This window comes from Phyllobacterium sp. UNC302MFCol5.2, from assembly GCF_000686005.1.
GTDB lineage: Bacteria > Pseudomonadota > Alphaproteobacteria > Rhizobiales > Rhizobiaceae > Phyllobacterium > Phyllobacterium pellucidum.
This window is the reverse complement of sequence record NZ_JMLL01000010.1, coordinates 278,728-394,070: the sequence shown is the minus strand read 5'-3', so window position 1 is coordinate 394,070 and position 115,343 is coordinate 278,728. Positions and strand designations below refer to the sequence as shown.

Genomic DNA, 115,343 nt, shown 5'->3' with positions numbered 1-115,343 from the left:
GGCATGGGTGGCGCCGGCTTCGGCGGCGCGCGCCGCGCTGGACCGCGCAAGGGCGCTGATCTCCAGGCAACCATCGATATCACGCTCGAGCAGGCCGCGGGTGCCGAGAAGGTCGAGGCGATTTTTCCGAACGGCAAGCGGCTTGCGATCAAATTGCCTACCGGCGTCGAGAACGGCCAGACGATTCGGCTCAAGGGTCAGGGCGAGGAAGTATTGGGCGGCACCGCGGGCGATGCTCTGGTGACGATCCGTTTCAAGCCGCACCCTGAGTTCCGCGTCGATGGTCGGGACATCCATGTCGAACTGCCGGTATCGCTGCGCGATGCCGTTCTCGGATCGCGCCAGGAAGTTGATACGTTGAATGGCCGCGTGGCGGTCAAAGTCGCGCCCTGGACGAGCTCCGACCGCGTTTTGCGGCTGAAGGGCAAGGGTTTGCCGAAAAAGGGCGAGGGACATGGCGATCTCTTCGTTCATGTTCGCATCATGCTGCCCGAAAATCGCGATCCGGCGCTCGAAGCATTCCTGCGCGAATCCGGCAACTGAAAAACCAAAACGACATTGAGAGCATGCTTGAAGCCCGGCGCGGGCTGTGCGATACCGCACATCGATCATAAGTCTCATGAAGGGTTGGTATATGACCGCCAAAACCGGTTTGATGCAGGGTAAACGGGGCCTGATTATGGGCGTGGCCAATAACAGGTCCATCGCCTGGGGCATTGCCAAGGCGGCTCATGACGCTGGCGCCGAACTCGCTTTCACATATCAGGGCGACGCTTTGAAGAAGCGGGTCGAGCCGCTTGCGGAGGAACTCGGCGCTTTTCTCTGTGGCCATTGCGATGTCGGCGACGCCGCGACCATCGATGCCTGTTTTGCAGCTCTCGAAGAGAAATGGGGCAAGCTCGATTTCCTCGTGCACGCCATCGGATTTTCCGACAAGGACGAATTGACCGGCCGTTATGTCGACACGTCCGAAGCCAATTTCAGCAAGACCATGCTGATCTCGGTCTATTCGTTGACGGCAGTTGCCAAGCGCGCCGAAAAGCTGATGACAGATGGCGGCTCCATCCTGACGCTCACCTATTACGGCGCCGAAAAAGTGATGCCCAACTATAACGTCATGGGCGTTGCCAAGGCCGCGCTCGAGGCGAGCGTCAAATATCTCGCGGTTGATCTCGGCCCCGACAATATTCGCGTCAATGCCATTTCCGCCGGACCGATCAAGACGCTTGCCGCATCAGGCATCGGCGATTTCCGCTATATTCTCAAGTGGAACGAGTACAATGCGCCGCTGCGCCGCACGGTCAGCATCGAGGAAGTGGGCGACGCCGGTCTCTATTTCCTTTCCGACCTTTCCCGCTCGGTCACCGGCGAAGTGCATCACGTCGACAGCGGCTATCACGTCGTCGGCATGAAAGCCGTGGACGCACCTGACATTTCCGTCGTGAAAGATTGAGCATCGCAGTGATCCCGCCCGACACGCTGATTTATTTCTCGCGTCACGGCGAGACCGACTGGAATGTGACGGAGCGAATCCAGGGGCAGGAAGATATCGATATCAATGCGCGCGGCCGCGCTCAAGCCGACCGCAACGGCGATCTGATCAAGTCGCTCATCGGCGACGGCGCAGGATTCGATTTCGTTGCGAGTCCGTTGCGCCGCACGCGCGAGACCATGGAGCGCATCCGCACCCGAATGGGTGTCGATCCGGCTGCCTACCACACCGATCCGCGCCTGATGGAAGTCAGCTTCGGCGACTGGCAGGGCTATATGATCGAGGACATCGCCAGGAAGACGCCGGAACTTGTCGAGGAACGTGCGCGCAACAAGTGGACCTTCGTGCCGCCCGGTCCAACAGCCGAGAGCTATGCGATGCTCGGCATCCGCGTGGCGAGCTGGCTGTCCGAGGTGAAGGGGCCGACCGTGTGCGTTACGCATGGCGGCTGTCTTCGCACCATTTTCCAGATGATCAACGGGTTGGATGGCCACGACGCGGCCAACCTCGCCATTACGCAGGATCACATCCTGCGCCTTGAGCACGGCAAGCTTACCTGGCTCTAGCCCAGATTATTCCTGGGTTTCTTCGATATCGGTGATGAAGCGTTCCTTGTTGACGACGTCGAACATCAACGTGACCTTCATACCCTTCTCGATGACGCTAAGATCGAACTCGCCCGGCAATTTATAGACCTTGCCGTCGTCGAGCGTGATCGTCGAATTGTCCTCGTCGATCTTGGTGATTGTCCCTTGTGCATCGTCCGCAAGCGCACCGACCGGGAGCAGGGAGGCAATAAACATGAATGTTGCTACAAAGAAGCGCATTTTCGAATCCTCTTTATCAAATCGGTGGTCGGGCGACGCGCACACTTAGAGCGAAGATTTGTGGCAAAAGAATTGCGAATCTGCGGTAGATTTGTTGAAATCAGAACCGTCACGCCGACGCTTGCGATACTCGGGAATTCCGTGAAGGAATCTACACCCGCCCGGCCTGCTCGCTCGCAGGAACCTTATGCGGGGGGGCATTTTGTGTCTCCGCCGGCATTCGATCAGGACATCAGCTTTCGCAGCGCTGCGTTGACACGCTCGGTGAGCAGCGGATCTGCTATCGCGTTGAAGGCGTCAGCGGTCGCACCGGTCGTCATCTCGTTAGGTATCACTATTTCCGAGCGCACAAGCGATAGGGTTGAATCTGCCCGCTGGTACACGTGGCCACCGAGGTCACGACACGGTTAGGATGCCAACCTGCCTTGAGGAAAGCACCATCGGTTATTTCAAGGGCGCATTGATCATTACCGTCGTGTTTCGCCCGCTTGGTTCGGAGGCATTCACGATTATCTCGATGCGCCACGCCAGTAAGAAAGAAAGGAGCCTGTAATGGGTACCAAGTTTAAAGATGCGAAGCCTCTGACTGAGGAGGAAGAGGCCGAAATCCAACGCCAGATCGCCAGCGATCCCGATGCACCAGAAGCGACTGACGAAGAACTCGCCCAGGCGAAGCCTTTTGCAGAGGCTTTTCCCGACCTGGCAGAAAGTATCAAGCGCTCGCGTGGCCGGCCGGCTGTCGACAACCCTCGTCAGCAGATTTCGCTTCGTTTGGAGCCAGAAGTCATCGCCAAGTTCAAGGCCACCGGCAAAGGCTGGCAGGGCAAGATCAATGATATTCTGAAGCACGCCAAGATATAGGAAGCCCCGCACTTGGCGGGACTGATGGATCAGAACGGGCGGGGCCTGCGATAAACCTCGTAATGCGCTCAGGCTTCACCGTGCTACGGCATGCAGAATGTCACCTTGTCGCCGTGCTGATTTGGTTGCGGTAGGCCGGCCAGCAACGTCACCACCCCGACAACACAGCCGCAGCGATAGGCCTAAAGGCGTTGACTACAAACGCCCGAGAGCAGGCCTCTTGCTTTGCGGTCAGGGACGCGATTGGTTACTCCTGAATAAGAGGAGAAAAGAATGAGCGACGATATGCCCACGCATTGGCCGACCGGCGTAGAGCCTCTGACAATTGATGGTTCTGGAAAAATCGGCGTTCACAGGGATACCGGCCACTTATATTGGGATGGCAAACGCGTCAGCACGGTTGGCAGACTTGCTTTCCCCGAAAGGGCACTCGCCGTTGTGGCCACCGCCGCGACCGTGAGCATGGCGCTAGTCGATTTGGTTCGTTTTCTGAATGGCAACTAGCCGATCCTAGAATCGCCCGGAGAGCCTCATGTCCATCGTGCGCCATGGCGGTAAGGTTCGGTCGCTACGCCTTTTATTGACGCGAACCCGATCAGGAAGAGGCCCAGCACCATCGTAACAACGGCAGAATTGTCCAACTCGAGCGCGCTGGCATCGGCTTGCGTGCTTGGAACAGTGTTCTCTACCCCGCATTGTTCGCTCAGTGCAAAGGAGAACCCAGATGAACAAGCTTTTAGTGACTGTTGCCTTGTTAATGATGTCAACGCCGACGTTTGCCCAGACGGCGGCTGAAAAGACCGGCGTCAACTCTCTGATCGGGGTGGCGCCCAAAACGGAAGATTTCGTTATGGAAGCTGCCACCAGTGACATGTTTGAAATCGAGTCCAGTAAGCTCGCCGCGGAACGGGCTGACGATCCTACCAAGGTTTTCGCGAAGCAGATGATCGCGGACCATCAGAAGACGTCGGCGGAGTTGAAGCAGTTGGTTGACAGCGGGAATGTCTAGGCCTCAATCCCGACGGCAATGACATCAGCGCAGAAAAGCACGCTCGATAAGCTCAACGGTCTGCAAGGTGAGGATTTCACCAAGCAGTATCACTCCGATCAGGTTTCGGCGCACAAGGACGCAGTGGACCTATTCAAGCGCTACGGCGAGGGCGGCGATAATCCCGACCTTAAGTCGTGGGCCGCTACGACAGAGCCGGCCTTGGAACATCATCTGATGATGGCCCAGGATCTCGATAAGTAAGCAACAACTGGAACCCAGGAAAGCGCTGCTCGCCATGAGCGGCGCAATTGTATTGGTACTTCGAGTACACTCGACGATGATTTAGCGATTTTGATCGCATTACGGCCACCGGCCGGATTCGACAGCCTTGTAGAAGACGCCTTTACCGCGCTTAAGTCCTTCATACCGCCATAAGTCTTATTGCGTAATCCCTGCGCGCCGTTATGTTTTGATGATTACGATATGCATTAAATCAACCGGGATTATGGAGGAGATATTCATGGGGTTTAACAGACGCACTGTTCTTGGACTTGCCGCGGGTTCGATCGTTGCATCGGTATTGCCTGCAGCTGCCGAGACATTTCCGGAGCGGGCCATTACATTGGTGGTGCCTTTTGCCGCCGGCGGATCCACCGATCTCGTTGCCCGCCTCGTCGCAGCCAATATGTCGAAATCGCTCGGGCAGCAGGTGATCGTCGAGAACGTCGGCGGTGCCGGTGGCAATCTCGGTGCGGCTCGCGTCGCCAAGACCGATCCCGATGGCTATACGATCCTGATGGGAACCGTTGCGACCCACGCGCTCAATCCGCTCATGTTGAAGACAAAGCCCTATGACCCGGTGACGGATTTCGCGCCGGTCTCGCTTCTTGTCGTCGTTCCCAACGTGCTCGTGGTCAATCCGCAGCTGCCCGTCAACAATGTCAAGGAACTCATTGATCTTTTGAAGGCCAATCCCGACAAGTACTCCTATGCTTCATCCGGGAACGGTACGCCGCTGCATCTTTCGGGTGAGCTGTTCAAGAGCATGGCCGGCGTGAAGATGGAGCATATTCCGTATAAGGGCGCAGGTCCGGCCTTGAACGACCTTCTCGGCAATCAGGTTTCGATCATGTTCGACAATCTGCCGTCCTCCTCGGCCCATATAAAGGCGAAGTCGCTCAAGGGCCTCGGCGTCACGACGAAGGAACGTGCGCCGTCCTTCCCGGATATGCCGACGGTGGCCGAGACCGTGCCGGGCTATGAGACCTATACCTGGAATGCGCTGTTTGCGCCTGCGGGCACTCCGCCTGAGATTGTCGCCAGCCTCAACAAGGCCGCCAATACCGCGCTCACCAATCCCGAACTGATCACGCGCATGAACGATTTCAGCGCGCAGATCGTCGGATCGACGCCGGAAGCGCTTGCCGACCATGTGAAGGCGGAAATCGCCAAATGGGAGCCCATCGTCAAAAGCACAGGCGTGACTTTGGACTGATCCGTTTCCGAGATCTTTTCGTCGGCGGCGAAACCGTCGCCGGCGAAAGCAATCGCGGGAGCATAAGGATCCGCACCGCATTGAGAATTTAGCAGCGACGGGTTTGACCACGGGAGGAAACACTCATAAAACGCCTCCCAAAGGCGGGTAAACCACATGTCGCACAATACCTTCGGTCATCTTTTTCGTGTCACCACCTGGGGCGAGAGCCACGGCATAGCGCTCGGCTGCGTGGTCGACGGCTGTCCGCCGGGAATTTCCTTCACGGAAGCCGAAATCCAGGCCTATCTCGACAAGCGCAAGCCAGGCCAGTCGAAGTACACGACTCAGCGACGCGAGCCTGACCAGGTCAAGGTCTTCTCGGGCGTGATGTTGCAGGATGACGGCGTCACCATGATCTCGACGGGAACGCCGATCTCGATGATGATCGAGAATACCGACCAGCGCTCCAAGGATTATGGCGATATCGCCCGCCAGTATCGCCCCGGCCACGCCGATTATACCTACGATGTGAAGTATGGCATTCGCGACTATCGCGGCGGTGGGCGCTCCTCGGCCCGCGAGACCGCCGCGCGCGTCGCTGCCGGCGCCATTGCGCGCAAAGTCGTGCCGGGTCTTGTGGTGCGCGGCGCGCTGGTCGCAATGGGGATACATTCGATCGACCGTGCTCGCTGGGACTGGGCCGAGGTCGACAACAACCCGTTCTTTACACCCGATGCCGGCTCGGTCGAAACCTTTGCCGCCTATCTCGATGGCATCCGCAAGGCGGGCTCGTCGATCGGTGCGGTCATCGAGGTTGTCGCGGAGAATGTGCCTGCAGGTCTTGGCGCGCCGGTCTATGCCAAGCTCGATCAGGATATTGCAAGCTACCTCATGTCGATCAACGCCGTGAAGGGCGTTGAAATCGGCGACGGTTTCGAGTCGGCCAGGCTCAGCGGCGAGGAGAACGCCGATGAGATGCGCATGGGCAATGACGGCAAACCCATATTCCTCTCCAATCATGCCGGCGGTATACTGGGCGGAATTTCGAGCGGCGCGCCGGTCGTTGCCCGCTTTGCCGTCAAGCCGACCTCGTCGATCCTGACCCCGCGCCGCAGCATCGATGCCGATGGCCAGCAGGTTGATGTGATGACCAAGGGCAGGCACGACCCTTGCGTCGGCATCCGTGCCGTACCGATCGGCGAAGCGATGGTCGCATGCGCCATCGCGGATCATTATTTGAGGCATCGCGGCCAGACCGGCCGCATTTAGGGGGGCGCTTTCATGGCTTACAATCAAAAACGGGTCGTCGATGCTCTGCGCGCCTTCGAACGCGGCGAAATCGTCGTCGTGATGGATGATGACGGACGCGAGAATGAGGGCGATCTGATCGTTGCGGCCGTGCATTGCACGCCGGAAAAGATGGCGTTCATCGTCCGCCACACCTCGGGCATCGTCTGTACGCCCATGCCCCGCGACCATGCGCGGCGTCTCAATCTCGCGCCGATGGTCGCCGAGAACGACGCGCCGCATGCAACGGCGTTCACCGTGACGGTGGATTACAAGCATGGCACCACGACGGGCATTTCCGCCGATGATCGTACGCTCACCGTGCGCAATCTCGCCAATCCCAATGCAGGCGCGGCGGATTTTGTCCGGCCCGGACACATTTTCCCGCTTGTCGCGCGCGAAGGCGGCGTCCTCATGCGCTCCGGACATACCGAAGCTGCCGTCGACCTGTGCAAGCTTGCCGGGCTTCCGCCAGTCGGCGTCATCTGCGAACTCGTCAATGACGATGGCTCGGTAATGCGCGGCCCGCAGGTCGCGGCCTTTGCCGAGACGAACAATCTGCACCAGGTAACGGTGGCCGACCTCATCGCCTATCGGCAGCGCAAGGAGACCTTGATCGAGCGCATCGGCGAATATGATATCGACACGTGCGCTGGCAAGGCGAGGGCCATTACCTATGCCTTGCCGTGGGAGCCCATGCACCACGCGGCTATCGTCTACGGCGATATTCGTGACGGCGAGGATGTGCCGGTACGCCTGCAGCGCGAAGACGTCTTGAGCGATGTATTCGGCGCGCGCAACACGCTCGACAGCATCATGAAGCGCATTGCCGAAGAAAAGCGCGGCGTGATCGTTTATCTGCGCGAAGGCTCCGTCGGCGTCGGCCGTGACGATGACCGCAATCGTGCCACCCTCCAGGACCGCGAGGCCCACGCCGAAGCGAAGGTGCGCGAGGAGGAATGGCGGCAGATCGGACTTGGCGCGCAGATCCTGAAAGATCTCGGGATCACCTCGATCCGGCTTCTATCGTCGCGCGAGCGCCACTATGTCGGCCTCGAGGGTTTCGGCATCCAGATCACGAAGACGGACATCCTCTAACCTTCAAACTCTTGCGATTAGCCGGGCAAATTCGCAAGGAACGGTCTTCCCATCTGCTATAGTCTCGCTGGTAAGGCTACCAGCGAGGAGACTGTTATGACCGCGCCCCATCCCTCCAAAACCCGCATCGGCAATCACGAGTTGCATCCTGAAACCTTGATGCTCAATTACGGTTATGATCCGGAATTGTCCGAAGGCGCGGTGAAGCCGCCAGTATTTCTCACCTCGACCTTCGTGTTCAAGTCGGCGGAGGAGGGGCGGGATTTCTTCGATTTCGTCTCGGGGCGGCGCGAGCCGCCGGAGGGCACCGGCGGCGGGCTCGTCTATTCGCGCTTCAACCATCCGAACAGCGAAATCGTCGAGGACCGACTTGCCGTTTACGAGCGTACAGAAAGCTGTGCCCTGTTCTCGTCCGGCATGTCGGCCATCGCAACGACGCTCCTCGCCTTCGTCCGTCCCGGCGATGCAATCCTTCATTCGCAGCCGCTTTACGGCGGCACGGAAACGCTGCTTGCGAAGACCTTCCTCAACATGGGCGTGGCCGCAGTCGGCTTTGCCGACGGTGTGAACGAGACAACCGTTCAAGCTGCCGCCGAGGACGCGATGAAGCGCGGGCGGGTCTCCGTGATCTTGATCGAAACGCCAGCCAATCCGACGAACAGCCTGGTTGACGTGGCGATGATCCGCCGGGTTGCCGACGCAATTTCCGAAACGCAAGGCCATCGCCCAGTGATCGCCTGCGACAACACGTTGCTCGGGCCGGTGTTCCAGCGCCCCATCGAGCATGGCGCTGATATTTCGCTCTATTCCCTGACCAAATATGTCGGCGGCCATTCCGATCTTATCGCGGGCGCGGCCCTCGGCTCCAAGGCCGTCATGAAACAGGTCAAGGCGCTGCGCGGCGCTATCGGCACCCAGCTCGATCCGCATTCGTGCTGGATGCTCGGCCGTTCGCTTGAAACGCTTGGGATTAGAATGGAGAAGGCGAATAACAATGCGGCCATCATCGCCGACTTTTTGCGCGAGCACCCGAAGGTCGAGAAAATCCACTACCTGCCTTATCATGACCCGTCATCGCCGCTCGGCAAGACCTTCGCGGCGCAATGCACCGGCGCGGGTTCCACCTTCTCGTTCGATATTGTCGGCGGTCAGCCTGCGGCGTTCAAGTTCCTGAATGCCTTGCAGATCTTGAAGCTTGCGGTCAGCCTCGGCGGCACGGAATCACTTGCCAGCCACCCGGCGACGATGACGCATTCGGGCGTGCCCTTCGATGTGCGCCAGCGTATCGGCGTTCTCGATTCGACCATCCGCCTGTCGATTGGCATCGAGCATCCGGACGATCTGGTCGCAGATCTTACGCAGGCCCTGGGTGAAGCCTAGCGCCCGGTTGCCCCTGCAACTCGACCGGGAAGGGCGCCGGCTCGAAGTAGCTTTCGAGTTTGAGCGCCGCGATCGAGTTCAGTTGCTGCCTGCGGAAGAAATCAAGGAGGCCTTGCTGGTCGCGGGCGAGAAGCAGGGGATAATATTTGGGCACGCAATCCTGTTTGCCACTGGCCAAGCCCGCCTCAAGGATCGATGCCGCCTTGTCGAGATCGCCTTTGACGATGGCGATGACAGCCAAGCAGTTGAGGTTTGCGAAAAAATACCGCGAATTCTCCGGGTCATTCGAGCGGTGTGCAACGAAATCGTCGATCGTATTGATGGCGCGCAACTCAGGCAGCGCCTCGAACTCGATCATATCGCGAAGAAGCTGCAGCGATTCCGGATCGCGCGTGTCCCAAAGCCGTCCTGGTATGTAGAGCATTCGCCCACCGCTCAGCGACCAACCGCCAAAGTTCAAAAACGACAGGTTCACGGCTGTATCGGCAGCAAACGTGAACGGGTCACTCCGACGGTCTATGCACACAAATCGCAGGACATGTCGGACCGACTTGATTATCAGCTTGCGGTTGACGAGCGCGAGGTCATGGTGGCGTTCGAGCAAGGGAGCGATGAGTTTCTTGACATCGGAGATGGTAGTCATGTGTTCACGCGCAATTGACGGGACCTTGTTATGAGAGGGTTGTTCGCTACGCCACGTCAATTCGACTTTCGTATCAACCCGTCCACTTTCGCCTTGAACAAGCTGCTCCGACCGGTGCAAATTCGCTCTGCAACTAATTGGTCATGGTCATGCCCTTTTGGCAGCGCAGAAAGTTTTCATGGTTACTCGCCTTTATACGCATCCGATCTATCTCGAACACCTAACGCTCCCGGGCCACCCCGAGCGTCCCGACCGGCTGCGCGCGCTCGCCAAGGTGCTGGAGGATAGCGCTTTTGACGGTCTGGACCGTGCCGAAGCGCCGATGGGTGATGAGGCGACGATCCTTTATGCGCATCCGCAGGAATTTATCGAGCGCGTCCGCGGCACGATACCGGATGAGGGGCTGACGCGCGTCGATGCCGATACGACAGTCAGCCCGAAAAGCTGGGAGGCGGCCTTGACGGCGATCGGCGCGGCCAACGCCGCCATCGACGATGTGTTTGCCAAGCGGGCGGACAATGTCTTCGTTGCCTCGCGCCCGCCCGGCCATCACGCCGAGCGCAACAAGGCCATGGGCTTTTGCCTTTTTAACAATGCCGCGATTGCCGCACGCCATGCCCAAAACGCGCACGGCGTTGAACGGGTCGCGATTGTCGATTGGGACGTCCACCACGGCAACGGCACCCAGGAAATTTTCTGGGACGATCCCTCGGTGCTCTATTGTTCGACGCACCAGATGCCGCTCTATCCCGGCACCGGTGCGAAATCCGAAACCGGCGCCGGCAATATCGTCAACGCGCCGCTTGCACCGATGACCGGCAGCGACCATTTCCGCGAAGCGTTCACCACGCGGATTCTGCCCGCGCTCGATACTTTCCAGCCCGAACTCATCATCATTTCGGCGGGCTTCGACGCGCATCGCCGCGATCCGCTCGCCGAAATCAACCTCGATGAAGAGGATTTCGACTGGGCAACCGCCATGCTCATGGAAAGAGCTGGGAGCTTTGCTGGAAATCGCCTTGTCAGCCTTCTTGAAGGCGGCTACGACCTCAAGGGAATGTCGCTCTCCGCGGGCGCGCATATCAAACGCTTGATGGAAGGTTGACCATGGCAGACGCCCCGAACAATACCGATATCGCTGCCATGAGCTTCGAACAGGCGCTCGACCAATTGGAGAAGATCGTCGATGACCTCGAGCGCGGTGACGTGCCACTCGAACAGTCGATTCGCATCTACGAGCGCGGCGAAGCGCTGAAGAAACATTGCGATGCCTTGCTGAAAGTTGCCGAAGACAAGGTCGAAAAGATTCGCCTCGGCCGTGACGGACAGCCGGTCGGCACCGAGCCGCTTGATCCCGAGTAATTGAGCGACGCTGTTCAACGGCGCGCCGGGACTCTATGGTTGGTATCAATTCGGGTCGTGGTGTGACCCAAGGAGTGCGCCCATGAGCTTTTTCCCTGGCAATGACCCCGAGCCCGGCGACAGGACGGCCGCCGACGCCATCGAAACGCTGATCATTCCTCGCACCAGCGATATCGGCAATCTTGAAGTGCGCCGCGCGCTGCCGACCGCCAAGCGCCGGCTCGTCGGCCCTTTCATCTTTTTCGATCGCATGGGCCCGGCAATTCTGCGTCCGAGCCAGGGGATCGACGTGCGCCCGCACCCCCATATTGGACTCTCGACAGTGACCTACCTTTTCGACGGCCAGATACGTCATCGCGACAGCCTCGGCACCGAAATGGTTATTCGTCCAGGCGATGTGAACCTGATGACGGCGGGGCGCGGCATCGTCCATTCTGAGCGGTCGCCGGAAGAATTGCGCAAGGAGCCGCTGCCCATTTCCGGCCTTCAGACCTGGCTCGCCTTGCCGGACCATCTCGAAGAGATCGACCCGGCCTTTGCCAATACCGGCGTCGCCGAGCTTCCTTCGATGAGCGAAAACGGCGTCGACGTGCGCGTGGTCATGGGAACGCTCCACGGCGCCAAGTCAGCGGTACAGCAGCACGCCGAAACGCTCTATGTCGATATTCGCCTTGCACCCGGAAAACGCATCCAGATACCGGGGACAGCGGCCGAAGAGCGGGCGATCTATACGCTGGAAGGCCCGGTCGAGGTCGCCGGCGAGACATTCCCGGCCGACCGCCTGCTAGCGTTTCGCAGCGGCGACGAAATCATCATCAGTGCACCGGAAGGCGCGCATTTCATGCTTTTTGGCGGCGCAGCTCTGCCCTCTCAGCGCTATATCTGGTGGAATTTCGTCTCGTCGTCCAAGGAGCGTATCGAACAGGCCAAGGAAGAGTGGCGCAGCGGCCGCTTCGATATCGTCCCTGGCGACGAAGAAGAATTCATTCCCCTGCCGGAGGGGTAGGGCAAAGGCCCGGCTCCTTGCCGCACAGGTCGATTTACTCTAGGAACGCCTGACTTTTTAAACGGAGCCTCGCACCTTGGCCAAGAATTTTGACACACCGCTGCTCGACCGCGTCAAGATCCCTTCGGACCTGCGCGCGCTACCGGAGTCGGACCTGCCGCAACTCGCTTCTGAGCTGCGCACCGAGCTTATCGATGCGGTGTCGACGACCGGTGGTCATCTTGGCGCGGGCCTCGGCGTCGTCGAGCTCACCATTGCGCTCCACCATGTCTTCAACACGCCTCACGACCGTATCATCTGGGATGTCGGCCATCAGGCCTATCCGCACAAGATCCTGACCGGTCGGCGCGACCGCATCCGGACCTTGCGCCAGGAGGGCGGGCTTTCCGGTTTCACCAGGCGGAGCGAAAGCGAATACGATCCATTCGGCGCTGCCCATTCGTCCACCTCGATTTCCGCCGGGCTCGGCATGGCTGTCGCCAGCGACCTCGCCGGAACGAGGCGCAATGTCGTCTCCGTCATCGGCGATGGTGCCATGTCGGCGGGCATGGCCTACGAGGCGATGAACAATGCCGGCGCGCTCGATGCGCGGCTCGTGGTCATTCTCAACGACAACGACATGTCGATTGCGCCGCCGACCGGCGCAATGAGCGCCTATCTTGCGCGCCTCGTTTCCGGCCGGGCCTATCGCACGTTTCGCGAGACGGCAAAACAGTTGGCGAAGAAACTGCCAAAATTCCTGCAGGAAAAGGCGCGGCTTTCGGAAGAATATGCGCGCGGATTCTGGACTGGCGGCACCATGTTCGAGGAGCTCGGCTTCTATTATGTCGGCCCGATCGATGGCCATAAGCTCGATCATCTGCTTCCGGTTCTGAAGAACGTGCGAGACACGATGGACGGTCCCGTCTTGATCCACGTCGTCACACAAAAGGGCAAGGGCTATGCCCCTGCCGAGGCGGCAGCCGACAAATATCATGGCGTCAACAAGTTCGACGTGATCACCGGCGCGCAGGCAAAACCGCCTGCAAACGCACCGAGTTACACGAAGGTCTTCGCGACGAGCCTTATTGAGGAAGCGCGCCGTGACGACAGGATCGTCGCTGTCACGGCGGCGATGCCGGGCGGAACCGGTCTCGATCTCTTCGGGGAAGTATTTCCGCAGCGCACGTTTGACGTCGGCATTGCCGAACAGCATGCGGTAACTTTTGCGGCCGGCATGGCGAGCGAAGGATACAAGCCCTTCGCCGCCATCTATTCGACCTTCCTGCAGCGCGGCTACGATCAGGTCGTCCATGACGTGTCGTTGCAGAACTTGCCCGTACGCTTTCCGATCGACCGCGCTGGACTTGTCGGCGCCGACGGCGCAACGCACGCCGGCTCGTTCGACACCGGCTTTCTTGCTGCCTTGCCGGGTTTTGTTGTCATGGCCGCATCGGACGAGGCCGAACTTCGCCATATGGTCCGAACGGCCGCCGCTTACGATGAAGGTCCGATTTCCTTCCGCTACCCGCGCGGCGATGGCATCGGCATCGACCTGCCGGAGCGTGGAGCGATCCTCGAGATCGGCAAGGGACGCATTGTCCGCGAGGGCGCCAAGGTCGCGCTGCTGTCGTTCGGAACGCGCTTGCAGGAGTGCCTCGTTGCCGCCGATGAACTCGACGCCGCCGGTCTTTCCACCACGGTCGCCGATGCACGGTTCGCCAAGCCGCTCGACGAGGACCTCATTCGCCGCCTCGCGCGCGAACACGAGGTTCTCGTCACCGTCGAGGAAGGCGCGGTCGGCGGCTTCGCCTCGCACGTGCTGCATTTCCTCAGCCGCGACGGGCTTCTCGACCATGGCCTGCGCGTCCGCGTGCTGACCCTGCCGGACGCCTACCAGGATCACGCCAAGCCCGAAGCCATGTATGCGCGCGCCGGGCTCGACAACGCCGGTATTGTACAGGCCGTATTCAATGCGCTCGGACGCGATCAACTGGTTGCGCCAGCACGCGCGTGACAATGCGGCTTGACCAGCTTCTGGTCGAACGAGACCTCTTTGCCAGCCGCTCGCGCGCCCGCGATGCGATCGTGCGTGGGACTGTCAAAGTGGATGGTGCCGTCGTCACCAAGCCGGGCGCGGTGATTGGCGCAGCCGCCATCATCCTCGTTGACGACCCCGCCAGCGCCTACGTTTCCCGCGCTGCGCTCAAGCTCATTGCCGGCCTCGACCATTTCGACATTCCCGTTGCTGGGCGAGCAGCCCTGGATATCGGCGCTTCGACCGGCGGCTTCACGCAAGTGCTGATTGAACGCGGCGCGGCCCATGTCACAGCTGTCGACGTAGGGCACGGACAGTTGCATGAGCGGTTGCGCGGCGACCCGCGGATAACCAACCTTGAATCGCTCAATGCGCGGGAACTGACCCGAGACCATTTTGGCGGCCTGAAGGCCGATCTCGTCGTCTCCGACGTCAGTTTCATCTCGCTGAAACTTGCATTGCCGCCAGCCCTCGATCTGGCCGAACCCGGGTCGCACTGCGTCCTCCTCGTCAAGCCGCAATTCGAAGCCGGGCGCGAGGCCATCGGCAAGGGCGGAATTTTGCGCGACCCGAAGGATGGCGAACGGGTGGCGGATGATCTAAGAAAATGGCTTGATGCAATGCCGGACTGGAACGCGCTCGGACTTTGTCCTTCGCCGATCGAAGGCGGCGACGGCAACCGCGAGTATCTTCTCGCCGGATTGAAAAGAAAAGTTTGATGAGCACACGCGTTACAATCGAGAAGATGGGAGCGGGCGGCGACGGCATTGCCTCGACGGCATCCGGGATCGCCTACGTTCCGTTCTCACTTCCAGGCGAGACCGCCAATATCGCGCTCGACAATGGTCGGGGCACGCTCATGGCTTTGCTCGAAGCCTCGCCGGAGCGCATCGCTCCTGCCTGCCGCCACTTCGAAGAATGCGGCGGCTGTGCGCTGCAACATTGGCAGGATGAACCCTATCGGGTGTGGAAGCGCTCGCTGGTTCAGGAAGCCCTCGCGGGAAGGGGGCTCGCTTTCGATCTTGAACCGCTGGTGCCCTGCATGCCGCAGACCCGCCGGCGCGTGGTGTTTGCGGCTCGCACGAGCGATCACGGCGCGGTGCTCGGCTTCAATCGCCATCTCAGCCATGATCTCATCGACATTTCGGAATGCCCGGTGACCCTGCCTGATATCGTGTCGCGCCTTGATGACCTGCGCGATCTCGTTGCGGTTGTCGGTGGGGGGATGAAGCCGTTTCGGTTGACCGTGACGGCAACGGCCTCGGGTCTCGACATCATGGTCTCGGGTTGCCAGGCCCCGGACGCCGCAAAGCGCCAGGCCCTGACGGCGCTGGTGCTGAAAAAGGGCTTTGCCCGCTTGACCTATGAAGGCGAAATCATCGTCGAACCGCGCAGGCCCATGGTTCAATTCGGCAGGGTGCCGGTGTTTTTGCCAGCCGGCGGCTTCCTGCAGGCGACAGTCGATGCAGAAAACGCCATGGCAGCTCTGGTGACCGCCCATCTCGCCAAGGCCAAGAAGACGCTCGACCTTTTTGCGGGTGCCGGCACGTTCGCCTTGCGCATTGCCGAGAAATCCGCGGTGCATGCGGTGGAGGGTGATGCAGCGGCGGTGGCCGCGCTTGACCGTAGCGTGCGCCAGGTGCAGGGCCTGAAGCCGGTGACCGCCGAACGCCGCGATCTCTTCCGCCGGCCGTTTCTTGCGCGTGAACTCGCGCCCTTCAACGGACTTGTTTTCGATCCGCCGCGTGCCGGCGCCGAAGCGCAATCGATCGAGATTGCCAAATCCACCGTGCCGAAAGTCGCGGCGGTGTCATGCAATCCCGTCACCCTGGCACGAGACTTGAGCATACTCGTCAAGGGCGGCTACCGGATCGACCGGGTGATCCCGATCGACCAGTTTCTTTGGTCGCCCCATGTCGAGGCCGTGGCGCTGTTGAGCAAGAAATAGAGGGCTTGAATTTGAAGCACACCCTCTGTCCTGCCGGACAGAGGGTGAATCTTGCCTGTCCACATCTAGGCGATAAAGGCCGGTTAAACCGAGGTGCCGCCGACCGTCATCTGGTCCATACGCAGATGCGGTTGGCCGACGCCGACGGGGACCGACTGCCCCGCCTTGCCGCACATGCCCATTCCGGTATCAAGCTGCAGGTCATTGCCGATCATCGAGATGCGCTGCATCGCGTCCGGTCCGTTGCCGATCAGCATGGCGCCCTTGATCGGCGCACCGACCTTGCCATTCTCGATCAGATAGGCCTCGGTGCAACCGAAGACGAATTTGCCGGAGGTGATATCCACCTGACCGCCGCCGAACGAGACGGCGTAGATACCCTTCTTGACCGAAGCGATGATTTCCTCGGGCGTCTTGTCGCCGTCGAGCATATAGGTGTTGGTCATGCGTGGCATCGGCACGTGCGCGTAGGATTCGCGCCGGCCATTGCCGGTCGGTTGCATGCCCATGAGACGGGCGTTCTGCCGGTCCTGCATGTAGCCGACGAGAATGCCGTCTTCGATCAGCACCGTCTTGTTGGTCGGCATGCCCTCGTCGTCGATCGTCAATGATCCGCGCCGTTCCGCAATGGTCCCGTCATCGACCACGGTGACGCCCTTGGAGGCGACCCGCTGTCCGAGCAGTCCGGCAAAGGCGGACGTCTTCTTGCGATTGAAATCGCCTTCAAGGCCATGGCCGACAGCTTCATGCAGCATGACGCCGGGCCAACCACTCGAAAGCACGATATCCAGGGTGCCGGCGGGGGCGGGGATGGCTTCGAGATTAACGAGCGCCTGTCGCAGTGCTTCGTCCGCGGCGTGATGCCATTTGTCGGTCGCGATGAACTCGCCAAAACCTTTGCGGCCGCCGGTGCCGAACGATCCGCTTTCCTGGCGGTCACCTTCACCGACGACGACACTGACGTTGAGGCGGACCATCGGGCGTATGTCGCGCACGAAATGGCCGTCGGCGCGCAAAATCTCGACCTGCTGCCACGACCCAGCGAGCGAGACCGAGACCTGTCGAACCTTGGGATCCTTGTCGCGAAGGTAGGCGTCGATCTCCTGCAGCAACTTGACTTTCGCCTCGAATGTCGGCGACCCGAGCGGATTTTCGTCGCTATAGAGGCTGCGATTGGTTCCGGGTGGGGCAGCGGTATAGGTGCCGGCATAGCCGGTACGGATCGCGGATGCGGCATCCGCGGCGCGCTTCAGGGCACCAAGCGACAACTCGCCCGCGTGAGCATAGCCGACGCCTTCACCAGCAACGGCGCGCAGGCCAAAGCCCTGATCCTGATTGAAAGACCCGTTCTTCAGGCGGCCATTGTCGAAGACAAGGCCTTCCGATTCTCTGTACTCGAGAAACAGTTCGCCATCGTCGGCGCCGGCAAGGCTTTTCTTGACCGTTTCAAGGACTTTTTCACGGGGCACATCAAAACTGTCGATAAGGCTTTTCATAATAAAACGTCCGTTTCAAAATACATGAACGGCATGTAGGCCATTCATCGTCCCACGACAAGTACAAGACGCGCGTGTTTGTTGATATGAGCCGACTATGGAAGGGCGTCGAAGCCTTCGCCAAACCCGTTGAGCTCGACGGGAATGCCGATGCCTTCCTCGGGCGTCTGGAATACAATGAAGGTTGCGGCCTTGCCGGTCTTCAATGTCTGGACCAGTTGGTCTTCGAGTATGACTTCTGCATAACAGCCATCTTCGAAGCAGCGCACGAAATAGGCGCGGCCGATGTCCTTGCCATCGACATTGAGGCCGAGCCCGTTGGGCAAGAGGACGCCGAGGGGCGCGAGCACCCGCAGGATTTTAGCCTTGTTGTCCGCAGTCTTCAGCACGACGACGGAGAGGCCCATTTCGGGCCGGTCGGCGGCGACGACATTCTGTATGAGAGCGCACTGTTCGGATTTGGCGCCTGCGGGCGTATCGCAAAGGATCGACCATGCTCCGTGCGTGGATTTGACCGTACCGCTCTGCTGCGCTGCCATGGCAGTGCCCGCAAGGGCGGTCAACGACAGGGTAAGCAGGCCGATGGCGATGCTGCGTAGCGGAAAAAACGACATATAGGCTCCAAAACGAATCATCCAGACGTTAAACCTACCCGTCGAAGATGAAAAGAATGCCGCACCAACACTCCCCAGCATAGAGCGGCCATCAATGTGTCGTGTAATGCAATAATGGCCGGATTGTGAGCCCTTTTATGCCTTGGGCAGCAAAAACGCGGCGGATGCGAAAAAACATGCCCGTTCAAGCCGCCGTGTGCCTCCGCAATGGAAAGCTGCGCGCAAAAATGCCGCATGAGATCACGTTCGCCTTCCTTGCGATGTAAGCTAATGTGTGGTTTGAACGCGGCATATGACCGGGCCTTCCTGCGCCCGGTGTTATCGTATGGAATCAAAGCTTCATTCGGGAGATTTCTAGGTGAAGAAGAATTTTGTCACGCTGATGGGTGTCCTGGGTGGCCTGCTCGGTGCTGGAACAGCTGCTCATGCAGCAAAGCCCGAGCCCTGGCAGATGACGTTCCAACCCGCTGCTACCGGCATCATGGAGCAGATCGTCTGGTTCGAGCGCTATACTTTATGGTTTATCGTCCCGATTACGCTGTTCGTGATGGTGCTTCTGGCCTGGGTCATGATTCGCTATCGTGCGAGCGCCAATCCGGTTCCCTCGAAGACCAGCCACAACACGGCCGTCGAGATCGTGTGGACGGTTGGACCAGTCGTCATCCTGCTTTTCCTGGCAATTCCCTCTTTCCAGCTCCTGACAGCCCAATATTCTCCAGAAGAGCCCAAGCTGACGATCAAGGCGACCGGCTACCAGTGGTATTGGGGCTATGAATATCAGGCCGGTGAGGCGCCGGTTTCGTTCGATTCGGTGCTTCTGAAGGATGCCGACCGCCCCACCCTCGGCAAGGAAGATCGCGAAGCTTTCCCATATCTCCTCGCCGTCGACAACGAGATGGTCGTGCCGGTCAATACCACGGTCCGCCTTCTCGTCACCGGCGCCGACGTGATCCATTCCTTCTCCATGCCGGCCTTCGGCGTGAAGATGGATGCCGTCACCGGCCGCAGCAACGAGACCTGGTTCAAGGCTGAAAAGGAAGGCCTCTACTACGGTCAGTGCTCGCAGATCTGCGGCAAGGACCATGCCTACATGCCGATTGCGATCCATGTGGTCTCGCAGCAACAATACGATACGTGGTTCGCCGCTGCCGGAAAGGATCTTCCGGGCGCATACAAGGCGTTGACCGCGAAAATCGATGCAGACAAGAACGTGAACGTCGCCGGCAACTGAGCTGGCTGACGCACTAGATTAGGAACGGGAGCACTTTGATGGCAGGTTCTGCAGCTCACGAAGCCCACGACGCTCACAAGCCGACAGGCTGGACGCGTTGGGTTTATTCGACCAACCACAAGGATATCGGTACGCTGTATCTGATCTTCGCGATCGTGGCCGGTCTCATTGGCGGTTCTCTTTCGATCGCCATGCGCGCCGAGCTGCAACAGCCCGGCATCCAGATTTTCCATGGCCTTGCGTCCATGGTCTATGGCTATGAAGGCGACGCCGCCATCGATGGCGCCAAGCAGATGTATAACGTCTTCTCGACGGCGCACGGCCTTATCATGATCTTCTTCATGGTCATGCCGGCGCTCATCGGCGGCTTTGCCAACTGGATGGTGCCGATCATGATCGGTGCGCCGGACATGGCGTTCCCGCGCATGAACAACATCTCGTTCTGGCTGCTCCCGCCAGCGCTCCTGCTCCTCATCCTGTCGATGTTCGTTCCGGGTCCTGCCGGCGGCTACGGCACCGGTGGCGGCTGGACGATTTATCCGCCCTATTCGACCACGGGCCAGCCCGGGCCGGCGATGGATTTCGCGATCCTTTCGCTGCATATCGCCGGTGCGTCCTCGATCCTCGGTGCGATCAATTTCATCACCACGATCTTCAACATGCGCGCTCCGGGCATGACGTTGCACAAGATGCCGCTCTTTGCATGGTCGGTGCTGATTACCGCCTTCCTGCTGCTCCTGGCCCTGCCGGTTCTGGCTGGCGGCATCACCATGCTTCTGACCGACCGCAATTTCGGCACGACCTTCTTCTCGCCTGAAGGCGGCGGCGATCCGCTGCTGTTCCAGCATCTGTTCTGGTTCTTCGGTCATCCGGAAGTTTACATCATGATCCTGCCGGCCTTCGGCATCATCAGCCACATTGTCTCGACCTTCTCGAAGAAGCCTATCTTCGGCTACCTCGGCATGGCCTACGCAATGGTTGCCATCGGCGTCGTCGGCTTCATCGTCTGGGCGCACCACATGTACACCGTGGGTCTCTCGCTCGAGACCCAGCGTTACTTCGTCTTCGCGACGATGGTCATCGCCGTGCCGACGGGCGTGAAGATCTTCTCGTGGATCGCAACGATGTGGGGCGGCTCGATCGAATTCAAGCCGCCGATGATCTGGGCGATCGGGTTCATCTTCCTCTTCACCATTGGCGGCGTGACGGGCGTCCAGCTCGCCAATGCCGGTCTCGACCGCGCCATGCACGACACCTATTACGTGATCGCACACTTCCACTACGTGCTTTCGCTCGGCGCAGTGTTCGGTATCTTCGCCGGCTGGTACTACTGGTTCCCGAAGATGACGGGCTACATGTACAACCACGCGATCGCCAACACGCACTTCTGGGTGATGTTCATCGGCGTAAACCTCGTGTTCTTCCCGCAGCACTTCCTCGGCCTTGCCGGCATGCCGCGCCGCTACATCGACTATCCGGTCGCCTTTGCCGGCTGGAACGAAGTATCGTCGATCGGTTCGTACATTTCCGGTGTTGCCGTGCTGATCTTCCTCTTCGGTGTCTTCGAGGCTTTTGCCAAGAAGCGTGAGGCAGGGGCAAACCCATGGGGCGTCGGTGCGACCACGCTGGAATGGCAGCTTTCTTCGCCGCCGCCGTTCCATCAGTGGGAACAGCTCCCGCGTATCAAGTAAGACAATGGCTGTCCGGACCATTGATGGTAGTGGTCCGGATGGCCCTGACGACAATCTATCGGACTGCAGCAAGAACGAACAAATGGCATTGGTTGAGAAAAACGCGAGCATGGATACGAGCATCGGCCTTTCGGAGGCCAGTGCGTCGGATTATGTCGTGCTGCTCAAGCCGCGGGTTATGTCGCTCGTGGTCTTCACCGCGCTTGTCGGCTTGCTGGCGGCGCCGGGACATATCAATCCGGTCCTTGCGGGCATAGCCATTCTTTGTATCGCCGTCGGGGCAGGCGCCTCGGGCGCGCTCAACATGTGGTACGACGCCGATATCGATGCCGTGATGAAGCGCACGGCCAAGCGGCCGATTCCCGCCGGGCGTATCAGCCGCCAGGAAGTGCTGACCTTCGGCCTGTTGCTCTCGGCGTTTTCGGTCGTCACGCTCGGCCTTTTCATCAATGTGCTTTCGGCACTCCTGCTGGCCTTTACGATATTCTTCTATGCGGTCGTCTATACGATGTGGCTGAAGCGTTCGACGCCGCAGAACATCGTTATCGGCGGCGCCGCCGGTTCATTCCCGCCCATGATCGGCTGGGCTTGCGTTACCAATTCGGTGAGCATGGAAAGCATCGTGCTGTTCATGATCATCTTTTTGTGGACGCCGCCGCATTTCTGGGCGCTGTCGCTGTTCATGTCGGACGACTATGAAAAAGCGAAGATCCCGATGATGCCGAATGTGATGGGTCCGGCATCGACCAAGTTCCAGATTTTTCTCTATACGCTCCTCGTTGCGCCCGTTGCGGTTCTGCCATGGATCATGGGCTTCGCCGGCCCGGCCTACGGCCTTTTCGCCGCGGCCATGGGCGTCGCTTTCATCGTCTATGCCTGGCGGGTATGGCGGGCGCCGGTGGGCAAGGACATAATCAAGCCGGCAAAGAAGATGTTCGCCTTCTCCATCCTCTACCTCTTCGGAATCTACGCTGTCCTTCTCGGCGAAATTCTCGTGCGCAAAGCACTACTATTGGCAGGTGCCTGATATGAGCAATGATCGCGTGACCCTAACCGACAAGCAGAAGAAGGCGCAGCGCAGCCGTTCTATCGCACTTGCGCTGGCGCTCGCTGCTTTTGTCATCATCGTCTATGTCGGCACCTGGGCGAAGCTCGGCGCCAACATCCTGATCCGGCCGATGTAATGAGTGGTTCAATGTCTGAGGAAACCGTAAAGAGCGCAAATGCGCCATCCGGGCGGAAGCGGAAGGTTTCGGATCGCACGATTGCGATTTCGTGCCTTGCTTTCTTCTTCGGCATGGTTGGCATGGCCTTTGCGGCGGTTCCGCTCTACGCGATGTTCTGCCAGGTGACCGGATATGGCGGGACGACGCAACGAGTCGAACAGATGTCCGACACGATTCTCGACAAGACGATCACGGTCCGCTTCGATGCGAACACCTCCGGCGCCCTGCCGTGGAAATTTGAGCCCGTGCAGCGCGAAGTCACGATGAAGATCGGTGAGACTTCGTTGATCAAGTACGAGGCAAAGAGCATCGCGGACAAGCCGACGGCCGGACGCGCGGCTTTCAACGTTACGCCGCAGGCCGCCGGCGCCTATTTCAACAAGGTCGAGTGCTTCTGCTTCACCGATACGGTGCTCAAGCCTGGCGAAGACCTTGAAATGCCGGTCGTCTTCTTCGTCGATCCGGACATTGTCAACGCGCCCGAACTGAAGGGCGTCAATACCATCACCCTGTCCTACACGTTCTTCCCCATCGCAATGCCGGCCCCGCTTGCCGCCAATACCGATGTCAAGAAAGAGAACGGGTCAGGACAGCTTTGAACTTGCGCCGGCTCTCGCCGGTGTCTTACAGATGAACAGAAATTGCGGGGGTTAGAATGGCCGAAGCACACCAGAAACATCACGACTACCACATCATCGATCCAAGTCCGTGGCCGTTCCTCGGATCGGTCGGTGCCTTCGTCCTGGCCCTCGGCGGTATCGCATTCATGCGCTACCACGCCGGCGGTGAACTCGTGCTGTTCAGGGCCAACCTGACGAGCCCATGGATTTTCCTCATCGGTCTCGTGATCATCCTTTACACGATGTACGGCTGGTGGTCGGATACGATCAAGGAGAGCAAGCAGGGCCATCATACCCGCGTTGTCCAACTGCACCTGCGCTACGGCATGATCATGTTCATCGCCTCGGAGGTGATGTTCTTCGTTGCCTGGTTCTGGGCCTTCTTCGACGCAAGCCTGTTCCCGGGCGAGGTCGAGCAGGTCGCCCGTACCGCCTTTACCGGTGGCATCTGGCCGCCCAAGGGCATCGAGGTGATCGATCCGCTGCATCTGCCGCTCTACAACACGATCATCCTGCTGCTTTCGGGAACCACCGTTACCTGGGCGCACCATGCGCTCATCCACAATGACCGCAAGGGCCTCATCACGGGCCTCACCCTGACGGTTCTGCTCGGCATGCTCTTCACCTTCGTGCAGGCCTACGAATATGTGCACGCACCGTTCGCCTTCAAGGATTCGATCTACGGCGCGACCTTCTTCATGGCGACCGGCTTCCATGGTTTCCACGTGATCATCGGCACCATCTTCCTGGCGGTCTGCCTGTTGCGCTCGATCCGCGGCGACTTCACCCCGCAGAAGCATTTCGGCTTCGAAGCTGCAGCCTGGTATTGGCACTTCGTTGACGTCGTCTGGCTGTTCCTCTTCTTCTCCATCTATGTATGGGCCGGTTGGGGCGCACCGATGGCCGTCGAATAAGCGGCATCTGTCGAGACATGAAGGGGCGGGCATGGCGACATGGCCCGCCCTTTTCTTTGGGATGTGCTTCAACTTGGCTGCTGGACAGATCAACCAAACGGCGTCACTAATCGCCGTGGCCTTAATCTGGACGCTTGTCCCGATCACAACGCCAACTGAAACAATCCTTTGAGCGCAGATTCCAATGAACGAAGACACAGCCCTTTACCCGCCGACCGATCCGATCGTGGCTGGCATCAAGGCCAAATGCCCGCGTTGCGGCCAGGGCAAATTGTTCGATGGATTTGTAAAGCCCGCTCCGCGATGCACCAATTGCGGTCTCGATTATTCATTCATCGATACGGGCGAGGGGCCGGCCGTCCTGGTCATGCTGCTGATCGGCTTCATCGTGGTTGGCCTTGCCCTGTGGATGGAGGTCAATATCGACCCGCCGCTCTGGGTCCATTTCATCCTGTGGATACCGCTCGCACTCGTGCTTTGTCTCGCCACGCTCCGCTGGATGAAGGGCATTCTCATCGCCCTCCAGTACAAGCACAAGGCCGCAGAGGGACGGCTCGATCGCCCGACCGCTCATGAGTAAGACATACGTAGCGGCGGACCGCCCAAGATTTCCCTGGATCACGCTTATCCTTGGCGCAGTGCTCTTCGCAATTCTCGTGGCGCTCGGCACGTGGCAGGTCGAACGGCTCTACTGGAAGGAAGGTCTCCTTGCGGAGATCGAAGCGCGGACCCATGCCGCACCAGTTCCGCTCGCCGAAATCGAAAAGGTCTGGAACGAAGGTCAGGATGTCGATTACCGCACCGTCAAGGTTGCCGGCCGGCTGCTGAACGACAAGGAGCGGCATTTCTTCGCGACCTACGACGGTTATTCCGGCTTTTACGTTTATACGCCGCTGCTGCTTGATGACGGCCGCGCGGTTTTCGTCAATCGCGGCTTCGTGCCCTACGACCGGAAGGAACCGGCGACGCGCCCAGCGGGCGAGGTCGAGGGCCAGGTGACGATCACCGGCCTTGCCCGCAACCCGCTGGATGCCAAGCCGTCCTCGCTTGTTCCGGACAATGATCTTTCCGCCAATATCTACTACTGGAAAGACCTCGCGACTATGGCCTCGCAGTCGGGGATCGAAAAGGGAAAGCTCGTGCCCTTCTTCATCGACGCCGACAAGACGCCCAACCCGGGTGGTGCGCCGGTCGGCGGGGTCACGATCATCGATCTGCCCAACAGCCACTTGCAATATGCCGTCACCTGGTATGGCCTTGCGGCAACCCTGGTCGTAATTTTGGCAATCTCGCTGCGGCGACGCTATAAACTCCCAGCGGAAAACAAGGCGGCCGTCGATGCAGCATCGTCTTCCGACTTGACTTCCCGCTAATTGCCGCCCAAGTCCAAGTAGCATTTCAACCGGTTCCGCGAGACGATAAAGATGCCTGAGAAGAGACCGCTGACAATCCGCCTTTGCGGACCGCGCGGATTTTGCGCCGGGGTGGACAGGGCGATCCAGATCGTGGTTCTGGCTCTAAAAAAATACGGCGCACCGGTCTATGTGCGCCACGAAATCGTGCACAACCGCTATGTGGTCGAGGGCCTGCAGGCCCGGGGCGCCGTATTCGTCGAGGAACTCGACGAAATCCCAGCGGAACATCGCGACCAGCCCGTGGTCTTTTCCGCCCACGGCGTGCCTAAATCTGTTCCCGCCGATGCGCAGAACAAGAACCTCTTTTATCTCGACGCCACCTGTCCACTGGTCTCCAAGGTGCACAAGCAGGCGATGCGGCATCAGCGCCTCGGCCGGCACGTGATCCTGGTCGGTCACTCCGGCCATCCGGAGGTTATCGGAACGATGGGCCAACTGCCGGAAGGCGCCGTTACGCTGATCGAAACGATCGAGGACGCTGAGGCCTACATGCCCGTCGATCCGGACAATCTCGGCTTCGTGACGCAGACAACGCTTTCGGTGGACGATACCGCCGGAATTATTGCTACCCTGCAGCAGCGTTTTCCAGCCTTGATGGCACCGGCCGCCGAATCCATCTGCTATGCAACCACCAACCGCCAGGACGCGGTGAAGGCGGCGGCTCCGGGATGCGACCTCTTCCTTGTTGTCGGCGCGCCGAATTCATCCAATTCGAAGCGGCTCGTCGAAGTCGCGGAGCGTTCGGGCGCAAGCCACTCGATGCTGGTGCAGCGCGCCTCGGACATCGAGTGGGACCAGGTCGGCGACATATCCGTGGTTGGACTTTCCGCCGGCGCCTCGGCTCCGGAAATCATCGTCGACGAAATCATTCAATTCTTTTCGGAACGCTACACCGTGTCCATCGAACTTGCTGAAACGACCATCGAGACCGAAAACTTCCACGTCATGCGCGATCTGCGTGACGTAGAACTGACAAGCCTCGACATGGCCTTCGTCAACGGAAGCCCCTGATCATGGCCGTCTACACCGACATCAACGAAATCGACCTGGCGCATTTTCTCAAGGACTATGAGATCGGCGAGCTGCTCTCCTATAAGGGCATTGCCGAAGGTGTCGAGAATTCGAACTATCTCCTGCACACAAGTGCAGGCTCGTTCATTCTGACCCTTTACGAGAAGCGGGTGAATAGCAACGACCTGCCGTTCTTTCTCGGTCTCATGCGCCATCTCGCGGGCAAGGGGATCAGTTGTCCATTGCCGGTGAACCAGAAATCCGGTTCAAGCATTGGCGAGCTTGCCGGCCGCCCCGCCGCGATCGTTACCTTCCTTGAAGGCATGTGGATGCGCCGCCCGACGGTGCAGCATTGCTTCGCGCTTGGCGAGGCGCTAGCGCGGATGCACATTGCGGGCGAGGATTTCCCCATGCGGCGGAAGAACGCGCTCTCGGTCGAAGGCTGGCGGCCGCTCTGGGAGAATTCCAGGGCAGGCGCGGACGGAGTGGAACCTGGCCTTGCCAGCGAAACCGAAGCCGATCTCGCGTTTTTCGAGGCGAACTGGCCATCGCACCTGCCGCATGGTGTCATTCACGCGGATCTGTTTCCGGACAATGTCTTCTTCCTCGGCAACAAGCTTTCCGGCCTCATCGACTTCTATTTCGCCTGCACCGACCTTCTCGCCTACGACGTTGCGGTGTGTCTCAACGCCTGGTGCTTCGAAAAGGACAATGCGTTCAACCTCACCAAGGGTACTGCGCTGCTGCGCGGCTATAATTCCATCCGGCCGCTTTCGGCCGACGAGGCGGCAAGCCTGCCGATCCTTGCGCGTGGCTCGGCCCTCCGCTTCATGCTGACCCGCCTCTATGACTGGCTGAACACGCCTGAGGGCAGCCTCGTCGTGAAGAAGGACCCGATGGAGTATCTGCGCCGCATGCGGTTTCATCGCCAGATCAAGTCCGCCGAGGAATACGGGCTGGTCCTCGAAGGACGACGCGCATGAAGGATATCGAAGCGTTCACCGACGGCGCTTGTTCCGGCAATCCTGGTCCGGGTGGCTGGGGCGCTGTCCTGCGCTGGAATGGCAACGAAAAAGAACTATCCGGCGGCGAGGCGGACACAACCAACAACCGCATGGAACTCATGGCGGCGATTGCGGCGCTGAGCGCGCTGAAGGAACCTTGCCACGTCGATCTCTATACGGACTCCGTCTATGTGCGCGACGGTATTTCAGGCTGGATCGAAGGCTGGAAGCGCAATGGCTGGAAAACGGCGGCCAAGAAGCCGGTAAAGAACGCCGAGCTTTGGCAGCAGCTTGATGAGGCGCGCAAGCGACATAAGGTCGTGTGGCATTGGGTAAAGGGGCACGCCGGCCACCCTGAAAACGAGCGCGCCGATGAACTTGCGCGCGCGGGCATGGCTCCGTTCAAGCGCAAGCCGGTGGTTCAAGGAGGCGAGGGCCGGTAAAGCCCTCGCAGCCATAAGATCAGAGCTGCCCGAGCAGGGTTGCAGCGCTCGATGTAACGGCCTGTCCAGGCGCTTCCTCGATGTTGAGTTCCTTGACGACGCCGTCCTCGACGAGCATGGAATAGCGCTTCGAGCGCACGCCCATATTGCCGGCGGCAAGATCGATATCGAGGCCGACGGCCTTGGTGAAGGTCGCATTTCCATCCGACAGATACTGGATCTTGCCTTCGCCGTTGGTCGCTTTGGCCCAGGCGCCCATGACGTGCGGATCGTTCACGGCGACGACGACGATGCTATCGACGCCCTTCGCGAGAATAGCGTCGCGGTTTTCGAGATAACCGGGGAGGTGGTTCATGCTGCATGTGGGCGTGAAGGCACCAGGAACGGCAAAGAGAACGACCTTCTTGCCCTTGAACAGGCTGTCGGAGCGTACTTCGCTGACGCCCTCATCGGTCTTGGTCTTGAATGTGGCATCGGGCAAACGTTCGCCTACCTTGATAGTCATGAATCGCTCCTCTTGAGATTGCGCAAAGGCCTATCGCAGATAGGGTGCGGATGGTGAAAAGTCGAGCTATTCCTTGAAGGGAATTTTTCCGGATACCGACTTGTCGCCCTGCACCAGCGTATAGTAGAGGAGGCCAGGCTTTGCCTGTGCGCCCGAAACGAGCGGCACGGCAAAGACGGCGCTTTTGTCGTCGCGGCTCTTCAATTTCGACATGCCGAAATTGGCCCCGCCTTCCGCAGCCACGAATAAATCGATCTCTTCGCTGCCCGCCGCAAGATCAGCCGTGAAATCAAGATGGTCATTGTCGCGCGTGACGGCTCGAACGCCGAATTCCGCCGATGCTGGTGCCGGCAATTGATCAAATGCGGTCGATATCTGCGCTTTGGTCAGCGGGTCGCTCGGCGTACCGTCGATGGCAATATCGAACTCGGCCGTGACGGGAATGCAGATTGTTTCGCATATGCCGAGGAAGGCGTGCCCCTTGAGATGGGCCGGCTTGGCTGGGTCTTCCAGCGTCAGCGTGAACGGGAGTGACACGGGCTTCTTGTACCCGGCCCACTGCGTGCCTCCATCGGCGAAACGGTGCGGCGTCGGGAAGGCAAGCGCATAGGCTTTGATGTTGCTGCTCGCGGTGAGATCGAGTTCCGGGGGCACGCCTGCGTCACCCGGTTCCTTCCAATAGGTTTTCCAGCCCGGATCGAGATTGATCTGGATGGCGCCGCGGACCTCCGGGGTACCGACCGCAGGATTGTCGACGATGACGCGGACCTTGCCGCCGGGCGTGCTGGTCCAGTCTGAACTGGCAGCGGCCGCCGGAAGAGCGAAGAGCAATGAGGCAACGAGGTAAAGGAATTTTGTTTTCATGGCGGCGACAATTACAATGCTTTTCGTTGCGATCAAGGAGATGAGGGGATTTGCCCATCATATCTGTGTGACGAAGTCGTGTTCAGCCAAACTTTTCTTCCCGGTAACCGCTGTCGTTTACAATTCGTTACCATTGGGCGTTGTCATTTATAGAATCCTTGGTACCCTTATTCTTATGGGAAACTTGAGAGACGCGACCAACGAAGCCGGTTTTCTGAATGGACAATTCCTTCTCGCCATGCCGGGGATGGAAGACAGCCGTTTTGCGCGCTCGGTTATCTACATCTGCGCCCACTCGGAAAATGGCGCGATGGGTCTCATCATCAATCGCGCCCAAGAAATGGAATTTGCGGAAATTTTGGTGCAGCTTGGCGTGCTCGATGAGCAGCAAGTCATCATGATGCCGGACAGAACGCGCGATTTCCTCGTCCGCAACGGCGGGCCCGTCGAAGTGCGCCGCGGCTTCGTCCTCCATTCCGACGACTATCTTACGGATTCCACAATGCCCGTTGCCGAGGAACTCTGCTTGACGGGAACGGTCGACATCCTGCGCGCCATCTCAGGCGGACGTGGTCCCCGCAAGGCATTGATGACCTTGGGTTATTCGGGATGGGCCTCCGGCCAGCTCGAAAACGAGATCGCCAATAATGGCTGGCTTACTTGCCAGGCGCCGCACGATCTGCTCTTCGATCCGAACATTGACAGCACCTATGATCGGCTGCTCGCCTATATGGGTATCGATCCGTCGCGCCTCGCCACGGTCGCCGGCCACGCCTAAATTAACCTATCGGTTTTGACATTTTTTCTGTCGCGCTGCAACGCGATACAGCAAGGGATTCAACCCTGCATTTCTTGTTGGGAATCCAAATCCAAGCAATCAATGAAAGCGAGAGCCAAGTAGCAGCATCAAGCCAGCTGGTGCATCGGGACAATGGGCCTCCCGACCGTGGCAACGGCCTTGCTCTCAAACTCGGAGAATAGGCATGTGGTTTTTGCCACTGACTATTACCTTTGAAACCAAAAGAACCCGGACGGGCTGGCAAGTCTGCATCCGGGTTCGATTGATTACCTAAGGTAAAGGTGGGGCGGGCGAAAGCTCGCCCCACGCTCCAGTTACGAATAATAGCAGTCTCTTCGCCAATTCCAAGCCCGCTTTTAGTCTTACGACGCAGCCTTCGACTGCTGGAACTGTTCGCGCAGAAGCTTGGTGGCGACGTCGAGCGTCAAAGGCGGGCTGAACATGAAGCTCTGCGCATATTCGCAGCCCATCTGGCGCAATTGCAGCGCATCGCTTTCATTTTCGATACCTTCCGACACGACGGCAAGACCGAGGTCATGCGCCATGCTGATCATCGAGCGCAGCAACGTCACCTTTTGCGGCTGATCGGCCTTGAGGAACGAACGGTCGATCTTGATCATATCGAACGGGAATGACGTGAGATAGGAAAGCGAAGAATAGCCGGTGCCGAAATCATCGAGCGAGACGCCGACGCCCATTGCCTTGATGCTGGAAAGCACATAGCCGGAGCGCTCCGGATTTTCCATCATCAGAGATTCTGTCAGTTCGAGCTTCAGGCTGCTCGGCTCGATCTGCGTCTGCAGCAGGACCGAGCGGACATCATCGATGAGATCCTGGCGGATCAACTGGCTGCTCGAAATGTTGACCGAGACGAAGAGCGGTGTCGCTCCGAGGGTACGGCGCCAATTGACGAGATCTTCGGCGGCTTTTTGCATCGCAAAGAGGCCGAGCTGGACGATGAGGCCGGAACTTTCGGCGACGGGAATGAACTCTGAAGGCGGGATCGATCCGCGGCGCGGATGATCCCAGCGCATGAGCGCTTCAAAGCCGGCTATGCTGTTGTCATCGAGGCGCACGATCGGCTGATAGGCCATATGGATTTCACGGCGTTCCAGCGCGCGCCGCAGGTCCGATTCAAGCTGAAGGCGATCGCTTCCGACCGCGCGGAAGGCCGGACGGAAGGGCTCGATGCGGTCGCCGCCAAAGCGTTTCGCCTGGTACATCGCCAGCTCGGCGTCCTTTACCAGATCCTCCGGCGAGGCGGCGCTGCCGCTCGTCCATGTGATCAGGCCGAGCGATGCGGTAAGAACAATCTCGCGCTTGGCAAAGGCGATGGGCGCGCGGATCGCCTGCTTCACCGCATCGGCGAAGGCGGCAATCTTGGCGGGCTCGCTTTCCGATACGAGGATCAGGCCGAACTGGTCTGCCGAGAGACGGCTCAACGTATCCTGCGGGCGCAGCAGGCGGTGCAGGCGGCGCGATATGGTCAGAAGGAAGGTGTCGCCGGCGGAGAGGCCGAGGCCGTCATTGACCTGCTTGAAGCGGTCGATGTCGATGATGAACACAGTCGGGCGAATTTTGCTTTCCGTTTGCGCCATGGTGATCACCGAGCCGAGGCGATCCAGGAAAAGTTCGCGGTTGGGAAGGCCGGTCAGATTATCGTGGACAGCATCGTGGAGCAGCCGCTCCTCCGCCTTCTTCTGTTCGGTAACGTCAATCAGGGTGCCGACGCAGCGTACGATCTCACCATCCGAACCGATGACCGGGCGCGCCTTCAAGGAGTACCAATAATAGTGGCCGTCATTGGCTCGCAGGCGGAAGGTCTGGGAGATGCGGCCGCGACGGTTCTCAAGAATGACGTCGAGCGTTGTCCGGAAACGGTCGCGGTCGTCGGAATGCAGCATCGGCAGCCAGTTGCGCACGGCCCCGTGCAAGGAACTTGCCGACGCTCCGAGAAAATTGGTGAGGTCGGGCGTCGTGACAACGCGGTCACGCGGCACGTCCCAATCCCAGACGATGTCGCCCGAACCGATGATGGCGAGCGCCTGCCGCTCGACGTCTGAGAAGAGCCCCTGCTGCAACGCGCCTCCGGAAAAAGCGTGCTGCATGACCGTAAAGCCGATCAGGAGAACGATGAGGACAAGGCCGCCTGCGAGGGCGGGCTGGATGATGTCGTTGGCAAGAATGCCGGCAACGGTAAACCAGCTGCCCATCAGCCAGACCAGGAGCAGGATCCACGTCGGGATGAGCATGATCGCCCGGTCATAGCTCCTGAACGAGAAGAATCCGATCAGGATCGTGCCGGCTATGATGGTCAGCGCGAAGGAAAAGCGGGCGATGCCGGCTGCAATCGGCGGGTCGAAGATCGCGACGCCGGAGACGATGCCGAGACCGAGAATCCAGGTCAGCGCGCCATAACTGAAATTATCGTGCCAGCGATTGAGGTTGAGATAGGTGAAAAGGAAGATCACGAGCGTCGCGGCCAGCGCTACTTCGGTGCCCGCCCGCCACATTTGTTCGTTGCCCGGCGCGATTTCGATGAGCTTGCTCCAGAAGCCGAAATCGACGCAGATATAGGCAAGAACCGCCCAGGCGAGGGCTGCCGTCGCCGGGAACAGCGAGGTACCCTTGACGACGAAAAGGATCGTCAGGAACAGCGCGAGCAAGCCGGCAATACCAAGCAGAATGCCGCGGTAGAGCGTATAGGAATTGACCGTATCCTTATAGGCATTCGGCTCCCACACATAAACCTGTGGCAGGTTGGGAGAAGCAAGCTCCGCGACAAGGGTGATAACCGAACCCGGGTTGAGCGTGATCAGGAAAATATCCGCGTCGTCGCTTGCCTGCCGGTCGAGGGCGAAGCCTTCGCTGGGGGTAATCGACGTGATGCGTGTCGAACCGAGGTCGGGCCAGATGAAGCGCGATCCGACAAGACGGAAATGCGGCGCGACGATCAGCCGGTCGATCTGTTCGTCGGTCGGATTGGCGAGCGAAAAGGCCGCCCAGTCGCCGGTCGAACGCTTGTCGTTTGCCTGCACCTCGATACGCCGAACGATGCCGTCCGTACCGGGTGCCGTTGAAATCTGGAACGTCTCGCCCTGGTTCCGATAGACCTCGACGGCCTTCGACAGGTCGAGCGCCGTGCTTTCCTTGGTGATCTTGATTGTTTCGAAGGCATTGGCGGCGGTATGGGCCGCGAGCAGCATGAATATGAGGACCAGAGCCCGCGATAAGCCTTTCAGCATCTGTCGTCCCAACAAAGCCACCGATACTTTTTCATTTGCCAGCCCTTGCATCATCCTCAATCAGCGCGAAGAGAAGATGATCTTGCCACATTCCGTTTATCTTTAGGTAAGAACGGAGCAGTCCTTCTCTCTGAAATCCGGCTTTTTCGAGAAGGCGGATCGATCTTTCATTGCTTGGAATACAGGCAGCTTCCAGGCGGTGCAACCTCACCTTGGTGAAAGCATAGGGGATGAGCAGGCTCAATGCTTCGTGCATGAACCCCTGTCCGGCGAAGGGTGCGCCGATCCAGTAGCCGATCATGCCATTCTGGCCGACACCGCGGCGGATGTTGCCAAGTGTGATGCCGCCGAGCAAGCGCTGGTCGGTATTGCGGAAGAGAAAGAACGGATGGGCCGTGCCTGCCGCCGCCTCGTCGTCATAATGGCGAATGCGATGGCGGAATGCGCCGCGCTCCAGATCATCGACCGCCCACAGCGGCTCCCATGGCGCGAGAAATTCGCGGCTTTCGGCGCGCAGCGATGCCCAAGCGCGATAGTCGGAAAGCGTCGGCGGACGCAGGTAAATGCGCTTGCCCTGCAAGGGCGGGGCCACGCTTTTGAGAAAGGGCAGGGCGATCATTGCCGCTCCGGATCGCCGTCAGACCGCTATCTTTCTCGGGCTCGACGCTGGGGCAGTCAGTCCATGACGGATATCGGCGAACTTCATCAGGGAACCGATCGGGCCGACCGCAGCGACTGTAGGCGTCGTGTCGAGGAACAGGCGTCCGGCAAGGTCGGTCAAACGTTCAACAGTGATCTTCGAGAGACGCTCGACCAGTTCGTCGGTCGATATCGGATTGCCGTAGAGAAGCATCTGGCGTGCGATCTGTCCGGCGCGGCTTGCTGCGCTTTCATGCGACATCAGCAGGCTCGCCCGATATTGCGCCCGTGCCCGGTTCAATTCCTCCTGGCTGATATTGCGGGCAGCAGCGTGCAGCTCGTCTATGATCACGGGTACGAGCTTTTTCAAATGATTGCGCCCGGTTGCAGCATGGACCCCGAAAACGCCGGTCTCGGAGAACCCCCAATGGAACGCATAGACCGAGTAGCACAGGCCCCGCTTTTCCCGCACTTCCTGGAAGAGGCGCGAAGACATGCCGCCACCGAGGATCATCGCCAAAAGCTGCGAGGCATAGAAATCGCGCACATGATAGGCGCGGCCCTCAAAACCGATCACCACCTGGGCGTCCATCAATTCGCGCTGTTCGCGGAAATCGCCGCCGACATAGTGGGAGATTTCGGGTTCCGGGGCCGTCGATTTCGGCCGGAACGAACCGAGGCGCTTTTCGACCTCTCGGACGAATTCGTCGTGCTTGACGCCGCCGGTGGCGACGACGACCATGCGCTCGGCGCTGTATTGCTCGTCCATATAGCGGCGAAGGTCGGCCGACGAGAAGGATTGGACGGTCTCCGGCGTGCCAAGGATGGTACGTCCGATGGTCTGGTTCTGAAAGGCCGCTTCGGTGAAGCGATCGAAAACCACATCGTCGGGCGTATCGTGCGCAGCACCGATCTCCTGCATGACGACGTTCTTTTCGCGCTCGAGTTCCTCGGCGTCGAATTTCGAACTCGTCATGATGTCGGCGAGAATGTCGATCGCGAGCGGCATGTCATCGCGCAGGACGCGAGAATAATACGAAGTGGTCTCGACGCTGGTCGCGGCGTTGATTTCACCGCCCACATCCTCGATATCGGCGGCGATCTTCCAGGCGGAGCGGTTCTCGGTTCCCTTGAAGGCCATGTGTTCGAGAAGATGGGCTATACCGTGCTGGTTGCTTGCCTCGTTCCGTGACCCTGCCTTGACCCAAATGCCAAGGGCTACGCTCTCCACATGCGGCATTGTCTCTGTCGCAATCGTCAAACCGTTGGAGAGGCGACTGATTTCAACGCCCATGCAATGCTCCTTACTTTGCCGCTCTTGAATGCCGGCTCACATACTCTTCCACATTTTTAAGGTCGTTGGGAAGTACCGTGTACTGTTCTTTTCGTTGCATGAGATCACCCAGCCAGAGCGGCAGGTCTGGATGGACGCCGCTTGCCTCCTTCACGGCATCCGGGAACTTGGCCGGATGAGCCGTGGCAAGGACAACGCTTGGCGCCGTCGATCGCAGAACTTCGCGTGCTACCTTCAGGCCGATGGCCGAATGCGGATCGAGCAGATAGCCGGACTGCTTCAGTACGCTCGCGATAATCCCGGTTGTCTCCGCCTTGCTGGAGCGGCCGGCACCGAATTCGGAGCGGATGAAGCCGAGTGCCTTTTCGGCGATCGAGAAGCTTCCGGATTGCTTGAGGCCGTCCATGAGGCGCCGCACCGAGGCCGCGTCACGGCCGTGCGCTTCAAAGAGCAAGCGTTCGAAGTTCGAGGAAACCTGGATGTCCATCGATGGCGAGGTCGTATGTACCACGCCACGCGTTTCGTAATTGCCGGTCTCCAGCGTCCGGGCAAGTATATCGTTGTCGTTGGTGGCAATGGCGAGGCGCTCGATCGGAAGGCCCATGCGCTTTGCAACGTAACCTGCGAAAATATCACCGAAATTGCCGGTTGGCACAGTGAACGAAATTGGCCGGTCGGGAGCGCCGAGGCTGAGCGCCGACGTGAAGTAATAGACGATCTGCGGCATGATCCGCGCCCAGTTGATCGAATTGACACCAGAGAGCGAGAGCGCGTCGCGGAAGTTGAGATCGTTGAACATGCCTTTAACGAGCGATTGGCAATCGTCGAAATTGCCATCGATGGCGAGCGCATGAACATTGGACGCTGCCGACGTCGTCATTTGTCGTTGCTGCACTGGCGAGACGCGGTTGTGCGGAAACAGAATGAACATGTCGGTCCGGTCGCGGTTGGCAAAGGCCTCGATAGCCGCGCCGCCCGTGTCGCCGGACGTTGCGCCGACGATGGTCGCCCGCTCGCCCCGCCTGGCAAGACTGTAGTCCATCAGCCGCGCCAGAAGCTGCATCGCCACATCCTTGAATGCGAGCGTCGGACCATGGAAAAGCTCTAGCACGAATTCATTATGTCCGGTCTGGACCAAGGGGCAGACCGCCTCATGGCGGAAGGTGGCGTAGGCTTCGTGTACCATCGCCTCGAAATCGGCCTGGTGGATATCGCCGGCAATGAATGGCGTCAGCACGTGGATCGCGATCTCGGCGTAGGTCTTGCCCCGCAGCGAACGGATCTCGTCTGAAGAAAATTGTGGAAATTCCTGGGGCAGATAGAGCCCTCCATCGCGCGCAAGGCCGGCGAGAAGGGCATCGGAAAATCCTAAAACCGGCGCTTCGCCGCGTGTACTAACGTATTTCATCTCAAATATCCCTTGCCTTTGGATGCACGCGCAGCCCTGGCAAAAAGCTTGCGCAGCCCCGTCGCATTCTCATCGAACCGTTGATATAGAACACGTTCGTTCGTCAAGGTTCGTTCTACGAGGAAAGTTCAGTTCATGAAGTCAGAAACACAAAAAACTCTGCCCTTCTATCAACTTTGCGCCCCAATTTGTGCATTGGTCTTTGCTGCGGGTCTTGCGGCCTGTTCGACGAGCGGCGGGACCGTGGACACGAACTCCCCCAAGGCCCAGGCCACCGCCGAGGCCGACAAGCGCCTCACCGCCTCGCAACTGCGCGCCTTCTGCCCGCCCGTCACGATCCGCGAGGGAACCTCGGTCATCAACAATTACGGGAAGACCACCGACAAGAACCCGGCGAACCTGATTTATCAGGCATCCATGTCGGACGAAACCCGCTCTTGCAATTCGGACGACACGACGATGACCATGACTGTCGCCGTTTCGGGCAAGATCGTTCCCGGGGCGAAGTTCACGCCCGGTACGGTAACGGTGCCAATCCGTGTTGCCGTCATCCAGGGCTCCGATGTTGTCTACTCCAAGCTGAGCAGGCAGGCGGTTGCGGTCAACGACAGTGGCGCGGCCACCCAGTTCATCTTCAACGATCCGAACGTGAGCTTCCCCAAGCCGGCGAGCCGCAACGTTCAGGTGTTTGTCGGCTTCGACGAAGGTCCGGACGATAGCGCCAAGGCAAAAACAAAGAAAAAGAACTAGATCGTCAACAAAGACGGCCGGTGGAAATACCGGCCGTCTTCTTTTTGACTGAGGCTGGATCAAACGGCTTCCGACCACACCGACATGGCTTCGATCACGGCCGGCAGATCGCGGTGGCGGCTGATGACTGTTTCAGCACCGGCATCCGTCAATTTGTCTGCATGACCCGGATAGGTGTGGGCGCCGCCGGTAAAGCCGATAACCCGCATGCCCGCTGCCCGGGCCGCGTGAACCCCATGTGTCGAGTCTTCGATGACGATCGCCCGCGCTGGATCTACGTTGAAATGCCGCGCCGCAAAGAGATAGACATCCGGCGCCGGCTTCGGCTTCTGCGATCCGACCTCACGCGCCGAAAAGATGTGCGGGGCAAACAGATCGTAGAGCGTGCTCTGCTCCAGCATCATCTTGAGCGAGGAACTGATAGAGTTCGAGGCGATGCATTTCGGATATTTCAGCGCGGCAACGACCTGCTCGACGCCATCGATGACGTTGAGCTCGTTGCGCAGCTTATAATCCATCTGCTTGGCGGATTCTTCGATCAACTGCGCGGAAATTGGAATTCCTGCTTCCTTCTCGACCTGAAGCAGGATGTCGGTCCAGGTCAGGCCGGCAAAGCGCTCGGCAATGTCTTCGGGTTCGATCGGATAGCCTGCATCGGTCAGGAGCTTGGACTCGACCTGTGCGGCAAGGAATTCGGAATCGACGAGCACGCCATCGCAGTCGAAAATAATGAGCTGTGGTTCCATTAAATCATACCTGTTCGTGAAAATAGCGCTGCCATCGTGCAGCATTTCGGTCGCTTAGGGGATTTACCGGCATCGACTACACGCTAATTGGCCGGGCGTCAAAGAAAAGCGGGGCTGTGGCGATGAGGGCGGCGCTGAACTTACCCCCGCCATCCCGCCCCGAAAGGTTGGGGCGCTGTGCACCACGAACAGTTTCCCGCATAACGCCGGCTCTTAACGCGAAATTTACCGCGTCCGGTAACCATGAGGCTCTGTAATGCGTCCCCAGTAGTCGAGTACCCCATGTCCGTTGTTCGTCTCGTGAATGAACTGCCCCAGGCAGCGCCGCAATCCTCCTGGCTCGATACAATTTTAAAGGGTGACTGCGTGGCCGCCCTCAATCGGCTGCCGGATCATTCCGTCGATATCATCTTCGCCGACCCGCCCTACAATTTGCAGCTCGATGGTGACCTGCATCGGCCCGACCAGTCGAAGGTCGATGCGGTCGATGACCACTGGGACCAGTTCGAAAGCTTTCAGGCCTATGATGCCTTCACCCGTGCCTGGCTGCTGGCGTGCCGACGCGTTCTCAAGCCCAACGGCACGATCTGGGTCATCGGGTCCTATCACAATATTTTCCGCGTCGGCTCGATGATGCAGGATCTGGGATTCTGGATGCTCAACGACATCATCTGGCGCAAGAACAATCCCATGCCGAACTTTCGCGGCCGCCGCTTCCAGAATGCGCATGAGACCATGATCTGGGCATCGCGCGACCAGAAGTCCAAGGGCTACACATTTAACTATGAGGCGATGAAGGCTGCCAATGACGACCTGCAGATGCGGTCGGACTGGCTCTTTCCCATTTGCACCGGTGCGGAGCGTCTGAAAGATGAGAATGGCGACAAGATCCACCCAACGCAGAAGCCAGAAGCCCTGCTTGCCCGCATTCTCATGGCATCGTCAAAACCCGGCGACGTCATTCTCGATCCCTTCTTCGGTTCGGGAACCACGGGCGCGGTGGCAAAGCGCCTCGGGCGACATTTCGTCGGCATCGAGCGCGAGCAGAAATATATCGATGCTGCGACGGCTCGCATCGCTGCCGTGGAGCCGCTGGCTGGGGCTGAACTCACGGTCATGACCGGCAAGCGCGCCGAGCCGCGCGTCGCCTTTGGCAGTATCGTCGAGTCCGGCCTGTTGAAACCCGGCGCCATCCTCAGCGATGCGCGGCGCCGTCACGCGGCCATCATCAGGGCCGACGGCACGGTCACGGCAGGTGGCGATGCGGGCTCCATCCACCGGATGGGCGCAAAGGCGCAAGGCCTCGATGCCTGCAACGGCTGGACTTTCTGGCACTATGAAGATGCAGGCGTTCTCAAGCCGATCGACGAGTTACGCAAGCAGGTGCGAAGCGGCATGACGACAGCCGGAGGCTGACGTTCCGATCGGACGCGGACCTCCAGTGCCGTTCTGATCCGAAACGCTCAGGCTTCTGCCTGAGCGTTTCGTCTTTGGCGGTCAGACGCGAATGCCGAGATTATTGAGATCTACCTTCAGCGCCTCTGGACCGGTGAATTGCACGGACTGCCAGCCAGCCTCCTGTGCCCCCGCGACGTTCCTGGCGCTGTCGTCGATGAACAGTGTTGCAGCTGGATCAAGGTTGAAGGCCGCGACATGGTGATCGTAGATGGCCTTGTCCGGCTTGATCAGCCCGATATCGCCTGAAACGGTTACGCCGCGGCTCTCGGTCAAGAAGGGAAAGCGTTCCCAGGCCTCGCGTAACGTGTCAGACGCGAAATTGGTCAACATGGTGACGTCATGACCGTCGGCGATGAGCTGGCGCAGGATCGTGACGCTGCCATCGATCGAATGAGTGATCATCATGTGCCAGTTCTTGCGAAAGGAGCGGATATGATCTTCCCGGTCGGGAAAGTCCGCAATCAGCAGCGCCTCGGCATCGGCCCATTTGCGGCCACGGTCCTGTTCGATGTTCCATTCATGCGTGCAGATATTGTCAAAGAACCATTTCCGCTCGGCGGCGTCCGGAATGAGTTCCCGAAAAGCGGCATCGGGCTCGTAGTGGATGAGAACCTGGCCAATGTCGAAAACGATATGCTTGACGGGTGTCATACGTCCTTACCTCTTTTTGCAAAAGCGTGGGGGATGGCTGCTGCAATGACTTTTTTCATGATCGTAGGCAACGCCTCGGCTGAAAGTTTTTCGATTTTTACCCACCAACCGTCAAGGTTTTGCATTGCAGGGATATTGCCTGCCTTGAAGACGGCAAGCCGCAACTCGAAATGCGTGAAAATGTGCGTGATGTTGCCGGCAGCAATCCAGTCGGCCGCAAATGGCGCGCTGGCGATATCCGTCGCGCCGTCCTGCCGCGCTGTCCAGGCTGTGGTGGGCACCTCGGCCATCCCGCCAAGCAAACCGGTTTCGGTGCGGCTGCGCAGCAAAACTTCGTTGTTCGCAGAGACGGCAACAAACGCCGCCCCAAGGCGGATCGGCCTTTCCTTCTTGGCCGCCTTGACGGGATAAAGTTCCGGATCGCTCGTTTGCAGCGCTTCGCAGCCCTCTTTCACGGGGCAGACAAAACAGGCCGGCCGCTTCGGCGTGCAAATTGTCGCACCGAGATCCATCATGGCCTGCGCGAAATCGCCGGGACGTTCGTCAGGGGTGAGCGCCTGCATGCGGGCGCGGATTTCAGACTTGGCGGCGGGAAGAGGGGTGTCGATTGCGTAAAGGCGGCTGATAACACGCTCCACATTGCCATCGACGACCGCGACAGGCCTGTTGAACGCGATCGACGCAATCGCCGCGGCTGTATAGTCGCCGATCCCCGGCAATGACTTCAACCCGTTGATATCAGAAGGGAACGATCCGCCGTGATCGGCGCACACGGCATCGGCGCACTTCTTCAGATTGCGCGCCCGCGAATAGTAGCCAAGCCCCGCCCAAGCGCGCAGGACTGCATCCTGACTGGCAGCGCCAAGGTCCTTCACGGTCGGCCACTTTTCGACAAAGGCGTTGAAATAGGGCTTCACGGCCTCGACCGTCGTCTGCTGCAACATGATCTCGGACAGCCAGATGCGGTAGGGATCCACAGCTTTCCCGGCCTTCTGCTCGCGCGGCGAAATGCGCCATGGTAGAATCCGGTGGTGAGAATCATACCAATCGAGCAGGTTGGCGGTTATTGGTTGCATCAATCTCAAACTGCGCTACACGGGGCCAACGGTTCATACAGAACCGCTGCGAGTACAAGAACAAAAATATTCGGAATCATGAATGTTTCCAGATCAGTTGACCAAGCCCTTGATGTTCCCCGCCAGGGGACATTTTATTGGAATCGATCGCAATAATCGCATTTTCACATTTCTCTTCGCGCTTTTCCCGGGCCTTTTGGCAAGTGGGACGTCAGTTACGCTCGTCCTTGCCTTCATATGGGCAGTTATCTCGCTGGCGTTCAAGCGCTTCCCCTTCAAACTGACACCGACTGAAAAACGCGTCGCCTGGTGCGTCACTTTCTATATCGTCGTTACGGTCGTCTCGGTCGTCCTCCATCCCAATGCGAAAGCCGGCCTCACCTACATTCTGAAAATGATCCCGTTCCTCGCCGTTTGGGCGGTACTTCCGCGGCTTCATGCCGGCGTTTCCGGCCGCCTCGTACCCTTCCTGATCACCGGCGCGGGCATCGGCATGATCGGAGCACTCGCCTACAGCCTCGTCCAGATAGCTTTCTTTGCTACGCGCGCTGAAGCCGGCGCCGGCAATGCTGCGGTCTTTGGCCTGTTTGCTGTGCTCTTCGGCAGTATCGCGCTACTCAACGCCCACTCAAATAGCAAGACTGAGCGTGTGATTGCGATCCTGGGATTTGCCTGCGGAATGGCCTGCGCTTTTCTTTCGGGGACAAGATCGGCCTGGCTGGTCATGCCGGTGCACTTTGCGATCCTCTATTGGTATTTGCGCGGCCAGTCGTTGCCGTCGCTGACCAATGCGGCGAAGGTCGTGGGAACCGTCCTGATCGTGGCGGTCATTTCCGTCGCGTCGATCAAGGTAACCGAGCGCTACCATGCGCTCGAGAGTGATATCACTCACCTTGACCAGCCGCAGGAGAACATCAACTCGCTGAAGGCGCGTCTTATGCTCTGGTCGGCCGGCGCGCAGGTATTCCTGCAGTCGCCGCTTCTCGGCGAGGGTCCGCAGAACAGAATGTCCTCGGTCAACGCGGTGTTGAATCTGCCGCCTGAAAAGCAGATGACCTTTACCCATGTTCACAACGGACTTTTGAACGCTGCGGTTGACGGCGGCATTCTCGGCGTCCTCGGTGTCATGGCGCTCCTTGCTACCCCTATAATCGGCGCGCGCCAGAAGGAGCCGGGGCAGGGCCGCGACCTTGCGACGGCAATCGCGTTGCTCTTGCTGTCGAGCTACATCATAACCGGCATGTTGGGGATCATGTTCGGACACGATGCCACGGACGCCGTCTTTATCTATCTGACCATCTTGATCTGCTGGATGCCGGGCAATGCACCATTTCTTTCGATCCCCCAGGTTGCCCAACACGCCGAGGCGGACGTTGCGGCGCTGAGTGCAAGGGCATGAACTTGGGCACGTCGCAAAGGGTAACGGGAGAACGATGAAGGCCATTGTCACAGGAGCCGCCGGCTTTATCGGCTTTCACGTTGCAAGAAGGCTCGCAACCGAAGGCGTCCAGATTGTCGCGATCGACAATGTCAATGACTACTATCCGGTAGCGCTCAAGGAAACGCGGCTTTCGGCTCTTGATGGTCATGCCGGCATCCGCTTCGTGCGCGCCAACATTGCCAATGCCGGCGAACTCGCCGCTGCGATCGACGAGGATACCGATGCCGATGTCATCATTCACCTGGCCGCCCAGGCGGGGGTGCGCTATTCGGTCGAAAATCCCGCTGCCTATGTCGACGCGAACGTCCATGGTCAGGTCACGGTCTTCGAACAGGCATTGCGGATGAAAAAGCGCCCGCCCATCGTCTATGCGAGTTCGTCTTCGGTTTACGGGACCAACAGCAAAGTGCCGTTTTCCGAGAGCGATCCTGTCGATAATCCGGTTTCCGTCTATGCGGCGACGAAACGTTCCGGCGAACTCCTGGCCCATTCCTACCGGCATGTGCACAAGATTGCGTCCACCGGACTGCGTTTCTTCACCGTTTATGGCCCTTACGGCCGCCCTGACATGGCGCCTTGGTTGTTTACGGATGCGATCCTCAAAGGGGAGCCGATAAAGGTCTACAATCACGGCAAGATGGAACGGGATTTCACCTTCATCGACGATATCGTCAATGGCGTCCTTGGCGCAATGAACCGCATCCTGACCAATCCGGAAGCAACGGCCCCGGTCTATAATCTCGGCAACAACAAGCCCGTCGCCCTGATGCGCTTTATCGAGATTATCGAAAAGGCATGCGGCCGCGAAGCGACCAAGGAATTTGCGCCTATGCCGGCCGCCGATGTGCCGCGCACCTATGCCGATATCGACCTTGCCGCACGCGATCTCGGGTTTTCTCCCTCGACTTCGTTGGAAGAAGGCATACCTTTGTTCGTAGAGTGGTTCCGCGGCTACAATGGCCGCTGACATGATGGCGACGATCCGATGAACGATAGCCAACAGCGGAAAGGATTCCGGCCCTTGGCCGATCCCGCCGCGGGCATCCTCGATCCTGTGTTGCGCAAACGGGCCGGGATCACGATCGAACTCGTCCAGGCGTGGGACGAAGTCGTCGGCTCGAGTCTTGGCGGATTATCCCGCCCGCTGAAACTCATCTGGCCCCGGCGCGCCCGCGAGGATGATCCGTTTCAACCGGCCACCTTGGTCATTGCTTGCCAGGGATTCACCGCGATGCGCGTTCAGCATGAGACCGGGGAAATCATTAGCCGTGTCAATGCCTTCCTGGGCTTTGCTGCGGTCGGGCGCATCAAGATCGAGCAAAAGCCGGTCGCGCTGCCCGTCGTGAAAAAGCGTTCCTTGCCGCCCGTCGACGCAGAGACCTCACGCAAGATCAGCCATGCCGTCGAGCCTATCGAGCATGACGGATTGCGCGAGGCACTCGAGCGGCTTGGAAACAGCATCCATGCGGAGCGTAAGGGGCGCTGAGCTGCCACCAACGGACCTTGATCCTTCACGAAAAATTCAAAGACAGATCGCTGTCTCTGCGTTAGAGCAATTCTTGTTTAGATAGAACCGTTCTGCCGGAGGGAATTTGGTTTCAAGGTCGAGGGGTTTGGCGAGGCCGATGTTTATCCATCGGACGACGCCGAAGCCCGAAGGATTTGGAGCAAATTCACCAGGCCCTTCGGGTTTCCGGCTGGCGGCCACCCACTTTGTCAGGCGGCTTCGTCCGATGGATAAACATCGGCCTCGCCACCTTCCGCGTGGATCGGCTCGCCATCCGAGAAACAGAACTGCTTCTATCTAAGCAAGAATTGCTCTAAGAAACTGCCATGGGCTCTAACGAGTCAGTAGACAGATCAAACACCGGAGACAGGTGAACTTATGACTGAATTCTTCACCCGCAGAAACGTACTGGCGCTCGCCGCCGCCTCGACGGCCGCCATTGCTCTTGCATCCGGCCACGCATGGGCCCAGGAAGCAGCAAAACCTGCGGATGGGACGGCGCCGGTGAAAGCCCCGGAACCGGCGGGCAAGATCGACGAAGCCAAGCTCATGGCGCCAGGCACCTTGAAGGACATCGTCATGGGCAAGGCCGAGGCGCCTGTCACCATCGTCGAATATGCGTCGATGACCTGCCCGCACTGCGCGCATTTCGCCACGACGACCCTGCCGACGATCAAGGAAAAATACATCGACACCGGCAAGGCGAAGCTCATCCTTCGCGAATTCCCGTTCGATCCGCGTGCTGCAGCCGCCTTCATGCTTGCACGGTGCGCGCCGGAAGATCGCTATTATCCGATGGTCGAAGTCCTCTTCGCACAGCAGGAACAATGGGCGGGCGCAGCAAATGCAGAAGAACCTTTGCTGCAAATCTCCAAATTGGCCGGTTTTACACAGGAGTCGTTCAAGGCTTGCTTGACGAACCAAAAACTTCTGGATGATGTGAATGCTGCGCGTGAGCGCGGAGCCAATGAATTCGGAGTAAATGCAACTCCGACTTTCTTTATCAATGGCTCGAAATACTCGGGAGCCCTTTCGGTTGACGAAATGTCGGCGATCATCGACGGCCTGCTTTAATACCTGCGATACAGTTGTCGGCGGGGGCTTCGGTGCGCCCGCCGTTTGCATTCGGGCGCCCGGTGACGGGAAGGGCTGCTGATGCGCTTCACCAAACTCCGCCTCCTCGGCTTCAAATCCTTCGTCGAGCCTGCTGAATTCGTCATCGAAGGCGGGCTCACCGGCGTTGTCGGCCCCAATGGCTGCGGCAAGTCCAACCTTGTCGAAGCGCTGCGCTGGGTGATGGGCGAGAATTCCTACAAGAACATGCGCGCATCCGGCATGGATGACGTGATATTCTCCGGGTCCGGAACGCGCCCATCGCGCAATACGGCGGAAGTAACGCTCTTTCTCGACAATCAGGACCGCACTGCACCCTCTGCGTTCAACAATGCCGATGAACTGCAGGTATCGCGCCGCATCGAACGCGAGGCAGGGTCCGTCTACCGCATCAACGGCAAGGATGCGCGCGCCAAGGATGTGCAACTGCTGTTTGCCGACCAGTCCACAGGCGCGCGCTCTCCCTCCATGGTCGGACAGGGCCGCATCGGTGAACTTATTCAGGCAAAGCCCCAAGCGCGCCGTGCATTGCTCGAAGAAGCTGCGGGCATTTCCGGCCTGCACACGCGCCGGCATGAGGCGGAACTGAGACTGCGCGCGGCCGAGCAGAATCTCGAGCGGCTTGAAGACGTTGTCGGCGAACTCGAAACCCAGATCGAAAGCCTGCGCCGGCAATCGCGCCAGGCAAACCGCTTCAAGAGCCTTTCCGCCGATATCCGCCGTTCCGAAGCGATCCTGTTGCATCTGAAGTGGGCGGTCGCCAAGGCGCATGAAGGCGAAGCCCAGTCGGCGCTGTCGGTGGCGACATCGGGCGTCGGCGAGCAGGCCCAGCTGCAGATGAATGCCGCCAAGGAACAGGCCATCGGCGCGCACAAGCTGCCGGACCTGCGTGAGGCAGAGGCGAAGGCCGCCGCGGTTCTTCAACGCCTTACCATCGACCGCGCACAACTCAACGAAGAGGCAGAGCGCATCCGCGCCCGTCAGGGTGAACTTGAAAAGCGACTTGTGCAGTTTACGGCGGACATTGCCCGCGAAGAGCAAATGGTGCGCGACAATGCTGACGTTCTCGCCCGGCTCGAGGCAGAAGAACAGGCGCTTCACGAAGAAAATGCCGGCGCCGGCGAACGCGAGATTGCGACACGCGCCGAATTCGAACGCGCCGATGCGAAGCTGAAGGAAAGTGAGGCTGCGCTTACCAAGCTTACGGCCGAACGCGCCGAAGCATCCGCCGAACGGGCGCAGATCGAGCGCAACATGCGAGATAGCGCTGAACGCCGCGACCGGCTGGTGCGCCAGCTTGGCGATGTCGAACGCGATCTCGCCAGTGTGATCGGCGAGATCTCTGCCTTGGCTGACCCGGTCGAAAAGCAGGGTTTGGTTGAAGCCGCCGAAGCCGAGTTGGCGCAGGCCGAAGAGTCCGCGATTATTGCCGAAACTGCCGTCGAAGATGCGCGCCAGCGAGAAGCGGAACTGCGGCAACCCTTGCAGGAGACGCGTGCTGAGCTTGGCCGTATCGAAACCGAGGCGCATACACTTGCCAGGATGATCAACGCCGGAGGCACGGACCTTTTCCCGCCGGTTGTCGAATCGATCAAGGTGGACAAGGGGTACGAAGTTGCGCTCGGTGCCGCGCTCGGGGAGGATCTCGACGCACCGACCGATCATGGTGCACCCGTATTCTGGAGCGACGTCGACAATGCGGGCGGTGATCCGGATCTTCCGTCCGGCGTCCGGTCGCTCTCGGAATTTGTCCGCGCCCCACGGCAATTGGCACGCAGTCTGGCGCAGATTGGCGTCGTCGATGAAGCCGATGGTGCCCGGCTGCAAGCGTCGCTACAAGCCGGGCAACGCCTGGTCAGCCGCTCCGGTGCGCTATGGCGCTGGGATGGCTATACCGCAAGGGCCGATGCCCCAACGCCGGCGGCGCAGCGGCTTGCCCAGAAGAACCGGCTGGCAGAACTCGATCTCGAAGTTGTGGCGGCAACGAAACGGTTGCGCGAGGCGGAAGCCGCGATTGCCGGCGCGGAAGCCAGTGTCCGTCAATTGGTCGATGCCGAACGTGGAGCCCGCGAGCGGGTCCGCGGCACGCAACGCGCAGTGAGTGACGCACGCGAAGCGCTGGCAGCGGCCGAGCGGGCGGCGGGCCAACTGTCGAGCCGCCGAGCAGCGCTCGAAGAGGGCAAGACACGGCTCGCCGAAACGCTCGAAGAAGCGCACGAACAGTATGTGGACGCCGAAACGAGGCTGGCCCATGCGATCGACCTGCAGGACCTCGATTTGCGTCTCGCCCATCTGACAAGCGAGGTCACGCAGGACCGCGCCGGACTGTCGGAAGCGCGCGCCATTCATGACGGGCTGCGCCGCGAGGCGGACAATCGCATGCGCCGGCTCGAAGCCATTGCATTTGAGCGCAAGAGCTGGATCGGGCGCGCCGACAACGCCGACCGCCAGATCAAATCGCTGATCGAACGGCGGCTCGAAACCGAGCGCGAATCCGAGCAACTGGCGGATGCGCCGGAGGAAATAGAGGATCGCAACCGTACTTTGCTGTCGCAGCTTTCCGAGGCCGACCTGCTTCGCCGCGATGCCGCAGACCGGCTTGCCGTGGCCGAAAACCGCCAGCATGAACTCGACCGGGCCGCAACCGAAGCCATTCAGGCGCTGGCGACAGCGCGTGAGGGCAGGGCGCGCGCTGAAGAACGCCTCGCGGCAGCGCAGGAGCGGCGCAAGGATACCGAAGCGCGCATCACTGAGGCCCTTCACTGCGCACCGCACGAGGCCTTGAAGCTGACAGGTCTCGGACCCAATGATCCGCTTCCGGATGTGGACGCGACCGAACGAAATCTTGAGCGGTTGAAAATCGAGCGCGAACGGCTCGGTGCAGTCAACCTGCGCGCCGAGGAAGAGCAGGAGGAACTTTCCGCCCGCCTCGAAGCGATCGTCAGCGAGCGCGAGGACATAATTGAGGCCGTCAAGAAACTGCGCCAGGCCATCCAGAGCCTCAACCGCGAAGGTCGCGAGCGCTTGCTTGCGGCGTTCGAGGTGGTGAACGTCCAGTTCCAGCGCCTGTTCACCCATCTCTTCGGCGGTGGCACGGCGGAACTGCAACTGATCGAATCCGACGATCCGCTCGAGGCAGGGCTCGAAATCCTTGCGCGGCCGCCGGGCAAGAAACCGCAGACCATGACGCTACTCTCCGGCGGCGAACAGGCGCTGACGGCGATGGCGCTGATCTTCGCCGTGTTCCTCACCAATCCCGCACCGATCTGCGTGCTCGACGAAGTCGATGCGCCGCTCGACGATCACAATGTCGAGCGCTTCTGCAATTTGATGGACGAGATGGCTTCCTCCACGGATACGCGGTTCGTGGTCATTACCCACAACCCCATCACCATGGCGCGGATGAACCGGCTGTTCGGCGTCACCATGGGCGAGCAGGGTGTAAGCCAGCTTGTTTCCGTTGATCTCCAGACTGCGGAGCAATTGCGCGAAGCGAGCTGAGTTCCAGCCGCTGAAATGACGAAGCTTTTCAAAGCTTAATGCTGTTTTACTCTGCTAATCGATTTGAATGGTGCAATGCAGCATTTTTCGGTGGTGCTTGACGGATCGATCGCGTAGACCTCTCTTGTGCCAAGGGAGGCTGCTAGAATGAAATGGGTCTACACGTTCGGTGACGGCAAGGCAGAGGGTTCTGCCAATGATCGAAATCTCCTGGGAGGCAAAGGCGCCAACCTCGCCGAGATGTGCGCACTCGGCCTGCCGGTTCCTCCGGGCTTTACGATTACCACCGATGTGTGCAGCTGGTTCTACGAGAACGGCCGCAAATACCCTGAAGCGCTCAGCGCCGACGTCAAGAAGTCGCTGGAGCATATTGCTGCCGTGACTGGCCGAACCTTCGGCGACAAGGCAAAGCCGCTTCTCGTTTCGGTGCGCTCGGGTTCGCGAGCATCGATGCCCGGGATGATGGATACGGTCCTCAATCTCGGCCTGAATGACGAAACCGTGGAAGCAATTGCTGAGGAATCGGGCGATCCCCGTTTCGCCTACGATAGCTATCGCCGCTTCATCCAGATGTATTCCGATGTCGTCATGGGCCTCGACCACTCGGTTTTCGAGGAAATCCTCGAAGACACCAAGGCCAATCTCGGCCACGAGGTCGATACGGCACTCAGCGCCGACGATTGGAAAAACATCATCGAGCTCTACAAGGAAAAAATCGAGGAAGAGCTGGAAAAACCATTCCCGCAGGATCCCGAGGAGCAACTTTGGGGCGCGATCGGCGCTGTATTTTCGAGCTGGATGAACACGCGTGCGATTACCTATCGCCGCCTGCACGGCATTCCGGAAAACTGGGGCACGGCCGTCAACATTCAGGCGATGGTCTTCGGCAATATGGGCGATCGCTCGGCGACAGGCGTCGCCTTCACGCGCAATCCATCAACCGGCGAAAAGAAGCTTTACGGTGAGTTCCTGGTTAATGCCCAGGGCGAGGATGTCGTTGCCGGCATTCGCACGCCGCAGAACATCACCGAAGATGCGCGGATCGCCGCCGGGTCCGACAAGCCGTCGCTCGAGAAAGTCATGCCCCAGGCTTTTGCCGAGTTCTGCGCCGTCTCGGACCGGCTTGAGAAGCATTATACCGACATGCAGGATCTCGAATTCACCATCGAGGACGGCAAATTGTGGATGTTGCAGACACGGGCCGGCAAGCGCACGGCCAAGGCTGCGCTGAGGATTGCCGTCGACATGGCGAACGAGGGGCTGATTACCCGCGAGGAAGCCGTGTTGCGCATCGATCCGGCCTCGCTCGACCAGTTGCTGCACCCGACCATCGATCCGAAAGCCAAGCGCGACGTGATCGGGACCGGCCTGCCTGCATCTCCGGGCGCTGCCACGGGTGAACTTGTCTTCTCTTCCGAAGATGCCGAACAGGCGAAGGCCGAAGGCCGCAAGGTCATTCTCGTGCGTATCGAGACGAGCCCGGAAGACATCCATGGCATGCATGCGGCAGAAGGCATCCTGACGACGCGCGGCGGCATGACCAGCCACGCGGCTGTGGTTGCGCGCGGCATGGGCAAGCCTTGCGTCTCCGGCGCTGGTTCGTTGCGGGTCGACTACCGCAATGAAACGCTGCTCGCCATGGGCGTCGTTCTTAAGAAAGGCGACATCATCACCGTCGATGGCGGCACGGGGCAGGTGCTGAAGGGCTCCGTGCCCATGCTGCAGCCGGAGCTTTCGGGCGATTTCGGCCAGATCATGGAATGGGCCGACAAGACGCGGCGCATGAAGGTGCGTGCCAATGCCGAAACCCCGACCGATGCGCGCACGGCGCGCTCCTTCGGCGCCGAGGGCATCGGCCTTTGCCGCACTGAACACATGTTCTTCGAGGGCGAGCGCATCGTCGCCATGCGCGAGATGATCCTCGCCGACAACGAAAAGGGCCGCAGGATCGCGCTTGAGAAGCTGCTGCCGATGCAGCGATCGGATTTCGTCGAATTGTTCGAGATCATGAACGGTCTGCCGGTCACGATCCGTCTGCTCGACCCGCCCTTGCATGAATTTCTGCCGAAGACCGAGGAAGAAATCGCCGAGGTTGCCGCTGCGATGAATGTCAGCGCCGACAAGTTGCGCGAGCGCACTGACAGTTTGCACGAATTCAACCCTATGCTCGGCCACCGTGGTTGCCGCCTCGCAATCTCCTATCCGGAGATCGCGGAAATGCAGGCGCGTGCCATTTTCGAGGCAGCCGTTGCCGCAGCCAAGTCGACCGGTGCGCCGGTCGAACCGGAAATCATGGTGCCGCTAGTCGGGCTTCGGGCCGAACTCGATTTCGTCAAGGCGCGCATCGATGCGGTGGCTGCCGATGTGATGAAGGAAGCCGATATCAAGATCAATTACCTTGTCGGCACCATGATCGAATTGCCGCGCGCCGCCGTGCGGGCGCATTCGATCGCCGAGGTCGCCGAGTTTTTCTCCTTCGGTACCAATGATTTGACGCAGACCACGTTCGGCATCTCGCGCGATGATGCGTCCTCCTTCCTGACGACCTACCAGGCGAAGGGCATTATCGAGCAGGATCCGTTCGTCTCGATCGACGTCGACGGGGTCGGCGAACTCGTCCGCATCGCCGTGGAAAAGGGCAGGGCGACACGCCCGGGTATCAAGCTCGGCATTTGCGGCGAACATGGCGGCGATCCGGCCTCGATCAAGTTCTGCGACGAAACCGGGCTGGACTATGTGTCCTGTTCGCCGTTCCGTGTGCCCATCGCTAGGCTCGCAGCGGCGCAGGCATCGGCAAAGCCAAAGAAAGGCTGAGCGGTTCTGCCTTAAATCCGCTCGGTTTGCTTGGCCTATCTGCGCGCGAGATTCCTCCAAGAACGGCGAACACCGTGGTCAAAGCCTTGCCAGCCCTCACCGCCCTCCTGCTGGCGCTGCCCATGGCGAATGCCGTGGCTGGCGATAAGCCGCATTTCGTTGAGCCGAAACTCTACATTGCGAAGGGCGGTCACGCCGCGCCGCAAGTTGCCCTGACTTTAGATGCCTGCGCCGGCCAAACCGACATGCGCATCCTTAATGCCCTTGTGGACAATCGCATTCCGGCGACGATCTTCGTTACCGGTCGTTGGCTCAAGCGTAATCCGGAAGCCGTCGCAATCCTGCAGGCACATCGCGATCTGTTCGAACTCGAAAACCATGGCCTCAATCACGTACCGGCGATCGACAACCAGCAGGAGATGTTCGGGCTGAAGACGGCAGGCTCGCAGGAGGCGATCCAGGCCGAGATCGCCGGCGGAGCGCTCGCGATGGAGGCATCAGCCAAGGTAAAGCCCGTATGGTATCGCGATGCAACGGCTCGCTACAGCGACGACGCCATCGCACTGATCCATTCGATGGGCTATCGCGTCGCGGGCTATTCGCTCAATGCCGATATGGGTGCATCGTTGATGTCGGCCCAGGTTGAAAAGCGCATCACCGGAGCCAAGGATGGCGATGTCATCATCGCCCACATCAACCAGCCGTCGCGCGTTGCCGGTGCCGGCGTCGTCAAGGGCGTCCTTGCCCTCAAGCAAAAAGGCTTCCATTTCGTACGTCTCGAGGACGTGACGGAGAGCGAAAAGCCGGTGCAGTCGGGCGTCTAGAAAAAACGGCCGCGCAAGGCGGCCATTTTCATTTCTGTGAATGCTCTGATCAGGCAGCAGCGCGCAGGCTGTTGCTGGATACATGCGCTTCTGTATCGGCAAGCGCGAGCTCGAAGCGATTGAAGAGCTCGTTGAGCTCGGCCTCGGTGATGATCATCGGCGGGCAGAATGCGATGGAATCGCCAATGGCGCGCAGGACGGCGCCGTGACCCTCCAGGAAACGCGCGAGTTGCGCCGCAACCCCGTGCGCCGGATCGAACGAGCGCTTGGTGGCCTTGTCAGCGACGAGTTCGACCGCGCCCATCAGCCCGCAATTGCGTACATCGCCGACGAGCGGATGATCCTTCACCCTGGCAAGCCGCGCCTCGAAGGTCGGCGTCAGGCGGCGGACCTCCTCGACGATATTGCGGCGCTGGTAAATCTCGATCGCCTTGATGCCGAGCGCGCAACCGACAGGATGACCGCCATAGGTGAAGCCATGGCCAAACGTGCCGAGCTGGGCGCTGTGATCGACATAGGCCTGGTAGACGTCTTCGGGCACCAGCACGGCACCCAGCGGCGAATAGGCGGCGGTAAGCTGTTTGGCAGCCGAAATCGTCGTCGGCGTCATGCCGACGCTCTGGCTCCCCCACCAGTTGCCGGTGCGACCGAAACCGTTGATCACCTCGTCGGAGATGATGAGGATGTCGTGCTCGCGCAGGACGGGTTCAATTGCCGCGAAGTAGTTCGCCGGCGGCACGATGACCCCGCCCGCGCCCATGACCGGCTCGGCGATGAACGCGGCAATCGTCTCCGGACCTTCGCGCTCGATCATGTCCTTCAACGATTGTGCGAGGCGCGCGACGAACTCCGCTTCGCTCTCGCCTTCAAACCCGAAACGATAATAATGCGGGCAATCGGTGTGCAGGATGCCGGGAACCGGCAGGTCCCAACCCTTGTGGTTGCCCGGAAGTCCGGTAAGCGAAGCCGACATGACTGTGACGCCGTGATAGGCTTTGACGCGCGAGATGATCTTCTTTTTGTTCGGCCGGCCAAGCGCATTGTTATAATACCAGGCAAGCTTGACCTGCGTATCGTTGGCCTCCGAACCCGACGATGTATAAAACACCTTCGAGATCGGCACGGGCGCCAGTTCCTTGAGTTTTTCGGCAAGCTCGATGGCGGGCTCCATGCCCTTGCCGCCGAAGAGGTGATAATAGGGCAGCGTGCGCATCTGCTCGGTTGCCGCCTCGATCATTTCCTCGTCGCCGAAGCCGAGCCCAGCGCACCAAAGCCCCGACATCCCCTCGATATACTCCTTGCCCTGCGTATCGTAGAGATAGACGCCCTTGCCATGGCCCATGACGAGCGGCCCCATCTCCTGGAGCTTGTGGATCGGGGTATAGGGATGAAGGATTGCGTTGACGTCGCGCTGCTGGACATTGGTGAGGGGACGGCTATTCGCCATTTCAGGACTCCGGCTTGAGAGGAAGGTTCAATCTTAGCGAGAGTTGTCGGCAAGCGAAAGGCGCGACGCGCGTGAAAAGGCGTTAGCGCCGCAAGCCTTTCATGACAGCGGCGAAATCCGGCCCGAGCTTGTCGAAAAGCGTCGTCTGGTCCTGTTCGGGCGTGACGCTTAGCGTGGTCCCGTCCTTGCCGAGCATGATAAAAACGGTCTGGTCCGTTGTGCCGTCAGAAATCGAGATGGCGCCAATACGTTGCTCGTCGCTATCTTCGGGAGCCCGGATGTTGAAGATCACCTCGCCATTGACGAGTTCCGCAGCCTTTTGCAGTGCGCCTTCGAAGCCGTCTGCCACGATATCCTGCGCACCGAGCGCAAGCTCGATCTCCACAACCTCTAGTGACACCGGCTTTTCAACGTCTGGCATCATGCCCCAGCCTCACATTCTCTATCTATTTATTTTTATTACTTAACTGGCCCGCCGACTGCCGCTTTTTCTGCGACGTGGATGCAGCCCAAATCACCACTGCGATGATGTCAGCAGAGCGACGAACCATCCACTCACGAAATGTAAACGCGCTAAACGTGCGGTCGGTCGTGCGGCAAGATGATGCAGGTTCCGGAATGTCGGGGCCTGTCATCCAGCTATTACATTTGCCCCGTATTCGCTTACCCCACTTCAGGATTTTGACGCGTGCTTTCTCATGTAAGGGGTTGTGCGCCATCTTTTTTAAGAAAACGATTTTCGCAGCGACCCGCCAGTTAATTGGCCGGCTATTTATTTGGAGAAATTATTTTGAAGAACAATCTTCTCGCTCTCATTCCGCTCGTCCTCATTTCTGCCTGCGACGGTTCGGACTCGTCGCAACCGGCGCCTAATTCCGTTGCACAATCGACGTTCGACGCCCAGTCCGAAGAACTGGAAAGCGCCAAGAAGGAGAACGCGGAACTCAAGAAGACGATCGAAGTGGTCAGCAGCGAAAAAGCTTCTATCACAACTACATTCCAAACTGTTGCAGCCGACAAGGACAAGCTTGCTGCCGAGTTGAAAAAAGTTGCGGCTGAGAAGGAAAGCATTTCCACGCAACTGTCGCAGATGGTTGCCGACAAGGACAAGATCGCCGCCGAACGCGACCAGAAGCTCACGGAGATTGAGGCCAATCTGGCGAAGATTGCCTTACTCGACAAATCCGTCGTGGAGAAAACCACGGAACTCACGGCGCTCAAAACCCAGCTTGCCACGACCACCGGTGACAAAGCGGACCTGACCAAAAAGCTCGAGCAGTCCGGCAAGGATCTCGCTGCAATAACCGCCAAGCGCGACGATCTGCAAAAGAGCGTAGACACGGCGACGGCGGAGAAGGCCAGTCTGACCAAGAAGCTTGAGACGGCTGGTGCGGATCTGGCTTCCATGACTGCCAAGCGGGACGATCTGCAGAAGAGCTTCGATCAGGCGACGACCGACAAGGCCGCTCTTGCCAAGCAGCTTGAGACGGCCAGCTCGGATCTGACGGCGATGACCGCCAAGCGCAACGAACTGCAAAAGAGCTTCGATGAGGCAACTGCCGGCAAGGCCGAGCTAGCCAAACAGCTTGAGCAGTCCGGCAAGGACCTGACCGCGATGACGGCCAAGCGCGACGATCTGCAAAAGAGCTTCGATCAGGCGACGACCGAAGAAGCCGCGCTTGCCAAGCAGCTCGAGACAGCCAGCTCGGATCTGGCGACGATGGCCGCTAAGCGCGACGAACTGCAAAAGAGCTTCGATCAGGCGACGACCGACAAAGGCGATCTGACCAAACAGCTTGAGCAGTCCGCTAAGGATCTGACCGCCATGGCCACCAAGCGGGACGACCTGCAAAAGCAAAGCGATCAGGCGCAAGCGCAGATCGACAGCCAGAAGACCGAAATCGCCAAGAAGGAAGCGGATATCAAGGCCGCGCAGACCGAGCGTGATGCAGCGTTTGCCGCCAAGGACAAGGCCATCAAGGAACGTGATGCTTCCAATGACAAGCTTCTGAAGATCGCCAAGAGCGTTTGCCAGTAAGTTTTTTCATGCCGTTTTGATTTTTCATTAACGAACTGGTTTTCAGGGAGTTTATCCATGGATAGACGCGATTTTATCAAAATGCTGGGTCTTGCCGGAACCAGCGCAGCAGCCTACGCGGCGTGCTCTAGTTACATGATGGAGGCTCTTGCCGACGCGCCCGCCACCATCGAAGATCTGCTGGTCGCATCGAACGACTGCATCAACAACGGCTCGCTAAACGATATCGAGCACGTCGTATTCCTGATGCAGGAAAACCGGTCGTTCGACCACTATTTCGGCACGCTGCGCGGCGTGCGCGGTTTCGGTGATCCGCGTCCGCTGCGCATGCGTGACGGACGTCCCGTGTGGGAGCAATTGCAGGCCGGATTCGATCCGACAAAGGAGCCCCCGGCTCCGGATGCGCAGCGGATAAAGCCGTACCGCATGCCGAATATTGCCGCCAACAAGCCTTCGGACGATACAAGCCCGGAAGGAACCGTGGGCGGGGTGTTCATTACGGACCCTGCGCATGACTACGGCAGCGGTGTCGGTGCGTGGAACTACGGGCGCATGGACAACTGGATCCCGAAGAAGCAGATCGTCACCATGGCGCATTATGTGGAAGCGGATATTCCACTCTATTTCAAGTTGGCCAAGGCATTTACCTTGTGCGATGCGTATTTTTGCTCCGTTCACGGCTACACCGATCCCAACCGCAGCTATTTCTACACCGGGCACAGCAACGGAAAGATCGGCAACGATTCGTTCAGCGGCTCCAAGGACGGCGCAAGGCCGAACTGGAAGAGTTACCCCGAGCGGCTGGAAGAAATCGGCGTGGACTGGAAATTCTACCAGGACGGCCTTACTTGGACGAGCGATCCCTTTGCGGGCAACTACGGCGACAACACGCTCGAATATTTCCAGCAATACCGCGATAACACCACGCCGATCTACAAGAAGAACCAGACGGTAAATTCGATCTTACGAACCGATCCCAACAAGCCTTCGCAGTTCGAGCAAGACATCATCGACGACAAGCTGCCGGCTGTTTCCTGGATCGCCGCGCCTGAAGCCTTCTGCGAGCATCCGAAATGGTCTCCGCATCTTGGTGAGTACTACGTCCACGAAATTCTTCGCGCATTTACAGCCAACGTCGAAGTGTGGAAAAAAACTGTATTCATCATCACCTATGATGAAAATGGCGGCTTTTTCGACCATGTTCCCGCGCCGACCCCTCCATTTAGCAGCACCTACGGCGAAGCCTCGCCCGGTATCAAGGTGACGGGCCTGATTACCGCCACCAGCACTCCGCAGCGCGATATTGATTCAGAAGCAGCCGTAACAAGCAACTCAAAGCTTATGAATATGATGGGCATGGGTGTACGGGTCCCGACGCTCGTGATTTCTCCATGGAGCGTCGGCGGAAGGGTGTGCTCGGAAATCTTCGATCATACATCGGCCATCCAGTTCGTCGACGCCTGGCTCATGGCAAAAGGCAAGAAACTTAAGGACGACTTCTATCCCCTTTCGTCCTGGCGCCGGGCCATCGCCGGCGATTTCACGAGTGCGCTCGATTTCAAGCGCAAGGTGCTTACTAAACCGGAAGCTGTGGCCGATACGACCAAGCTGGGCGTCGTCTTTACCGCCGCGCAACAAAGCAATGCCAGGAAGACGCCGGGCCTCAACCCTGACCTGACCATCTACAAGAGCGATCCCGACATCGCCAAGCCGACGCTCCTGAAGCAGGATCGGACGCGTTGCGAGATCATGCCGCTCGACTATGATTTCTTTGTTGGTGCTACCGTTACCGCCAATGACGTGAAATATTCGATCACCAATCGAGGCAAGCTCGCCGCCTCGTTTTATGTCATCCCCTATGACAGGCCAGGCACATGGCCGGGCGACGGTCCCTGGTATTTTTCGGTCGAAGGCTCGAAAGGAACGCCGGTTACGGTGAAGGATCAGGCCTATGCAAATTTCGGCGCGAAAAACGCGACCACCAAAAACTACTCCTATGCCGTGCATGGCCCCAATGGCTATCTCTTTGAGTTCATGGGGGCCCCGGGCGCCAATCCGACGGAATTGCAACTCGCCGACGTTTCCGATGCTGTTTCCATCGACGAAGCAAAAACCATCCGCTTCACGCTGAAGTGGCCCGGCGTCAACGGCCGCCTGAAGGTCACCAACGCCTATACCGGCAATATCGTACTGGTTGAAGCCGGTACCACCACGGTCGATATTCCGACGTCCGATGGTTGGTACGATGTCTCGTTCGTGGACGCGGTAAATGCGCCGTCGCGTTATCTGCGACGCTATGCCGGACATCTGGAGAACGGCAAGATCGGCAAAAGTGATCCCGCTATCGGCCTGCAATATGACGAAAAGGAAAGGGTCTACAAGCCGCTCGTCGCCTGATCGGATTTAGCCCGCACCGACTTACCATTTTGATGCCGGATGACGATTTCATCGTTCGGTCACTGGATTAATGAATTCATTTAAGAGGACTTTTTATGCAACGACGTGATTTTATCAAGTTGCTCGGCCTTGCCGGCACCAGCGCCGCCGCCTATGCGGCATGCTCGGCCTACATGGCGGAGGCACTCGCACAGTCGGCTTCAACCATTGATGAATTGCTGACGGTGGAAGGTGAGTGCAAGGAAGGTTCGCTCGCCGATATTGAGCACGTCGTTTTCCTGATGCAGGAAAACCGGTCCTTCGATCACTATTTCGGCACGCTGCGCGGTGTTCGCGGCTTTGGCGACCCGCGTCCAATGAAATTGAGGAACGGCAAATCGGTCTGGCAGCAATCGGCGGCCTGGCCCAGAAAGCCTGACCCCGTCACCGGCATCATACCGGATTCGACGCCCTATCGCATGTTCAAAGACAAGCGCGCCGTACCAACTCTGCTGGAGCCGGTCGACCCCTCGAGCGCCGGCGGTACCTACATCGAGGATCCAGCGCACAGGTTTGGCGATAGCCTGGGTGCCTGGAACGGTGGTCTTATGGACCAGTGGATCGAGAAGAAAAAAATCGTCACCATGTCCCATTACACCGAAATCGATATTCCGCTGTACTTCAAGCTGGCACGAGCCTTCACGCTTTGCGATGCGTACCATTGTGCGCATAACGGCGGCACCGACGCAAACCGGAGCATATTCTTTACCGGGACGTGCAAGGGCAGAACGGAGAACGACTATTTCAGCCATGCCAACCCTGCAGATCGGGATAAGCTGGACTGGACAAGCTATCCCGAGAAACTGGAGTTACTGGGGGTAAGCTGGAAATTCTATCAGGAGGGCCTGGACGGAAATACGTTCACCGGCAATTACGGTGACAATGTTCTCGACGCCTTCAAGCAATTTCAGGACAAGTCCACAGCGATCTACAAGAAGAACCAGACGGTCAATCCGGTTCTGCGAACCAGCGTCGACGTGCCATCGCAATTTGAACAGGACGTAAGGGATAACACGCTTCCGGCCGTTTCATGGATCGTCGCGCCCGAGGCGTTCACCGAACACCCGCACTTCCCGCCACATTTCGGCGAATATTACGTGCACGAGATCCTGCGCGCCTTCACGACCAACAAGGAAGTGTGGAAGAAAACGCTGTTCATCATCAATTATGATGAAAATGGCGGGTTCTTTGACCATGTCGTGCAGCCGGTCCCACCCATCGACCCCGTCAACGGCAAGACCACGCCCGGCATAACATTCGACGTCCCTGGCACTGCTAACTCTGAAACCTCGATCCAATCTAAAAACCCCATCGGGATGGGGGCTCGCGTTCCCGCGTTGATCATTTCGCCCTGGAGCACGGGCGGCCGCGTCAATTCGGAAGTTTTCGATCACACCTCGGCCATCCGCTTTCTTGATAAATGGCTTGTCGCTCGCGGCCTTCAAAAGCCGGACGCGCCGGCCTTCGAAAATCTCTCGTCGTGGCGGCTGGCGATCGCAGGTGACCTTACCAGCACACTGGATTTCAAACGGTCGGAAACCACCGCCCTCGAGCAGGTTGTACCGGCCGCGACTAAAGCCCGGATCATGTCAAGTGAAGAAAAAAAAATAGTGCCCGTTGGGTGGCTTCAAGGAGCTACAGCTGGGGTCGATCATATGAAGGCTGATCCCCTTCACACCAAAACCGCGCTGAAACAAGACCGCGCACGCTGCGAAAAATTGCCCATCGCTTATGACTTCCACGTAATCACAGCGGTCGAATCGAAATCCGTGCGGCTGACATTCAGGAATCCTGGGCCGCTCGGTACGGCTTTTACCGTTATTCCCTATACCACCAAGGACAAGGTGAAACTCTATAGCGTTGAAGGCGCAAAGAAAGACGGCTTGCGAAGCGAGCTTTCGGACGTCCTGACACCCACGAGTCCGGATGGTCTGTATTCCTATGCCATCCATGGCCCAAATGGCTATCTTCTTGAACTGCGCGGTAATTTCCAGACTGCGACGCAACAACTGTTCGCCGAAATCGTCGACGTCAAGTCGAAGGCCGATGCTGCCAAGATCGAGTTCGGTTTCGGCAAGTGGAACCCGAACGGCAAACTCACCATGGTAAATGCCTATACGGGTGAGACCAAGTCCGTCGCCGAGGGAACGACCGCTGTGGAAACAGCAACGGCTGACGGCTGGTACGACGTGGCCTTCTTCGATGATGGGACTTATCTGCGTCGTTATGCAGGCCGGCTCGAAAACGGCAGGATCGGCAAGAGCGATCCAGCCATCGGCAGGCAGTATGACGAGGCAAAGCGCGTCTACATGGACTATGTAGTCTAAGCAGAGCGCGAACAGCGACAACGCTTCCCTCCCGGCTCGAGTGCCGGGCGGGAGAGCGAATGAATGGATGGATATGCTGGAATTGGAAACACGTGATTTGTCACGCGCGCTTGCCTCGTGTCGATTATGCGATTAGCTCTTGGCGAGCCGTTTTGTGCATCGCCGGGATTCCATGCGCCATCATTTTCGCCGCCGCCAGTCGATTTCAGCCAAGTGGTCGGTGCGCGTGGCTTTTCTGGCCGCGATCCTCTTCGTTCTGTCCGGGCTCGGGCATCGCTTCGAGCGCATCGAGACGCCGGAATTTCTCTGGCTGCTTGCGGTCGTCGCCGGGCTGGCGCTGCTTGCATTGCTTTTGAGCTTCAAGGGCTTCACCAGCCTTTGGCGCCGGGGCGACCGGGGCGGACCGAGTGCGTTCTGGGGCGGGATCGTCGCCCTCATCGTTCTGGCGCCCTTCGCAATGACCCTCTACCAGGCACTGACGCTGCCGACACTCTACGACGTTTCCACTGATATAGCCGACCCGCCTGAGCTTTTCGCTGCCGGCCAGCGTAGCGAGCGGATGAACCCGCTCGTCAATGATGAGGAAAGCCGGGGACTGCAATCGAGCGCCTATCCGCAGGTCACGGGCCGCCGCTATGACGGTTCGCCCGATCGGATCCTGACGGCGGTGAATACCGTTATCTCCAACAATGGATGGACGGTGCTGAGCCAGAAGGGGGAACCCGGCGACGACGAGGAAATCCTTCTCGAAGTCGTGGCCCGCACCTGGCTGCTCGGCTTTACCAGCGACGTCGTTATCCGCCTCACCGACGAAGGCGAGACTACCTATGTCGACATGCGCTCCGTCTCCCGCTACGGCATTCATGATCTTGGCGAGAATGCCGACCGCATCACTGCATTCATGACGGCGCTTGACACGGAGGTGCAGGGCACCCAGCCCGACGAGGAAACGACGCAGCCGGAGCAGCCCTAGCCGATCGCTACCAGTAGACGCCGTCAATGGCTGGATTGCCGTCGGTGTGGACGACGCCGCGCGCGACGAGATCTTCGAGATGGGCAAGAACCGAAAGGCCGGCGGCGCCATGCAGGCGTGGATCGGTTTCCCGGTAAATGACGCCGACCATGGCAGGAATCGTGCGGTCGCCGGCCCGCACGCGCTCGAGGATGGCGCGTTCGCGCATTTTGCGGTGCGCCTTCAGGCCGCGCACAAAGGTCTTTGGCTTGGTGACAGGTCCGCCGTGCCCGGGGAAATAGATGCGGTCATGGCGGTGAAGCAGCAGGTCGAGCGAGCGCATGTAGTCTGACATTGCGCCGTCCGGCGGCGCTACGATCGATGTCGCCCAGGCCATGACGTGGTCGGCGGAAAACAGCACGCCGATCTCCTCGAGTGCAAATACTATATGATTGGCGGTGTGGCCGGGCGTATGGATCGAACGCAGCGCCCAGCCGTCGCCCTCGATCACCGACCCGTCACTGGCCACGAGATCAGGAACGAAGTCCGTATCGCCGCTGGCGTCGAGGAGATTGACTTCACCGACATGCAGTGGCCGCGCCGGACGATGCGGCCCTTCGGCGACGACGACGGCGCCGAGTTCATCGCGCAAGCGCGCGGCGAGCGGTGAGTGGTCGCGGTGGGTATGGCTGACGAAGATGTGGCTGACCGGGCGCCCGGCGATGGCGCGGATGAGCGCTGCGTGATGGGCGTCATCCAGCGGTCCAGGATCGATCAACGCCAGCGTCTCACGGCCGACGAGATAGGAGTTCGTGCCGTGAAAGGTGAACGGGCTTGGATTGTTGACGGTTATCCGCTGAACCTTCGGGGCGATATCGACCGCTTCACCGTAGCGCGGCGCAAAACTGGTGTCGAAAACTAGAGACATGAACGCAAGCGGACCCTTCGAAGCCTTTTCGACATATTGCGGCGCGGCATAATCCCCAATATACCGTTTTCACAAACGGTGGAAATACCGCCCCACGGCGAAGGCTATACAGAGGATATCGACATGATCGCTGCGCAAACCCGTTCCCTTGCCCAAGAATTCCAGCCTGAAGGTCAACTCGCCAAAGCGGTCTGGTATGTCACGCTCGCCCTGATCGGCACCGCGCTGATGACACTTGCCGCCAAGACCAAGGTAGACATGGTCTTCGTCAATGTGACGATGCAGACTTTTGCCGTATTCGCCATCTCCGCCGCCTACGGCTCGCGGCTTGCCGTCGCTACCATGGCGCTCTATCTGCTTGAAGGCGCGCTTGGCATGCCAATTTTCACCGGCACGCCAGAAAAAGGCATCGGCCTTGCCTATATGGTTGGACCGACGGGCGGTTACCTCGTCTCCTATCTCGTTGCCGCATGGATCGTCGGCACCGCCGCCGACAAGGGTTATGCCCGCAATCCAATCGTTCTCGGCGCGGCGATGCTAGCCGCGGAGGTTGCCATTCTCGGCCTCGGCTTCCTGTGGATGGCCTATCTCTTCGGCTTCGAGAAGGCGTTCACCTTCGGCGTTGGTCCATTCATTGTCGCTGACATTTTGAAGCTCGCTCTGGCGGCTGCCATCGTTCCGGCCATTGGCTCGTTGCTCAAGCGCCGTTAAGAACTTGCCGCAACCATCGTTGGGCCGCGGCATCGTCCGCGGCCTTTGTTTTTGCGCCGGCCATTGACTTTGCGATGCGGCCTTCGCAGTTTCTCATGATACTCGTTCAAAAATAAGAGGCACGTCTTGTCAGATTATCCGCGGGATTTGATCGGCTATGGCCGAAACACGCCCGACCCGAAATGGCCGGGCGGCGCACGCATCGCCGTGCAGTTCGTTGTCAACTACGAGGAAGGCGGCGAGAGCTCGATCCTCGATAATGATCCGGCATCGGAGTGCCTTCTGTCGGAGATCGTCGGCGCGCAGCCCTGGCCGGGCCAGCGCAACCTGAACATGGAATCGATCTATGAGTATGGCGCACGGGCCGGTTTCTGGCGGCTGTGGCGCATGTTTACCAAGCGCAAGATGCCGGTCACGGTCTATGGGGTTACCCTTGCCATGGCGCGCAACCCCGAAGCTGTCGCCGCCATGAAGGAGGCCGATTGGGAAATTGCGAGCCACGGCCTGCGTTGGCTCGAATACAAGGACTGTCCCGAGGACACTGAGCGACAGCACATTCTTGAAGCGGTACGCCTGCATACCGAGATTACCGGGTCGCGGCCGCTCGGGATCTACCAGGGTAAACCGTCGGATAATACGCTGAAGATCGTCATGGAGGAGGGCGGCTTCGTCTATTCCGCCGATAGCTATGCCGACGAGTTGCCCTATTGGGTCAAGGGTCCAAAGGGCCGGCATCTGATCGTGCCCTACACGCTCGATGCCAACGACATGCGCTTTGCGACGCCGCAAGGGTTCAACTCAGGCGATCAGTTCTATACCTACCTCAAGGATACGTTCGACGTGCTTTATGCCGAGGGCAGGGAAGGCGCGCCGAAGATGATGTCGATCGGCCTGCATTGCCGGCTGGTCGGCCGGCCGGGACGCGCCGCGGCGCTGGAGCGCTTCCTCGATTATGTCCAGCATCAGGAAGGCGCCTGGATCACGCGGCGCATCGATATCGCCAATCATTGGCACGAACATCACCCCCCGGCAGACGAAAACTAAGATGGAAATCCTCAGCCTCAATGTCACGCCGCTGACGCGGGCGGCATTCTCACCCTATGGCGACGTCATCGAAACCGCAGGCGCGCAGATGCGCCTTATCAACGGCGGCACGACGCAGCGCTTCCACGACCTCGCAAAGGTCGATGTGACGGGACCGGGAGCCCGCGTGCTGGTTAATATATTTCGCGGCCAGAGTCTCGCGCCGCCGATCGACATCAAGATGCTGGAACGTCATCCCCTCGGAAGCCAGGCTTTCATGCCGCTGCAGGGCCGGCCCTACCTTGCGGTGGTGGCCGAAGATGAAGGCGGGCGGCCGGGATCGCCGGTCGCGTTCCTGTGCCAGGGCAACCAGGGCGTCAACTATGCCCGCAACGCCTGGCATCATCCGCTGATATCGCTCGAGGCCGAATCGGACTTCGTGGTCGTCGACCGCGGCGGCGAGGGCAACAATCTCGAAGAATTCTTCTTTGAAGACCGTCTTTACCGGATTGGCTCCATCTGATCGCCCCTATGTCATTGCGCAATCTCGCCACTTGACGCCCACGTCCAGCCGGTCGAAGCTGCTGACATGGCTACGACGATGCGGTTTTTTCTCAATGGTCAATTGCAGGAAGCTGCAGTTCGACCCGATATGACGGTGCTGGATTGGTTGCGCGGTCCGGCGCGCCTGACAGGTACCAAGGAAGGGTGTGCGGAAGGCGATTGCGGGGCGTGCTCTGTCCTCGTCGGCGATCCTTCAGAAGAGGGCGCCGAACCTCGCGTGCACTATCACGCCGCCAACAGCTGTATCCTTGCGATGGGCCAGATCGACGGCCGTGCGCTGGTTACGGTTGAGGGCTTGAAGGGCGAACACCTGCACCCGGTCCAGCTCGCGATGGCGGAAAACGGTTCTTCCCAATGCGGCTTCTGCACGCCCGGCATCGTCATTTCGATCGCGGGTCTCGCCGCGGCCAACCCGGAATCCGGCGAACAGGATATTCACGATGCCCTTGCCGGCAATCTGTGCCGGTGCACCGGCTACAGGCCCATAGTCGAAGCAGCACGCAAGGTAATCGGTGCCGGTGGCGCCGGCATCAGCGGCCCCGCAGTTACGGCTTTTGCGAAGATTGAGCCGCGCCGATCGGTTTCGGCCGGCGGTGCGTCGTTCGATCAGCCAGCGACGCTCAATGCGCTTCTGCAACTGCGCAAGGAGAGACCGCAGGCGATTTTACTTGGCGGCGGCACCGACCTCGGCGTGGCATTGGCCGATTATCACAGCGATTGGGACGATGTGATTTCGCTGGCTCGGGTCAGCGAATTGCGGGCGATTCGCGAGACCGACAATCATCTGAGTTTCGGCGCGGCGGTGACGTGGGAGGAAGTGCTGGCTGCGGTCACGCCGATTTATCCATCCTTCGCTACGCTGATCCGGCGCTTCGGTTCGACGCAAATCCGGTCCATGGGCACGATCGGCGGCAATATCGGCACCGCGAGCCCCATCGGTGATGGACCGCCCGCGCTGATTGCCCTCGGCGCCGAAATCGAGCTTGCCTCCCAGAGCGGCCACCGTTTCCTATCGCTTGAAGATTTCTTCCTCGATTACCGCAAGACGGAACTGCGTGCCGACGAGGTGATCGCTTCTGTCTCGATCCCCAAGCCCAGGGAAGGCCAGGATTTTCGCGTCTACAAGATATCGAAGCGCTACGACCAGGATATATCCACCGTCTGCGCTGCGTTTTCGATCGTGCGAGAGGAAGGTCAGGTTCGCAGCGCCCGCATCGCTTTTGGCGGCATGGCGGCAACACCGCGCCGCTCTCCTGAAGCTGAACGCGCGCTCGTCGGAACCAGTTTTGACAGAAAGGCAGTTGCAGCCTGCGCCGCAGCGATTGCAACCGAGTTCAAGCCGTTGACCGATTGGCGTGGTAGCGCCGATTATCGCCTTGAGGTCGCTGCAAACCTTGCCGAGCGCTTCTGGCGCGATGTGGCAGGCGAGACGGTGGAGGTGATGGCGCTATGAATATCGATGCCAAGATCGTTCACCGCAGTATCGTCGGCAAGGGTATCGCCCATGACTCTGCGGCAAGGCACGTCGCTGGCGAAGCCGCCTATATCGACGATATGCCGGAACTGCCTGGGACATTGCATGCGGCCTTCGTTCTTGCGCCGGTGGCGCACGGCAGGCTTCTTGGTATCGACGCTTCGGAAGCGTTGGCGATGCCGGGCGTCGCCGGCATCTGGTCGGCGAAGGACATACCCGGTCACAACGAAGTTGGCCCTATCCTCCACGGCGAGACGCTGTTTGCGGAATATATCGTCGATTACGAAGGACGGGTGGTCGCCGCAGTCGCCGCGTCGGATTTCGAGACAGCCTATCGCGCCGCCAAACGCGTCAAACTGAACATCGAAAAGCTCGAACCGCTTTTGGACATCGAGGAAGCACATCATAAGAAGAGCTATGTTCTTCCTGCGCAGCAGGTCATCGAAGGCGATGTCGACACGGCGCTCTCCGGCGCACCCCATGTCATCTCCGGCAAGCTGCGCATGGGCGGACAGGATCATTTCTACCTTGAAACCCATATCGCCTACGCCATTCCCGGCGAGAACGGCGAAATGCTGGTCCATTCTTCGACCCAGCATCCGACCGAAGTCCAGCACCATGTGGCGCTCGTCCTTGGCGTTCATGCCAATGCGGTCGAATGCCAGGTGAGGCGCATGGGCGGCGGTTTCGGCGGCAAGGAGAGCCAGCCGACCATCATCGCCTGCGCGGCGGCGCTGATCGCGGCCCAGACGGGCAAGCCGTGCAAGATGCGCCTGAAGCGACGCGACGACATGGTCGCCACCGGCAAGCGGCATGATTATGTCGTCAACTGGAAGGCGGGCGTCGACAACACGGGCCGCATAGTTGGGCTCGACATCGAGTACCTTGCCCGGGCCGGCAATCTCCCCGACCTCACAGGGCCGGTGATCACGCGCACCCTGACCCATTCGGACAATTCCTATTTCATCCCCCATGCCCGCTTTGTCGGTCATGCCTGCAAGACGAATACCGTTTCGAACACCGCATTTCGCGGCTTTGGCGGGCCCCAGGGCATTATCGCCATCGAGTGCATAATCGATACGATCGCACGCGAGCTGAAGCTCGAGCCCAACAACGTCCGCGCCATCAATTATTATGGCGATGAAACCGGCGATATGACGCCGTATGGCCAGAAGGTAGAAGACAACCGCCTGGTCGAGGTCACCGAAGCCGTGCTTGCCTCAGCCGACTGGAGCCGCCGTCGTGCCGAGATCGATGCGCATAATGCGACCAATCCTGTCATAAGGCGCGGCCTCGCCATGATGCCGATCAAATTCGGCATTTCCTTCAATTTGACCTCGCTCAATCAGGCTGGCGCGCTCGTCCATGTCTATCTCGACGGCTCGATCTTCCTCAATCACGGCGGCACCGAGATGGGGCAGGGGCTGTTCATCAAAGTCGCGCAAGTTGTCGCCGAAGTGTTCCAGGTCGAGCTCGACATGGTGCGGATATCCTCCACTGCGACCGGCAAGGTGCCGAACACCAGCGCGACGGCCGCTTCGACCGGCTCAGACCTCAACGGCATGGCAGCCTTCAAGGCGGCGACCGCGATTAAGGCGCGCATGACGCGGGTGGCCGCCGAACATTTCGACGTCGAGGAAGACGTGATCGTCTACCGCGAGGGCCGCGTTCATGCCGGCAATGAATCGATTTCGTTCGGCGAACTTGCAAAAATGTCCTGGGCCAAGCGCGTTCAGCTTTCCGAGGCCGGCCATTATGCGACGCCCAAGATCCATTGGGACGGCAAAACGATGAAGGGCCGCCCGTTCTTCTATTTCAGCTACGGAGCAGCGGTTGCTGAAGTTGCGATCGACACGCTGACCGGCGAGACCCGTTGCCTCAGAGCCGATATCCTTCAGGACGTCGGCTCGCCGCTCAATCCCGCCATCGACCTTGGCCAGATCGAGGGCGCTTTCGTGCAGGGCATGGGCTGGGTGACCTGCGAGGAACTGTGGTGGGACAAGGCCGGCAAATTGCGCACCGTCGGACCTTCGACCTACAAGATACCGGGATCGCGCGACGTTCCGCCCGAATTCAACGTCCGCATTCTCGACAATATGCCGAACCAGGAGGAGACGGTATTTCGCTCCAAGGCGATTGGCGAACCACCATTGATGCTCGGCATTTCGGTCTGGCTGGCGATCCGCGACGCTATCGCCTCGATCCACGGAGGCGTTCCGTATCTCGATTCTCCGGCAACGCCGGAAAATGTTCTACGGTCAGTAGGGGAGGCCAAAGCCAACCGAACAGCTTGAGAGGGAGGGGACATGAGGCTTGAACAACTGAACAGTGCCAGCACGGAGGAATTCGTTGGCGCGCTCGGCGGTGTCTTCGAACATTCGCCGTGGGTCGCCGAGGCGGTCGCCGGCCAGCGGCCATTCACCAGCGTCGAGATCCTGCACGGCGCCATGGTCGTCGCCGTCGAAAAGGCCGGTCAGGCGGCACAATTGGGCTTGATCCGTGCGCATCCGGATTTGGCAGGGAAGGCGGCGCGCCAGGGCAGTCTTACCGTCGAATCAACCAGCGAACAGCGCGGAGCCGGACTTGACCGGCTGACCGACGAGGAATTCGAGGAGTTTCATCGTCTCAACAACGCGTATCAGAGCCGTTTCGGTTTTCCATTTATCCTTGCCGTGCGCGGCCATAACAAGCACTCGATCATGGCGGCGTTTCGCCAGCGCCTCGATCACAATGCCGGCGAGGAAGTCGCCGAAGCTTTACGGCAGATCGCGCTGATTGCGCGGTTTCGCTTGCACGATTTGATCACTTAAGGACCTCACATGGGAAAGTTATCCACGCATGTTCTCGATAATTCCGCCGGAAAGCCCGCGGACGGGATGGCCCTGACACTCCATCGTATCGAGGAGGGCGGGCCTGTCCTGCTCAAAACCGCCGTTACCAACGCGGATGGCCGCACCGACAAGCCCCTCCTTTCCGCGGACGAGATGGCGGTCGGCCGCTACGAACTGACGTTTTTCGTCGAGGAATATTTCAAGCACAAGCTCGTTGCGCTCGACACCCCGGCCTTTCTCGACGATGTGCCGATACGCTTCGCGATTGCCGACACGAACGCAAATTATCACGTGCCGCTTCTGGTCACTCCCTGGTCCTATTCGACCTATCGGGGCAGTTGATCAGCCATAGACACCGACAACGTTGAACACGCGCGTCTCATCACCGCGGAAATAGACGAGGTTCGCTCCGGACTGAGGTGACAGATCGGAACTTGGCAGGACGAGGCTGCCGACGGGATTGCCCGAATTGACGATCGTGAGCAGCACACCGTCCTGTGCGAACACGCCGCCGAGCCGCTTTTGCATCAGCGGCGAGATATCGATAGCGATTGTCTTTTTGACCGGATCGACGATCTGCAGCGCATCGCCGGAGGCCCATTGCTTGATATGATCGGCGTTTACGACCTGAAGTCCGTTGAGGGCGGTGTCCCATTTGACCCAGGCCGACTGGGCTGGCGATTTGGTGACATTCCAGAGCCGGACCATCGCGACGTCGCGCATGGCCGTTCCAAACAAGCTCACGGCGCTATTGGCAGCGAGCGTGATGATGTCGGCGGCGATCGAGGCGACCTTGGCGGCGGCCGGCGTGGCGCTGCCCGGCATTTGATAGATCGTCGCATCGGGCCCGGCCGGCAAAAAGACAAGCCCGGAAAGGCGTTTACCGGTGGCAGCGCTGGCAATGCCATTGGGGAAGCGCACGACGCCGGTCGCATTGTCGGCGATCATGACATCGCGCCAGCTACTGCCGTCCGCACTGGTCTTGATACGGAAGTCGCGGCCCCATATCGTGCCCATTTCGGCGCGGCCCTGATAGTTCGACTGGAAGAGGAGCGACGCTGCCTGGTTGTCGTCGGACTTGTTGATCTTGATTTGATGGCTCGTGCCCGCGTGGTCGAACAGTGATGCCGGACTTTTCAGGGCGAGGCGGTTCGTATCATCCGCGACAGTCTGGATGCCGACCGCATTCACGGGATTGGTACCACCGCTTGCAGCGGCCTTCCAAGCGCCATTCGTAAACACGAGGAAGTTCGCGGTCTTGGCGATCCATGCGGACCAGCCCTCAAGGGGCTGAAAGAACGCCCATGCACCATCCTGAAAGGCGGCGACCTGCTGATCCTTGCCGGCCCAGGCCCCGCTTGCCCCGGATCCGATAATGTAGCGGTCGCCTTCAGCGGGATTGGATGGCGCCGCCTGCGCATTGCTGCTCAGCACCGACAATTGCACCAGAGCATCGAGCGCGCGTATCGCCTCGTTGTGCGTTACGTGCTTTTGCGCCTGCGAGGGGGCGATATAGGGCAATTTGAGGTTCGACGTCTGATCCATGTGGCTGTCCTTTCCGCGCTTCGCCATTGCCGGGGAAAGTACAGCCGTTGTGATTGTGTTGGATAAACCGACGATGCACATGGTGATTGATTGACGAGCTGCCGGTCATTGCATTTATGTAGCCCTATGTTACTGGTCTTGCGTCCGTTTGGGGTTCCGTTGTAGGGCGAGACGCCTGGCCGGCTCATCCCTTGCGCAAAGGTGCTTTTGAACGTCTGTCCCTTATCAAGCCCGTCTGCATGCCGTGAACATCGAGGATCAATGACACTGGAAAATTTTCGGCAGGGCGTCTCGATGATGCCGCGTCGTTACAAGCAACTGATCCTGGTCGTATTCGACGTGATCGCGCTGACCTTTGCCGTTTGGCTCAGCTATCTGCTGCGATTTGGCACATTCTTTATTCCGAACAGCGAACAGGCACTTTTGATGGTTGCCGCGCCGCTGATCGGGCTGCCGGTGTTCATCCGCTTCGGACTCTATCGCGCCGTCATCCGCTACCTGCCGGACAAGGCCATCTGGACAATGATCCAGGCCGTGACCATCTCTGTCATTCTCTGGGTCTGCCTGGCGTTCCTTACGCTCATGACCGGCGCAGAGGGCGTGCCGCGCGCTATTCCCTTCCTCTATTGGGTGCTGAGCATTGGCATCATCTGCGGCAGCCGCTTCGGCGCCAAATGGCTGCTGTGGAGTGCACTGCGCGACAAGCTCATGGCGCGGCAATGTCTGATTTTCGGTGCGGGCGATGCGGGACGCCAGCTTGCCAATGCGCTGCGCAGCCAGAACGAAGTATCCGTTGCCGGTTTCATCGACGACGACCGGAGCCTGCATGGCATGGATATTCTCGGTATCCGCGTCTATCCTACGCAACACCTTGAAACGCTGATCGATAATTTCGGTATCAGCGAACTGATCGTCACGACATCATCGCTGAGCGGCATCGAGCGTCGCCGGCTGATCGGTCGATTGAAGGCTCTGGACGTCAAGGTTCGTATTCTCCCGGCTATCTCCGACCTTACGGCCGGCAAGTATCTGGTCAGCCACCTGCGTGATATCGACATTGACGACCTGCTCGGCCGCTCGCCCGTTCCGGCCGACCCGACGCTGCTCGACAAGACCGTGGAAGGCCGGGTGATCCTTGTTACCGGCGCCGGCGGCTCGATCGGCTCGGAGCTTTGCCGCACCATCGTCAAGCTTGCGCCCGCCAAGCTCATTGTCTTCGATGTCAACGAGCACAGCATCTACCAGCTCCAGCGCGAGCTGGCGGGCATGACCGATTGCGTGATCGTTCCGGCGCTTGGTTCGATCAGCGATGCTTCGCTGATCCGCGCGCTGCTCGCCGAGCACAAGGTTGAAAATGTCTACCATTGCGCCGCCTACAAGCATGTGCCGCTTGTCGAAGAGAACGTCGTCGAGGGCGCGCGCAACAATGTCATCGGCACCGATGTGCTGGCCGCAATGTCACAACAGGCCGGAGTGCGGAACTTCGTGCTGATCTCGTCCGACAAGGCCGTTCGGCCCTCCAATGTCATGGGGGCGACCAAGCGCTGGGCGGAACTTATCGTACGGCATCAGGGCGATATCGCCAGGGAGCAGGGGACCGGGCAGATATTTGCTTCGGTCCGTTTCGGCAATGTCATCGGTTCAAGCGGGTCGGTGGTGCCGCTCTTTCGCGAGCAGATCGCGCAGGGCGGGCCGCTGACGGTTACCCATGACGACATGACCCGCTATTTCATGTCCGTGCGCGAAGCTGCCGAGCTCATCATCCAGGCCGGCGCGCTTTCTGAGGGCGGCGACATATTGCTGCTGGAAATGGGCGAACCGGTGCGTATCCGCGATCTTGCCGAAAACATGATCCTGCTCGCCGGACTGTCGGTGAAGGACAGCAGCAACCCCGATGGCGACATCGAGATCGTCACGGTGGGCATTCGCGACGGTGAAAAGCTGCATGAGGAACTGTTCTATGATCCCACCGGCGTCGGGTCGACGAGCCATACGAAAATCCTGCGCGCCCAACGCCGGTCCAACGCCGCCGACCGCCTGCCGGATGCTGTGGCAGAACTCCAGCTTCTGATCGAGCGGCGCGATACTGAAGGCGTCCGCAAGCTGCTCTACGAGCGCGCAACGTCTTAAAGACTTCGTTGTCCAGCGCTGCGAAAGCGTGACAGCAGCAACGTCACTGCCAGCAGTCCGGCGCAAATTGCGCCGGCCGCAACAAGCCCGCCATCGAATGTCAGGAAGGCGCAGATGCCGAGGATGAAATTCAGTGCGCCGACGCAGGTAACGATTTGCCAGACCGACCAGCCCGACCGCTTGGCGATCTGATAGGCATGCTTGGAGTGGGCAGCGAGAATGTTCTCGCGTGCCGCAAGCCGCATGAACAGCGTCGATGTGGCGTCGGCGATAAAGAACAGCGGCAAAAGCAGGCCTGCGGCGATTGAAAGGTCGCGGGCAACCAGGAAGAAGGCAAGCCCGCTCAAAAGCCCGATCGGCAGGCTGCCGGAATCGCCGAGAAAAACCAGCGCTTTCGGGCGGTTAAACAGGGCAAATCCCAAGAGGCCTCCTGCGAGGCAGGCGGCAAGCACGCCCGTACCCGAAGCCACGAGGCCGATCGCCGCGAGAACCGCAGCCAGCGCCAGCGGTATGCCAAGCCCGGCGACGACCATCAGGTCGAGACCGTCCATGAAGTTGGTGAGGTTGATGAAATAGACGAGCGCAAAGGCAAGGAGCAGCCTCTCGACGGCGAACGGCAGGAGGTCGGGCAGCAGCCGGAATTCACTGCCGAGGCCATAGACGGCTATTCCGGCCGCGAGAAATTGTGCGATCAGCCGGACACTTTCGGGCAGATGATGGCGGTCGTCGAAAAACCCGGTGACCCAAAGGATAAGGGCGGCGGCGCTGCTCAAGGCAAGAAATCGCCAGTCGAGACCGGCTGCCGGGCCGAATATCCACAGCGCCAGGAGGACTGCCGGGATAATGGCAAGGCCGCCAAGCTGGCGCGCCGGCTGCGTATGGTTGGACCGCTCCGTAATGGTAGCGCCGAGGAAATTGCTCGGCAGGAGCCTTATGATGGCCGCAAGCAGTATGGCAGCGCCGATGGCGGTGGCGATGAATGGCGCAAGCAATGCAGCAAAGGGCAATCCGGGCCTCGTTCGGAACGGCGTGAAATCGAAGTCACCCTTGTCACGAAAATTATATGGAAACAATTGCGAAGAGCGACAAATGGCCGATCATTCACGTTGCGCAACCCCGAGCCAGAGGTTATAAGGCCGCGCGGTCGGGCGCTTCGCCTGGATAGACAGCAAGATTTTGGGGCGTAGCCAAGTGGTAAGGCAGCGGTTTTTGGTACCGCCATTCCCTGGTTCGAATCCAGGCGCCCCAGCCATCCCGGACATCACGGAAATCTTGGCCTTGGCACTCGAAATCTCGACCGTTCTGCACCTCTGAATTGCATACACTTTAACATTTCAAATAACATTTGTTCCATGCGTCGCTTCCATATTGACAACTGCCCCATCATCTTGAATGTTGAATGAAACGTTTCATCACGTAAGTATGAATCGCAGGGAGTGAGCATTCGCATCTGGACGGGAGTGGTCCGGCGCGAAGATCGGCAAGGCAGAACCAAGGTCGCGGCGCGCAATGCCGCTTGGTTTGATCGTTTGCCTCCAGTTTTCTTCCTGACACTTCGAAAGGTCGGCGGGTGGCTATGCCATTCCGCACGGTTTGGGCAACAACCAAGGAGGATATGCCTGTGAAGAAACTGCTCGCATCACTCGCCATTGTCGCGGCTCTTGTCGCGCCGGCAAAGGCCGAAGGGCCGATCGATACATCCAAAGTCAAAAAGGAATATGTCACGTCGGCTAGCGGCAAGACCTATTCCATCGCCACCGTGGTCAAGGTCGACGGCATTGCCTGGTTCGACCGCATGCGCGCCGGCGTTGAACAGTTCAAATCGGATACCGGGATGGATACCTGGATGGTCGGGCCGAGCCAGGCCGACGCTGCTGCGCAGGTCCAGATCGTTGAAAACCTGATCGCACAGGGCGTCGATGCCATCTGCATCGTGCCGTTCTCGGTCGAGGCGGTGGAGCCGGTGCTGAAGAAGGCCCGCGACCGCGGGATCGTCGTCATCGCCCATGAAGCCTCCAACATCGTCAATGTCGATTACGAGCTCGAAGCCTTCGACAACAAGGCCTATGGCGCCAAGCTCATGGAAGTCCTTGCAAAGAACATGGGCGGCAAGGGCAAGTATCTTGCGACGGTCGGCAGCCTGACCTCGAAGTCGCAGATGGACTGGATCGACGGCGCCATCGAATATCAGAAGAAGAACTTTCCTGAAATGTCGCTGGCGACCGAGCGTCTCGAGACCTATGACGACGCCAATCAGGACTACAACAAGCTGAAAGAGGCGATGACCACTTATCCGGACGTTACCGGCATTCTTGGCGCGCCGATGCCGACTTCGGCCGGGGCAGGGCGCCTGATCGCAGAGGGCGGTCTGAAGGGCAAGGTCTTCTTCGCGGGAACAGGTCTGGTTTCGGTTGCCGGTGAATACCTGAAGAATGGCGACATCCAGTATATCCAGTTCTGGGATCCCGCCGTTGCCGGCTATGCCATGAACGAGCTTGCCGTCATGGCGCTCGAAAAGAAGAATGCCGAGATCAAGCCCGGCCTCGACCTCGGCCTTCCCGGCTATACGAGCCTCACAGCGCCCGACGCTTCCAAGCCAAACCTGCTCTACGGCGCTGGTTGGGTTGGCGTCACGGTCGATAACATGGCCCCTTATAACTTCTGATTTGCCTTTTTGTCCGGGCGGCGGCAGCGTTGTCGCCCGGACATTTCGAATGGCCGGAGCAAGCATGAGCGAGTATCTTCTGGAGCTGAATAATATCAGCAAACGTTTCGGCGGCCTCGTGGCGCTGGACGCGGTTTCGCTGGCGATCAAGCCCGGTGAAATTCACTGCCTTGCCGGTGAGAACGGTTCCGGCAAATCCACGATCATCAAGATCATGGCTGGCGTCTACCAGCCGACCGAGGGCGAAATACGCATCGACGGCGTCCCGGTAACCGGCATGACGCCCGCGCATTCGGTACAGCATGGCATTCAGGTCATCTACCAGGATTTTTCTCTCTTCGGGAACCTCAGCGTTCTCGAAAACCTCGCGCTCAATACGATGCTTCTCGAAAAACGCCGCATCGTCGACTGGACGCGTGCCCGCAACCTTGCCGAACAGGCACTCGCACGTCTCGGCGTTACGATGGACCTTGACGCCGATGTCGAAACCTTACCGACGTCCGGCAAGCAGATCATCGCAATTGCCCGCGCCGTCATGGTCAATGCCCGGCTCATCATCATGGACGAGCCGACGACGGCGCTGACGCGGCCAGAGGTCGATGCGCTCTTCCGTATCGTGCGCGATATTCAGGCGCAGGGCATCGCCGTCCTGTTCGTCAGCCACAAGATGCGCGAAATGCTCGAAATCAGCGAACGGCTGACCGTCTTGCGCAACGGCAAGAAGGTGGCCGAAGGCCCGATTACCGATTTCAACGAGCCGAAGATCACCCGCGCCATGACCGGGCATGATCTCACCGATCAGAGCTACGTTTGGGAGCCAGCCGCCGGAGACAGCCCGCCGCGGCTAGAGGTGCGCAATCTCTCTGTGCCGGGGAGTATCGAGGATATCAACCTGACGCTCCATGCCGGCGAAATCGTCGGCCTGTCCGGATTGATCGGCGCCGGCCGCACCGAGCTTGCGCTGGCGCTCTTCGGCATGAACCCAAAATTTACCGGGACAGTGACGGTCGACGGCAGGGAAGTGCATCCGGCGACAGTGCAGGAGGCCATCGGATCCGGCATCGCCTACGTTCCGGAGGATCGGCTCAGCGAGGGTCTGTTTTTGCCGCAATCGATCGAACGCAACATGCTGGCGACATCGCTCAACAATTTCGTGCGCGGCATCTTCATCGATCGCAAGCGAACGGCTGCGGCAACGTCGGGCATGTTCGGTGCGATGCAGATTGCTGCGCCAGGTCCGCAAACGCCGGTCAACCATCTGTCCGGCGGCAATCAGCAGCGCGTCGTGCTGGCGCGCTGGCTGCTGACGGGCGCAAGGGTGCTCATTCTCAATGGCCCGACTGTCGGCGTTGACGTTGGTTCCAAGGCGCAGATCCATCGCAAGATACGGGAACTGGCTGTCGAGAACGGCCTCGCCGTGTTGATGATTTCCGACGACGTGCCCGAACTTGTCCAGAACTGCAATCGCATCATCATCATGCATAGAGGGCGTTTCGTCGATGAAATCGGACCTGATTCTTTGCATGAAGACGCTTTAAACGACCGGCTGAAGGCCTTGAAATGACTCTGTTTCGTCGATCGGAATTCATCATCGCCTGCATTCTTGTTGCTGCGATGATCATCATCGGACTGATCAACCCGGCCTTTTGGTCGCTTGACAACCTGTTCGGACTATTGCGGGCCAATGTGATCATCGGCATCCTGGCGCTTGGCGTTCTTGTGGTGATGATTTCTGGCGGCATCGACGTTTCCTTCACAGCTTTTGCCGTCGCCGCCATGTACCTCACGATCAAGGTCATGATCTATTATGGCTATGGCGGTGTGCTCCTGCCCTTCGTCGCCGCAACGCTGATCGGCACTTTTCTCGGGGCTTTCAACGCCTTCTTCATCCATAGCTTCCGCATGATCCCGCTGATCGTCACCCTCGGCACGGGCAGCGTCGTGCGCGGCCTGCTGCTTGGCCTCGTTGGCACCAGCATGATCAACATCGACAAGATGCCTCAGCAGCTGATCGCCTTCGCCAAGACGGACCTCATCAGCCTGACTTCTGCAAGCGGCACCAATTTCGGCCTGACCGCGATGATCCTCATCTATTTCGGCCTCGCGCTCCTCACACATCTGTTCCTGCGCTACACCATGATGGGGCGCTCGGTGTTCGCTCTCGGTGGTGCGCCGGAGGCCGCAAGCCGGGTCGGCTTCAATACCCGCAACACGCTGTTCGTCGTCTACTGTTTCGCCGGTGCGCTGGCCGGATTTGCCGGGCTGTTACACGGCTCGATGATCTGGCTCGCCAATCCGCGCGATTTCGTCGGGCTGGAGCTTGATGTGATCGCGGCTGTGGTCCTCGGCGGAGCGTCCATCTTCGGTGGGCGCGGCAGCGTCATCGGCACGCTGCTTGGGGTGTTCATGCTGGTTATGGTCAAGAACAGCCTCATCATAATGAAGGTCGATACCACCTGGCAGCGGGTGGTCGTGGGCCTCATCATCATCATCGCCACGGCGCTCACCGCCTGGCGCGATCGCAAGAAACTGGTGTGAGACAGGACATGCAGAACAGCTCTATCGCCAAGCGCATTTTCGGGCAGGACCGCAATATCCTGCAGCTTCTCGTGATCACCGTGCTGGTCTTCGCGCTGATGTCTTATCTCAACCCCGACAAGTTCCTGCGCTACTACAATTTCGAATCCATCACGTACATCATGCCCGAACTCGGCATTCTCGCGATCGCCATGATGATCGCGATGCTGACCGGCGGTATTGATCTTTCGGTCGTCGGCATCGCCAACCTCGCCGGAATTCTCGCCGGCGTGTTCTTCCACCATGTCATCACCGGAACTGACCAGTCCACCGGCATGATCATGCTTTATACGGGCATCGGCATATTGATGGCGCTGGCGATCGGTCTCTTGGCGGGTGTCCTCAACGGCTTTCTCATCGCCAAACTGCGCATTACGCCTATTTTGGCGACGCTCGGCACCGGCCAGATCTTCACCGGTCTCGCTGTCGTCCTCACTGGCGGCCCGGCGATCGTCGGATTCCCGGATGGCTGGAACTATATCGGCAACGGCAAGATCCTGGGCCTCGCAACGCCGTTCATCCTGTTCGTCGTCGTTGCCGGTGCGGTCGCCGTTCTGCTCACGCGCACCACACTCGGTGTCAATCTCATGCTCATCGGCACCAACCCGCGCGCCGCCGTCTTTGCCGGCCTGCGCAAGGATCGGATGATCTTCTATTCCTATATGCTAACCGGGTTTCTCGCCGCCATTGCCGGCATCATTCTTTCGGGGCGCACCAATGCCGCGAAATCGGATTATGGAGCATCCTACCTCTTGCAAGCCATCCTGATCGCTGTTCTTGGCGGCACAAACCCGGCTGGCGGCAAGGGCAGGGTGCTTGGCGTGTCCATCGCGCTGGTTGCGCTGATGCTACTCTCATCCGGCTTCCAGATCCTGCGCTTCTCCAATCACCTCATCGATTTCATATGGGGCGGCTTCCTGCTTTTGGTCATTGCTCTCAACGCATTTCGCAACACCGATCGATAAGGCACCGTTTCTTTCCGCAAGATCGCTGATATAGAAAAATTCCAAACGACTGGACTACACAAGGAATACGCACATGCCCCACCGTATCGCCGTTGTCGGCAGCAACATGACGGATCTGGTTACTTCGATCGTCCGCATGCCCGCACCCGGCGAGACAGTCGAAGCGCCGGCGTTCGCGATGGGGTTCGGCGGCAAGGGCGCCAATCAGGCGGTCGCGGCCGCAAGACTCGGCGCCGACGTCATGATGGTGACCAAGGTGGGCGACGATGTCTTCGGCCAGAGTACGATCCGCAATTTGCAGGACAACGGCATCGACATCACCCATGTCGATACGGCTGCCGGCCAGTCAAGCGGCGTTGCGCCGATCTTCGTCGACGAGCATGGCGAAAATTCCATCCTGATCATCAAGGGCGCCAACAACGAGTTGAAGCCGGCGGATATCGATGCCGCGGCAGAAGACCTAAAGCGATGCGATCTCATTCTCATGCAGCTGGAAGTCCCGTTGGAGACGGTCTACTACACGATCGCCTTTGCCGACCAGCACGGCATCGAGACCATTCTCAATCCGGCGCCGGCCGCGCCGGATCTCGATGCCGGCAAGGTCACCAAAGCGACGTTTCTTGTGCCGAACGAAACGGAGCTCGCATTGCTGACCGGCATGCCGACCGGTACCGATGCCGAAATCGAGACTGCGGCCCGCTCATTGATCGCCAAGGGCATTCGCACCGTCATCGTCACCCTTGGCTCACGTGGCGCGCGGCTGATCACGGCCGACAAGGCGACGCTGATCGAGCCGCTGAAGGTCAAGCCTAAGGATACGACGGGAGCTGGCGACGCCTTCATCGGCAGCTTTGCCCGGTTCTACGTGGAAGGCCGCGACGTCGAAGCCTCGCTGCGCAGGGCTGCGCTCTATGCCGCCGATTCGATCACCCGCGAAGGCACGCAGAAGTCCTATGCCGATGCGAAGGCGTTCGATAAATTCATCGCTGGTCTTGGCGATCGCAAGGCCGGATGAATTTTCCACGATAGAAGGTTTTTAAAACGGTTGTGGTTGGACGCCACTCGACAGGAGCATGGCGTTCTTAGATTTCCCCTGCAACGGCAATAAATTGGCGTCGATTTTGCGCGAGGCGTGAAACCATCCTTTTCTAAACCGCTGCTGTTCCACTATGTTTGCGGCACGTTCCGGCAGTCGAAGGACGCCGGTGTCCTGGGTGATTTTGCTGGCGCCAATAACGCGCCCGGCACAAGTGGATAGTGATTTTGATGACCAAGAACCTGACGCATCTTCAGCGTCTTGAAGCCGAGGCAATCCACATTTTCCGTGAAGTTGCGGCAACCTTCGCCAAGCCGGTGATGCTCTATTCCATCGGCAAGGATTCGTCCGTCATGCTGCATCTGGCGATGAAGGCGTTCTATCCGGCAAAACCGCCATTTCCGTTTCTCCATGTCGACAGCACGTGGAAATTCAAGGAGATGATCGCGTTTCGCGATTCCGAAGCTAAGCGGCTTGGGTTCGATCTTCTTGTCCACAGCAACCAGGAAGGCATCGAGCAGGGCATCAGCCCCTTCGTTCATGGTTCGAACACGCATACCCACATCATGAAGACGGTGGCGCTGCGCCAGGCACTCGACAAATATGGCTTCGATGCTGCCTTTGGCGGCGCGCGCCGCGACGAAGAGAAGTCCCGCGCCAAGGAACGCATCTTTTCCTTCCGCAATGCCCAGCATTCCTGGGACCCGAAGAACCAGCGTCCGGAAATGTGGAAGATCTACAATACCCGCGTCGCCAAGGGTGAATCGATCCGCGTCTTTCCAATTTCCAATTGGACCGAACTCGACATCTGGCAGTACATTATGCAGGAGGAGATTCCGATCGTTCCCCTGTATTTCGCCGCCAAGCGGCCTATCGTGGAGCGCGAAGGCATGCTGATCATGCGCGATGACGAACGGATGCAGATGCTGCCAGGCGAGGTGCTGCAGGACAAGATGGTTCGGTTCAGGACCCTTGGCTGCTACCCGCTGACCGGCGCTGTTGAATCGAGCGCCACGACGCTTCCGGAGATCGTCGGCGAAATGCTGGTTTCGCGCACGTCGGAGCGGCAGGGCCGCATGATCGACAAGGACGAAGCCGGCTCCATGGAAAAGAAAAAGCGTGAGGGCTATTTCTGATGAGTAAACTAGCCCAGATCGAGTTGTCCGCAGCCGAAGCAGCCGCCGAGGAAATCAACGCCTATATGGCCGAACAGGAAAAGAAGTCGCTCTTGCGCTTCCTGACCTGCGGCTCCGTCGATGACGGCAAGTCGACGCTGATCGGCCGGCTGCTCTACGACACGAAGCTGATCTTCGAGGATCAGCTTGCAGCCCTAACCAACGACAGCCGCAAGCACGGCACGAATGGCGAGGATATCGACTTCGCCTTGCTTGTCGATGGCCTTGAGGCCGAGCGCGAACAGGGCATCACCATCGATGTGGCCTATCGCTTCTTCTCGACGCCGAAACGCAAGTTCATCGTCGCAGATACGCCCGGGCACGAGCAATATACCCGCAACATGGCGACCGGTGCTTCGACAGCGGATCTCGCCATTGTGCTCGTCGATGCGCGGCAAGGCGTGCTGCAGCAGACGCGGCGTCACAGCTTCATCACCTCCCTGCTTGGCATCCGCAATATCGTGCTGGCCGTCAACAAGATCGATCTCGTCGATTACTCCGAGGAGATTTTCGACAGGATCGTCGAGAAATATCAGGCATTTGCGGGCAAGCTTGGATTCAATTCCATACAGTCGATCCCGCTTTCGGCACGCTACGGCGATAATGTCATCGGCGCATCCGATAAGTTACCCTGGTATAAGGGGCCATCGCTGCTTGAACATCTCGAAACCGTGCCGCTTGATCGCACAGCCGAAGAACGCCCTTTCCGGTTTCCGGTCCAATTCGTCAATCGACCCAATCTCGATTTTCGCGGGTTCGCCGGCACTATTGCCTCGGGTTCCGTAGCGCCCGGCGACGAGGTCGTCGTGGCGAAGTCCGGCAAGACATCGCGCGTCAAGCGCATCGTCACCTGGGATGGCGATCTCGATCACGCCGGCGAGGGCGAGGCGGTTACCATCGTGCTGGAAGATGAGGTCGAGGTTTCGCGCGGCAACATGCTGGTTGCGCCGGGCGCGCGCCCTGAAGTCGCGGACCAGTTCGCGGCCCATCTTGTCTGGTTCGCCGAGCATGCGCTCATTCCGGGCCGTTCCTATATCCTGCGCACCGAAACCGATCAGGTCACGGCCACGATCACCGATCTCAAACATCGAATCGATATCAACAGCTTCGCCGAAGTTGCTGCCAAATCGCTCGATTTGAATGAGGTCGGGGTCTGCAATATTTCGACGCAGGAACCGATCGCCTTTGATTCCTACAAGTCGAACCGTTCGACCGGGTCGTTTATCCTCATCGATCGTCTGACCAATGCCACGGTTGGCGCCGGCATGATCGATTTTGCGCTTCGCCGCGCATCGAACGTGCACTGGCAGGCGCTCGACGTCGATAAGGCATCGCATGCGGCACTGAAGGATCAAAAGCCGGCCGTGCTGTGGTTCACCGGGCTCTCCGGTTCGGGCAAATCCACGGTTGCGAACCTTGTCGAAAAGCGTCTCTCATCACTGGGCAAGCACACCTATATCCTTGACGGCGACAATGTCCGCCACGGCCTCAATCGCGATCTCGGTTTCACCGAGGAAGATCGCGTGGAGAATATCCGACGCGTCGGCGAGGTGGCAAAGCTTATGGTGGATGCGGGGCTGATCGTGCTGGTCTCCTTCATTTCGCCCTTCCGCTCCGAGCGGCGCATGGCGCGTGAATTGCTTGGCGACGGCGAGTTCATGGAGATCTTCGTCGATACGCCCTTCGAGGAATGCGCCCGCCGCGATCCGAAGGGTCTTTACGCCAAGGCGCTGCGCGGTGAGATCAAGAACTTCACCGGCGTGGATTCGCCCTATGAAGCGCCGGAGAACCCGGAACTTCATCTGAAAACCGTCGGGCGAACGACGGAAGAGCTTGCCTCTGAGGTCGAAAACCTGCTTGCTGAGCGTGGCATCATCTTTAATTACGACCAGAGTTCGTGGTCCATCTAGATCAAGTCATGCAATTCGCACTTACGTCCCTATGGGTTGCCGCCCATCTCCCCCACAATGGGGGAGGTCGCATAGGCATGTCCGCCGGCACTTCGAATGTCGTTGAACGTGACAGAACCTTCGCATTGGTCCCCCCCCTTGGAAGGGAAATTCCCAAGAGACCAGAGAGCACCGCATGACATTCAACTCTGATCTGCTCACCCTCTTCGAAGAAACCGCGATTGTTGCCGGTCAGGAGATCCTGCGTATCTACGAGGAAGGCTGCGCGGTCGAACTCAAGGACGACAAATCACCCGTGACTGCAGCCGACCACGCCGCCGAGGCGATCATCCTTCAGACGTTGCGGGGTGCGACACCGGGCATACCCATTGTTGCCGAGGAAGAGATCGCAGGCGGCCATATCCCCGGCGATCTCGGCACCCGCTTCTATCTGGTGGATCCGCTCGATGGTACCCGGGAGTTCGTCAGCCGCAATGGCGACTTCACCGTCAACATCGCACTCATCGAAAACGGCGTACCGGTGCTCGGCCTCGTCTACGCTCCCGTGCGCGGCCTGCTCTTCACCGGCGGTCCCGAGAGGGCGCAACAAGTGACGATCGATCGCAACGGCAGCGTGATCGAACGTCAGGCCATTGCCTGCCGTTCGGCTCCCGACGTTCTGGTCGCAGTTGCGAGCCGCTCGCACCGGACGCCGGAAACCGACGCCTATCTCGACCTGTTCGCCATCGCCGATTGCGTTTCGGTTGGTTCATCGCTGAAATTCGGCCTGCTCGCGCGCGGCGAGGCCGACATCTATCCACGGCTGAGCCGCACCATGGAGTGGGATACGGCGGCGGGCGATGCCGTATTGCGCGCCGCCGGCGGCATCACCTTGACGCTCGACGGCCGGCCGCTGACTTACGGGCGGCGCAACCAGGCGCATGATGCGGATTTCGCCAACCCGCATTTCGTGGCTCGGGGCCGGCTTTAGCCTCGCGGTTTTCGCAAGAGCATCGTTACCACGAAGAACGCCCCGACCGAACTCGTCACGATTCCAATCGGCAACTCTTGCGGGGCGAGCAGCAGGCGCGCCGCAACGTCGCTGAGCAGGATCAGGATGGCGCCGAAAATGGCGCTGGCAACGATCAGTCCGGCGTGAAGCTGGCCGGCGAAGCGGCGGGCCATGTGCGGGATCATCAAGCCGACAAATCCGATGACGCCGGCAACCGAGACGAAAATCGCGGTCGAAAAGGCGCATACGATAGAAACGATACTGCGCGTGCGCGCTACACGCACGCCGAGGCTTTCGGCGGTGCTTTCTCCGGCGAGAAACGCATCGAGCCAGCGGTGGTTAAAGAGCGCAAACGCGAGGATCGCGGCAAGGCCGGTGATCGCCAGCGGCAGATTATCCCACCGCGCTAGGCCGAGACCGCCGAGTGTCCAGAACAGCACGGAGTGGGCGGCGCGCTGGTCGCCGAGGAAGACGATATAGTTGGTGAGTGCGGCAAAAAGGAACGAGACGGCAAGACCCGCGAGGATCAGCCGTTCGGGTCCTTGGCCTTCGATGCGCCGAACGAGCACCAGCACCAGCAGGGCCGCGAGCATGCCGCCCGAAAACGCGGCAATCGGCAGGGTCCAGATGCCGAAGCGATCGCCGAAGATGCTGATCACCGAGACGGCACCGGCGGCAGCGCCCGAGGAGAGGCCGAAGAGGAACGGGTCGGCGAGGTCGTTGCGTGTGACGGTCTGCAGCATCGCGCCGATGACGCCAAGGCCCGCACCGACGCAGAGCGCAAGGATGACGCGGGGCAGCCGAAGGTCGATGATGATGCGTTGCACCGGCGCGGCGACAGACGTGTCGCTGAGACCGGCGGCATGGGCAAGCACACGCATGACGTCGCCGAGCGGGATCAGTGTCGAGCCATAGGCAATCGAGGCAAGGGCAAGGGCGAGCATCGCCACGCTTGCGCCGATAAGCATGCGTCGTTGTGCGGGGGCGAAGCTCATTTACCCCCCTCTGGGCTGCCGCCCATCTCCCCCACAAGGGGGGAGAAAAGCCTGCAGTCATCTCGGCGCAATACCCTGCCGGTGGCGACTGAACTAATCGCCGGAAGCCAATCGATCTCCCCCCTTGTGGGGGAGATGCCCGGCAGGGCAGAGGGGGGCGAGTGGATCATTTCGTCAATGATTTTCGAATGCGTTGCCGCCTTTCCCTCCCCCTTGTGGGGAGGGTGGCTGCGCAGCAGCCGGGAGGGGCATGCCTGGGATGCCTCGAAGGGCTTCGCGGTCGCAAGAACCCCGCCCCGGACCTTCGGTCCGACCCTCCCCACAAGGGGGAGGGAAAGGCGCGAACCCGCAGAGGCCAACGCCTCTTTCGAGTAGCGAATGTGCGAAACCGCCAATCGATCTCCCCCCTTGTGGGGGAGATGCCCGGCAGGGCAGAGGGGGGTGAGTGGATCATTTCGTCAATGACTTTCGTATGCATGGCTCCGCCTTTCCCTCCCCCTTGTGGGGAGGGTGGTTGCGTAACAGCCGGGAGGGGCGTGCCTGTGATGCCTCGAAAGGCTTCGCGGTCGCAAGAACCCCGCCCCGGACCTTCGGTCCCACCCTCCCCACAAGGGCGCGAACCCGCAGAGGCCAACGCCTCGTTCGAGTAGCGCGTGTGCGAAGCCGCCAATCGATCTCCCCCTTGTGGGGGAGATGCCCGGCAGATCATTTCGTCAATGACTTTCGTATGCATGGCGCCGCCTTTTCCCTCCCCCTTGTGGGGAGGGTGGCTGCGCAGCAGCCGGGAGGGGCGTGCCTGTGATGAAACAAATAGCTTCGTGGTCGCAAGAACCCCGCCCCGGACCTTCGGTCCGACCCCTCCCCACAAGGGAGAGGGAAAGGCGCCAACCCGCAAAGGCCAACGCTTCGTTCGCGTAGCGAATGTGCGAAATCGCCAATCGGTCTCCCCCCTTGTGGGGGAGATGCCCGGCAGGGCAGAGGGGGGTGAGTGGATCATTTCGTCAATACTTTCAAATGCATTGCCGCCTTTCCCTCCCCCTTGTGGGAGGGTGGCTGCGCAGCAGCCGGGAGGGGCGTTGCTGGTCACCCCTCAAAACGCTTCCGGGTGCATCGCACGAGCGATCTTGCCGATGGCTTCGATATTGGCAGGGCCGGGCGTGATCTCGGCGTAGCGCAGGGCGACGAAGCGTTCGTTCTTCACCGCATCCGTCTCCTTCATCGCCGGGTGTGATTTGAGGAAGTTCAAAAGCTTCTGATAGCCGGCATCATCCTGATAATCGAGAAGGACGAGGAATTGCGGGTTGCGCGCGGCGACCGTTTCCCATGACGTCGTGCCCCAGCTCGTCTCCATGTCGTCCATGATGTTGACGCCGCCGGATTCGCGGATCAATGCCGACGGCATGGCGAACTTGCCGGCCGTGAACGGCTTGTCCTCACCGGAGTCATAGAGGAAGACGCGCGTATCGCCGTTGCCGCCGATCTTGCCCTTGATCGCGGCAAGCTCCGCCTTCCAGCCAGACACCAGCTTGTCGGCCTCGGCGTCCCTGCCGAAAATCTTGCCGAGCTTTTCAATGTCGCCATAGAGCAAATCCATCGAGGCTGCGGGACGGTTCTTGTCGAGATGAACGCAGCTCTCCGTCAGGACAAGCGTCTTGATGCCGTAGGGGGCGAGCGTGTCCGGCGTAACGTCGCCGCCCGGCTTCATGCCGTAGTACCAGCCGGCAAAGAAGAAATCGGGATTGGCGGCGACGAGGTTCTCGATGGTCGGATATTTAGGTGCAAGCTCGGGGATCGATCCTTGCTGGTTCTTGAACGCCTCATCGAGCTTGTACCAGCCGGAGATGCCGGTCACGCCGACAATCGAGGGCTGGAGGCCGAGCGCAAAAGCCATCTCGCTCATGTTGATATCCTGGATGACGGCGCGATTCGGCGCTGCGTCGAAGGTCAGCGGCGTGCCGCAATTGTCGACAGTGACCGGAAAGGCATATGCCGGCGCCGATAGCAGCGTGAGCGCGAGTGCGATGAGGGCTTTTTTCATGGGAGTCTCCGTGACTGATCAGATGGAACCGGGCGGGGAACGTCGAACACCATGAGCTCGCGGTCCTGATGCGGGTGGCGCAGGCGCAGGACGTCGAGGTCGAACACGTCGCTGACGATGCGCGGGGTCAATGTCTCGTTGGGTGTGCCGGCGGCGACGATCTTGCCAGCGTGCATGACGGCGACATGGCTGGCGAACGGCGCGACGAGCGGCAGGTCGTGCAGGACGGCGACGGTGGTGATGCCTAGCCCGGAAACGAGCGAAAGCAGGGCGCTGCGTGCCTTCGGATCGAGGTGATTGGTCGGCTCGTCGAGAAACAGGATCGCCGGTTGCTGGGCGAGAGCGCGCGCCAGCTGCAGCCTCTGCCGCTCGCCGCCGGACAGCGAACCAACCGTCCGCGCCGCAAACGACGCGACGCCGGCACGGTCCATGGCTTCCCCAACAATCTCGCGGTCCGTCGCGGCGCTGTAGAGTCCGCCATGTGGGATACGGCCAAGCGCCACGTAGTCGATGGCGCGCAACTGGCGGTCCGGCGTATCCGCCTGGCCGACGAAGGCAAAACGGCGCGCTCGATCCAGCGGGGTCAAGCGGCTAATATTCTCGCCTTCAATATGAATTGCTCCGCTTGTTGGCGCCGCAAGCCCTGCCAGCATCCGCAGCAGCGTCGACTTGCCGGCGCCGTTCGGACCGATGATGGCGAGCCGCGATCCGCGCGCAATTTGCAGCGATGCAGCCTCGACCAGGCACTTGCCGCCGATTCGATAGCTGACCATGTCGGCGCTGAGAAGGATGGAACTCATGGCTGGCGTTTTCCGGCAATCGAAGATCCTCGCACGTTGGAAACTTCGATCAACTGATGTAATGTTATATCGTATGATAGCAATCGCGGAGCAATGTCAACCGGCAGGATCCAGCCAGGGTGCGGGCACAGGCGATGATTATGATTAGGGTCGATGTGCATACCTGTCCTTCATGAGGACAGGAACAGGGAACGTGGATATTCCAATCACGGGACGCCTCAGCAGTTGCTCAAGGTCATCCGTAAACGGCAACATCGCATCGCTCCCGGTACACCCCGTCCGGTTCGAATCATTTGCTTGATGGCAGGTCTCCTGGCTCGCGGGTCTCAGCTTTGCCCGGCCTTCCCGATCGTTCGATCAGTGGCATCGTCAGGCAACGCTCGCCGCTTACAGTTGCGGGGGCAGCCACGGTCTCGATCCCTATTGGGTACGCCTCACCGTGTTCCCTTTTCATCTCCGGTGTTGTCATCCCGGAGAAACCATCGGCGCGGATGCTATGCGGGGATTTCTCCGCTGGCAAGCACGTTTATACGGCAAAATTCTCAAGTGCTAAAATAATTGGCAACGGCACATTTTAGGACGTGCCCTATGAAAGAGAGTAGTTTAGGTTTCAGTTTGTTTCGCGCGATGCGCGGCTAGTTATTTGAGGCGATATGGCAATTCACGCTGCGGTCTACCATCTGACGCACTATAAATATGACCGTCCGATCATGCTCGGACCTCAGGTCATTCGCCTGCAGCCTGCGCCGCATTCGCGTACGAAGGTTCTCAGCCACTCCCTGAAAGTCAGCCCTTCCAATCACTTCGTCAACCTGCAGCAGGATCCCTACGGGAATTTTCTCGCCCGCTTTGTGTTTCCCGAGCCTGTGACCGAACTGAAGATCGAGGTCGACCTCGTTGCGGACATGACGGTCTACAATCCCTTCGATTTCTTCGTCGAGCCGATCGCAGAGACGTGGCCCTTCGCCTATCCTGAGGATATCCGGGACGACCTCTCGATCTATCTGAAGCCGGAGCCAACGGGTCCGCTGCTGAGCGCGTTTCTTGCAACGATCGACCGCAACCCGACCAATACGGTGAATTTCGTCGTCGACCTCAATGCACGTATCCAGCGCGAGGTTGGCTATGTCATCCGCATGGAAACCGGCGTTCAGGAGCCCGATACGACGCTCGGCGTCGCGACCGGTTCCTGCCGCGATTCGAGCTGGCTGCTCGTACAGGTCCTGCGCCATCTCGGCATCGCGGCCCGGTTCGTCTCCGGCTATCTGATCCAGTTGAAACCCGATCTCGTCGCCCTCGATGGCCCGGCGGGGACGAACAAGGATTTCACCGACCTTCACGCGTGGTGCGAGGTTTATCTGCCGGGCGCGGGCTGGATCGGACTTGATCCGACCTCGGGTCTTCTGACCGGCGAAAGCCATGTTCCGCTCGCCGCAACGCCGCACTACAGGAATGCCGCCCCGATTTCCGGCATGGCCGAACCCGCCAATGTCGAGTTCAATTTCGACATGCATGTGACACGGGTCTCCGAACATCCGCGCATAACCAAACCGTTCTCGGACGAATCCTGGGCAGCGCTTGATGCTTTGGGCGACAAGGTCGATGCGATGCTGCAGCAGCGCGACGTGCGGCTGACCATGGGCGGTGAGCCCACCTTCGTGTCGATCGACGATTTCGAATCCGGCGAGTGGAACACCGATGCGGTCGGCCCGACCAAGCGCGAAAAGGCCGACATGCTGATCCGCCGACTGCGCGATCGCTTTGCGCCCGGCGGCTTCCTGCATTATGGGCAGGGCAAATGGTATCCGGGCGAAAGCCTGCCGCGCTGGACGTTCTCGCTCTACTGGCGCAAGGACGGCAAGCCGATCTGGGTCGATCCGAACCTCATCGCTGCCGAAAACAGCAAGGGCGAGATCAAGCCGGCGGACGCCGAAAAGCTCTTGACCGGCATGGCGAATGTTCTCGGCGTCGAAACGGAGATGGTCGCGCCGGCCTATGAGGATCCGGCCGAGTGGCTGGTCAAGGAAGGCAACCTGCCGGCCAATGTCGATCCCTCCAATTCGAAACTCAAAGACCCGGAAGAGCGCAGCCGCATGTCCCGCGTCTTCGAACGTGGCCTGACTGAACCGACGGGTTATGTGCTTCCGGTACAGCGCTGGAACAGCCAGGCTGTTGCCGGCCCGCGCTGGCGCAGCGAAAAGTGGACGACACGCCGTGGCAGGCTCTTTCTGGTGCCAGGGGATTCGCCAGTCGGATACCGCCTGCCGCTCGGAGCGCTGCCGCATGTCCCGCCTTCGGAATATCCCTATATCGTGCCCGTGGACCCCTCCGTGGAACGCGGACCGCTTGCCGACTCGATTGCTCAGGCAGATCCGGCGGCCCGGGACACGCCGCAGGCTGTTGCCTCCTTTACAGCCGCCGAAGGCGGGCAGCAGGAGCGAGTGGAACAGGAACTCGGCGATATTGGGGGTGCGGTGCGCACCGCGATCTCGGTTGAGCCGCGCGAGGGCCGCCTCAGCGTATTCATGCCGCCGGTTGAAGCGCTGGAGGACTATCTCGAACTTGTCGGCGCCGCCGAGGCTGCCGCGGCGAAGCTCGGACTGCCGGTTCATATCGAGGGCTACAGTCCGCCGCAGGACCCGCGCATCAACGTCATTCGCGTAGCGCCGGACCCGGGTGTCATCGAGGTCAACGTCCATCCTGCCGCCAACTGGCGTGAGTGCGTCGAAACGACAACGGCGATCTATGAGGAAGCGCGCCAGTCGCGCCTCGGCGCCGACAAATTCATGGTCGACGGCAGGCACACCGGCACGGGCGGCGGCAATCATGTCGTTGTCGGCGGCGAAACGCCAAATGACAGCCCGTTCCTGCGGCGGCCGGATCTCTTGAAGAGCCTTGTTCTTCACTGGCAGCGGCATCCATCCTTGTCCTACCTGTTTTCCGGCCTCTTTATCGGCCCGACAAGCCAGGCCCCGCGCATCGACGAGGCGCGCCATGACAGTCTCTATGAGCTCGAAATCGCCATGGCGCAGGTGCCGATGCCGGGTCGCGGCGCACCGCCTCTGCCCTGGCTGGTCGACCGGCTTTTCCGCAACCTTTTGATCGACGTCACTGGAAACACCCACCGGGCGGAAATCTGCATAGACAAGCTGTTCTCGCCCGACGGACCAACGGGACGGCTTGGCCTCGTCGAGTTCCGCGGCTTTGAAATGCCGCCCAATGCCCGCATGAGCCTCGCGCAGCAATTGCTGGTTCGGGCGCTGGTCGCACGCTTCTGGAACAAGCCCATCGAGGGCGGGTTCGTGCGCTGGGGCACGTCGCTCCACGATCGCTTCATGCTGCCTGCCTTTGTCTGGGCGGATTTTCTAGATGTTCTCGCCGATCTGCGCGAAAACGGCTTCGAGTTCCGGCCGGAATGGTTCGAGGCACAGCTCGAATTCCGCTTTCCGTTCTGCGGCGAGATCGAACGCGAGGGCGTCAAGCTGGAACTGCGCCAGGCGCTGGAACCGTGGCATGTCATGGGCGAGCAGGGCGCCATCGGCGGGACGGTGCGCTTCGTCGACAGTTCGGTCGAGCGCCTGCAAGTGAAGATGGAGAACTTCAATCCTGCGCGCCACAGCGTTGCCTGCAACGGGCGCGAAGTCCCGCTGCGGATGACCGAAACGCAGGGTACAGCCGTCGCAGGCGTGCGCTACAAGGCGTGGCAGCCGCGCAGCGGGCTGCATCCGATGATCCCGGTCAATACGCCGCTTGTCTTCGATATTTACGATCAATGGTCGGGCAGGGCGATCGGCGGCTGCGTCTATCATGTCGCACATCCGGGTGGGCGCAGCTATGATACGTTTCCAGTCAATTCGAACGAAGCGGAGGCGCGCCGCCTTGCGAGGTTCGAAGCGCGGGGACACACGGCGGGGGCCTATGAACTCAGGAAGGAGCAACCTTCCGGCGAGTTTCCGATGACCCTCGACCTCAGGCGGCCACGGCCAAGTTGATGCGACGAATGCGAGATCGGATGGGTCTGAGTTTTACCCCGGCTCTGTCTAGCCAGATGCCCCGCCACCGCGGCCCGAGGGGTGTGCAACCATGCCATCGCCCGTGAGAGCGCCAAATGTGTCAGGGCTGCTCGCGGGTTATCAACCGCTGCCCAATGTTGCCGACGAGATGATCGACCCCTCCGGCGCAGTGCGTCCGGGTTGGGAATCCCTGCTTCGGAGGCTCGATCAAATCGGTCCTGAAAAGCTCGCGACCCGCTTTGCCAAGGCCAGCCAATATCTGCACGATGCGGGCGTTTATTACCGGGTCTACGATGAAACCGGCACGCAGGAACGAGAATGGCCGCTGGCGCATATCCCGCTTCTGATTGACGAGCATGACTGGCAGTCGATCACGCGCGGTCTTGCCGAGCGTGCGGATCTCCTGGAAGACATCGTCGCCGACATTTATGGCGAGAACCGGCTGATCGGCGAGGGCGTGCTGCCGCCCGATCTTATTGCTTCGAATTCCGAATATTTGCATGCAGTGGCAGGCGTGAAGCCGGCGAGCGGGCATTTCCTGCATTTTTGCGCCTTCGAACTCGGCCGGGCGCCCAACGGCAGGTGGTGGGTTCTCGGCGACCGCACGCAAGCGCCGTCGGGTGCGGGTTTTGCCCTTGAAAACCGCGTCGCAAGTACGAGGGCTCTCGCGGATGTTTCCGCGTCCATGAACGTTCACCGGCTTGCCGGATTCTTCAAGGAGTTTCGCGATTCGCTGCAGGCGCAGGTCAAGAACCCGCAGGGACGTGCAGCAATTCTCACGCCCGGGCCCAACAACGAAACCTATTTTGAACACGCCTATATCGCGCGCTATCTCGGCTTCATGCTGCTGGAGGGTGATGATCTCACCGTCAGCAAGGGCAAGGTCATGGTGCGCACCGTTTCGGGCCTCAAGCCCGTGGATGTGCTGTGGCGACGCATGGACGCCGCCTATATGGATCCGCTTGAACTGAAGGCAGATTCCTGGATCGGCACCCCCGGCATGGTGGGGGCCCTCCGGCAACGTTCTGTCTCCCTCGTCAACGCACTTGGCTCCGGCATTCTGGAGACGCGCGCCTTGCTGGCGTTTCTCCCGGCCATTTCCAACGCGATGCATGGGCGCGACCTTGCACTGCCCAGCATCGCCACATGGTGGTGCGGCCAGGACAAGGAGCGCCGGCACGTCATGGACCACCTTGACCAGATGATGGTCGGGCCGGCGATGTCGAGACAGTTGCCGTTCGAGGATATGGGCGCGACCGCGCTCGGCGCCGGCCTTGACGATGGCGCACGTAGCGAACTGCTTTTACGGCTGAAGGATGACGGGCGCAGCCTTGTCGGGCAGGAGGCGGTCAAGCTTTCGACGACGCCGGTCTATGTCGACGGCAAGCTGGAACCGCGCCCCTTCGTATTGCGGGTCTTCGCCGCGCGGACGAAGCATGGCTGGAGCTTTCTGCCCGGTGGCTTTGCGCGCGTGGGCCTTACCCTCGACACTGCTGCGATCGCCATGCAGCGTGGCGGGCAGGCCGCCGACGTGTGGATCACGAGCAGCGGACCGGTCGGCAAGGACACGCTGCTGCCGCGCGAGGACGACGCTTTCCGGCGCAACGTGCCGGGCACGCTCCCGAGCCGTGCCGCTGAAAATTTGATGTGGATGGGACGCTATATCGAGCGGGCGGAAGGAACCGCGCGCATCCTCCGGGCCTGCCACGCGCGTCATGCGGAGGCGGCCAACAGGGAACTCCCGCTGCTCGCAGAAATGCGCGCCTATCTGAAGCCTCTCGGCGTCGATCTCGACAGCGCCATTCCCAAGGGCCTCTCGCGCTCGATCGACGGAGCAATGCTCAGCGCCAGCCGTATTCGCGATCGCTTTTCGCCGGATGGCTGGCTGGCGTTGCGGGATCTTTCGAAGACGATCCATCGTTTTCATGATGTGGTGGCTGCGGGCGACGACACAACCCGGGCAATGACCATCGTTCTGCGCAAGCTTGCCGGCTTTTCCGGCCTCGTGCACGAGAACATGTACCGGTTCACCGGCTGGCGCTTCCTCGAAATCGGACGCCGCATCGAGCGTAGCATCGGCATGGCGCGCATCCTGGCAACGCTATCGCGTCCGGACGCAGCGGATGGGGCGCTCGAAATGCTGCTGGAGATCGGCGACAGCGTCATGACCCACCGGCGCCAATATAGCGTCTATTCCGGACGCCTCAGCGTGCTCGATCTTCTGGCGCTCGATCCGCTCAACCCGCGCTCCATTCTTTTCCAGCTGGAGGCCCTGAAGACGGAGTTCGGGCTTCTGCCGGCGCGCGATTCGAGCACTGAGATGCCGGTACTTATGAAGAAGGTGTTTCGGCTCCACACCGACCTTGCCATTATGGAAGCGTCGGAGCTCACGCCGGACAAGCTCCATGGACTTGCCTATGAAATCGGAGTGCTCTCCGATACGATCTCCGACACCTATTTCGCCTGAGGCGACCGATGCTCTACAATATCCGCCTGCACCTACACTATGATTACGAGCGCTCCGCCGCCGGCGGGCGTCACCATATTCGCGTCATGCCGCAGACGATGCCGGGCATCCAGCGGGTGATCGCCTCAAGCCTGTCCTTCGACCCGTCTGCAGCCGAGCGATCCGAGTTTACCGATTTCTTCGCCAACACCGTAACATCGATAGCCTACCGCAATCCGCACGAGACGCTCGATGTGACGATGACGGCGCGGGTAAATGTCACGCGCCCGCCGACAATGCTCGATGTCTCGCCGGACATGGCTGGCCTTCAGAAGGAAATACGCAGTGTTCGGTCGATAGCAGCGGACGCACCGCATCACTTTCTGAACTCGACCGATTATGCCGCAATCGATCCGCAGATCACCGCCTATGCGGCGGAGAGCCTTGCCCAGGCGCGCACGGTGATGGAGGTCGTGAACAGCCTGAACCACCGCATTTACAAGGACTTCACCTATGACGGCGAGGCGACCGACGTTCGCACGTCGGCGCGGCAGGCATTCGACCTCAAGGCTGGGGTCTGCCAGGATTTCAGCCATGTGATGATCGCCGGATTGCGCGGACTCGGCATCCCGGCCGGCTATGTCAGCGGTTTCTTGCGCACGATACCGGCACCGGGCGAGGAGCGGCTCGAGGGCGCCGACGCGATGCACGCTTGGGTACGGGCCTGGTGCGGCCGCGAAGCCGGCTGGCAGGAGTTCGACCCGACCAACAACATGGTTGCCGGCAATGACCACATCACCATCGGCTATGGTCGCGACTACGCCGATGTGTCGCCGATCGTTGGCATCTTGAAGACAAGCGGTTCGCAGGAAGGCAAGCAGTCCGTCGATGTCATCCCGCTTGAGCCCTAGCGCTCAGCCGCGATCGGAGTCGAGGATCGTGTCGAACAGTTCGATCGTGTACTTTTTCTCGACGAACTCGATCAGATCGAGCGGCGGCCCGGCTATCTCCGGCCTATGCCAGCGCACCTCATAGGTAACCGTCACGTGGTTACTGTCAGGCCGGCGATATTGTTTCATGAAGCGCGTCCGATAGCCGATGGAAGCGAGTTCCTGCTCGAATGCGCGCGACGTTTCGCTGTCCTCGCGCACGATCGTAAGAAACGCCTTTCGCTCACGGGAAATCCGGATATCGATAAGTTTCATCGCCCAAAGGATCAAATAGACGAGGGCGGTCGCAACGCATGCCAGTTCGATGAGGCCGCTGCCGAAAGCAAGTCCGATCGCCGTCATGATCCACAACGTCGCCGCCGTCGTCACCCCGCTGACGAGGTCGCCGCGCTTGAAGATCGCGCCGCCGCCGATGAAGCCGACGCCGGTGAGTATCCCGAGCGGCAAGCGCATCACGTCGATATTGACGAAGGAATCAGGCGGTTTGCCGACTGTTGTCAGAAGCAGGTTGGCCTGGATCATCGCGATGCAGGCGGCAAGGCCCACCAGGAGCGTCGTCCGCAGGCCGGCAGCGTGCCCACTCGCCTCCCGGTTGAACCCGATGATCGCACCCGCCACGACGGTCAGGCCGAGGCGAATGGCGATGTCTTCCCATGTCAGATAAAGGTCCACCGTTGCACCTTGAGGCTTGTTTCTCGCCACGGATAGGGGGACGTCAGCGCCATGAACCCTGTCCACCACCGTCATTCTTGGCCTATGTCCCGATGACCCACAGGTAGGTGTGGCATGTACAACCAAGGAGCGCGCACGGGTAATCTATCCGGGACCTAGCCAGAGCATGACGGTGGAGAGGATCGTGCAGAGGGGAAACAAATTGTCAATGCGCTTCCGTCTCCACTGGCTTTTAGCCTAGGCGAGCATCCTCAGTTTCGGCTCGCGGTCCCAATAGCGCTTGGTGGCGGCATCGGTGAAGCCTTTTTCAACCGGCACGACGCCGGCATCGTCCTTGATACCGGCGGCGTCGAGCAAAGCCCTGGACGAGGCCGTATAACCGATCGCCTTGAGATGGCCGAAGGCGTCCATCACCCACTGTTTTGCCGCTCCCTCATTCGCCAGCCTGCCGGCAGCATCGGCGGAGACGACAACGGCGACGGCGTCGAACAATTGCGACGGCGTACCGAGCAATTGACCATCGGCTTTCATTGTATCGCCATTGGCCAGTTTGGCGCCGCCGATTTTTGGCGCGACGATGACAGGTTTGGCGCCTGCCTGCTTGACTGAATTGGTTAGCGCGCCGAGCGCCGCGGCATCGGTGCCGTCATCGATCAGGATACCGACCGAGCGTCCATCAAGCGTGGGTTTCATGTTTCCGTGGATGCTGAGAGCAGGTGAGGGCTCCATGTCGAGCGGCGCGCGTGCGGCCTCCGACTTTTCCGGCAATTCGATGCCAAGCCCGTTTGCCACGCGCTTGGCGAGATCTTCGTCAACGTTGCGCAAGTTTGCGACCATGCGGGGCGGTACCTGCGCAAGGGTTACTTTCGAGAGCTCGAACACGAAGGACGAGGCAATGTGCGCCTGTTCAGAAGGCTGCTGCGAGCGCCAGAACAATCTTGCCTGGCTGTAGTGATCGGCGAAGAGTTCAGCACGTATCCGCAATTTGCCGCCGGTTTCCGCTTGATCGGTCCGGCCTTCAGCAGTCGTGAACCCGGTGACCGGACATTCGCGCGGCCCGCCTTCCTCGCCATGCGCGGCAAGGCTGTTTGGTTCGTAGTTGGCGCGTCCTTTCGGAATATTCATCTGCATCTGGCCGTCGCGCTGGAAATTCATCACCGGGCATTTGGGCGCATTGATCGGAAGCTGATGGAAGTTGGCTGTGCCAAGCCGTGATTTTTGCGTGTCGAGATAGCTGAAGAGCCTGCCCTGAAGCAGCGGATCGTTGGTAAAATCGACACCCGGGACGATGTTCGCCGGGCAATAGGCGACCTGTTCGGTCTCGGCGAAGAAGTTGTCAGGGTTGCGATCGAGGACGAGCCGTCCAACCCTGCGCACCGGAATGACTTCTTCAGGAATGATCTTGGTCGGGTCAAGCACATCATAGGGCTGGGCATCCGCAAACTTCTCGTCGAAAAGCTGGAGGCCAAGTTCCCATTCGGGGAAATTGCCGGATTCGATTGCTTCCCACAGATCGCGCCGGTGATAGTCATTGTCCGCCGCTTGCAGCTTAAGCGCCTCGTCCCACACGGTCGATTGCAGACCAAGCTTGGGCTTCCAATGGAATTTGACAAAGGTGGATTCGCCCTTGGCATTGACGAGACGGAAGGTGTGGATGCCGAAGCCCTCGATGGTGCGGAAGGACCGAGGGATGGTCCGGTCAGACATGGCCCACATCAGCATGTGCGTCGTTTCGGGCATGAGCGAGGCCCAGTCCCAGAATGTATCGTGGGCGCTGCCTGCTTGCGGGAATGCGCGATCGGCTTCCATCTTCACCGCGTGAACGAGGTCGGGAAACTTGATCGCGTCCTGGATGAAGAAGATCGGGATGTTGTTGCCAACGAGGTCCCAGTTGCCTTCCTTGGTATAGAACTTGACCGCGAACCCGCGCACGTCACGCGGTGTATCGACCGATCCCGCACCTCCAGCCACAGTGGAGAAACGGGTAAACACCGGCGTCTTCTCGCCCTTGCGCTGAAAGAGGTCGGCTTTGGTGATGTCGGCAAGGGATTCGTAGAGCTCGAAATAGCCATGTGCCGCCGATCCGCGCGCGTGGACGATGCGCTCGGGGATTCGCTCGTGGTCGAAGTGGAAAATCTTCTCGCGAAGGACGAAGTCTTCGAGCAGGGTCGGTCCGCGTTCCCCGGACCGCAAGCTGTTCTGGTTGTCGCTGACGTGAATGCCCTGGTTGGTGGTGAGGTGCCCCTCGGCTCCATGCGGGCCTTTCTCGGGCACATGCTGATGGGTTTCACCGCCATTACCCCGGTCGGTGACGAAATTGTTTTCCGTGGCCATGGTACCATCCTCGTTTTCGGTGGGAATACTTCCTAACGAAGGGTAGGCGCCAAGGTTCCAAACGGCGTCCTATTCGAACCTGACTTTCCTCTGATCGAACGCGCCATAACCGCGGATGGCCGCGACCTCCGGCTTCGGCTCCTCATAGGACCACATGGCATCGTCCGAGGCCTCGCCCTGACCGAGCACACGCCAATAGGACGCGGTGCCTTTCCATGGGCACTCCGTGTGCGTTTCGGTCTTTTCGAGATGGACGAAATAGATGTCGTCGAAGGGGAAATAAAGGACCGGCTCATGTCCGGGCTCGTGCAGTTCGACTGCGCGATCGCTCGACGCGATCACGACATCGTGGAACCGGACCGTTACCGGCTCCGGATGCGGATTGATGGTGATGCCGCGATTCATATCCTGCTCCTCGGTTGATTTCGACCACGTCTTTCAATGCAAAAGCAAAAAGCTGCGCCGAAGGTTCCGCATACGCTTGGCAAGAACGCTTGGCGGCGCTCCGAAATGATGTAGAAATCATATGGGAGCGGGCAACCAGGATCGCCAGTGAAGATCGCCACATACAATATCAACAATATCAACAAGCGACTGTCGAATCTTCTGCATTGGTTGGAAACGTCCGCGCCGGATGTCGTCTGCCTGCAGGAGTTGAAGTGCGAGGATGCGAGCTTCCCGGCAGAGGCGCTGCGCGATGCCGGATATGAAGCGGTCTGGAAAGGCCAGAAATCATGGAACGGTGTTGCGATCCTTGCGCGCGGCGCCAAGCCGATCCTCACGCGCGACAGGCTGCCGGGTGACCCCGAGGATGTGCAAAGCCGCTACATCGAGGCAGCGGTGAACGGCGTTCTGATCGCGTCGATCTATTTGCCGAACGGGAACCCGCAACCCGGGCCGAAATTTCAGTACAAGCTCGCCTGGTTCAAGCGGCTGCACCAATACGCGGCGGAACTTCTCGAAATGGACATACCGGTCATCCTCGCGGGTGACTTCAACGTGGTACCGACCGATTTCGATATCTACAATACGCGCTCGTGGATGGACAATGCCTTGCTGCAACCGGAGAGCAGGGAGGCATTCGCCAAGCTGTCGGCGCAAGGGTGGGTCGACGTCGTGCGCACGCTTTATCCGGACGAGCCAATGTACTCATTCTGGCACTATATGCGCAATGCATGGGATCGCGATGCGGGTCTGCGGCTGGATATGCTGATGGCATCGCCTGCGGCCTATGAACGGGTGACGGATGCGGGCGTCAACCGCGACGCGCGGAGCTTGGCCAATGCAAGCGACCACGCGCCTACCTGGGCCGAATTCGAGGATTGAAACTTTCCCTTGTCAGGAATCAGGGAAATTCCGCTTCAGGATCGATTCGAACTGGGGAAGGCGGGAGACATTGTCGGCAATGGTGTTGAGCTTGGGTAACGCCTTGGCGAAGGCTTTCTTGCCCGGCCGCCAATGCCGCATGACCGCAATGTAAAAATCGACAGCCGAAAGCCTCTCGCCAAGAAAATAGGGGTCGTCGGCGACCTGCTCGACATTTGCCCACAACTCCATCCGGTATTGATCGATGGCATCCTTGTATTCCTGGCTTCTTGTCTCGGATATTTTCCAGCGGTCGGGATCGTCGGCGAACGTTGTCGTCGGATAAATCTCGCTGTTGATATAAAGCAGCCAGCGGAGGAACGCCGGACGCTGGGGATCGCTGGATGAGGGCACGAAGCGTTGGTCGGGGAAGGCATCCGCGAGGTGGAGGATGATCGCCGCGCTCTCGGTCATAACGCTGCCATCTGGCATGATAAGCGTCGGAACCTGACCAAGCGGGTTGAGTTCGAGCAGACGGTCCCGGTCCGGTCCGGGTTCGAGGTAGGGGATTTCTTCGAGTTCGAACTCTGCCTGGGCTTCGCGCATGGCGAGTTCGACGATCACCGATCCACATCCTTCCGAACCGATCAAGACATATTTGCTCATGATGCCGTCCTGTTTCTTGCCTGGGCCAGGGATTTACTATGGCGAACAATTGAAGCCTGCGCCAGAAAGTTCCTTGAGAGCCGAGGCCCGGGTTCGAAGCTTCGAAATATTCGCATTGCCGAACGGCCAAGGTTTGAAAGAGTTTTCCTTGGTTTCCGGCATTCGGCAGAATATGGTCTGCGTCGGCGACAGAGCATCGATGAGGACGGGACGAGTTCGGCAGTGCAATCCAGGCTTCCCATTCCGCCAATGATGCTGACGACCGGGCCTGTCCCGGTTTACCCCGAGGTGCTCCAGGCAATGGGTCGGCCGGTGATTTACGATTATCACCCCGCATTCCAGGCCTTTTATGCCGATGTCATCGATAAACTGCGCAAGGCCATGCGGTCCCGGCTCGCGCCAGTCATCATGCAGGGCGAGGCGATCCTCGGCATCGAGGCGGCCGCTGCGGCGCTGATCGGAAAGAGCGACATCGTCCTCAACCTCGTATCCGGCGTCTACGGCAAAGGCTTTGCCGCCTGGGCGGGGCGTTATGGCAAGGAGGTCGTCGAGCTTGCCGTTCCATTTGACGAAGTGATCGAAGCCGAGGCGGTTCGCCAGGTCCTGCGGCGCCGGCCGGAGATTGCGGTCGTTTCGGTCTGTCACCACGATACGCCATCCGGTACGCTCAATCCCTTGGCCGAGATCGGCAAGGTCGTCGCTGAACACGGGGCTTACCTCATCGTCGATGCCGTTTCTTCCTTTGCCGGCCTTGATATCCATCCCGACGCCGTAAATGCGGATATTTTCATCACCTCGCCGTCGAAGTGTCTTGGCGCTTCGCCGGGCCTCAGTCTCATTTCAGTAAGCGAGCGTGCCTGGCAAAAGATCGAAGCGAACGGGGACGCGCCGCGCGGCTCGTTCCTCAGTCTCCTTGATTGGAAGGACGCCTCGGAGCCTGGACGAAGCTTCCCCGTAACGCCGTCGATCTCGGAGATATATGGGCTCGACGCCGCGCTCGATCGCTATTTCAGTGAAGGCGCCGAAAATGTCTGGGCCCGCCACGCACAAACGGCGGCGATTATGCGCGATGGCTTAAGGCAAATCGGTGTCCAGCTTTGGCCGAAGCGCGAGGAATGGTGCGCGCCGACGACGACCGCATTTTGCGTGCCCGAGGGCTGGAGCGATGCCGCCCTGCGCGACCGGCTGCTCGATGATCACGGTATTCTAGTTTCGCTCGGCCGCGGCGAAACCGCCGGCAAGGTGCTGCGCGTCGGCCATATGGGTGCCTCCGCCGAACCTTCTTTTGCCCGCGCCGCCGTCAAGGCCCTCGAAGAAATCCTGTCCAATCGAACTTCCACTTGAGCCCGAGAGGTTACCAATGTCCCGTATCATCCTCAATCGACGCGCATTTCTTGCTGCGACCGCCAGTGCCGGTGCTATCGCCGCTCTCGGCGGCAGGGGCTGGGCGGCGGAGGAGCCGGTCAAGGGTGGCCGTCTGATCGTCGCCGGTGATAGCGAACCGGCCAATCTCAACCCGGCTATCGTTGCATCGAACGGCGTGTTCTTCGTGGCCAGCAAGGTCATCGAACCGCTCGCCGAGCAATCCTACGAGGGCAAGGACGGGCTTTCGCCGCGCCTTGCGACGTCATGGGAGGGGTCACCCGACGGATTGTCGGCGACATTCAAACTGCGCGAGGGCGTGACCTGGCATGATGGCAAGCCGTTTACCTCCGCCGACGTTGCATTTTCTGCGCTCGAAGTCTGGAAGAAATTGCAGAATCTCGGCCGCGTTGTGTTCAAGAACCTCGACAGCGTCGATACGCCTGATGACCACACGGCTATACTGAAGTTTTCGCAGCCGACACCGTTCCAGCTCATTCGCAATGCCTTGCCGGTCGTGACCTCCGTGGTGCCGAAGCATATCTATGAAGGCACGGACATCGCAAAGAATCCCGCCAATCAGCAATTGGTCGGCACGGGACCCTTCAAGTTTGGCGAGTACAAGCCGGGCGAGTATTATCTCCTCAAGCGCAACGACGCCTATTGGCAGAAGGACGAGCCCCTGCTCGACGAAATCGTCTATCAGTTCCTTCCCGATCGCGCTGCCGCCGGCAATGCGCTCGAGGCGGAACAGATTCAGCTTGCAGCTTTTTCCGCGGTTCCGCTTGCCGACCTCGACCGGATTTCGAAGGTGCCGGGCCTCAAGGTCTATGCCAACGGCTATGAAGGCCTGACTTATCAGCTCATCGTGGAAATAAACCATCGCCGCAAGGAACTCGCTGACCTCAAGGTACGCCAGGCAATCGCCCATGCCATCGACCACGACTTTGTGGTGAAGACGATCTTTCTTGGCTATGCGAAATCGTCATCGGGCCCCGTACCCGCCTATGACAAGACGTTCTTTGAACCCGATGTCACAAAATATGCTTTCGATCCGGCGAAGGCGGAGGCGCTGCTTGATGAAGCCGGCTACAAGCGCGGCGCTGACGGAAACCGCTTCACCCTTAAACTGTTACCGGCACCGTTCTTCAACGAAACCAAACAGTTCGGCGATTATCTTCGCCAGGCTTTGGCCAAGATCGGGATTGACGCCCTGATTGTCAGCAACGACACGCCAGCCCACCTGAAGGCGGTTTATACAGACCATGACTTCGACATTACGGTGGCGACCCCCGTCTACCGCTCAGATCCTGCAATCTCGACGACGATCCTGTTTGAGAGCGGTCTGCCGGCCGGGGTGCCCTTCTCCAACCAGTACGGCTATGCCAATGCCGACATCGACAAGCTGATCAAGGACGCTGCCTCGACCATCGATGCAGACAAGCGGGCAGGGCTCTACAAGGACCTGCAGAAGAAAGCTGCCGACGATGTGCCGTTGATCAATGTCGCCGAATTCTCGTTCATCACGGTTGCGCGCGACTCGGTGCAAAACGTGTCGGACAATCCGCGCTGGGCAGTTTCCAACTGGTCGAACGTTTGGGTGAAGCCATAACAGCCACAGGAACCGCTTCAATTTTAACGGGAAACCCTCTAGCCTAGCGCTGGAATCAATCGCACACGTCGCCCGACCGGAGTAATCTTGCCGCCTCTCGTTTCCCTGTTGCTGAAACGTCTGCTCGGCGCTCTTCCTGTCCTGGCGATCGTTCTCGTCGGCAGTTTCCTGCTGCTCGAGGCGGCATCGGGCGATGCGGTCGATTCTTACGTCGCGCGCTCGGGCACGCTCGACGCCGAGCAGTTGGCGCAATTGCGCCAGGAGTGGGGGCTCGACAAGGGCCCCGCCTACCGTTTCAAGGCATACGCCACCGCGCTCGCCCAAGGAGATCTCGGCTGGTCCACCGCATATCAGCGGTCGGTCGGCTCGGTGATCCTAGAGCGGCTGCCCATTACGCTGCTGTTGATGACCCTTGCCACGACGCTGGCATTTTTCCTTGGATCCGTGTTGGGCGTGATTGCCGGCGCCAGTCCCGGTTCGCTGCGCGACCGATTTCTTTCGGTCACCTCGCTGGCGATTTATGCCGTTCCGGGTTTCTGGCTGGGCTTGGTGCTTATCGTAATTTTCGCGGTCGATCTGCGCTGGCTGCCTGTCGGCGGCATCGAGTCGATTGCTTCCGGCAAGTCGGGGTTCACCCGTCTCGGCGATATTGGCGCGCACCTGATCCTGCCCGTCACCTCGCTCGCCATGGTCTACCTCGCCCTCTATTTGCGTCTCATGCGCGATCGCATGGGCGAAATCTGGCATGAGCCATTTGTGCAGTCGCTGCGGGCGCGCGGCATCGGCCATTGGCGTATCGTCTGGCGCCATGTCGCCCGCAACGCGGTGCTGCCGGTCGTCACCATGCTCGGGCTTCAGGCGGCGGCCATGCTCGGCGGCAGCGTCGTCGTCGAAAGCGTCTTCGCCATTCCAGGCTTTGGCCGCCTCGCCGCCGAAGCGGTGGCGCGGCGCGATACACCGCTGCTCCTCGGGATTATTCTTTGCAGCGCCATAACCGTCATAGTTGCCAATCTTCTCGTCGATCTCGCCTATGACAAGCTCGATCCGCGCGTGAGAACCGGCCGATGAATGCCTGGCGCAATCTTAACGGCGAAGGGCGGATGGGCGCGGTAATCCTGACGGCGCTCATCCTCATGGCGCTGCTGGCCCCCATCCTCGCGCCAGGAGATCCCTTGGCGATCAGCGGCGAACCATTGCTTCGCCCCTTCGCCGACGCAGCGCATCCGCTCGGGACCGATCGGCTCGGACGCGACGTGCTCGCTGGTCTCTTGCACGGGACCCGCACCACGCTGCTTGTTGCGTTCTTTTCGGCCGCCGCGGCACTCATCGTCGGCAGCGTCGTCGGCACGTTGGCAGGTTTTCTCGGCGGCATCGCCGATGCGATCCTGATGCGGATCACCGAGGCTTTCCAGACCGTTCCCGGCTTTCTTCTGGCACTTGCCGCCATCAGTGTTACGGGGCCCAGCGTGCCGACGCTCATCTTTGCAATCAGCCTCGGCACCTGGACGCAAGCGGCTCGCGTCACCCGTGCCGAGGTTCTGTCGCTGCGCGAACGTGATTTTGTCGCGGCGGCGCGCACGCTTGGCATGCATCCGCTCGAGATTGCCTTTCGTGAAATTCTGCCCAATGCATTCGGGCCGGCAGCATCGCTTGCCGCTATTTCCGTCGCCGCCGCCATCCTCATCGAGGCGGCCTTGTCGTTCCTCGGCTTCGGCGACCCCAATCGCGTGACCTGGGGGAGCATGATCGCAGAAGGGCGCTCCGTTCTTCGCTCCGCGCCATACCTTTCCATCTTCCCGGGGATTGCGCTTGTCATTACTGTTCTTGCCGTTCATTTGCTCGGTCGTGGCTTGTCGCGCTCAGAAAGGCTGCAGCCATGAGCAAGCCCTATTTGCATATAGCGGGCCTCGGCGTGCGTTATGGCGCGGCCGTTGCTCTTGAAGATATCTCGCTCGAGGTGAGCCAAGGTGAAAGGCTCGCGCTCATCGGCGAAAGCGGTTCCGGGAAATCCACGCTGGCAATGGCGGTCGCCGGGCTTCTGCCCGAGGGGGCAAAGGCCACAGGGTCGGTTGATTTTCCCGCACTTGGATACAAGCCAAGACCGGGCAAGGATATTGGTGTTCTGTTCCAGGACCCCAATGGCAGTCTTGACCCGGTGATGAATGTGGGTGACCAGATCGCTGAAGTTGCGATGATCCACCAGGGGATTGGCTGGATTGCGGCCCGGGTCCGCGCCGCCGAATTGCTGGGCGCGGTCCAGATTTCACGTCCTCTCACACGGCTTAACAGCTATCCGCACGAATTTTCTGGGGGACAGAAGCAACGTATCGCCCTTGCCATCGCACTTGCGGGCAATCCTTCGCTGCTCATCGCCGATGAGCCGACAAGCGCGCTTGATACCGTCGTACAGCGACACATTGTCAATCTGCTCGATCGACTCGTCAGAGACAATGGGCTGACGCTCATCTTCGTCACGCACGATATCGCGCTGGCATCGGAGCGCGCCGACAAGATCGGCGTGCTCTATCGGGGAAGGCTCGTGGAGTTCGGTCCTGCGGCAGACGTGCTCGGCGCGCCCCGCCACCCCTATACGCGTGCGCTTGTCGACACGCACATCTCGCTCGATACACCGCGTAGAAGGCGCCTTGCCGAAATCGATACGGCAGATCTCGAATGACGTTGTCCGCTCCGGTCCTCGAAGTCAAAAATATCAGCAAACGCTTCGCCGATCGGGGCGCGGCTGGCCTACGGGATATCAATTTTGTGCTCGCTCCGGGCGAAACGCTGGCCGTGGCTGGTGCTTCGGGTTCAGGCAAGACCACGCTCGCGCGCCTTATCATGCGCCTTGCCGACCCGGACAAGGGTTCGATCCATCTGGCCGGGCAGGATATCACTGCCTTGCGCGGCGAGCGTCTGCGCCGGCGTCGCAGCCGATTCCAGATGGTGTTCCAGGATCCGCTCGCGGCTTTCAATCCACGCGCCACCGTCCGCGATATTCTTGAGGACCCATTGCGCCTGCATGGGCTCGCCAACCCCGGCGACTATGCGGCGACGATTGGCGCCGCACTGGAGCGCGTCGGCCTCGGCACAGATTTGATCGATCGCCCGCCACGTCAGCTTTCAGGCGGCCAGCGGCAAAGAGTGGCGATAGCGAGGGCGATCATGACCAAGCCGGAACTGATCGTTTTGGACGAGCCCGTATCCGCGCTCGATGTTTCGGTGCGTGCCCAGATCCTTAACCTGCTCCTCGATCTGAAGGAGCAAACCGGCGTTGCCTACGTCTTCATATCGCACGACCTTGCCGTCGTCCGCGCTTTCGCCGAGCGCTTGATCGTGCTGGACGAAGGGCGAATCGTCGAAAGCGGCGATACGGAGACCGTGCTCAAAGCGCCGAAAGCCGAGACCACGCGTGCGTTGATCGAGGCTGTTCCGCGGCTCATATTTTAGAGCGCGCAAACATTCGCGGATGCCGGCCGCTTGGTCTACAGTGGAGGCACGTAGAACAGATATGCACCAATGACCGTAAAGATGGAAAGCAGGATAAGTGTAGCGTCGTTCACATCAATAACCCCTTATTGATCACGCCATTTTAGCAAAGCTGGGCCGCAATGGATTTACACCACTGTGGGCTAACCTCATGGGGTTAAGGGAATTGTTCTGGCCACAATGGAAATCGGCGCCTGATTCAACTGGTCGGAGTGAGAGGATTCGAACCTCCGACCCCCTGCTCCCGAAGCAGGTGCGCTACCAGGCTGCGCTACACTCCGTAACCAGTGACGCGCGGTATATACCGTCCGGTCTCGGTACCTGCAAGTCGTTTCTATCCACTTTTTGATAATGGTCTGGAAACCTTTTTCCGAGCGTCCTACGCCTTATTTTCCTCTGTGATCGCCCTCCAAACTCCTGTATCGATTGGCATCAAGTCTTCAATGCGTAGAAAGTGCGGGGCTGCGTTCGATGGCGGCGGAAAAGCAGAAGATTATCAGCTTCGTCATGAGCGGCGGTGTTGGTTCGCGGCTATGGCCGCTGTCGCGCGAGGATTTTCCGAAGCAGTTCCACAATCTTTCCGGTCAAGGTTCGATGTTGTTACGAACGGTCCGGCGCATGAGCGCGCGGGCAGACGACACGGCCGTACCTGTCTATCTTCTCGCCTCTGAACGACACGCCGCGCGCATCCAGCATGATCTTGCTGGCGTCGACCTCGCCGGTGGGCGGCCGATCCTCGAGCCGATGGGCCGCAACACTGCCTCGGCCGTGGTGCTTGCCACCGAAGTGACCTTGCGGGAGCATGGCGACGACCTTGTGCTCGTCGTGCCTTCCGACCATGAGATCACCACCGATCGCGATTTCTGGAACACCGTTGAAGCCGGCGTTGCCGCGGCAAAGGCCGGGCGGATCGTTGTCTTCGGCATCAAGCCGGACCGTCCCGAGACCGGCTTCGGCTATATCGAGGTCGGGGCGACGGGCGAGGGCACGCGCGATGTCGTGCGCTTTGTCGAAAAGCCCAACGAAGCGAAGGCCAGGGACTACCTGGAATCGGGCAATTTCTTGTGGAATGCCGGCATTTTTCTTTTCCGTGCCAGCGCCATGCGCGCAGCCTTCAAAACGCACGCTGCGGAGATATGGGACAAGGCCGTCGCCGCGCTCGATGCTGCCGATACCAATGTTTCCGGCACCTATCTTCCCTATGAGCTTTATGCCGAAGTGCCGTCGATTTCCGTCGACTACGCCATCATGGAACGGGCTTCGGGTATCGCGCTCGTCCCGGCGACCTTCCGCTGGAACGACCTCGGCTCCTGGCAGTCGCTACTCGATGTCGGTTCGGTCGACGCCAACGGCAACGTCATCGTTGGTGATGTCGTAGCCATCGACTGTGAGCACAGCTATCTGCGCAGCGAAGGCGGGCTACTTTCCGTCGTGGGCCTGCGCGACACCGCTGTTGTGGCGACGGCGGATGCAACCTTCGTCGCCCCGGTCAGCGAAAGCCAGAACGTGCGCAAGATCGTCGAGCAACTGGAAAAGTCGGGACGGCTCGAAACCAAGTTCACCCCTTCGCAAGACCGTCTCCCGCAGGTCGGCGCCTATGCCAACCGTGTGCGCCACTGGCTGTTCAGCGAGACGCTGCCGCTGTGGTCGACCGTCGGTGTCGATGAGCGTTTCGGCGGATTTCACGAGGCGCTGTCCTTCGAGGCGACGCCGGTTGCCAAGCCGAAACGCATGCGCACCATCGGCAGGCAGATTTATGCATTTGCCGTCGCCCACGAGATGGGCTGGGACGGCCCGGCAGCGGCGCTGATCGATCACGGCATCGATTTCATCACCAGGAACGGCCGTACCGACCGCGGCGGCTGGGTAAAGACCTTCAACCCAGACGGCAGCGTGCTCGACGCCACGGAAGACGCCTATGACCAGTCCTTCGTCCTGCTGGCGCTTGCGCATGCGCATAAGGCTGGCCATTCGGGCGCGCTCGCGCTGGGCACCGAAACATTTGCCTTCATCGACGAATATCTAGCCGACGCGCGCCTGACCGGCTTTCTGGAGACCCCGGACGGGAAGGGCCTGCGCCGCTCCAACCCGCACATGCACCTGCTCGAAGCGTTTCTGGCCTGGTATAACGCCACCGGCAATCGCGACTATCTGCAACGGGCGGCGCGCATCGTCGATCTTTTCCGCCACCACATGTTCGATGCGGAAACTTGGACGCTGGGCGAGTACTTTACCAATGATTGGGAGCGGGCGCCCGGCGAGGAAGGCGAGTGGACCGAACCCGGCCACCACTTCGAATGGGCTTCATTGCTCGTCAATTTCGCCGCCGCATCCGGGCAAAAGGATCTCGTCCGCTTTGCGCGCAAGCTCTATTCCTCGGCCATTGCCAACGGCCTCAACCGGGCGACGGGCCTTGCCTATGGCGCCGTGTCGCGCCATGGCCTGCCGCTCGACACCAATTCACGCAGTTGGCCGCAGACTGAAGCCGTTAAGGCGGCTATCGCGCTTGACGGCAATGGCGGACCGAATTTGAAGCCGGAGATCGAGGCGCGTGTGGGCCGGCTGTTCCGCTGGCACATCGAACCGGCGCCGAGGGGACTGTGGATCGATCTCATCGACGAGACCGGCCGCGCCAAGGCGGAAGACGTTCCCGCCTCGATCTTCTATCACCTCGTCTGCGCGCTCACGCAATACGTGGATTATGTCGGCAAGTAACGGTCACCCGGTCGATCAGTAAGGGCTTTCGACCTTCCCTGTCTCGACATAGACCGATTTTATCTGGCTGTAGTGGTAGAGCGCTGCGAGGCCATTCTCACGCCCGACGCCGGACTGTTTGAACCCACCAAAAGGCATTTCCACCGGCGCCAGATTATATGTGTTGATCCAGCAGGTGCCGGCCTTCATCTGGCTGATGACCCGATGCGCTCGCGCAAGATCCTGCGTGAACACGCCAGCCGACAGTCCAAATTCCGTGTCGTTGGCGCGCTCGATGACCTCGTCCTCGTCCTTGAAATCGAGAACGGCCATGACCGGCCCGAATATCTCCTCACGGGCAATGATCATATTGTCGGTCACATTGGTAAAGATGGTCGGCTCGACGAAGCAGCCGCCTTCAAATCCCTGCATCTGCGGTACGCCGCCGCCGTAATGGAGAGTCGCCCCCTCTTCCTTGCCCTTCTCGATGTAGGACACGACCTTGTCGCGCTGCGCCGCGTTGACGAGCGGTCCAAGGTGGATGTCAGGGTCGAGCGGGTCGCCGAGGCGGATGGCTTTCGTGCGGGTCGTCAGGCGCTCCAGGAAGCGATCCTTGATACCACCCTGGACGAAAACACGTGTACCGTTGGAGCAGACCTGGCCGGTCGAATAGAAATTGCCGAGAAGCGCACCGCCGACCGCATTCTCCACGTCGGCATCGTCAAAGATGATGAGCGGGGACTTGCCGCCGAGTTCCATTGTCGCATGCTTCATGTGCGAGCCCGCCTGGGCAAGGACCCGCTTGCCGGTCGGCACGGAGCCGGTCAACGATACCTTGGCGACGAGCGGATGGTCGACGAGCTGGGAGCCGACATCGCCAAAACCCTGGACAACGTTGAACAAGCCGTCAGGCAGGCCGGCTTCCTTGTAGATTTCCGCGAGCGCCAGAGCAGAAAGCGGCGTGTTTTCCGAAGGCTTGAAGATCATGGCATTGCCCGCTGCGAGAGCCGGTGCCGATTTCCAGCCGGCGCCCTGGATCGGATAGTTCCAGGCGCCGATGCCGACGCAGACGCCGAGAGCTTCGCGCCTCGTATAGGCGTAGGAGCCGCCAAGCTCGATCATCTCGCCATTAAACCCGGCAATGATGCCGCCGTAGAATTCGAGTGCATCGGCGGCCGAGGCTGGATCGGCGACGAGCGTTTCCTGAATGGCCTTACCGGTATCGAGCGTTTCAAGTTCAGCGATCTCGGCATTGCGGGCGCGCAGGATATCGGCGGCGCGGCGCAGGATGCGGCCACGCTCTACCGGTTTCAGCGCCGCCCAGGCGGGTTGCGCCGCGGCTGCCGCCTGAACCGCCTCGTCGATGAGGGCAGGCGTTGCGCCGAAAAGCCTGGCGATGGTCTCGCCGGTAGCCGGGTAGATCACATCAAGCGGCTTGCCCGCCTTGTCCTCGACAAACCGGCCGTTGATGAAATGCGATGCCGTCGGCTGCGCGCGCATGGGTGCTCTCCTTTGAATGCGTATGGATACCTTACCGGTCACTCACCTGCCAGCGCGGATTGATCCAGGGCTCCTGGTTGGAACGCGGCAGTGGATCGCGACCGAGAATATGGTCCGAAGCCTTTTCGCCGGTCATGATCGATGGACCGTTGAGATTGCCGTTGGTCACGCGCGGAAAAATCGACGAATCGGCAACGCGAAGTCCCTCCACCCCGATGACACGACATTGCGGATCGACCACGGCGGTCGGGTCACTGGTCGCGCCCATCTTGCAGGTACCGCAGGGATGAAAGGCGCTCTCGGCATGTTCGCGCAGGAAATCGTCGATTTCATCATCCGATTGCACGTGCGAGCCCGGGGAAATTTCGCGGCCGCGATAAGGGGTAAGTGCGGACTGGCCGAAAATCTCGCGGGTCAGGCGCACGGCATGGCGGAAGTCGCTCCAGTCGTCCGGATGCGACATGTAGTTGAAGACGATCTTCGGCTTTTCGAACGGATCCGATGAGGCCAGCGTTACGCTGCCGCGCGACTTCGAGCGCATTGGTCCGACGTGGGCCTGGAAGCCATGGCCCTTGGCAGCCGCCTTGCCGTCGTAGCGGATCGCGGCGGGCAGGAAATGGTACTGGATGTCCGGATAATCGATACCGGGTTTCGACCGCACGAAGGCTGCGGATTCGAAATGGTTTGTGGCACCATGCCCGCTTTTGAAGAACAGCCACTCGGCCCCGATCATCGCCTTGGAAACAAGCCCGAGTTTGGAATTGAGCGTTATCGGCTTGAGGCTTTCCTGCTGAATATAGACTTCGAGGTGGTCCTGCAGGTTCTGGCCGACACCTGCCCGATCAGCGACAATATCGATGCCGTGCGCCTTGAGATGCGCGGCCGGACCGATGCCGGACAGCATGAGCAGCTTGGGGGAGTTGATGGAAGAGGCGGCAATGATCACTTCGCGCCGCGCCCGGATAATTTCGGTTTTGCCGCGCCGCGCTATCTCGACACCGGTCGCGCGCTGATTCTCGATGATCACGCGGCGCGCGAACCCATTGATCAGGCTTACATTCTGGCGCTTGAGGGCAGGGCGCAGATAGGCGTTCGCCGTCGACCAGCGCCGCCCCTTGTAGATGGTCTGCTCCATCGCTCCGAAGCCTTCCTGCTTCGAGCCGTTATAGTCGTCGGTGACTTCGAAGCCTGCTTCTTTGCCTGCCTCGACGAAGGCGTGAAACAGGGGATTGTCGCGGCGCCCGCGCTGGACGTTCAGCGGGCCGTCCGTGCCGCGCCATCCCGCCTCGCCGCCATGCGAATTTTCCATCCGCTTGAAGTAAGGCAGCACATCGGCATAGGACCAGCCGGCGGCGCCGGTCTCGGCCCAGTGATCGAAGTCGTGAGCGTGGCCGCGCACATACACCATACCGTTGATCGACGACGATCCACCGATGACCTTGCCACGCGGCGTGACCAGCCTGCGACCGCCGAGGTGCGGCTCGGGTTCGGAGCTGAAACCCCAATCATAGGTGCTCATGTTCATCGGGAAGGAAAGCGCGGCCGGCATCTGGATGAAGGGCCCGATATCGGTGCCGCCATATTCGATGACAATCACCGAATGCTTGCCGTCTTCCGACAGGCGGTAGGCCATGGCGGAGCCGGCGGAACCCGAACCGATAATGACGAAATCTGCTTCCATGCCCGGTCTCACTCGCCACGCGGATAGCGGGCATTCTCTTCCAGAACGTTCAAATCCATATGGTTGCGCATGTAGCGCTCAGACGCTTTTTGCAGCGGCTGATAGTCCCAGGGGTAATACGAGCCGTTGCGCAATGCTTCATAGACCACCCAGCGCCGCGCCTGACTCTCGCGCACTGCTGCATCGAAGGCGGCCATATCCCAGCGCGCACGAGCCTTTGCCGTGAAATCGGCGACGACCCCAGCATGACCGGGATCGCCCGCAAGATTGTTGAGTTCGTGCGGATCCGATTCAAGATCAAAGAGTTGCGGCGGGTCGATCTCGCAGTGCACGAACTTGTATTTGCCGTCGCGCAACGCAACGAGCGGCGCATTCGAGCCTTCAGCCGCATATTCCATAAGCACGGGTGATCTGCGCGCCCCATCGCCGCGCATGAGCGGGCCAAGATCCTCGCCATCGGTCCAGGGCAAGACTTCAGCAATATCCACACCGCCAAGTGCTGCCAGCGTTGGCGTGATATCCAGTGTCGATACGGGCGCTTCGACAAGCTGCGCGTGGATGTCCCTGCCAGCGATCATGAGCGGCACGCGTGCCGAGCCTTCGAAGAAGTTCATCTTGAACCACAGGCCGCGCTCGCCGAGCATGTCGCCGTGATCCGACGTGAAGACGATGATTGTATCCTCAAGCATCCGGGTCGTCTGCAGAACATCGAGAATCTCGCCGACCTTGTCATCGATATAGGAAATGTTGGCGAGGTAGCCCTGGCGCGCCTTCCGTACCTGATCGGCCGTAATGTCGAAGGCCTCGTAGTCGCAGGCCTTGAGCAGGCGCTGCGAATGCGGATCCTGATCGACAAAACCAATCGCGCCGACATCGGGGTCGAGGGCTTCCGAACCTTCGTAGAGGTCCCAATATTTGCGGCGGGCGACATAAGGGTCGTGCGGATGCGTGAAGGAAACGGTCAGGCACCAGGGGCGCCGTGCATGATCATCGGCTTCGCGCGAAAGCTGGTAGAGCTTCTGCCGGGCGTGGAACGCAACCTCGTCGTCATATTCCATCTGGTTGGTGATTTCGGCGACACCGGCGCCGGTCACGGAACCGAGATTGTGATACCACCAGTCGATCCGCTCGCCCGGCTTGCGATAGTCAGGCGTCCAGCCGAAATCGGCAGGATAGATATCGGTTGTCAGCCGCTCTTCGAAACCGTGGAGCTGGTCCGGTCCAACAAAATGCATCTTGCCGGAAAGGCCGGTATAGTAGCCGGCACGGCGCAAATGGTGCGCGTAGGTCGGAATGTCCGAAGCGAATTCGGCAGCGTTGTCGTAAACCCGCGTGCGCGAAGGCAGTTGGCCCGACATCAGCGATGCCCGCGCCGGGGCGCAAAGCGGCGAGGCCGTATAGGTTTTTGCAAATCGGGCTGAACGCTTGGCAAGCGCCTTCAGATGCGGCGCGTGGATGAAAGGCGCCGGGCCATCCGGAAAAAGCGTGCCGTTCAATTGATCGACCACGATGATGAGAATGTTGGGCCTTGTCATTGCAGTGCTCCGGCGGCTGCGAGTTTGATATTCACGTAATCTTCGACGAGGGCGATGGCCGACGCCGCCTCATGTGCGCCATTGCGTAGCGCATGGCGAATATAGAGGCCGTCGATCATTGCGCCGGCTCCTTCGGCGATCTGCGCTGCCGTCGCCCGATCGGTCATCTGTCCGAGCGCATGGGCCAGGTTCGAATGGGTGCGCCTCGCATAGATGCGCAGGAGACGGCGCGTTTCATCGGATTTTTGTGCATGGACATAGAATGTCAGCCACGCTGCAACCGTCTCCGGTGCGAATTGCGAGGCCGAAAAGTTGACTGCGATGACGGCCGCAACGCGCCCAGCGGCTGTTGGCGCTTTGTGCATCGCATTGCGCAGATCGTTGCCGAGTTCCTTCAGGAGATGCCGCATGGTTGCCAGGATCAACTGTTCCTTGCCGCCGAAATAGTGATGCGCCAGCGCCGCTGAAACACCGGCTTCGTGAGCAATTTCGGCGACAGTCACATCGAGCGAGCCGCGTTGGCCGATGGTGCGGATCGCAGCATCGATCAATTCGCGTTTACGCAACGGTTCCATTCCTAATTTCGGCATTGCCTGGTACCTCTTCCTCGCAAATCTATTCTTGATTGACTGGTCAATCAATAAAAATCTGTGCACTGGTGTGTGGAAGGGAGTAGGATTAAGAGAACGAGTTTGGGCGTTCTTGTTCGCCACGACGGGCATGCACCTTGAACAAAAGTCTGATCGTGGTTAGGTCAATGGCCATGACATTTGTGGAGGAAACAAGATGACAGCCTGCATCGTCGGATGGGCGCATTTGCCGTTTGGAAAACTCGAGGGT

General features: G+C 59.8%; 97 protein-coding genes, 2 tRNA genes, 1 pseudogene and 1 riboswitch (2 of these 101 only partly in view). Of the genes and pseudogenes, 70 read left to right on the top strand and 30 right to left on the bottom strand.

The genetic code is table 11. The features are described from left to right. From BR48_RS0103840 to BR48_RS0103830, 3 genes are all read left to right on the top strand, one after another. Window positions 1–543, top strand: partial view of a J domain-containing protein gene (locus BR48_RS0103840; protein ID WP_027230094.1) — the 3' portion only. Its footprint begins 393 nt before the window's first position; 543 of the gene's 936 nt are visible here — the last part of the coding sequence; its start codon lies beyond the left edge, outside the window; it ends in the stop codon at window positions 541–543. A 91-nt stretch (window positions 544–634) separates the two neighbouring features. Next, window positions 635–1,453 carry an enoyl-ACP reductase FabI gene (fabI, locus tag BR48_RS0103835; RefSeq protein WP_027230093.1) on the top strand — a complete coding sequence of 273 codons (819 nt, stop codon included), beginning with the start codon at window positions 635–637 and terminating at the stop codon, window positions 1,451–1,453. Window positions 1,454–1,455: 2 nt separating this feature from the next. Then, window positions 1,456–2,058, top strand: coding sequence for a histidine phosphatase family protein (locus BR48_RS0103830; RefSeq protein ID WP_244506729.1), 603 nt, complete (start codon window positions 1,456–1,458; stop codon window positions 2,056–2,058). Window positions 2,059–2,064: 6 nt separating this feature from the next. On the opposite strand, the gene BR48_RS0103825 is transcribed toward BR48_RS0103830, so the two are convergent. After that, window positions 2,065–2,319, bottom strand: a complete 255-nt coding sequence (locus BR48_RS0103825; protein WP_027230091.1) for a DUF1344 domain-containing protein — start codon at window positions 2,317–2,319, stop codon at window positions 2,065–2,067. Window positions 2,320–2,871: 552 nt separating this feature from the next. Between BR48_RS0103825 and BR48_RS0103810 the strand changes: the two genes are divergently transcribed. The 7 genes and pseudogenes from BR48_RS0103810 (at window position 2,872) to BR48_RS0103780 (ending at window position 9,413) form a co-directional block, all read left to right on the top strand. Then, window positions 2,872–3,180, top strand: a complete 309-nt coding sequence (locus BR48_RS0103810) for a BrnA antitoxin family protein (RefSeq protein WP_027230090.1) — start codon at window positions 2,872–2,874, stop codon at window positions 3,178–3,180. 273 nt (window positions 3,181–3,453) lie between these two features. Then, complete coding sequence (locus tag BR48_RS0103805) at window positions 3,454–3,684, top strand: hypothetical protein (RefSeq protein ID WP_027230089.1); 231 nt, start codon at window positions 3,454–3,456, stop codon at window positions 3,682–3,684. A gap of 220 nt (window positions 3,685–3,904) precedes the next feature. Continuing rightward, window positions 3,905–4,432: pseudogene (locus BR48_RS23720) on the top strand (DUF4142 domain-containing protein). Window positions 4,433–4,691: 259 nt separating this feature from the next. Continuing rightward, window positions 4,692–5,666 carry a tripartite tricarboxylate transporter substrate binding protein gene (locus tag BR48_RS0103795; RefSeq protein ID WP_155810804.1) on the top strand — a complete coding sequence of 325 codons (975 nt, stop codon included), beginning with the start codon at window positions 4,692–4,694 and terminating at the stop codon, window positions 5,664–5,666. A 156-nt stretch (window positions 5,667–5,822) separates the two neighbouring features. After that, window positions 5,823–6,917: a chorismate synthase gene (aroC, locus tag BR48_RS0103790; protein WP_027230087.1), complete on the top strand. Its 1,095-nt coding sequence runs from the start codon at window positions 5,823–5,825 to the stop codon at window positions 6,915–6,917. A 12-nt stretch (window positions 6,918–6,929) separates the two neighbouring features. Beyond that, entirely contained in the window at window positions 6,930–8,033 is a 1,104-nt protein-coding gene (ribB, locus tag BR48_RS0103785; RefSeq protein ID WP_027230086.1) for a 3,4-dihydroxy-2-butanone-4-phosphate synthase, read from the top strand. Window positions 8,034–8,129: 96 nt separating this feature from the next. Next, a complete protein-coding gene (locus BR48_RS0103780) occupies window positions 8,130–9,413 on the top strand; it encodes a cystathionine gamma-synthase family protein (RefSeq protein WP_027230085.1) in 1,284 nt (427 codons plus the stop codon). On the opposite strand, the gene BR48_RS0103775 is transcribed toward BR48_RS0103780, so the two are convergent. Then, on the bottom strand, window positions 9,388–10,056 hold the full coding sequence (locus tag BR48_RS0103775; protein WP_027230084.1) for a hypothetical protein: 669 nt from the start codon (window positions 10,054–10,056) through the stop codon (window positions 9,388–9,390). The genes BR48_RS0103780 and BR48_RS0103775 overlap by 26 nt on opposite strands. A gap of 178 nt (window positions 10,057–10,234) precedes the next feature. Between BR48_RS0103775 and BR48_RS0103770 the strand changes: the two genes are divergently transcribed. The 6 genes from BR48_RS0103770 to BR48_RS0103745 all read left to right on the top strand — a co-directional run bounded on the left by BR48_RS0103770 (window position 10,235) and on the right by BR48_RS0103745 (window position 16,389). Next, complete coding sequence (locus BR48_RS0103770) at window positions 10,235–11,161, top strand: histone deacetylase family protein (RefSeq protein WP_027230083.1); 927 nt, start codon at window positions 10,235–10,237, stop codon at window positions 11,159–11,161. Between the two features lie 2 nt (window positions 11,162–11,163). Continuing rightward, complete coding sequence (locus BR48_RS0103765; RefSeq protein ID WP_027230082.1) at window positions 11,164–11,418, top strand: exodeoxyribonuclease VII small subunit; 255 nt, start codon at window positions 11,164–11,166, stop codon at window positions 11,416–11,418. An 82-nt stretch (window positions 11,419–11,500) separates the two neighbouring features. Then, complete coding sequence (locus BR48_RS0103760; RefSeq protein WP_027230081.1) at window positions 11,501–12,424, top strand: pirin family protein; 924 nt, start codon at window positions 11,501–11,503, stop codon at window positions 12,422–12,424. A 76-nt stretch (window positions 12,425–12,500) separates the two neighbouring features. Then, window positions 12,501–14,420, top strand: coding sequence for a 1-deoxy-D-xylulose-5-phosphate synthase (dxs, locus tag BR48_RS0103755; protein ID WP_027230080.1), 1,920 nt, complete (start codon window positions 12,501–12,503; stop codon window positions 14,418–14,420). A 2-nt stretch (window positions 14,421–14,422) separates the two neighbouring features. Continuing rightward, a complete protein-coding gene (locus tag BR48_RS0103750; protein WP_027230079.1) occupies window positions 14,423–15,160 on the top strand; it encodes a TlyA family RNA methyltransferase in 738 nt (245 codons plus the stop codon). Beyond that, on the top strand, window positions 15,160–16,389 hold the full coding sequence (locus tag BR48_RS0103745) for a class I SAM-dependent RNA methyltransferase (protein ID WP_027230078.1): 1,230 nt from the start codon (window positions 15,160–15,162) through the stop codon (window positions 16,387–16,389). Before BR48_RS0103750 ends, BR48_RS0103745 begins: the two co-directional genes overlap by 1 nt. Window positions 16,390–16,472: 83 nt before the next feature. On the opposite strand, the gene tldD is transcribed toward BR48_RS0103745, so the two are convergent. Then, window positions 16,473–17,885: a metalloprotease TldD gene (gene tldD / locus BR48_RS0103740; RefSeq protein WP_027230077.1), complete on the bottom strand. Its 1,413-nt coding sequence runs from the start codon at window positions 17,883–17,885 to the stop codon at window positions 16,473–16,475. A gap of 95 nt (window positions 17,886–17,980) precedes the next feature. Continuing rightward, entirely contained in the window at window positions 17,981–18,499 is a 519-nt protein-coding gene (locus BR48_RS0103735; protein ID WP_027230076.1) for an invasion associated locus B family protein, read from the bottom strand. 382 nt (window positions 18,500–18,881) lie between these two features. Here BR48_RS0103735 and coxB point away from each other — a divergent pair, with 382 nt between their 5' ends. From coxB to rnhA, 11 genes are all read left to right on the top strand, one after another. Further along, window positions 18,882–19,730 carry a cytochrome c oxidase subunit II gene (gene coxB / locus BR48_RS23715; protein WP_036813808.1) on the top strand — a complete coding sequence of 283 codons (849 nt, stop codon included), beginning with the start codon at window positions 18,882–18,884 and terminating at the stop codon, window positions 19,728–19,730. Between the two features lie 38 nt (window positions 19,731–19,768). Continuing rightward, the gene (gene ctaD, locus BR48_RS0103720; RefSeq protein ID WP_027230075.1) at window positions 19,769–21,421 is read left to right on the top strand and encodes a cytochrome c oxidase subunit I; all 1,653 of its coding nucleotides are present in this window, start codon (window positions 19,769–19,771) and stop codon (window positions 21,419–21,421) included. Between the two features lie 82 nt (window positions 21,422–21,503). Further along, complete coding sequence (locus BR48_RS0103715) at window positions 21,504–22,448, top strand: heme o synthase (protein WP_027230074.1); 945 nt, start codon at window positions 21,504–21,506, stop codon at window positions 22,446–22,448. A gap of 1 nt (window position 22,449) precedes the next feature. Next, a complete protein-coding gene (locus BR48_RS26420) occupies window positions 22,450–22,605 on the top strand; it encodes a hypothetical protein (protein WP_027230073.1) in 156 nt (51 codons plus the stop codon). 11 nt (window positions 22,606–22,616) lie between these two features. Beyond that, window positions 22,617–23,246 carry a cytochrome c oxidase assembly protein gene (locus tag BR48_RS0103705; RefSeq protein WP_027230072.1) on the top strand — a complete coding sequence of 210 codons (630 nt, stop codon included), beginning with the start codon at window positions 22,617–22,619 and terminating at the stop codon, window positions 23,244–23,246. Between the two features lie 56 nt (window positions 23,247–23,302). Next, window positions 23,303–24,181, top strand: a complete 879-nt coding sequence (locus BR48_RS0103700) for a cytochrome c oxidase subunit 3 (protein ID WP_027230071.1) — start codon at window positions 23,303–23,305, stop codon at window positions 24,179–24,181. A 184-nt stretch (window positions 24,182–24,365) separates the two neighbouring features. Continuing rightward, the gene (locus BR48_RS0103690; RefSeq protein ID WP_027230070.1) at window positions 24,366–24,761 is read left to right on the top strand and encodes a DUF983 domain-containing protein; all 396 of its coding nucleotides are present in this window, start codon (window positions 24,366–24,368) and stop codon (window positions 24,759–24,761) included. Beyond that, window positions 24,754–25,554 carry an SURF1 family protein gene (locus tag BR48_RS23710; RefSeq protein ID WP_051614514.1) on the top strand — a complete coding sequence of 267 codons (801 nt, stop codon included), beginning with the start codon at window positions 24,754–24,756 and terminating at the stop codon, window positions 25,552–25,554. Before BR48_RS0103690 ends, BR48_RS23710 begins: the two co-directional genes overlap by 8 nt. A 51-nt stretch (window positions 25,555–25,605) precedes the next feature. Next, window positions 25,606–26,607, top strand: a complete 1,002-nt coding sequence (gene ispH / locus BR48_RS0103680) for a 4-hydroxy-3-methylbut-2-enyl diphosphate reductase (RefSeq protein WP_027230069.1) — start codon at window positions 25,606–25,608, stop codon at window positions 26,605–26,607. Between the two features lie 2 nt (window positions 26,608–26,609). Further along, window positions 26,610–27,590 carry a homoserine kinase gene (locus tag BR48_RS0103675; RefSeq protein WP_027230068.1) on the top strand — a complete coding sequence of 327 codons (981 nt, stop codon included), beginning with the start codon at window positions 26,610–26,612 and terminating at the stop codon, window positions 27,588–27,590. Then, window positions 27,587–28,054 (top strand): ribonuclease HI, encoded by a 468-nt coding sequence (gene rnhA / locus BR48_RS0103670; protein ID WP_027230067.1) that lies wholly within the window; start codon window positions 27,587–27,589, stop codon window positions 28,052–28,054. Before BR48_RS0103675 ends, rnhA begins: the two co-directional genes overlap by 4 nt. A gap of 19 nt (window positions 28,055–28,073) precedes the next feature. Here rnhA and BR48_RS0103665 read toward each other — a convergent pair whose 3' ends face one another. Both BR48_RS0103665 and BR48_RS0103660 read right to left on the bottom strand, forming a co-directional pair. Beyond that, the gene (locus BR48_RS0103665) at window positions 28,074–28,559 is read right to left on the bottom strand and encodes a peroxiredoxin (protein WP_027230066.1); all 486 of its coding nucleotides are present in this window, start codon (window positions 28,557–28,559) and stop codon (window positions 28,074–28,076) included. Between the two features lie 66 nt (window positions 28,560–28,625). After that, entirely contained in the window at window positions 28,626–29,423 is a 798-nt protein-coding gene (locus tag BR48_RS0103660) for a protein-disulfide reductase DsbD domain-containing protein (protein WP_027230065.1), read from the bottom strand. 175 nt (window positions 29,424–29,598) lie between these two features. Between BR48_RS0103660 and BR48_RS0103655 the strand changes: the two genes are divergently transcribed. After that, window positions 29,599–30,201, top strand: a complete 603-nt coding sequence (locus BR48_RS0103655; protein WP_027230064.1) for a YqgE/AlgH family protein — start codon at window positions 29,599–29,601, stop codon at window positions 30,199–30,201. Window positions 30,202–30,584: 383 nt separating this feature from the next. Here the strand turns inward: BR48_RS0103655 and BR48_RS0103650 are convergent, their stop codons facing one another. The 4 genes from BR48_RS0103650 to thrC form a co-directional block, all read right to left on the bottom strand. Further along, window positions 30,585–33,428 carry an EAL domain-containing protein gene (locus BR48_RS0103650; protein WP_245273376.1) on the bottom strand — a complete coding sequence of 948 codons (2,844 nt, stop codon included), beginning with the start codon at window positions 33,426–33,428 and terminating at the stop codon, window positions 30,585–30,587. Window positions 33,429–33,498: 70 nt separating this feature from the next. After that, window positions 33,499–34,086, bottom strand: coding sequence for a GNAT family protein (locus BR48_RS0103645; RefSeq protein WP_027230062.1), 588 nt, complete (start codon window positions 34,084–34,086; stop codon window positions 33,499–33,501). A gap of 18 nt (window positions 34,087–34,104) precedes the next feature. Continuing rightward, window positions 34,105–35,400 carry a pitrilysin family protein gene (locus tag BR48_RS0103640; RefSeq protein WP_027230061.1) on the bottom strand — a complete coding sequence of 432 codons (1,296 nt, stop codon included), beginning with the start codon at window positions 35,398–35,400 and terminating at the stop codon, window positions 34,105–34,107. A 10-nt stretch (window positions 35,401–35,410) separates the two neighbouring features. After that, window positions 35,411–36,808, bottom strand: coding sequence for a threonine synthase (gene thrC, locus BR48_RS0103635; protein ID WP_027230060.1), 1,398 nt, complete (start codon window positions 36,806–36,808; stop codon window positions 35,411–35,413). 135 nt (window positions 36,809–36,943) lie between these two features. On the opposite strand from thrC, the gene BR48_RS0103630 reads away from it, so the two are divergent. Beyond that, window positions 36,944–37,558, top strand: a complete 615-nt coding sequence (locus BR48_RS0103630) for a hypothetical protein (RefSeq protein WP_091949968.1) — start codon at window positions 36,944–36,946, stop codon at window positions 37,556–37,558. Between the two features lie 59 nt (window positions 37,559–37,617). Here BR48_RS0103630 and BR48_RS0103625 read toward each other — a convergent pair whose 3' ends face one another. After that, window positions 37,618–38,304: an HAD family phosphatase gene (locus BR48_RS0103625; RefSeq protein ID WP_027230058.1), complete on the bottom strand. Its 687-nt coding sequence runs from the start codon at window positions 38,302–38,304 to the stop codon at window positions 37,618–37,620. Window positions 38,305–38,586: 282 nt separating this feature from the next. Here BR48_RS0103625 and BR48_RS0103620 point away from each other — a divergent pair, with 282 nt between their 5' ends. Then, a complete protein-coding gene (locus BR48_RS0103620) occupies window positions 38,587–39,720 on the top strand; it encodes a site-specific DNA-methyltransferase (protein ID WP_027230057.1) in 1,134 nt (377 codons plus the stop codon). A gap of 81 nt (window positions 39,721–39,801) precedes the next feature. On the opposite strand, the gene BR48_RS0103615 is transcribed toward BR48_RS0103620, so the two are convergent. Both BR48_RS0103615 and mutY read right to left on the bottom strand, forming a co-directional pair. Beyond that, entirely contained in the window at window positions 39,802–40,413 is a 612-nt protein-coding gene (locus BR48_RS0103615) for an HAD family phosphatase (protein WP_027230056.1), read from the bottom strand. Next, window positions 40,410–41,489, bottom strand: a complete 1,080-nt coding sequence (gene mutY / locus BR48_RS0103610; protein WP_027230055.1) for an A/G-specific adenine glycosylase — start codon at window positions 41,487–41,489, stop codon at window positions 40,410–40,412. The genes BR48_RS0103615 and mutY overlap by 4 nt, the downstream gene beginning before the upstream one ends. A gap of 82 nt (window positions 41,490–41,571) precedes the next feature. Here mutY and BR48_RS23705 point away from each other — a divergent pair, with 82 nt between their 5' ends. The 7 genes from BR48_RS23705 to BR48_RS23700 all read left to right on the top strand — a co-directional run bounded on the left by BR48_RS23705 (window position 41,572) and on the right by BR48_RS23700 (window position 52,689). Beyond that, the gene (locus BR48_RS23705; RefSeq protein WP_051614513.1) at window positions 41,572–42,888 is read left to right on the top strand and encodes an O-antigen ligase family protein; all 1,317 of its coding nucleotides are present in this window, start codon (window positions 41,572–41,574) and stop codon (window positions 42,886–42,888) included. A 34-nt stretch (window positions 42,889–42,922) separates the two neighbouring features. Further along, window positions 42,923–43,897, top strand: coding sequence for an SDR family NAD(P)-dependent oxidoreductase (locus BR48_RS0103600; protein ID WP_027230054.1), 975 nt, complete (start codon window positions 42,923–42,925; stop codon window positions 43,895–43,897). Between the two features lie 18 nt (window positions 43,898–43,915). Then, the gene (locus BR48_RS0103595) at window positions 43,916–44,416 is read left to right on the top strand and encodes a DciA family protein (protein WP_027230053.1); all 501 of its coding nucleotides are present in this window, start codon (window positions 43,916–43,918) and stop codon (window positions 44,414–44,416) included. A 399-nt stretch (window positions 44,417–44,815) separates the two neighbouring features. After that, complete coding sequence (locus BR48_RS0103590; RefSeq protein WP_027230052.1) at window positions 44,816–45,511, top strand: DsbA family protein; 696 nt, start codon at window positions 44,816–44,818, stop codon at window positions 45,509–45,511. 81 nt (window positions 45,512–45,592) lie between these two features. Continuing rightward, window positions 45,593–49,051 (top strand): chromosome segregation SMC family protein, encoded by a 3,459-nt coding sequence (locus BR48_RS0103585; RefSeq protein WP_027230051.1) that lies wholly within the window; start codon window positions 45,593–45,595, stop codon window positions 49,049–49,051. Between the two features lie 147 nt (window positions 49,052–49,198). Then, window positions 49,199–51,865 carry a pyruvate, phosphate dikinase gene (gene ppdK / locus BR48_RS0103580; RefSeq protein WP_036813267.1) on the top strand — a complete coding sequence of 889 codons (2,667 nt, stop codon included), beginning with the start codon at window positions 49,199–49,201 and terminating at the stop codon, window positions 51,863–51,865. 122 nt (window positions 51,866–51,987) lie between these two features. After that, window positions 51,988–52,689, top strand: coding sequence for a polysaccharide deacetylase family protein (locus BR48_RS23700; protein ID WP_081815829.1), 702 nt, complete (start codon window positions 51,988–51,990; stop codon window positions 52,687–52,689). 49 nt (window positions 52,690–52,738) lie between these two features. On the opposite strand, the gene BR48_RS0103570 is transcribed toward BR48_RS23700, so the two are convergent. Further along, window positions 52,739–54,136 carry an aminotransferase gene (locus BR48_RS0103570; RefSeq protein WP_027230049.1) on the bottom strand — a complete coding sequence of 466 codons (1,398 nt, stop codon included), beginning with the start codon at window positions 54,134–54,136 and terminating at the stop codon, window positions 52,739–52,741. Between the two features lie 82 nt (window positions 54,137–54,218). After that, on the bottom strand, window positions 54,219–54,560 hold the full coding sequence (locus BR48_RS23695) for a hypothetical protein (RefSeq protein ID WP_051614512.1): 342 nt from the start codon (window positions 54,558–54,560) through the stop codon (window positions 54,219–54,221). A 366-nt stretch (window positions 54,561–54,926) separates the two neighbouring features. Here BR48_RS23695 and BR48_RS0103560 point away from each other — a divergent pair, with 366 nt between their 5' ends. The 4 genes from BR48_RS0103560 to BR48_RS0103545 all read left to right on the top strand — a co-directional run bounded on the left by BR48_RS0103560 (window position 54,927) and on the right by BR48_RS0103545 (window position 61,910). Beyond that, on the top strand, window positions 54,927–56,174 hold the full coding sequence (locus tag BR48_RS0103560) for a hypothetical protein (RefSeq protein WP_027230048.1): 1,248 nt from the start codon (window positions 54,927–54,929) through the stop codon (window positions 56,172–56,174). Window positions 56,175–56,231: 57 nt separating this feature from the next. After that, window positions 56,232–58,571 (top strand): alkaline phosphatase family protein, encoded by a 2,340-nt coding sequence (locus BR48_RS0103555; protein ID WP_081815745.1) that lies wholly within the window; start codon window positions 56,232–56,234, stop codon window positions 58,569–58,571. Between the two features lie 95 nt (window positions 58,572–58,666). Beyond that, on the top strand, window positions 58,667–60,937 hold the full coding sequence (locus BR48_RS0103550) for a phospholipase C, phosphocholine-specific (protein ID WP_027230046.1): 2,271 nt from the start codon (window positions 58,667–58,669) through the stop codon (window positions 60,935–60,937). Between the two features lie 172 nt (window positions 60,938–61,109). Further along, window positions 61,110–61,910: a DUF1499 domain-containing protein gene (locus BR48_RS0103545; RefSeq protein WP_027230045.1), complete on the top strand. Its 801-nt coding sequence runs from the start codon at window positions 61,110–61,112 to the stop codon at window positions 61,908–61,910. A 7-nt stretch (window positions 61,911–61,917) separates the two neighbouring features. Here the strand turns inward: BR48_RS0103545 and BR48_RS0103540 are convergent, their stop codons facing one another. After that, window positions 61,918–62,817 carry an MBL fold metallo-hydrolase gene (locus BR48_RS0103540; protein ID WP_027230044.1) on the bottom strand — a complete coding sequence of 300 codons (900 nt, stop codon included), beginning with the start codon at window positions 62,815–62,817 and terminating at the stop codon, window positions 61,918–61,920. A 123-nt stretch (window positions 62,818–62,940) separates the two neighbouring features. Between BR48_RS0103540 and BR48_RS0103535 the strand changes: the two genes are divergently transcribed. The 7 genes from BR48_RS0103535 to uraH all read left to right on the top strand — a co-directional run bounded on the left by BR48_RS0103535 (window position 62,941) and on the right by uraH (window position 69,762). After that, entirely contained in the window at window positions 62,941–63,528 is a 588-nt protein-coding gene (locus tag BR48_RS0103535; RefSeq protein WP_027230043.1) for a biotin transporter BioY, read from the top strand. Between the two features lie 126 nt (window positions 63,529–63,654). After that, window positions 63,655–64,572, top strand: a complete 918-nt coding sequence (gene puuE / locus BR48_RS0103530; RefSeq protein ID WP_027230042.1) for an allantoinase PuuE — start codon at window positions 63,655–63,657, stop codon at window positions 64,570–64,572. A 1-nt stretch (window position 64,573) separates the two neighbouring features. Then, a complete protein-coding gene (locus tag BR48_RS0103525) occupies window positions 64,574–65,074 on the top strand; it encodes an ureidoglycolate lyase (protein ID WP_027230041.1) in 501 nt (166 codons plus the stop codon). A gap of 66 nt (window positions 65,075–65,140) precedes the next feature. Further along, window positions 65,141–66,568: a xanthine dehydrogenase small subunit gene (gene xdhA / locus BR48_RS0103520; RefSeq protein ID WP_027230040.1), complete on the top strand. Its 1,428-nt coding sequence runs from the start codon at window positions 65,141–65,143 to the stop codon at window positions 66,566–66,568. Beyond that, window positions 66,565–68,883: a xanthine dehydrogenase molybdopterin binding subunit gene (xdhB, locus tag BR48_RS0103515; protein WP_027230039.1), complete on the top strand. Its 2,319-nt coding sequence runs from the start codon at window positions 66,565–66,567 to the stop codon at window positions 68,881–68,883. Before xdhA ends, xdhB begins: the two co-directional genes overlap by 4 nt. A 12-nt stretch (window positions 68,884–68,895) precedes the next feature. Then, window positions 68,896–69,399 (top strand): 2-oxo-4-hydroxy-4-carboxy-5-ureidoimidazoline decarboxylase, encoded by a 504-nt coding sequence (gene uraD / locus BR48_RS26580; protein ID WP_027230038.1) that lies wholly within the window; start codon window positions 68,896–68,898, stop codon window positions 69,397–69,399. Window positions 69,400–69,408: 9 nt separating this feature from the next. Then, entirely contained in the window at window positions 69,409–69,762 is a 354-nt protein-coding gene (gene uraH / locus BR48_RS26575) for a hydroxyisourate hydrolase (RefSeq protein ID WP_027230037.1), read from the top strand. On the opposite strand, the gene BR48_RS25400 is transcribed toward uraH, so the two are convergent. Next, the gene (locus BR48_RS25400) at window positions 69,763–70,965 is read right to left on the bottom strand and encodes a DUF2793 domain-containing protein (RefSeq protein WP_051614511.1); all 1,203 of its coding nucleotides are present in this window, start codon (window positions 70,963–70,965) and stop codon (window positions 69,763–69,765) included. A 261-nt stretch (window positions 70,966–71,226) separates the two neighbouring features. Between BR48_RS25400 and BR48_RS0103490 the strand changes: the two genes are divergently transcribed. Continuing rightward, window positions 71,227–73,095, top strand: a complete 1,869-nt coding sequence (locus tag BR48_RS0103490; RefSeq protein WP_027230036.1) for a nucleoside-diphosphate sugar epimerase/dehydratase — start codon at window positions 71,227–71,229, stop codon at window positions 73,093–73,095. Here the strand turns inward: BR48_RS0103490 and BR48_RS0103485 are convergent. Further along, window positions 73,092–74,102, bottom strand: coding sequence for a glycoside hydrolase (locus tag BR48_RS0103485; RefSeq protein WP_197030328.1), 1,011 nt, complete (start codon window positions 74,100–74,102; stop codon window positions 73,092–73,094). The genes BR48_RS0103490 and BR48_RS0103485 overlap by 4 nt on opposite strands. Window positions 74,103–74,272: 170 nt before the next feature. Here BR48_RS0103485 and BR48_RS0103480 point away from each other — a divergent pair. The 9 genes from BR48_RS0103480 to cysQ all read left to right on the top strand — a co-directional run bounded on the left by BR48_RS0103480 (window position 74,273) and on the right by cysQ (window position 84,393). Further along, window positions 74,273–74,347 (top strand) — tRNA-Gln (locus tag BR48_RS0103480). 369 nt (window positions 74,348–74,716) lie between these two features. Continuing rightward, the gene (locus BR48_RS0103475; protein ID WP_027230034.1) at window positions 74,717–75,760 is read left to right on the top strand and encodes an autoinducer 2 ABC transporter substrate-binding protein; all 1,044 of its coding nucleotides are present in this window, start codon (window positions 74,717–74,719) and stop codon (window positions 75,758–75,760) included. Between the two features lie 64 nt (window positions 75,761–75,824). Next, window positions 75,825–77,324 (top strand): sugar ABC transporter ATP-binding protein, encoded by a 1,500-nt coding sequence (locus tag BR48_RS0103470; protein WP_027230033.1) that lies wholly within the window; start codon window positions 75,825–75,827, stop codon window positions 77,322–77,324. After that, window positions 77,321–78,298 carry an ABC transporter permease gene (locus tag BR48_RS0103465; RefSeq protein ID WP_027230032.1) on the top strand — a complete coding sequence of 326 codons (978 nt, stop codon included), beginning with the start codon at window positions 77,321–77,323 and terminating at the stop codon, window positions 78,296–78,298. The genes BR48_RS0103470 and BR48_RS0103465 overlap by 4 nt, the downstream gene beginning before the upstream one ends. Window positions 78,299–78,306: 8 nt before the next feature. Beyond that, on the top strand, window positions 78,307–79,302 hold the full coding sequence (locus BR48_RS0103460; protein WP_027230031.1) for an ABC transporter permease: 996 nt from the start codon (window positions 78,307–78,309) through the stop codon (window positions 79,300–79,302). Between the two features lie 73 nt (window positions 79,303–79,375). After that, complete coding sequence (rbsK, locus tag BR48_RS0103455) at window positions 79,376–80,317, top strand: ribokinase (RefSeq protein ID WP_027230030.1); 942 nt, start codon at window positions 79,376–79,378, stop codon at window positions 80,315–80,317. A gap of 251 nt (window positions 80,318–80,568) precedes the next feature. Next, entirely contained in the window at window positions 80,569–81,474 is a 906-nt protein-coding gene (gene cysD / locus BR48_RS0103450; protein WP_027230029.1) for a sulfate adenylyltransferase subunit CysD, read from the top strand. Next, on the top strand, window positions 81,474–83,423 hold the full coding sequence (gene cysN / locus BR48_RS0103445; protein WP_036813261.1) for a sulfate adenylyltransferase subunit CysN: 1,950 nt from the start codon (window positions 81,474–81,476) through the stop codon (window positions 83,421–83,423). The genes cysD and cysN overlap by 1 nt, the downstream gene beginning before the upstream one ends. A 175-nt stretch (window positions 83,424–83,598) precedes the next feature. After that, complete coding sequence (gene cysQ, locus BR48_RS0103440; RefSeq protein WP_027230027.1) at window positions 83,599–84,393, top strand: 3'(2'),5'-bisphosphate nucleotidase CysQ; 795 nt, start codon at window positions 83,599–83,601, stop codon at window positions 84,391–84,393. Here cysQ and BR48_RS0103435 read toward each other — a convergent pair. The 3 genes from BR48_RS0103435 to BR48_RS23680 form a co-directional block, all read right to left on the bottom strand. Further along, window positions 84,390–85,409: an iron ABC transporter permease gene (locus tag BR48_RS0103435; protein WP_027230026.1), complete on the bottom strand. Its 1,020-nt coding sequence runs from the start codon at window positions 85,407–85,409 to the stop codon at window positions 84,390–84,392. The two genes, cysQ and BR48_RS0103435, sit on opposite strands and share 4 nt — an antisense overlap. A gap of 1,090 nt (window positions 85,410–86,499) precedes the next feature. Beyond that, window positions 86,500–87,447: an ABC transporter substrate-binding protein gene (locus BR48_RS0103425; RefSeq protein ID WP_027230024.1), complete on the bottom strand. Its 948-nt coding sequence runs from the start codon at window positions 87,445–87,447 to the stop codon at window positions 86,500–86,502. Then, entirely contained in the window at window positions 87,444–88,247 is an 804-nt protein-coding gene (locus BR48_RS23680; RefSeq protein ID WP_036813256.1) for an ABC transporter ATP-binding protein, read from the bottom strand. The genes BR48_RS0103425 and BR48_RS23680 overlap by 4 nt, the downstream gene beginning before the upstream one ends. A gap of 284 nt (window positions 88,248–88,531) precedes the next feature. After that, a riboswitch (cobalamin riboswitch) is annotated at window positions 88,532–88,746 on the bottom strand. A gap of 154 nt (window positions 88,747–88,900) precedes the next feature. Between BR48_RS23680 and BR48_RS0103415 the strand changes: the two genes are divergently transcribed. From BR48_RS0103415 to BR48_RS0103405, 3 genes are all read left to right on the top strand, one after another. Further along, on the top strand, window positions 88,901–92,239 hold the full coding sequence (locus BR48_RS0103415) for a transglutaminase family protein (protein ID WP_027230023.1): 3,339 nt from the start codon (window positions 88,901–88,903) through the stop codon (window positions 92,237–92,239). Between the two features lie 91 nt (window positions 92,240–92,330). Continuing rightward, entirely contained in the window at window positions 92,331–94,727 is a 2,397-nt protein-coding gene (locus BR48_RS0103410; RefSeq protein ID WP_036813253.1) for a circularly permuted type 2 ATP-grasp protein, read from the top strand. Between the two features lie 8 nt (window positions 94,728–94,735). Continuing rightward, window positions 94,736–95,617 (top strand): transglutaminase family protein, encoded by an 882-nt coding sequence (locus tag BR48_RS0103405; protein ID WP_027230021.1) that lies wholly within the window; start codon window positions 94,736–94,738, stop codon window positions 95,615–95,617. Window positions 95,618–95,620: 3 nt separating this feature from the next. Here the strand turns inward: BR48_RS0103405 and BR48_RS0103400 are convergent, their stop codons facing one another. The 3 genes from BR48_RS0103400 to BR48_RS0103390 all read right to left on the bottom strand — a co-directional run bounded on the left by BR48_RS0103400 (window position 95,621) and on the right by BR48_RS0103390 (window position 99,067). Continuing rightward, entirely contained in the window at window positions 95,621–96,403 is a 783-nt protein-coding gene (locus BR48_RS0103400) for an MgtC/SapB family protein (protein WP_081815742.1), read from the bottom strand. Window positions 96,404–96,565: 162 nt separating this feature from the next. Beyond that, a complete protein-coding gene (locus tag BR48_RS0103395) occupies window positions 96,566–98,662 on the bottom strand; it encodes a catalase (protein WP_027230019.1) in 2,097 nt (698 codons plus the stop codon). A 69-nt stretch (window positions 98,663–98,731) separates the two neighbouring features. Then, on the bottom strand, window positions 98,732–99,067 hold the full coding sequence (locus BR48_RS0103390) for a DUF427 domain-containing protein (protein WP_027230018.1): 336 nt from the start codon (window positions 99,065–99,067) through the stop codon (window positions 98,732–98,734). Window positions 99,068–99,214: 147 nt separating this feature from the next. Here BR48_RS0103390 and xth point away from each other — a divergent pair, with 147 nt between their 5' ends. Next, window positions 99,215–99,988, top strand: coding sequence for an exodeoxyribonuclease III (xth, locus tag BR48_RS0103385; RefSeq protein WP_027230017.1), 774 nt, complete (start codon window positions 99,215–99,217; stop codon window positions 99,986–99,988). Between the two features lie 12 nt (window positions 99,989–100,000). Here the strand turns inward: xth and BR48_RS0103380 are convergent, their stop codons facing one another. Then, a complete protein-coding gene (locus BR48_RS0103380) occupies window positions 100,001–100,633 on the bottom strand; it encodes a glutathione S-transferase family protein (RefSeq protein WP_027230016.1) in 633 nt (210 codons plus the stop codon). 222 nt (window positions 100,634–100,855) lie between these two features. Here BR48_RS0103380 and BR48_RS0103370 point away from each other — a divergent pair, with 222 nt between their 5' ends. The 6 genes from BR48_RS0103370 to BR48_RS0103345 all read left to right on the top strand — a co-directional run bounded on the left by BR48_RS0103370 (window position 100,856) and on the right by BR48_RS0103345 (window position 107,054). Further along, entirely contained in the window at window positions 100,856–101,977 is a 1,122-nt protein-coding gene (locus tag BR48_RS0103370) for an alanine--glyoxylate aminotransferase family protein (RefSeq protein WP_245273344.1), read from the top strand. A 16-nt stretch (window positions 101,978–101,993) separates the two neighbouring features. Then, window positions 101,994–103,607: an ABC transporter substrate-binding protein gene (locus tag BR48_RS0103365; protein WP_027230014.1), complete on the top strand. Its 1,614-nt coding sequence runs from the start codon at window positions 101,994–101,996 to the stop codon at window positions 103,605–103,607. An 87-nt stretch (window positions 103,608–103,694) separates the two neighbouring features. Beyond that, on the top strand, window positions 103,695–104,675 hold the full coding sequence (locus BR48_RS0103360; RefSeq protein WP_027230013.1) for an ABC transporter permease: 981 nt from the start codon (window positions 103,695–103,697) through the stop codon (window positions 104,673–104,675). Then, a complete protein-coding gene (locus tag BR48_RS0103355; RefSeq protein ID WP_027230012.1) occupies window positions 104,672–105,487 on the top strand; it encodes an ABC transporter permease in 816 nt (271 codons plus the stop codon). Before BR48_RS0103360 ends, BR48_RS0103355 begins: the two co-directional genes overlap by 4 nt. Continuing rightward, window positions 105,484–106,284, top strand: coding sequence for an ABC transporter ATP-binding protein (locus tag BR48_RS0103350; protein WP_027230011.1), 801 nt, complete (start codon window positions 105,484–105,486; stop codon window positions 106,282–106,284). The genes BR48_RS0103355 and BR48_RS0103350 overlap by 4 nt, the downstream gene beginning before the upstream one ends. Then, window positions 106,281–107,054, top strand: coding sequence for an ATP-binding cassette domain-containing protein (locus BR48_RS0103345; protein WP_036813249.1), 774 nt, complete (start codon window positions 106,281–106,283; stop codon window positions 107,052–107,054). The genes BR48_RS0103350 and BR48_RS0103345 overlap by 4 nt, the downstream gene beginning before the upstream one ends. A 243-nt stretch (window positions 107,055–107,297) precedes the next feature. Here BR48_RS0103345 and BR48_RS0103340 read toward each other — a convergent pair. Beyond that, window positions 107,298–107,374: transfer RNA gene (locus BR48_RS0103340), tRNA-Pro, on the bottom strand. A 190-nt stretch (window positions 107,375–107,564) separates the two neighbouring features. On the opposite strand from BR48_RS0103340, the gene BR48_RS0103335 reads away from it, so the two are divergent. Beyond that, a complete protein-coding gene (locus tag BR48_RS0103335; protein ID WP_027230009.1) occupies window positions 107,565–109,808 on the top strand; it encodes an AGE family epimerase/isomerase in 2,244 nt (747 codons plus the stop codon). A gap of 15 nt (window positions 109,809–109,823) precedes the next feature. On the opposite strand, the gene betB is transcribed toward BR48_RS0103335, so the two are convergent. Genes betB through betI form a run of 4 tightly spaced genes read right to left on the bottom strand, consistent with a single transcriptional unit; the run spans window position 109,824 to window position 115,093 of the window. Then, a complete protein-coding gene (gene betB, locus BR48_RS0103330; RefSeq protein WP_027230008.1) occupies window positions 109,824–111,287 on the bottom strand; it encodes a betaine-aldehyde dehydrogenase in 1,464 nt (487 codons plus the stop codon). A 31-nt stretch (window positions 111,288–111,318) separates the two neighbouring features. After that, window positions 111,319–112,968 (bottom strand): choline dehydrogenase, encoded by a 1,650-nt coding sequence (gene betA, locus BR48_RS0103325; RefSeq protein ID WP_027230007.1) that lies wholly within the window; start codon window positions 112,966–112,968, stop codon window positions 111,319–111,321. Window positions 112,969–112,976: 8 nt separating this feature from the next. Next, the gene (betC, locus tag BR48_RS0103320; protein WP_027230006.1) at window positions 112,977–114,503 is read right to left on the bottom strand and encodes a choline-sulfatase; all 1,527 of its coding nucleotides are present in this window, start codon (window positions 114,501–114,503) and stop codon (window positions 112,977–112,979) included. After that, window positions 114,500–115,093 carry a transcriptional regulator BetI gene (gene betI / locus BR48_RS0103315; RefSeq protein ID WP_027230005.1) on the bottom strand — a complete coding sequence of 198 codons (594 nt, stop codon included), beginning with the start codon at window positions 115,091–115,093 and terminating at the stop codon, window positions 114,500–114,502. The genes betC and betI overlap by 4 nt, the downstream gene beginning before the upstream one ends. Window positions 115,094–115,289: 196 nt before the next feature. Between betI and BR48_RS0103310 the strand changes: the two genes are divergently transcribed. After that, window positions 115,290–115,343 carry the 5' end (the start) of an acetyl-CoA acetyltransferase gene (locus BR48_RS0103310; RefSeq protein WP_027230004.1) on the top strand. 1,113 nt of this gene lie beyond the right edge of the window, so 54 of the gene's 1,167 nt are visible here — the first part of the coding sequence; its start codon is at window positions 115,290–115,292; its stop codon lies beyond the right edge, outside the window.

Coding starts and splice junctions, on each gene's coding strand:
- BR48_RS0103405 (WP_027230021.1), top strand. CDS start 94,736: ATGCTCTACAATATCCGCCTGCACCTACACTATGATTACGAGCGCTCC.
- BR48_RS0103795 (WP_155810804.1), top strand. CDS start 4,692: ATGGGGTTTAACAGACGCACTGTTCTTGGACTTGCCGCGGGTTCGATC.
- BR48_RS0103365 (WP_027230014.1), top strand. CDS start 101,994: ATGTCCCGTATCATCCTCAATCGACGCGCATTTCTTGCTGCGACCGCC.
- aroC (WP_027230087.1), top strand. CDS start 5,823: ATGTCGCACAATACCTTCGGTCATCTTTTTCGTGTCACCACCTGGGGC.
- tldD (WP_027230077.1), bottom strand. CDS start 17,885: ATGAAAAGCCTTATCGACAGTTTTGATGTGCCCCGTGAAAAAGTCCTT.
- BR48_RS0103630 (WP_091949968.1), top strand. CDS start 36,944: ATGAAGTCAGAAACACAAAAAACTCTGCCCTTCTATCAACTTTGCGCC.
- BR48_RS0103735 (WP_027230076.1), bottom strand. CDS start 18,499: ATGTCGTTTTTTCCGCTACGCAGCATCGCCATCGGCCTGCTTACCCTG.
- BR48_RS0103555 (WP_081815745.1), top strand. CDS start 56,232: ATGGATAGACGCGATTTTATCAAAATGCTGGGTCTTGCCGGAACCAGC.
- BR48_RS23695 (WP_051614512.1), bottom strand. CDS start 54,560: ATGATGCCAGACGTTGAAAAGCCGGTGTCACTAGAGGTTGTGGAGATC.
- BR48_RS0103535 (WP_027230043.1), top strand. CDS start 62,941: ATGATCGCTGCGCAAACCCGTTCCCTTGCCCAAGAATTCCAGCCTGAA.
- BR48_RS23710 (WP_051614514.1), top strand. CDS start 24,754: ATGAGTAAGACATACGTAGCGGCGGACCGCCCAAGATTTCCCTGGATC.
- BR48_RS0103655 (WP_027230064.1), top strand. CDS start 29,599: ATGGGAAACTTGAGAGACGCGACCAACGAAGCCGGTTTTCTGAATGGA.
- coxB (WP_036813808.1), top strand. CDS start 18,882: ATGGGTGTCCTGGGTGGCCTGCTCGGTGCTGGAACAGCTGCTCATGCA.
- BR48_RS0103345 (WP_036813249.1), top strand. CDS start 106,281: ATGACGTTGTCCGCTCCGGTCCTCGAAGTCAAAAATATCAGCAAACGC.
- BR48_RS0103660 (WP_027230065.1), bottom strand. CDS start 29,423: ATGAAAACAAAATTCCTTTACCTCGTTGCCTCATTGCTCTTCGCTCTT.
- BR48_RS0103570 (WP_027230049.1), bottom strand. CDS start 54,136: ATGGCGAATAGCCGTCCCCTCACCAATGTCCAGCAGCGCGACGTCAAC.
- ppdK (WP_036813267.1), top strand. CDS start 49,199: ATGAAATGGGTCTACACGTTCGGTGACGGCAAGGCAGAGGGTTCTGCC.
- BR48_RS0103400 (WP_081815742.1), bottom strand. CDS start 96,403: ATGACGGTGGTGGACAGGGTTCATGGCGCTGACGTCCCCCTATCCGTG.
- BR48_RS0103645 (WP_027230062.1), bottom strand. CDS start 34,086: ATGATCGCCCTGCCCTTTCTCAAAAGCGTGGCCCCGCCCTTGCAGGGC.
- xdhB (WP_027230039.1), top strand. CDS start 66,565: ATGAATATCGATGCCAAGATCGTTCACCGCAGTATCGTCGGCAAGGGT.
- BR48_RS23680 (WP_036813256.1), bottom strand. CDS start 88,247: ATGAGTTCCATCCTTCTCAGCGCCGACATGGTCAGCTATCGAATCGGC.
- BR48_RS0103805 (WP_027230089.1), top strand. CDS start 3,454: ATGAGCGACGATATGCCCACGCATTGGCCGACCGGCGTAGAGCCTCTG.
- uraH (WP_027230037.1), top strand. CDS start 69,409: ATGGGAAAGTTATCCACGCATGTTCTCGATAATTCCGCCGGAAAGCCC.
- BR48_RS0103590 (WP_027230052.1), top strand. CDS start 44,816: ATGACTGAATTCTTCACCCGCAGAAACGTACTGGCGCTCGCCGCCGCC.
- BR48_RS0103700 (WP_027230071.1), top strand. CDS start 23,303: ATGGCCGAAGCACACCAGAAACATCACGACTACCACATCATCGATCCA.
- BR48_RS0103665 (WP_027230066.1), bottom strand. CDS start 28,559: ATGACTATCAAGGTAGGCGAACGTTTGCCCGATGCCACATTCAAGACC.
- BR48_RS0103810 (WP_027230090.1), top strand. CDS start 2,872: ATGGGTACCAAGTTTAAAGATGCGAAGCCTCTGACTGAGGAGGAAGAG.
- BR48_RS0103760 (WP_027230081.1), top strand. CDS start 11,501: ATGAGCTTTTTCCCTGGCAATGACCCCGAGCCCGGCGACAGGACGGCC.
- BR48_RS0103465 (WP_027230032.1), top strand. CDS start 77,321: ATGACTCTGTTTCGTCGATCGGAATTCATCATCGCCTGCATTCTTGTT.
- BR48_RS26420 (WP_027230073.1), top strand. CDS start 22,450: ATGAGCAATGATCGCGTGACCCTAACCGACAAGCAGAAGAAGGCGCAG.
- BR48_RS0103335 (WP_027230009.1), top strand. CDS start 107,565: ATGGCGGCGGAAAAGCAGAAGATTATCAGCTTCGTCATGAGCGGCGGT.
- fabI (WP_027230093.1), top strand. CDS start 635: ATGACCGCCAAAACCGGTTTGATGCAGGGTAAACGGGGCCTGATTATG.
- BR48_RS0103600 (WP_027230054.1), top strand. CDS start 42,923: ATGAAGGCCATTGTCACAGGAGCCGCCGGCTTTATCGGCTTTCACGTT.
- BR48_RS23705 (WP_051614513.1), top strand. CDS start 41,572: ATGTTTCCAGATCAGTTGACCAAGCCCTTGATGTTCCCCGCCAGGGGA.
- BR48_RS0103615 (WP_027230056.1), bottom strand. CDS start 40,413: ATGACACCCGTCAAGCATATCGTTTTCGACATTGGCCAGGTTCTCATC.
- BR48_RS0103780 (WP_027230085.1), top strand. CDS start 8,130: ATGACCGCGCCCCATCCCTCCAAAACCCGCATCGGCAATCACGAGTTG.
- BR48_RS0103425 (WP_027230024.1), bottom strand. CDS start 87,447: ATGAAAAAAGCCCTCATCGCACTCGCGCTCACGCTGCTATCGGCGCCG.
- cysD (WP_027230029.1), top strand. CDS start 80,569: ATGACCAAGAACCTGACGCATCTTCAGCGTCTTGAAGCCGAGGCAATC.
- BR48_RS0103355 (WP_027230012.1), top strand. CDS start 104,672: ATGAATGCCTGGCGCAATCTTAACGGCGAAGGGCGGATGGGCGCGGTA.
- xdhA (WP_027230040.1), top strand. CDS start 65,141: ATGGCTACGACGATGCGGTTTTTTCTCAATGGTCAATTGCAGGAAGCT.
- BR48_RS0103715 (WP_027230074.1), top strand. CDS start 21,504: ATGGCATTGGTTGAGAAAAACGCGAGCATGGATACGAGCATCGGCCTT.
- BR48_RS23700 (WP_081815829.1), top strand. CDS start 51,988: ATGGCGAATGCCGTGGCTGGCGATAAGCCGCATTTCGTTGAGCCGAAA.
- BR48_RS0103435 (WP_027230026.1), bottom strand. CDS start 85,409: ATGAGCTTCGCCCCCGCACAACGACGCATGCTTATCGGCGCAAGCGTG.
- BR48_RS0103595 (WP_027230053.1), top strand. CDS start 43,916: ATGAACGATAGCCAACAGCGGAAAGGATTCCGGCCCTTGGCCGATCCC.
- BR48_RS0103770 (WP_027230083.1), top strand. CDS start 10,235: ATGGTTACTCGCCTTTATACGCATCCGATCTATCTCGAACACCTAACG.
- BR48_RS0103350 (WP_027230011.1), top strand. CDS start 105,484: ATGAGCAAGCCCTATTTGCATATAGCGGGCCTCGGCGTGCGTTATGGC.
- ispH (WP_027230069.1), top strand. CDS start 25,606: ATGCCTGAGAAGAGACCGCTGACAATCCGCCTTTGCGGACCGCGCGGA.
- BR48_RS0103380 (WP_027230016.1), bottom strand. CDS start 100,633: ATGAGCAAATATGTCTTGATCGGTTCGGAAGGATGTGGATCGGTGATC.
- BR48_RS0103550 (WP_027230046.1), top strand. CDS start 58,667: ATGCAACGACGTGATTTTATCAAGTTGCTCGGCCTTGCCGGCACCAGC.
- BR48_RS0103540 (WP_027230044.1), bottom strand. CDS start 62,817: ATGTCTCTAGTTTTCGACACCAGTTTTGCGCCGCGCTACGGTGAAGCG.
- BR48_RS0103825 (WP_027230091.1), bottom strand. CDS start 2,319: ATGCGCTTCTTTGTAGCAACATTCATGTTTATTGCCTCCCTGCTCCCG.
- BR48_RS25400 (WP_051614511.1), bottom strand. CDS start 70,965: ATGGATCAGACGTCGAACCTCAAATTGCCCTATATCGCCCCCTCGCAG.
- ctaD (WP_027230075.1), top strand. CDS start 19,769: ATGGCAGGTTCTGCAGCTCACGAAGCCCACGACGCTCACAAGCCGACA.
- BR48_RS0103765 (WP_027230082.1), top strand. CDS start 11,164: ATGGCAGACGCCCCGAACAATACCGATATCGCTGCCATGAGCTTCGAA.
- BR48_RS0103525 (WP_027230041.1), top strand. CDS start 64,574: ATGGAAATCCTCAGCCTCAATGTCACGCCGCTGACGCGGGCGGCATTC.
- betA (WP_027230007.1), bottom strand. CDS start 112,968: ATGGAAGCAGATTTCGTCATTATCGGTTCGGGTTCCGCCGGCTCCGCC.
- BR48_RS0103415 (WP_027230023.1), top strand. CDS start 88,901: ATGGCAATTCACGCTGCGGTCTACCATCTGACGCACTATAAATATGAC.
- ribB (WP_027230086.1), top strand. CDS start 6,930: ATGGCTTACAATCAAAAACGGGTCGTCGATGCTCTGCGCGCCTTCGAA.
- BR48_RS0103460 (WP_027230031.1), top strand. CDS start 78,307: ATGCAGAACAGCTCTATCGCCAAGCGCATTTTCGGGCAGGACCGCAAT.
- BR48_RS0103620 (WP_027230057.1), top strand. CDS start 38,587: ATGTCCGTTGTTCGTCTCGTGAATGAACTGCCCCAGGCAGCGCCGCAA.
- BR48_RS0103545 (WP_027230045.1), top strand. CDS start 61,110: ATGCGCCATCATTTTCGCCGCCGCCAGTCGATTTCAGCCAAGTGGTCG.
- cysQ (WP_027230027.1), top strand. CDS start 83,599: ATGACATTCAACTCTGATCTGCTCACCCTCTTCGAAGAAACCGCGATT.
- BR48_RS0103390 (WP_027230018.1), bottom strand. CDS start 99,067: ATGAATCGCGGCATCACCATCAATCCGCATCCGGAGCCGGTAACGGTC.
- BR48_RS0103640 (WP_027230061.1), bottom strand. CDS start 35,400: ATGGGCGTTGAAATCAGTCGCCTCTCCAACGGTTTGACGATTGCGACA.
- BR48_RS0103745 (WP_027230078.1), top strand. CDS start 15,160: ATGAGCACACGCGTTACAATCGAGAAGATGGGAGCGGGCGGCGACGGC.
- BR48_RS0103490 (WP_027230036.1), top strand. CDS start 71,227: ATGACACTGGAAAATTTTCGGCAGGGCGTCTCGATGATGCCGCGTCGT.
- BR48_RS0103470 (WP_027230033.1), top strand. CDS start 75,825: ATGAGCGAGTATCTTCTGGAGCTGAATAATATCAGCAAACGTTTCGGC.
- BR48_RS0103690 (WP_027230070.1), top strand. CDS start 24,366: ATGAACGAAGACACAGCCCTTTACCCGCCGACCGATCCGATCGTGGCT.
- BR48_RS0103675 (WP_027230068.1), top strand. CDS start 26,610: ATGGCCGTCTACACCGACATCAACGAAATCGACCTGGCGCATTTTCTC.
- betC (WP_027230006.1), bottom strand. CDS start 114,503: ATGACAAGGCCCAACATTCTCATCATCGTGGTCGATCAATTGAACGGC.
- mutY (WP_027230055.1), bottom strand. CDS start 41,489: ATGCAACCAATAACCGCCAACCTGCTCGATTGGTATGATTCTCACCAC.
- BR48_RS0103775 (WP_027230084.1), bottom strand. CDS start 10,056: ATGACTACCATCTCCGATGTCAAGAAACTCATCGCTCCCTTGCTCGAA.
- thrC (WP_027230060.1), bottom strand. CDS start 36,808: ATGAAATACGTTAGTACACGCGGCGAAGCGCCGGTTTTAGGATTTTCC.
- BR48_RS0103625 (WP_027230058.1), bottom strand. CDS start 38,304: ATGGAACCACAGCTCATTATTTTCGACTGCGATGGCGTGCTCGTCGAT.
- betB (WP_027230008.1), bottom strand. CDS start 111,287: ATGCGCGCGCAGCCGACGGCATCGCATTTCATCAACGGCCGGTTTGTC.
- uraD (WP_027230038.1), top strand. CDS start 68,896: ATGAGGCTTGAACAACTGAACAGTGCCAGCACGGAGGAATTCGTTGGC.
- rnhA (WP_027230067.1), top strand. CDS start 27,587: ATGAAGGATATCGAAGCGTTCACCGACGGCGCTTGTTCCGGCAATCCT.
- betI (WP_027230005.1), bottom strand. CDS start 115,093: ATGCCGAAATTAGGAATGGAACCGTTGCGTAAACGCGAATTGATCGAT.
- BR48_RS0103705 (WP_027230072.1), top strand. CDS start 22,617: ATGTCTGAGGAAACCGTAAAGAGCGCAAATGCGCCATCCGGGCGGAAG.
- BR48_RS0103750 (WP_027230079.1), top strand. CDS start 14,423: ATGCGGCTTGACCAGCTTCTGGTCGAACGAGACCTCTTTGCCAGCCGC.
- rbsK (WP_027230030.1), top strand. CDS start 79,376: ATGCCCCACCGTATCGCCGTTGTCGGCAGCAACATGACGGATCTGGTT.
- BR48_RS0103395 (WP_027230019.1), bottom strand. CDS start 98,662: ATGGCCACGGAAAACAATTTCGTCACCGACCGGGGTAATGGCGGTGAA.
- BR48_RS0103410 (WP_036813253.1), top strand. CDS start 92,331: ATGCCATCGCCCGTGAGAGCGCCAAATGTGTCAGGGCTGCTCGCGGGT.
- BR48_RS0103585 (WP_027230051.1), top strand. CDS start 45,593: ATGCGCTTCACCAAACTCCGCCTCCTCGGCTTCAAATCCTTCGTCGAG.
- BR48_RS0103650 (WP_245273376.1), bottom strand. CDS start 33,428: ATGCTGCTCGCGGCCCATACCGCCGCCAATGCCTTCGAAACAATCAAG.
- cysN (WP_036813261.1), top strand. CDS start 81,474: ATGAGTAAACTAGCCCAGATCGAGTTGTCCGCAGCCGAAGCAGCCGCC.